76 protein-coding genes, 1 tRNA gene and 2 pseudogenes are annotated in these 84,233 nt (G+C 65.8%); 36 read left to right on the plus strand and 43 right to left on the minus strand.

Going from position 1 to position 84,233, the window contains the following annotated elements; translation table 11 throughout:
* Together AC1DEZ_RS26175 and AC1DEZ_RS26180 are read left to right on the plus strand one after the other, a co-directional pair.
* Window positions 1-498, plus strand: a pseudogene (locus AC1DEZ_RS26175) (hypothetical protein); the annotation flags it as partial.
* Between the two features lie 317 nt (window positions 499-815).
* A complete protein-coding gene (locus AC1DEZ_RS26180) occupies window positions 816-1,166 on the plus strand; it encodes an Atu4866 domain-containing protein (protein WP_441514216.1) in 351 nt (116 codons plus the stop codon).
* 84 nt (window positions 1,167-1,250) lie between these two features.
* Here the strand turns inward: AC1DEZ_RS26180 and AC1DEZ_RS26185 are convergent, their stop codons facing one another.
* Window positions 1,251-1,862 (minus strand): NAD(P)-dependent oxidoreductase, encoded by a 612-nt coding sequence (locus tag AC1DEZ_RS26185; protein ID WP_476781138.1) that lies wholly within the window; start codon window positions 1,860-1,862, stop codon window positions 1,251-1,253.
* Between the two features lie 124 nt (window positions 1,863-1,986).
* Between AC1DEZ_RS26185 and AC1DEZ_RS26190 the strand changes: the two genes are divergently transcribed.
* Window positions 1,987-2,394, plus strand: a complete 408-nt coding sequence (locus AC1DEZ_RS26190) for a winged helix-turn-helix transcriptional regulator (RefSeq protein ID WP_441514218.1) — start codon at window positions 1,987-1,989, stop codon at window positions 2,392-2,394.
* On the opposite strand, the gene ligD is transcribed toward AC1DEZ_RS26190, so the two are convergent.
* Window positions 2,381-4,897: a DNA ligase D gene (ligD, locus tag AC1DEZ_RS26195; protein WP_476781139.1), complete on the minus strand. Its 2,517-nt coding sequence runs from the start codon at window positions 4,895-4,897 to the stop codon at window positions 2,381-2,383. The genes AC1DEZ_RS26190 and ligD overlap by 14 nt on opposite strands.
* A gap of 376 nt (window positions 4,898-5,273) precedes the next feature.
* On the opposite strand from ligD, the gene rpsO reads away from it, so the two are divergent.
* The 3 genes from rpsO (at window position 5,274) to AC1DEZ_RS26210 (ending at window position 8,880) form a co-directional block, all read left to right on the plus strand.
* Window positions 5,274-5,543 (plus strand): 30S ribosomal protein S15, encoded by a 270-nt coding sequence (gene rpsO / locus AC1DEZ_RS26200; protein WP_149131827.1) that lies wholly within the window; start codon window positions 5,274-5,276, stop codon window positions 5,541-5,543.
* Between the two features lie 263 nt (window positions 5,544-5,806).
* Window positions 5,807-7,978 (plus strand): polyribonucleotide nucleotidyltransferase, encoded by a 2,172-nt coding sequence (gene pnp / locus AC1DEZ_RS26205; RefSeq protein ID WP_476781140.1) that lies wholly within the window; start codon window positions 5,807-5,809, stop codon window positions 7,976-7,978.
* A gap of 266 nt (window positions 7,979-8,244) precedes the next feature.
* The gene (locus AC1DEZ_RS26210; RefSeq protein WP_476781141.1) at window positions 8,245-8,880 is read left to right on the plus strand and encodes a pyridoxamine 5'-phosphate oxidase family protein; all 636 of its coding nucleotides are present in this window, start codon (window positions 8,245-8,247) and stop codon (window positions 8,878-8,880) included.
* Window positions 8,881-9,026: 146 nt separating this feature from the next.
* Here the strand turns inward: AC1DEZ_RS26210 and AC1DEZ_RS26215 are convergent, their stop codons facing one another.
* The 5 genes from AC1DEZ_RS26215 to AC1DEZ_RS26235 all read right to left on the minus strand — a co-directional run bounded on the left by AC1DEZ_RS26215 (window position 9,027) and on the right by AC1DEZ_RS26235 (window position 13,041).
* Complete coding sequence (locus tag AC1DEZ_RS26215) at window positions 9,027-10,025, minus strand: adenosine kinase (RefSeq protein ID WP_476781142.1); 999 nt, start codon at window positions 10,023-10,025, stop codon at window positions 9,027-9,029.
* 194 nt (window positions 10,026-10,219) lie between these two features.
* Window positions 10,220-10,594 (minus strand): helix-turn-helix domain-containing protein, encoded by a 375-nt coding sequence (locus AC1DEZ_RS26220; RefSeq protein WP_476781143.1) that lies wholly within the window; start codon window positions 10,592-10,594, stop codon window positions 10,220-10,222.
* Entirely contained in the window at window positions 10,591-11,151 is a 561-nt protein-coding gene (locus tag AC1DEZ_RS26225; RefSeq protein WP_476781144.1) for a Smr/MutS family protein, read from the minus strand. The genes AC1DEZ_RS26220 and AC1DEZ_RS26225 overlap by 4 nt, the downstream gene beginning before the upstream one ends.
* A gap of 1 nt (window position 11,152) precedes the next feature.
* Entirely contained in the window at window positions 11,153-12,319 is a 1,167-nt protein-coding gene (mltA, locus tag AC1DEZ_RS26230) for a murein transglycosylase A (protein WP_476781145.1), read from the minus strand.
* Window positions 12,316-13,041: a Tim44/TimA family putative adaptor protein gene (locus AC1DEZ_RS26235; protein WP_441514226.1), complete on the minus strand. Its 726-nt coding sequence runs from the start codon at window positions 13,039-13,041 to the stop codon at window positions 12,316-12,318. The genes mltA and AC1DEZ_RS26235 overlap by 4 nt, the downstream gene beginning before the upstream one ends.
* Window positions 13,042-13,288: 247 nt before the next feature.
* On the opposite strand from AC1DEZ_RS26235, the gene secB reads away from it, so the two are divergent.
* Both secB and AC1DEZ_RS26245 read left to right on the plus strand, forming a co-directional pair.
* The gene (gene secB, locus AC1DEZ_RS26240) at window positions 13,289-13,786 is read left to right on the plus strand and encodes a protein-export chaperone SecB (RefSeq protein ID WP_476781146.1); all 498 of its coding nucleotides are present in this window, start codon (window positions 13,289-13,291) and stop codon (window positions 13,784-13,786) included.
* Between the two features lie 170 nt (window positions 13,787-13,956).
* Complete coding sequence (locus tag AC1DEZ_RS26245) at window positions 13,957-14,703, plus strand: TerC family protein (protein WP_476781147.1); 747 nt, start codon at window positions 13,957-13,959, stop codon at window positions 14,701-14,703.
* Between the two features lie 24 nt (window positions 14,704-14,727).
* Here AC1DEZ_RS26245 and dnaQ read toward each other — a convergent pair whose 3' ends face one another.
* The 5 genes from dnaQ to AC1DEZ_RS26270 are packed head-to-tail and all read right to left on the minus strand — an operon-like array spanning window position 14,728 to window position 18,378.
* Entirely contained in the window at window positions 14,728-15,444 is a 717-nt protein-coding gene (gene dnaQ, locus AC1DEZ_RS26250) for a DNA polymerase III subunit epsilon (RefSeq protein ID WP_476781148.1), read from the minus strand.
* Window positions 15,437-16,063 carry a dephospho-CoA kinase gene (coaE, locus tag AC1DEZ_RS26255; RefSeq protein ID WP_476781149.1) on the minus strand — a complete coding sequence of 209 codons (627 nt, stop codon included), beginning with the start codon at window positions 16,061-16,063 and terminating at the stop codon, window positions 15,437-15,439. Before coaE ends, dnaQ begins: the two co-directional genes overlap by 8 nt.
* Window positions 16,064-16,078: 15 nt before the next feature.
* A complete protein-coding gene (locus AC1DEZ_RS26260; protein WP_476781150.1) occupies window positions 16,079-16,912 on the minus strand; it encodes a shikimate dehydrogenase in 834 nt (277 codons plus the stop codon).
* 12 nt (window positions 16,913-16,924) lie between these two features.
* Window positions 16,925-17,551, minus strand: a complete 627-nt coding sequence (locus AC1DEZ_RS26265; RefSeq protein WP_476781151.1) for a Maf family protein — start codon at window positions 17,549-17,551, stop codon at window positions 16,925-16,927.
* A complete protein-coding gene (locus AC1DEZ_RS26270; RefSeq protein WP_441514233.1) occupies window positions 17,548-18,378 on the minus strand; it encodes a pyruvate, water dikinase regulatory protein in 831 nt (276 codons plus the stop codon). The genes AC1DEZ_RS26265 and AC1DEZ_RS26270 overlap by 4 nt, the downstream gene beginning before the upstream one ends.
* A 441-nt stretch (window positions 18,379-18,819) precedes the next feature.
* Here AC1DEZ_RS26270 and hemE point away from each other — a divergent pair, with 441 nt between their 5' ends.
* From hemE to AC1DEZ_RS26310, 8 genes are all read left to right on the plus strand, one after another.
* Window positions 18,820-19,872 carry a uroporphyrinogen decarboxylase gene (gene hemE, locus AC1DEZ_RS26275; protein WP_476781152.1) on the plus strand — a complete coding sequence of 351 codons (1,053 nt, stop codon included), beginning with the start codon at window positions 18,820-18,822 and terminating at the stop codon, window positions 19,870-19,872.
* A gap of 10 nt (window positions 19,873-19,882) precedes the next feature.
* Window positions 19,883-20,305, plus strand: a complete 423-nt coding sequence (hemJ, locus tag AC1DEZ_RS26280) for a protoporphyrinogen oxidase HemJ (RefSeq protein ID WP_476781153.1) — start codon at window positions 19,883-19,885, stop codon at window positions 20,303-20,305.
* A 221-nt stretch (window positions 20,306-20,526) separates the two neighbouring features.
* Window positions 20,527-21,792: a transcription termination factor Rho gene (gene rho / locus AC1DEZ_RS26285; protein ID WP_441514236.1), complete on the plus strand. Its 1,266-nt coding sequence runs from the start codon at window positions 20,527-20,529 to the stop codon at window positions 21,790-21,792.
* A 387-nt stretch (window positions 21,793-22,179) separates the two neighbouring features.
* A complete protein-coding gene (gene mnmE, locus AC1DEZ_RS26290) occupies window positions 22,180-23,508 on the plus strand; it encodes a tRNA uridine-5-carboxymethylaminomethyl(34) synthesis GTPase MnmE (RefSeq protein ID WP_476781154.1) in 1,329 nt (442 codons plus the stop codon).
* A 75-nt stretch (window positions 23,509-23,583) separates the two neighbouring features.
* Window positions 23,584-25,476, plus strand: coding sequence for a tRNA uridine-5-carboxymethylaminomethyl(34) synthesis enzyme MnmG (gene mnmG, locus AC1DEZ_RS26295; protein ID WP_476781155.1), 1,893 nt, complete (start codon window positions 23,584-23,586; stop codon window positions 25,474-25,476).
* Window positions 25,467-26,120 carry a 16S rRNA (guanine(527)-N(7))-methyltransferase RsmG gene (gene rsmG, locus AC1DEZ_RS26300; protein ID WP_476781194.1) on the plus strand — a complete coding sequence of 218 codons (654 nt, stop codon included), beginning with the start codon at window positions 25,467-25,469 and terminating at the stop codon, window positions 26,118-26,120. Before mnmG ends, rsmG begins: the two co-directional genes overlap by 10 nt.
* Window positions 26,117-26,947, plus strand: a complete 831-nt coding sequence (locus AC1DEZ_RS26305; RefSeq protein WP_476781156.1) for a ParA family protein — start codon at window positions 26,117-26,119, stop codon at window positions 26,945-26,947. Before rsmG ends, AC1DEZ_RS26305 begins: the two co-directional genes overlap by 4 nt.
* Window positions 26,948-26,979: 32 nt before the next feature.
* A complete protein-coding gene (locus tag AC1DEZ_RS26310) occupies window positions 26,980-27,864 on the plus strand; it encodes a ParB/RepB/Spo0J family partition protein (protein ID WP_476781157.1) in 885 nt (294 codons plus the stop codon).
* On the opposite strand, the gene holA is transcribed toward AC1DEZ_RS26310, so the two are convergent.
* From holA to leuS, 3 genes are read right to left on the minus strand one after another with little or no spacing between them, the layout of a single operon-like run.
* Window positions 27,865-28,893, minus strand: a complete 1,029-nt coding sequence (gene holA / locus AC1DEZ_RS26315) for a DNA polymerase III subunit delta (protein WP_476781158.1) — start codon at window positions 28,891-28,893, stop codon at window positions 27,865-27,867.
* A 6-nt stretch (window positions 28,894-28,899) separates the two neighbouring features.
* Window positions 28,900-29,433 carry a hypothetical protein gene (locus AC1DEZ_RS26320; RefSeq protein ID WP_441514243.1) on the minus strand — a complete coding sequence of 178 codons (534 nt, stop codon included), beginning with the start codon at window positions 29,431-29,433 and terminating at the stop codon, window positions 28,900-28,902.
* Window positions 29,420-32,044: a leucine--tRNA ligase gene (gene leuS / locus AC1DEZ_RS26325; protein WP_476781159.1), complete on the minus strand. Its 2,625-nt coding sequence runs from the start codon at window positions 32,042-32,044 to the stop codon at window positions 29,420-29,422. The genes AC1DEZ_RS26320 and leuS overlap by 14 nt, the downstream gene beginning before the upstream one ends.
* A 169-nt stretch (window positions 32,045-32,213) precedes the next feature.
* On the opposite strand from leuS, the gene AC1DEZ_RS26330 reads away from it, so the two are divergent.
* Window positions 32,214-32,879: a YggS family pyridoxal phosphate-dependent enzyme gene (locus tag AC1DEZ_RS26330; RefSeq protein ID WP_476781160.1), complete on the plus strand. Its 666-nt coding sequence runs from the start codon at window positions 32,214-32,216 to the stop codon at window positions 32,877-32,879.
* A 113-nt stretch (window positions 32,880-32,992) separates the two neighbouring features.
* Here AC1DEZ_RS26330 and AC1DEZ_RS26335 read toward each other — a convergent pair whose 3' ends face one another.
* Window positions 32,993-33,370, minus strand: a complete 378-nt coding sequence (locus tag AC1DEZ_RS26335; RefSeq protein WP_476781161.1) for a glyoxalase superfamily protein — start codon at window positions 33,368-33,370, stop codon at window positions 32,993-32,995.
* 115 nt (window positions 33,371-33,485) lie between these two features.
* Window positions 33,486-34,040: a L,D-transpeptidase family protein gene (locus AC1DEZ_RS26340; RefSeq protein ID WP_476781162.1), complete on the minus strand. Its 555-nt coding sequence runs from the start codon at window positions 34,038-34,040 to the stop codon at window positions 33,486-33,488.
* Between the two features lie 82 nt (window positions 34,041-34,122).
* Between AC1DEZ_RS26340 and AC1DEZ_RS26345 the strand changes: the two genes are divergently transcribed.
* A complete protein-coding gene (locus AC1DEZ_RS26345) occupies window positions 34,123-34,809 on the plus strand; it encodes a response regulator transcription factor (protein ID WP_476781163.1) in 687 nt (228 codons plus the stop codon).
* A 3-nt stretch (window positions 34,810-34,812) separates the two neighbouring features.
* Window positions 34,813-35,277, plus strand: a complete 465-nt coding sequence (locus AC1DEZ_RS26350) for a cyclic nucleotide-binding domain-containing protein (RefSeq protein ID WP_476781164.1) — start codon at window positions 34,813-34,815, stop codon at window positions 35,275-35,277.
* Between the two features lie 11 nt (window positions 35,278-35,288).
* On the opposite strand, the gene AC1DEZ_RS26355 is transcribed toward AC1DEZ_RS26350, so the two are convergent.
* The 4 genes and pseudogenes from AC1DEZ_RS26355 to AC1DEZ_RS26370 form a co-directional block, all read right to left on the minus strand.
* Window positions 35,289-36,224: an EamA family transporter gene (locus AC1DEZ_RS26355; RefSeq protein ID WP_476781165.1), complete on the minus strand. Its 936-nt coding sequence runs from the start codon at window positions 36,222-36,224 to the stop codon at window positions 35,289-35,291.
* Window positions 36,225-36,326: 102 nt separating this feature from the next.
* Window positions 36,327-37,142: an exodeoxyribonuclease III gene (xth, locus tag AC1DEZ_RS26360; protein ID WP_476781166.1), complete on the minus strand. Its 816-nt coding sequence runs from the start codon at window positions 37,140-37,142 to the stop codon at window positions 36,327-36,329.
* A gap of 100 nt (window positions 37,143-37,242) precedes the next feature.
* Window positions 37,243-38,094 carry a LolA family protein gene (locus AC1DEZ_RS26365; RefSeq protein ID WP_476781167.1) on the minus strand — a complete coding sequence of 284 codons (852 nt, stop codon included), beginning with the start codon at window positions 38,092-38,094 and terminating at the stop codon, window positions 37,243-37,245.
* Between the two features lie 182 nt (window positions 38,095-38,276).
* Window positions 38,277-39,397: pseudogene (locus AC1DEZ_RS26370) on the minus strand (DNA translocase FtsK); the annotation flags it as partial.
* Here AC1DEZ_RS26370 and AC1DEZ_RS26375 point away from each other — a divergent pair.
* Window positions 39,318-40,490: a hypothetical protein gene (locus tag AC1DEZ_RS26375; protein WP_476781168.1), complete on the plus strand. Its 1,173-nt coding sequence runs from the start codon at window positions 39,318-39,320 to the stop codon at window positions 40,488-40,490. The pseudogene AC1DEZ_RS26370 and the gene AC1DEZ_RS26375 sit on opposite strands and share 80 nt — an antisense overlap.
* An 82-nt stretch (window positions 40,491-40,572) precedes the next feature.
* Here the strand turns inward: AC1DEZ_RS26375 and ccoS are convergent, their stop codons facing one another.
* The 9 genes from ccoS to AC1DEZ_RS26420 form a co-directional block, all read right to left on the minus strand.
* A complete protein-coding gene (ccoS, locus tag AC1DEZ_RS26380) occupies window positions 40,573-40,722 on the minus strand; it encodes a cbb3-type cytochrome oxidase assembly protein CcoS (protein WP_149130936.1) in 150 nt (49 codons plus the stop codon).
* On the minus strand, window positions 40,719-42,917 hold the full coding sequence (locus tag AC1DEZ_RS26385; protein ID WP_476781169.1) for a heavy metal translocating P-type ATPase: 2,199 nt from the start codon (window positions 42,915-42,917) through the stop codon (window positions 40,719-40,721). Before AC1DEZ_RS26385 ends, ccoS begins: the two co-directional genes overlap by 4 nt.
* A 1-nt stretch (window position 42,918) precedes the next feature.
* On the minus strand, window positions 42,919-43,440 hold the full coding sequence (locus AC1DEZ_RS26390) for a FixH family protein (protein WP_476781170.1): 522 nt from the start codon (window positions 43,438-43,440) through the stop codon (window positions 42,919-42,921).
* A 20-nt stretch (window positions 43,441-43,460) separates the two neighbouring features.
* The gene (gene ccoG, locus AC1DEZ_RS26395) at window positions 43,461-44,915 is read right to left on the minus strand and encodes a cytochrome c oxidase accessory protein CcoG (RefSeq protein ID WP_476781171.1); all 1,455 of its coding nucleotides are present in this window, start codon (window positions 44,913-44,915) and stop codon (window positions 43,461-43,463) included.
* Between the two features lies 1 nt (window position 44,916).
* Window positions 44,917-45,804 carry a cytochrome-c oxidase, cbb3-type subunit III gene (gene ccoP / locus AC1DEZ_RS26400; RefSeq protein WP_441513559.1) on the minus strand — a complete coding sequence of 296 codons (888 nt, stop codon included), beginning with the start codon at window positions 45,802-45,804 and terminating at the stop codon, window positions 44,917-44,919.
* 2 nt (window positions 45,805-45,806) lie between these two features.
* Complete coding sequence (locus tag AC1DEZ_RS26405) at window positions 45,807-45,962, minus strand: cbb3-type cytochrome c oxidase subunit 3 (protein WP_441513558.1); 156 nt, start codon at window positions 45,960-45,962, stop codon at window positions 45,807-45,809.
* A gap of 11 nt (window positions 45,963-45,973) precedes the next feature.
* Entirely contained in the window at window positions 45,974-46,738 is a 765-nt protein-coding gene (gene ccoO / locus AC1DEZ_RS26410; protein ID WP_476781172.1) for a cytochrome-c oxidase, cbb3-type subunit II, read from the minus strand.
* A gap of 12 nt (window positions 46,739-46,750) precedes the next feature.
* Entirely contained in the window at window positions 46,751-48,364 is a 1,614-nt protein-coding gene (gene ccoN, locus AC1DEZ_RS26415; protein WP_476781195.1) for a cytochrome-c oxidase, cbb3-type subunit I, read from the minus strand.
* A 182-nt stretch (window positions 48,365-48,546) separates the two neighbouring features.
* Window positions 48,547-49,203, minus strand: coding sequence for a helix-turn-helix domain-containing protein (locus AC1DEZ_RS26420; RefSeq protein WP_441513556.1), 657 nt, complete (start codon window positions 49,201-49,203; stop codon window positions 48,547-48,549).
* 217 nt (window positions 49,204-49,420) lie between these two features.
* Here AC1DEZ_RS26420 and AC1DEZ_RS26425 point away from each other — a divergent pair, with 217 nt between their 5' ends.
* Window positions 49,421-49,894, plus strand: a complete 474-nt coding sequence (locus AC1DEZ_RS26425; protein WP_476781173.1) for a hypothetical protein — start codon at window positions 49,421-49,423, stop codon at window positions 49,892-49,894.
* Window positions 49,895-49,944: 50 nt separating this feature from the next.
* On the opposite strand, the gene pcaF is transcribed toward AC1DEZ_RS26425, so the two are convergent.
* From pcaF to AC1DEZ_RS26455, 6 genes are all read right to left on the minus strand, one after another.
* Window positions 49,945-51,153 (minus strand): 3-oxoadipyl-CoA thiolase, encoded by a 1,209-nt coding sequence (gene pcaF / locus AC1DEZ_RS26430; RefSeq protein WP_441513554.1) that lies wholly within the window; start codon window positions 51,151-51,153, stop codon window positions 49,945-49,947.
* A gap of 123 nt (window positions 51,154-51,276) precedes the next feature.
* Complete coding sequence (locus AC1DEZ_RS26435; RefSeq protein WP_476781174.1) at window positions 51,277-52,194, minus strand: dihydrodipicolinate synthase family protein; 918 nt, start codon at window positions 52,192-52,194, stop codon at window positions 51,277-51,279.
* A 52-nt stretch (window positions 52,195-52,246) separates the two neighbouring features.
* Window positions 52,247-53,758: a tripartite tricarboxylate transporter permease gene (locus tag AC1DEZ_RS26440; protein WP_476781175.1), complete on the minus strand. Its 1,512-nt coding sequence runs from the start codon at window positions 53,756-53,758 to the stop codon at window positions 52,247-52,249.
* Window positions 53,759-53,777: 19 nt separating this feature from the next.
* Window positions 53,778-54,266 (minus strand): tripartite tricarboxylate transporter TctB family protein, encoded by a 489-nt coding sequence (locus AC1DEZ_RS26445; RefSeq protein WP_441513551.1) that lies wholly within the window; start codon window positions 54,264-54,266, stop codon window positions 53,778-53,780.
* A gap of 129 nt (window positions 54,267-54,395) precedes the next feature.
* Window positions 54,396-55,391, minus strand: a complete 996-nt coding sequence (locus tag AC1DEZ_RS26450) for a Bug family tripartite tricarboxylate transporter substrate binding protein (RefSeq protein WP_441513550.1) — start codon at window positions 55,389-55,391, stop codon at window positions 54,396-54,398.
* 75 nt (window positions 55,392-55,466) lie between these two features.
* Window positions 55,467-56,501 (minus strand): 4-hydroxythreonine-4-phosphate dehydrogenase PdxA, encoded by a 1,035-nt coding sequence (locus tag AC1DEZ_RS26455; RefSeq protein ID WP_476781176.1) that lies wholly within the window; start codon window positions 56,499-56,501, stop codon window positions 55,467-55,469.
* A 154-nt stretch (window positions 56,502-56,655) separates the two neighbouring features.
* On the opposite strand from AC1DEZ_RS26455, the gene AC1DEZ_RS26460 reads away from it, so the two are divergent.
* The 11 genes from AC1DEZ_RS26460 (at window position 56,656) to AC1DEZ_RS26510 (ending at window position 70,334) form a co-directional block, all read left to right on the plus strand.
* On the plus strand, window positions 56,656-58,047 hold the full coding sequence (locus tag AC1DEZ_RS26460; RefSeq protein WP_476781177.1) for a flagellar biosynthesis protein FlgA: 1,392 nt from the start codon (window positions 56,656-56,658) through the stop codon (window positions 58,045-58,047).
* A 52-nt stretch (window positions 58,048-58,099) separates the two neighbouring features.
* Window positions 58,100-58,765, plus strand: a complete 666-nt coding sequence (locus AC1DEZ_RS26465) for a GntR family transcriptional regulator (protein WP_441513547.1) — start codon at window positions 58,100-58,102, stop codon at window positions 58,763-58,765.
* A 243-nt stretch (window positions 58,766-59,008) separates the two neighbouring features.
* Window positions 59,009-60,601, plus strand: coding sequence for an ABC transporter substrate-binding protein (locus AC1DEZ_RS26470; protein WP_476781178.1), 1,593 nt, complete (start codon window positions 59,009-59,011; stop codon window positions 60,599-60,601).
* 148 nt (window positions 60,602-60,749) lie between these two features.
* On the plus strand, window positions 60,750-62,366 hold the full coding sequence (locus AC1DEZ_RS26475; protein WP_476781179.1) for an ABC transporter substrate-binding protein: 1,617 nt from the start codon (window positions 60,750-60,752) through the stop codon (window positions 62,364-62,366).
* Between the two features lie 279 nt (window positions 62,367-62,645).
* Entirely contained in the window at window positions 62,646-63,656 is a 1,011-nt protein-coding gene (locus AC1DEZ_RS26480; RefSeq protein WP_441513544.1) for an ABC transporter permease subunit, read from the plus strand.
* A 40-nt stretch (window positions 63,657-63,696) separates the two neighbouring features.
* Complete coding sequence (locus AC1DEZ_RS26485; RefSeq protein WP_441513543.1) at window positions 63,697-64,608, plus strand: ABC transporter permease subunit; 912 nt, start codon at window positions 63,697-63,699, stop codon at window positions 64,606-64,608.
* Between the two features lie 3 nt (window positions 64,609-64,611).
* Window positions 64,612-65,634: an ABC transporter ATP-binding protein gene (locus tag AC1DEZ_RS26490; RefSeq protein ID WP_476781180.1), complete on the plus strand. Its 1,023-nt coding sequence runs from the start codon at window positions 64,612-64,614 to the stop codon at window positions 65,632-65,634.
* Window positions 65,631-66,611 carry a peptide ABC transporter ATP-binding protein gene (locus AC1DEZ_RS26495; protein WP_476781181.1) on the plus strand — a complete coding sequence of 327 codons (981 nt, stop codon included), beginning with the start codon at window positions 65,631-65,633 and terminating at the stop codon, window positions 66,609-66,611. The genes AC1DEZ_RS26490 and AC1DEZ_RS26495 overlap by 4 nt, the downstream gene beginning before the upstream one ends.
* Window positions 66,612-66,812: 201 nt before the next feature.
* Window positions 66,813-68,042 (plus strand): peptidase T, encoded by a 1,230-nt coding sequence (gene pepT, locus AC1DEZ_RS26500; RefSeq protein ID WP_476781182.1) that lies wholly within the window; start codon window positions 66,813-66,815, stop codon window positions 68,040-68,042.
* Window positions 68,043-68,178: 136 nt separating this feature from the next.
* Window positions 68,179-69,174 carry a sterol desaturase family protein gene (locus AC1DEZ_RS26505; protein WP_476781183.1) on the plus strand — a complete coding sequence of 332 codons (996 nt, stop codon included), beginning with the start codon at window positions 68,179-68,181 and terminating at the stop codon, window positions 69,172-69,174.
* Window positions 69,171-70,334: a GNAT family N-acetyltransferase gene (locus AC1DEZ_RS26510; protein ID WP_476781184.1), complete on the plus strand. Its 1,164-nt coding sequence runs from the start codon at window positions 69,171-69,173 to the stop codon at window positions 70,332-70,334. Before AC1DEZ_RS26505 ends, AC1DEZ_RS26510 begins: the two co-directional genes overlap by 4 nt.
* Here the strand turns inward: AC1DEZ_RS26510 and AC1DEZ_RS26515 are convergent.
* Complete coding sequence (locus AC1DEZ_RS26515; RefSeq protein ID WP_476781185.1) at window positions 70,258-71,754, minus strand: glucosamine inositolphosphorylceramide transferase family protein; 1,497 nt, start codon at window positions 71,752-71,754, stop codon at window positions 70,258-70,260. The genes AC1DEZ_RS26510 and AC1DEZ_RS26515 overlap by 77 nt on opposite strands.
* A gap of 285 nt (window positions 71,755-72,039) precedes the next feature.
* Between AC1DEZ_RS26515 and AC1DEZ_RS26520 the strand changes: the two genes are divergently transcribed.
* Both AC1DEZ_RS26520 and AC1DEZ_RS26525 read left to right on the plus strand, forming a co-directional pair.
* Complete coding sequence (locus AC1DEZ_RS26520; protein ID WP_476781186.1) at window positions 72,040-74,136, plus strand: exopolysaccharide transport family protein; 2,097 nt, start codon at window positions 72,040-72,042, stop codon at window positions 74,134-74,136.
* Window positions 74,136-75,479, plus strand: coding sequence for a VpsF family polysaccharide biosynthesis protein (locus AC1DEZ_RS26525; RefSeq protein ID WP_476781187.1), 1,344 nt, complete (start codon window positions 74,136-74,138; stop codon window positions 75,477-75,479). The genes AC1DEZ_RS26520 and AC1DEZ_RS26525 overlap by 1 nt, the downstream gene beginning before the upstream one ends.
* Here the strand turns inward: AC1DEZ_RS26525 and AC1DEZ_RS26530 are convergent.
* The gene (locus AC1DEZ_RS26530; protein WP_476781188.1) at window positions 75,421-76,662 is read right to left on the minus strand and encodes a glycoside hydrolase family 5 protein; all 1,242 of its coding nucleotides are present in this window, start codon (window positions 76,660-76,662) and stop codon (window positions 75,421-75,423) included. The genes AC1DEZ_RS26525 and AC1DEZ_RS26530 overlap by 59 nt on opposite strands.
* Window positions 76,659-77,831, minus strand: coding sequence for a DUF1972 domain-containing protein (locus AC1DEZ_RS26535; protein WP_476781189.1), 1,173 nt, complete (start codon window positions 77,829-77,831; stop codon window positions 76,659-76,661). The genes AC1DEZ_RS26530 and AC1DEZ_RS26535 overlap by 4 nt, the downstream gene beginning before the upstream one ends.
* 284 nt (window positions 77,832-78,115) lie before the next feature.
* Here AC1DEZ_RS26535 and AC1DEZ_RS26540 point away from each other — a divergent pair, with 284 nt between their 5' ends.
* Window positions 78,116-79,138, plus strand: a complete 1,023-nt coding sequence (locus AC1DEZ_RS26540; RefSeq protein WP_476781190.1) for a glycosyltransferase family 4 protein — start codon at window positions 78,116-78,118, stop codon at window positions 79,136-79,138.
* A complete protein-coding gene (locus AC1DEZ_RS26545) occupies window positions 79,135-80,400 on the plus strand; it encodes an MATE family efflux transporter (RefSeq protein WP_476781191.1) in 1,266 nt (421 codons plus the stop codon). Before AC1DEZ_RS26540 ends, AC1DEZ_RS26545 begins: the two co-directional genes overlap by 4 nt.
* Window positions 80,401-80,413: 13 nt before the next feature.
* Here AC1DEZ_RS26545 and AC1DEZ_RS26550 read toward each other — a convergent pair whose 3' ends face one another.
* The 4 genes from AC1DEZ_RS26550 to AC1DEZ_RS26565 all read right to left on the minus strand — a co-directional run bounded on the left by AC1DEZ_RS26550 (window position 80,414) and on the right by AC1DEZ_RS26565 (window position 84,220).
* The gene (locus AC1DEZ_RS26550) at window positions 80,414-81,274 is read right to left on the minus strand and encodes an HTD2 family dehydratase (protein ID WP_476781192.1); all 861 of its coding nucleotides are present in this window, start codon (window positions 81,272-81,274) and stop codon (window positions 80,414-80,416) included.
* Complete coding sequence (locus AC1DEZ_RS26555; protein WP_476781193.1) at window positions 81,274-82,431, minus strand: acyl-CoA dehydrogenase family protein; 1,158 nt, start codon at window positions 82,429-82,431, stop codon at window positions 81,274-81,276. The genes AC1DEZ_RS26550 and AC1DEZ_RS26555 overlap by 1 nt, the downstream gene beginning before the upstream one ends.
* Before the next feature lie 144 nt (window positions 82,432-82,575).
* Window positions 82,576-83,868: an alpha/beta hydrolase gene (locus AC1DEZ_RS26560; RefSeq protein WP_441513528.1), complete on the minus strand. Its 1,293-nt coding sequence runs from the start codon at window positions 83,866-83,868 to the stop codon at window positions 82,576-82,578.
* Between the two features lie 275 nt (window positions 83,869-84,143).
* Window positions 84,144-84,220 (minus strand) — tRNA-Met (locus AC1DEZ_RS26565).
* Between the last annotated feature and the right edge of the window lie 13 nt (window positions 84,221-84,233).

Raw genomic sequence — 84,233 nt, forward strand, 5'->3', positions numbered from 1 at the left:
GCGGCGCGCATCCTGGAAGCCTCGCAGAAGGTGGCGGCGACCATCGCCGACATCTCGGCGGCGTCGGGCGAGCAGGCCAACGGCATCGACGAGATGAGCCAGGCGGTGGCGCATCTCGACGAGATGACCCAGCAGAACGCGGCGCTGGCCGAGCAGAGCGCGGCTTCCGCCAACGCCCTCTCCGGCCGGATCGGTCAGCTCAACGAACTCGTCGCGACCTTCCGCACCGGCCGCGAGGCGGTCGGGCAGTCCAGCTATCCGCAGCCTGTCGCTTCCGCCGCTGCCGCGGCGCGCCCGGCGAAGCCCGCCCCTCGCGCCGTGGTGCGGCCCGTCGCGGTCTCGAACATGGCTCCGGCCGCCTCCGCCAAGGCCCCCGCGGCCGAGCCGGAGCGGCTGCGCAAGCTTGCCGAAGCCGCCTTTGCCCAGTCCAAGGCCACCCCCGCCCCGCGCAAGGTCGCCAATGGCCGCGCCCAGGATGCAGGCTGGGAAGAGTTCTGAGGGCGGAGGACTGAGCCCTCGACGCCCACAGCCCTCCTGCCCTCAAACGAAACGGCGCCCGAAAGGGCGCCGTTTTTCGTCGATCCTGAATTTTTCTGCGCATCGGCACCTTGCGCAGAGCCGGTATCGACCTATGTCTGCGACAGGCGCCGGGACTTTGTGTCCCTTTATGACGCCGACATCGCAAACAGATTTGTGACGACCGTCATGCCGCCTTCCTCGGAATCGGCAGATGCTTCGCCGCTTGCTGACAGGTCCCGACGGGGATGTCTGCGACAAGCGGTTTCAGCCGTCACCAGAACAGGGAGACGAAAACCATGCCTTTCAGCCAGGTTCTTCAAACTCTCGGCCAGCTCGCCTCCGGCTTCACCCAAGCCAGCCGTCCCACCCGCCTGCTCGAGATCGATCTCGACGACAGGGGCGGCCCCACCCCCTTCGAGCAGGCCGCCATCGGCACGTGGAAGACCGAGGACGGGTCGATCTTGATCGACCTGAGACCGGATGGTCAGTTTCACAAGGCCAAGCCAGCAGCCGGCGCGCAGCATCGCGGTCGCTATGCGGTCGATCGCTCGAAGCTCTATTTCGAGGGCGAAAGCGGATGGGTCGCGCTGGGCAAGCTCAAGCGCGGCACGCTCAGCATCGGCGAGAAGCATTTCCGCAAAGCGTAACGCGACGCCGGACAGCTAAGATAGGGCCGTGCCTTCGCGAGAAGGCGCGGCCCTTTCCTTTTTCGGAGTCGTTCGCAGCGCTCGTCAGTAGCCGACCGTGAAGCGGCGGCGGCTATGAGCGTGCTTTTCCAGCTCATCGACCAATGCGATGGCGTAGTCCTCCGCCGAGATCGCGCTGTTGCCGCTGCCGTCGACCAGGAGTTGGTCGGTGCCAAGCCGGAACTTGCCGGTCCGCTCACCCGGCTGGATCAGCGCCGAAGGCGAGAGGAAGGTCCAGTCCAGGCCCTGCTCCCGCTTCAGCAGATCGAGGAAGACGCCGCCCTGCTTGGCCTCGTCGAGATAGGCGGCCGGAAATTCCGGCGTGTCATAGAGCCGGATGCCCGGCGCCACTTCGAGGCTGCCGGCGCCGCCGACGACGAGATAACGCTTCACGCCCGAGTGCTTCACGGCGGCAAGGAGGAGCTGCGGATCGCTGGCGGTGAAATGGACCGCGCTGATCACCGCGCCATGACCGGCAAGGACCTTCGCCAGCCCGTCCTTGTCGAAGATGTCGCCCTTGACTGCGGTGACGCCGGGCAAAGCCGCGACCTTCTCGGGATTGCGGACAATGGCGGTGACGGCGTGGCCGCGCGACGACAGCTCGGCGAGCAGGCGCGAGCCGATAAATCCGCTTGCGCCGATCAAAGCAACTTTCATGACAGGGGCTCCTTGTTGAGGTATCAAAAAGATACCTGCATCCTGTTGGAACCTATCTGCTCATGCCGCGCAGCCCCGTAAAGAAGGCACTTTCGCGCGACATGGTCACCTCCCGGAAACCGCCATGCTGAAACGCCCCGATCCATTTCAGGCGCTCTGTCCGACGCGACGCGTGCTCGATCGCATCGGCGATACCTGGGCCGTTCTGATCCTGATCGCGCTCGACGACGGCACGTTGCGCTTCAACGCGCTCCGGCGCCGGATCGAGAATATCTCCCAGAAGATGCTGTCGCAGACGCTGAAGAGCCTGGAGCGAGACGGACTCGTCCGGCGCGAGGTTTTTCCGACCGTGCCGGTCACAGTCGAGTATTCGCTGACCGAGCTCGGGCGCACGCTCTCGCGAACCGTGCATCAGCTCACCCTCTGGGCCGAAGCGCATATCGGCGAGGTCGAGGAAGCGCAGCAGCGATACGACCGCGGCTCCCAGCTGCTGGAAGGCGGTCGCATTCCGATCCCGCTCATCCCCCGGTAAGCGGCTTGCCCGCCGCGAAGAAGCCGCTCCAGAGATCAGGCGGCAACGCGCCGTCGAGGATGTCGCCCGCCTTGAAGTCATCGGGCTTCAGCTTGTCGATGTCATCCCACTCGACCGGCATCGCCAGCGTCGCACCCGGCCGGGCGCGGGTCGAATAGGGGGCGATCGCGGTCGCACCGCGGCCATTGCGGAGATAGTCGATGAAGATGCGGCCGCGCCGCGCCTTCTTCGACAGCGTCGCGGTATAGAGCTTCGGCTCGGCCTGCTCCATCGCCTTGGCGAAATCGCGGGCGAAACCCCTGACGCGCTCCCAATCCGCCTTTGGCTTCAAGGGCAGCACGACATGGAAGCCCTTGCCACCGGAGACCTTCAGGAAGCTTTCGAAGCCGAGTTCGTCGAGATGCCGGCGCACCGTGAGCGCCGCCTCCCGCACGCGCTCGATCGGCACGCCCTCATCGGGATCGAGGTCGAAGATGATCTGGTCCGGCGTCTCGATGGCGTCCATGGTCGCGCCCCAGACATGGACCTCGACCGTGCCGAGCTGGACGAGAGCGGCGAGCCCATCGAAATCCTCGATATAGACCAGCTCCGCGCCGTCCGAATCCCGGCGCCGTTTGACGGCCTCGTGCAGGCCCGGGCCGGCATGTTTCTGAAAGAAGCGGGAGCCCTCGATGCCGTTCGGCGCGCGCACCAGGCTGAGCGGGCGGCCGATGACGAAACGCTGCATCAGCGACCAGACCTTGGCGTAGTAGGCGAGCAAATCACCCTTGGTGAAGCCGATATCCGGCCAGAGCGGCTTGTCGGGGTTCGACAGTTTCACCACGGTCGCGACCGACCTACTTTGAGAGGGCGGCGCAACCTTCCCGCCCTTCGTTTGCGCCGGAGCCGTTTGGGCGGGCTTCTCCGCGACGATCTCACCCGCCGGCTTGTCCTCGCGCAAGCCCAGGAACGAGGCGTGGCGCAGGGTTTTCGAAGCCGTCCAGGCGCGGAACTCGACCTCGGCCACCAGCTCCGGCTTCACCCAGACAACGCCGCGCTCGCGCCCCGCGGCGCCTTTAAAGGGCGAATTGTCGGTCGCGAGCCCGTCGAGCTTCACCTTCAGCGCAGCTGCGGATTTCGCGGTGAAACCAGTGCCGACGCGGCCTGCCGGCTTCAAATCCCCCTTCTCGTAATAACCCGTCACGATGGAGCCGAGCTTGCGTGGCGCCGCCTGGGAGGGGACATAGCCGGCGATCACGAATTCCTGACGCTGCGTGCATTTCGACTTGATCCAATCGCGCCCCCGGCCACTGCGATAGGGCGCATCCTGTTTCGAGATTACGCCTTCCAGCCCCATGCGGCAGGCATGATTCAGCATGGTCTGGCCCGGCTCGATGAAATGCTCGCTGTAGCGCAGAGGCCCATCGGCCGGGCTGCCCTCCAGGAGATGCTGCAGCCTTTCCTTGCGCGCGAGCAGCGGCTCGTCGCGCAGATCCTCGCCGTCGAGATGAAGCAAATCGAAGGCGAAATAGACGAGACCGCTGGTCTTTCCCTCCGAAAGCGCCTGCTGCAGCATGGAGAAGGACGAGATGCCGTTGCTGCCGAGCGCAACAAGTTCGCCGTCGATCAGCGCAGCCTCGCAGGGCAGACCGGCCAGCGCCGCAATGAGGCTCCCAGCGAAGCGGGCCGTCCAGTCGAGGCCGGAGCGGGTCAACAGCCGGACGTCGCCGTGGTCGATGCGAGCTTCCAGCCGATAGCCGTCGAACTTGACCTCGTGCAGCCAGTTCTCGCCGCTTGGCGGCTTTTCCTGCAAAGTTGCGAGGCAGGGCTCGACGAAGGCGGGAAGATCCTTTCGATCGCTCGGCCGCTTCGCCTTCCGGACAGGCTTCGCGGCGGCCGCCGCCCGCTTTGGCGGCTTTGTCGTGTCCCAGACGGCTCCGCGATCGTCGTCAATGCCGATCCGCTCGACCGACAGGCCGGATTTCACCGAATCGGGCTTGGTGTCGAGGATGTCCTCATCGGTGCGGGCGAATTCGTCCTCCGACTTGATCAGCAACCAGTTGTCGCGCTTCTCGCCTCGCCGGGGCTTCAGCCGAACGAGATGCCAGCGCCCACGCAGCTTGTGGCCCTCCAGCGTAAAAGCCAGGTGGCCCTTCTTCATGCCGGCAGCCGGATCGCCCTCCGGAATCCATTGGCCTTCATCCCAGACGATGACCGAGCCGCCGCCATATTGACCGGCGGGAATCGTGCCCTCGAAGCCGCCATATTCGAGCGGGTGATCCTCGACATGAACCGCCAGACGCTTCTCGGCCGGATCCAGGCTCGGGCCGCGCGTCACCGCCCAGGACCAGAGCACGCCGCCATGTTCGAGCCGAAAATCGTAATGCAGGCGCCGGGCCGCATGTTTCTGAACGACGAAGGCGCCACCCTTCGCGGCAGATTTCTTGCCGGCGCTCGCTGCGCCCGCCGGTTCACGGGTTTGAGAGAAATCGCGTTTGGAGCGATAAGGATCGAGCGTCGACATCGCCTTTTCTCTCCTCACAACCTCGAAGACAGCGCCTTCAAGCGAGCGAGAGTTCGAGATAACCCGTCCACACCGGCCGCGCTGCCATCAGACCATCCGCGGCGATGAGCCTGATCGGCATATCGTGATCCCGCATGCACATGGGCATGACACGATCCCGCCTTCCGGACCGACGATAAGCAAGTCAAACCGGCGTCTGACGCTCCTGTTCCGCACGGCGCTGGCGTTTCCGCCGATTTCGTGTATATGGCCCGCATCCGGCCTGAAAAAGCCGGCAGCGCGACCCCTCCGCGATGAGGTGGCTCGCGGATTTCGGACCTCGCTGGACGACATCCCGGCCTGGCCCGCCAGATCAACCCAAACAGAGGATATCCCGATGTCGATCACTGCCGAGCGCAAGACCGCGCTGCTTCAGGAATACGCCACCAAGCCGAACGACACCGGCTCGCCGGAAGTGCAGGTCGCGATCCTGACCGAGCGCATCAACAACCTGACCGGCCACTTCAAGTCGCACGCGAAGGACAACCACTCCCGTCGCGGCCTGCTCAAGCTGGTCTCGCAGCGTCGTTCGCTGCTCGACTACCTCAAGGGCAAGGAAGAGGCCCGCTACAAGACGCTGATCGAACGGCTCGGCATCCGCCGCTGATCGAAGGCTGAAAACCGTTTCCGCCCGGTGCGCCACGCTCCGGGCGGCATCCTTTTAGGGCGATGCCGCCATGGGCGGATTGCCTCACTGCCGCGGCGGCCGCATGGGGCGGCCCTCCCGCGTGACCCGCCGGGCGCCGCAGACGTCCATGGCAGGATCGCCGAGCGCTCGGGCGCACAACCTTTTCCACCCGAGTGCTCCGCCGTCTTGCCCATGGGCCTGAAGGCACCGGACGGGTCGAACCCGACCGAAAGACGAAACACATGTTCGACATCCAAACCGAAGAACTGATCTGGGGCGGCCGCAAGCTCGTCCTCGAAACCGGTAAGGTCGCCCGCCAGGCCGACGGCGCCGTGATGGCCACCTATGGCGAGACCGTCGTGCTCGCGACCGTGGTCTCGGCCAAGGAGCCGAAGCCGGGCTTCGACTTCTTCCCCCTGACCGTCAACTACCAGGAAAAGACCTTCGCGGCCGGCCGCATTCCCGGCGGCTACTTCAAGCGCGAAGGCCGCCCGAGCGAGAAGGAGACGCTGGTCTCCCGCCTGATCGACCGCCCGATCCGCCCGCTYTTCGTYGACGGCTACAAGAACGACACGCAGGTCGTCATCACCGTGCTCCAGCATGATCTGGAGAACGATCCCGACATCCTCGCGATGGTCGCCACCTCGGCTGCGCTGACGCTCTCCGGCGTGCCCTTCATGGGCCCGATCGGCGGCGCCCGCGTCGGCTACATCGACGGCGCCTACAAGCTCAACCCGACGGTCGAGGAAGCCAAGGAATCGGTTCTCGATCTCGTCGTCGCCGGCACGCAGGACGCCGTGATGATGGTCGAGTCCGAGGCCAAGGAGCTGACGGAAGAGGTCATGCTCGGCGCCGTGATGTTCGGCCACAAGCATTTCCAGCCGGTGATCGAGGCGATCATCCGCCTGGCCGAGAAGGCCGCCAAGGAGCCGCGCGACTTCACCCCGCCGGATGATTCCGCCGTTCTCGACGCGATCATGAAGGTTGGCGAGTCCGAGCTGCGCGCCGCCTACAAGATCACCGCCAAGGCCGAGCGCTACAAGGCTGTCGACGCCGTCAAGGCCAAGGTCGTCGCCGCGCTGGTCTCGGAGACCCCGGACGGCGTCGCCACCTTCCCGAAGGACAAGGTCGGCGCCCAGTTCAAGGAAGCSCAGGCCAAGATCGTSCGCTGGAACATCCTCGACGACGGCATCCGCATCGACGGYCGCGACGKCAAGACCGTGCGCCCGATCGTCGCGGAAGCGGGCGTTCTGCCGCGCACCCATGGTTCCGCGCTGTTCACCCGCGGCGAGACCCAGGCGCTGGTCGTGACCACGCTCGGCACCGGCGACGACGAGCAGTTCATCGACTCGCTGGAAGGCACCTACAAGGAGACCTTCCTGCTGCATTACAACTTCCCGCCCTACTCGGTCGGCGAGACCGGCCGCATGGGTTCGCCCGGCCGCCGCGAGATCGGCCACGGCAAGCTCGCCTGGCGCGCCATCCACCCGATGCTGCCGGGCAAGGGCGAGTTCCCCTACACCCTGCGCGTCGTCTCGGAGATCACCGAGTCGAACGGCTCCTCCTCGATGGCCACCGTCTGCGGCACCTCGCTGGCGCTGATGGATGCCGGCGTGCCGCTGCGCGCTCCGGTCGCGGGCATCGCGATGGGCCTCATCCTGGAAGGCAAGCGCTTCGCCGTGCTCTCCGACATCCTGGGTGACGAGGACCATCTCGGCGACATGGACTTCAAGGTCGCCGGCACGGGCGAGGGCATCACCTCGCTGCAGATGGACATCAAGATCGCCGGCATCACCGAGGAGATCATGAAGGTCGCCCTCGATCAGGCCAAGGGCGGCCGCGAGCACATCCTCGGCGAGATGGCGAAGGCCCTCTCCGCCTCGCGCAGCCAGCTCGGCGAGTTCGCGCCGCGCATCGAGACGATGAAGATCCCGGTCGACAAGATCCGCGAAGTCATCGGCTCCGGCGGCAAGGTCATCCGCGAGATCGTCGAGAAGACCGGCGCCAAGGTGAACATCGAGGATGACGGCACCATCAAGATCGCCTCGGCCGACGGCAAGTCGATCGAAGCCGCGATCAAGTGGATCAAGTCGATCGTCTCGGAAGCCGAACCGGGCATGATCTATGACGGCACCGTGGTGAAGATCATGGAGTTCGGCGCCTTCGTGAACTTCTTCGGCGCCAAGGACGGCCTCGTCCACATCTCCGAACTCGCCTCGCGCCGGGTCCAGAAGGTGCAGGACGTCGTCAAGGAAGGCGACAAGGTCAAGGTGAAGTTCCTCGGCATGGACGAGCGCGGCAAGATCCGCCTCTCGATGAAGGTCGTCGACCAGGAAACCGGCGAAGACATCACCGAGAAGCTCAAGGCTGAGCGCGACGCCGAGAAGGCCCGCGAGAAGCAGCAGGCCGAGTAAGCTTCGCCCTCACGCGATTCACGTGAAACGAGACGCCCCGCATCTCCCGATGCGGGGCGTTTTGCTTTGGTCGGTGTCCGGCAGAGGCGGGAGAGGCGACGTCGTGCCGGGGCTTGTCCCGCGCATCGCGTGAAGCAGCGGCACTTCTTCTTGCCAGCAATTCCAGGGTTTCCGCTTCGCCTTGCCCGGGGAAGGACGGCCCGCTTTCGAGAAGGTGACGCGCCGCCATCAATAGTCTAGACATATGTCCATCCATGGAGACCGGCATGTCCGACCACCGCATCGCCTCGCTCGACGATCTCGCTCGCGCCTACCCCAATCCGCTCGCTCCGGCCTCGGTCTTCAAGGAGATCGATCATGTCGACGAGAATTATGCAGCGCTGATCGCCGCCTCGCCGTTTTTTGTGCTCGCGACGGTCGGCCCGGAGGGGCTGGATTGTTCGCCGCGCGGGGATCTGCCGGGCTTTGTCACGGTGCGGAACGCGAAAACGCTCCTGATTCCCGACCGAAAAGGAAACAACCGTCTGGATTCATTGAAGAATATTCTGTTTGACGATCGAATCGGAATGCTCTTCCTGATCCCCGGTTACGGCGAGACGCTGCGCGTGAACGGACGCGCAGCGATCTCCTGCGATCCTGAGTTGTGCGCATCGTTCGAGATGGCCGGGAAGCTGCCGGCGAGCGTCATGATCGTCCATGTCGAGGCCGTCTACTTCCAGTGCTCGCGCGCGGTGGTGCGGGCGGAGCTCTGGAACCCGAATCGGCAGGTCGACAAGCGGACCCTGCCCTCGCCCGGAACGATCCTGCGCGACATCACCGCGCGCAATGCGGCGGTCGAGACCTTCGACGGCGGGGCTTACGACGCGGCGCTGCCGGCGCGGGTCAAGGCGACGCTGTATTGAGGTGTGCCGTATTCGGAGCAGGCGCGCGTCATGCTCGGCCTCGAGCCGAGCATCTCGGGACGAGAGGACGCCTGCACAGTGAGCCTTGTCTAGATGCGATTCTCGGGTCCGCGCAAAGCGCGGCCCGAGAATGACGGACTATCGGCTCACAGCAGGCCTTCGTTGCCCGCCAGCGTCTTCAGGACGACATCCGGCCGGGCGCCGATATGCGAGATGATTTCGGCCGCTGCCAAGGCGCCAAGACGCAGACAGTCGCGGGTCTCTCGGCCGGAGGTCAGGCCGTAGAGGAAGCCGGCGGCAAAGAGATCGCCCGCGCCGGTTGCGTCGACGACGCGCTCGATCGTGAAGACCGGCTCCTCGATGATGCCGTCCGGCGTCACCGCCAGCGCGCCCTTCTCGGAGCGGGTGACGACCGCGATAATGTTCTCGGAGCGCAGCCAGGACAGGGCCGTATCGAAATCCGAGGTCTCATAGAGGCTCTTGAGCTCGTGCTCATTGGCGAAGACGAGGTCGACCATGCGGTTGCGGATCAGGCCGACGAATTCGTCGCGGTAGCGGTCGACACAGAAGGAGTCCGACAGGGTGATCGCGACGCGCCCGCCCGCCCTGTGCGCAACCTCGGAAGCCTTGCGAAAAGCCTCCTTCGCCGCCGGCGGGTCCCACAGATAACCTTCGAGATAGATGATGTCGGCGTTCTCGACAGCCTTCTCATCGACATCCGCGGCGGAGAGACCCTGGCAGGCGCCGAGATAGGTGTTCATCGTGCGCTCGCCATCGGGTGTGACGATGATGAAGGAGCGCGCCGTCGCCGGGCCGTCGGCGGCCGCAGCCGTATCGAAGGCGACGCCAAGCGAGGTGAGATCGTGGCGGTAGAGCTTGCCGAGCTCATCGGCCTTGACCTTGCCGATGAAGGCGCCCTTGCCGCCGAAGGAAGCGAGGCCGGCGATGGTGTTTGCAGCCGAGCCGCCGGAGATGATGCGCGCCGGCCCCATGGCGGCGTAGAGCGATTCCGCTCGGCTCTCGTCGATCAGCATCATCGCGCCTTTGGTCAGCTTCTGCGCGGCGAGGAAATCTTCCTCGGCCAAAGCCAGGACATCGACGATGGCGTTGCCGAGGGCGAGGACGTCCGTGCGGGTCTTGGTCATGAGCTGGCTTGTCCGGAATTGCGCGGCCGAAGTGCCGGAAAGGAAGGTTTCGGCGTGTCGCATCCGCGCGCGGCGGGGTCAAGCGGCCTAGATCGCCGTGTGTTCTTTCGGACGCAAAGTGGCGATCCGGCCCTTTGTGCAAGCATCGGATTTGCCCGAAAAGCGGATTCCGCTTGTCGGTCCGATGCTCCGGCTCAACCCTTGTCCCGGCGCGTGGCGGCTTCGTCGAGGACCGCCGCCAGGCGACGCAGATCCTCGCCGTCGAGTTCGGCGATCTCGCGGGCAAGACGGTTGGCGAAGAGTGTCGCCTCGGGATCGAGGCCGGCCGTATCGACGGTGACGCGCGGATGCGAGAGATCGGCGAGGCGGACGAGTTCATCCGCCTCGTCCCAGATGACGCCGAGCACATGGATCGCGCCCTGGATCAGGGTGAAGGTCGGACGACCACGCTTGCCGTGCTCCAGCGCCGAAAGATAGGCCGGCGTCACGCCAAGGCCGTCCGCCATCTGAGCAAGGGTCAGGCCTCGCCGGTCCCGAAGCTCACGCACACGCCGTCCGAAGGGCGTCACGGGCCGTGCTCCCTAGGCCGCCGCAAGCGCACATAGAGCGCGCCGGAACCGCCATGGCGCTGCTCAGCTTCTTCGAAGCCCAGCAGCAGCGGGCGCAGCTCCGGGAGCCTGAGCCAATGCGGCACCATGCGCCGCAGGACGCCACGCTCATCACCGAACAGGGTTGGTGCAGGACCGCCCTTTCCGGTGACGACAAGGGCCAGGCGGGTGCCGCGGGCCTGTTCGCGACGCAGGAAGCCGTGCAGGGCCAGATGCGCCTCGTCCTGCCGCATCCCGTGCAAATCGATCGATGCTTCGATCTCCTGCCGGCCACGCCGGAGCTGCGTGCGCAGGCGGCGCTCGATCGGCGCGAGCGGCGGAGCCGCCGGGGGCGACGTTCTTGCCGAGGCGACGGCAACGACAAGAACGGATGTCTCGGTTGGAGAAGGCACTGCCGGAGGCGGGGCCGGCTCCGGCTCGATCGGCGCCCTACCGGGCAGCGGCTTGACCGAACGCGCCACCTGTCTCCAGAGCGCGATATCGGCCTGCGTCAGCGTCTTGCCCCGGCGTGACCGCATGTCAACGCGGCCAGAGCACGGTGAAGGACACGGGATGGCGGATCAGCCCGGCGCGATGGCCGGCAGCCGGGCCGGAACCGACGAAGAGGTCCATCCGGGCCGGGCCGAGGATGGCCGAGCCCGTGTCCTGCGCGATCATCAGCCGGGCGAGATGCTCGTCACCGCCAGCACCATCCGGAATCGTCGTGTCGATCCAGACAGGCAGACCATAGGGCCAAGCAGTACGATCGATGGCGATGCTGCGCAGCGGCGTCAGCGGTAGTCCGGCGCCGCCGATCGGCCCGCTCTCCGCTGGAAGATCGTCGCGGCGGGCGAAGAAGACGAAGGACTTGTTCAGGCGGATCAGGTCCCGGGCAAAGGCGGGGTCGGCCTTCAGCCGAGCGACGAGCCGGTCCATGGTCATCTGCTCGGGCGGAATGGCCTCGCGCTGGCTGAGAACGCGGCCGAGCGAGGTATAGGGATGGCCGTTGCGACCTGAATAGGTCAGCCGCGTCACAGAACCGTCGGGCAAGCGAACGCGGCCCGAGCCCTGCACCTGCAGCACGAAACGGTCGACCGGATCGCGTAGCCAGAGAATCTCCAGCCCCTGCCCGTCGAGCGCGCCGGTCTCGATCGCGGTGCGGTCCGGAAAGGGTTCGAGTCCCCTTTGGGTGCGGCGCGCGGCGGACAACGTCTTTTCCAGGTCCGGCCAGTCATCCTCCGGGAAGCGCGTCACCAGATCCTTCGGTCGGTCGTAGAGCGGTGTCGGGAAGGCATCAGTACGCTTGAGCGAACCTTCGAACTCCGGCTCGAAATAGCCCGTCGTGAAGCCGGTAACAGCGCCGGCCGGCCGGATGCGCCAGAAGCTGAAATTCTGTTCGAAGAAGCCGCGCGCCTGGTCCCGGCCGACATTGCCCTTGGCGGCCAGCCCCTTCGCCTTGTCGCAGACGGCGGCGAGGATGTCGGGCAAAGATACGGCCTGGCGCAGCGGCGGGTCGGCCATGCAGCCGCGCGCGAAAATGGCGAAAGCCCGGGCGTGATCGTCCCGGGCCCAACCATCGATCTCATGCGCGGCGCGTTGCTCGGCCCGGGCGCCGTCCGGCAAGGGAAAGGGAGCGGCCATAGCGGTCATGGAGGGGAGGCAGACTGCCGCGGAAAGCGCCAGCGCGATCCCCGCAGCACGGTTCACGCGGCCGATTCGGTGGCGACCAGCAGCCAGTTCGGATCGCGGCTGCCGAGCTGACGCGAGAAGGTCCAGATGTCGTTGACTTCGGAGACCTGATCGGCGCTGCCGTCGACGACATTGCCCTGCGCATCGCGGGTAACGCTGATCAGTTGCGAGATGAAGGCGATGGTCACCTGGGCGGTCTTGCCCTTGACGTCGACGGCGGCGAGATCGGCCTTGTCGATCGAGACGAAATTCGATTCCGCCTTCTCGCCGCGCTTCTCGCGCTCGGTAATCGCCTGCTCGAAACCGTCATAGACATCCTTCGCAAGCAGGCCCTTGAGCATCTTGCGGTCCCCGCGCGCGAAAGCGGTGACGATCGCCTCATAGGCCGACTTTGCGCCCGAAATGAAGGCATGCGGATCGAAGCTCGGCTCCTGCCTGATAATGGCCTCGATGCCGGCACTGACCGGCGAATCCGGCGGAGCGAGATCCTTCCAGCGCTCGGCGGCCGGCGGGTCTGCGGCGACGGAATCGTTGGCGGCACCCGGCAGGCGGATCACATTGTCGCGCTTGTCCGGGGACTGCGCCTGGTCAGGCCGCATCGGCGGGGTCTCGCGACGCGCGAAAGGATCCTTCGGCTGCTCGTTGCCGGTCTTCTGACCGAGCACGGAACGCAGCTTCCAGGCGACGAAAACGGCCAGAGCCAAGAAGACCAGAGTCGTCATGTCGAAGGAATTTTGCATCGAAGGCTGACCCGCGGCTCCCCGTTATTGCTTGCAGCCTTTCCGCGCAGCCGCGGCAGGCCTTAGCCGTCATATGGTAAGACAGGCTCGTAACATCCACCCCCCACCTTGTGAAGGCGACTTCTTGTGCCGGCCCAGCGTCCATGATAGCCGACGCGCGCGTTGCTCCGGAATGTGGGACGCAGTCCCGGACGCCGGCAATGGCGCGGGATTTCCCGAGACAGCCTGCCAGAACAAGATGGGACCGATGGCCAACGAACTCCCCAACGGCAATGGCACGGACGCTGCGAACGCGGCTCCCAGCCTGAACGCCCTAGTCCAGTACACGAAGGATTTTTCCTTCGAGAACCCCAAGGCGCCGCGCTCGCTCTCCCAGCAGGAGGCGCAACAGGGCCCGCAGATGTCGCTGCAGGTCAATGTCGGCAGCACTGCGCTCGGCGACAGCGATTATGAGACCGTGCTTCGCCTGGAAGGCAAGGCCGAACTGAAGGGCGAGACGCTCTTCGCCTTCGACCTGAGCTATGCCGGCGTGTTTCGTCTGCAGAACATCCCGCAGGAGCACATCCACCCTGTACTGGTGATCGATTGCGCCCGCCTGCTCTTCCCCTTCGCACGCCAGATCGTCGCGGAAGCGGTCCAGAACGGCGGCTTCCCGCCCTTCTACATCCCGCCGATCGACTTCGCCTCGCTCTATCAGCAGCGTATGCAGGAACTGCAGGGTCAGCCCGGCGCCACCGCCAACTGACGGCAGCTCGAGCCGCTACAAGGATCAAGAAAGGGCCCTTCCGGGGCCCTTTTTCATTTGTTGCGGATCATTGTTGCCCTTGCAGAGCAAGTGCCACCTCTCCATGTCGCACGAGCAACGGCGGACGCCCCGGCAGGGACGCCCGCCTTTTCCGTATCCGTGGAGACCCGATGGACAACCTTCTGACACTTGCCGCCGACCCCGCCGTATGGGCCGCGCTCGGGGCATTGATCGCCATGGAGGTCGTGCTCGGCATCGACAACCTAATCTTCATCTCCATCCTGACCAACAAGCTGCCCGAACATCAGCGCTCGAAGGGCCGCAAGATCGGTATCGGCCTGGCGCTGATCCTGCGCCTTGCGCTGCTCAGCACCGTGGCCTTCATCGTCACGCTGACCACGCCGATCTTCTCGGTACTCGGCCAGGCCTTCTCCTGGCGCGATCTGATCCTCATCGCCGGCGGCCTCTTCCTGGTCTGGAAGGCGACGAAAGAGATCCATCACAAGGTCGATCCCGATCCCGACTCCGTCCTCGCCGGGGGCGGCCGGGCAGTGACGCTGAGCTTCGGCAGCGCGATTTTCCAGATCCTGCTGCTCGACCTCGTTTTCTCGATCGACTCGATCATCACTGCGGTCGGCATGACCGAGCACGTGCCAGTGATGGTGATCGCCGTGATCGTCGCCGTGCTGACGATGCTGCTCGCCGCCGATCCGCTGGCGCGCTTCATCGACAGGAACCCGACCATCGTGATGCTGGCGCTCGGCTTCCTGCTGATGATCGGCGGTACGCTGATCGCAGAGGGCTTCGGCGTGCATGTGCCGAAGGGCTACATTTACGCCGCTATGGCCTTTTCGGCCCTGATCGAGGCGCTCAACATGCTTTCGCGCCGCAAGGTGCGGAAGGACGCCCAGAGCTGACCTTCCAGGAAAGGACGATGCGGATTACTGTGCCGCGTCGTCCGTGATGCCGAGATAGCCCTTCCACAGCGGGGCCTTCAGCGATCCCAGGATGAAGGCCTCATGCGCCTTGATGGCGGCTTCGTCGAGGCGTGGCGCAAGCGGACGCTGGCGCTGCGGCTTCTCGGCCGCAACCATCGCAAGCCCGCCGCGACCCGCCACTCCCTCGACGCCGAGACCCAGCGAGGTCTGCTTGCCGCCGATCAGCTCGATATACACCTCGGCGAGGATCTCAGAGTCGAGCAAGGCGCCGTGCCTGGTGCGGCGGCTGTTGTCGATGCCGTAGCGCGAGCACAGCGCATCGAGGCTGTTCGAAGCGCCGGGGTGCTTGCGGCGCGCCATCGACAGGGTATCGACCACCCATGCCTGCTCGATCGGCGGCAGGCCGAGGCGCTTGAACTCCATGTTGATGAAGCCGACGTCGAAGGCAGCGTTGTGGATCACCAGCTTCGCGCCGGCGATGAATTCCGCGAACTCCTGGGCGACCGCGGCGAATACGGGCTTGTCCGATAGGAATTCTTCCGAGAGGCCGTGGACATTGAACGCCCCGGCCGGCATCGAGCGCTCGGGGTTGATGTAGACATGATAAGTGCGGCCGCTCGGGCAGTGATTGACCAGCTCGACGCAGCCGATCTCGACGATGCGGTCGCCATTATTGGCTTCGACGCCGGTGGTTTCGGTATCGAGAACGATCTCACGCATCGCTTGAGGACCTCACTGCAGCGCCGCGCCCGGGACGGCCGGCGAGCGCCATCAGGATAGAACCGACCTGTCGCTCCGCGGCCACGAGCCCGCGCGCCGTGTCCACAAGGAAATGGGCGTGGCGGCGCTTCTCGGCATCCGGCATCTGGCGCGAAAGGATCGCCTCGAGCTTTTCCGCGTTCATGCCGGGCCGGGCGAGGACGCGTTCGCGCTGAACCTCGGCCGGCGCGGTCACGACGAGGACTGCGTCGCAACGCACTTCCCCGCCGGTTTCGAGCAGCAGCGGCACGTCGATGACGGCAAGCGCCGCGCCCTCGCGGCGACAGCGCGCGACGAAGCTTTCCTCTTCCTCGCGCACGAGCGGATGAATGATCGCCTCGAGCCGCTTGAGCGCTTCCGGCTTTCCGAGGACCGCCGCGCCCAGTTTCGCCCGATCGACCACGCCATCGACCAATGTGCCGGGGAAGGCCTCCTCGATCGGTGCCGCCGCGCGGCCGCGGTGCAGGCGATGTACGGCAGCATCCGCATCATGCAACGGCACGCCGCGCTGCACGAACAGCCCGGCCGTCGTCGACTTCCCCATTCCGATCGAGCCCGTCAGCCCCAGCACGAAGGTCATGCTCTCTCCGCCGAATCAGGTCTTCAGGATATCGGCTTCGATCAGGGCGCGCAGGGCCGGCGTCACTTCCGGCGTTACGCCGAACCAGCGAGCGAAGCCCGGTACGGCTTGATGCAGCAGCATGCCCAGACCATCGACCGGAATGCCGCCGCGACTCTCGGCCTCCGCGAGGAGCGCCGTCTTGAGAGGCGCATAGACGATGTCGTCGACGATGGTGCCGGGCCGGAGCGCCGCGAGATCGATCTCCAGCGGCGGTTTGCCCTGCATGCCCAAAGCCGTCGCGTTCACGATGAGATCGGCCTGCCCGACTAGCCGGTCGCGCTGATCCCAGTCTCCGGTCTCAAGCGGCCGCCCCAAGGCAGCAGCCAATTCCTCTGCGCGCTCGCGGCTGCGATTGACGACGACGACGTGGTCGACGCCCCGCGACTTCAGCCCGTAGCAGATGCCGCGCGCGGCCCCGCCGGCGCCCAGGACGAGTGCTGTTCCGACACGCCCCTGCCAATCCGGCACAGTCGCATCGAGATGAGCGAGGAAGCCCGGCACATCGCTGTTATCAGCCAATACGCGATTGCCCTCGCGCCAGAGCGTGTTGACCGCGCCGACCGCCCGGCCGGCATCGCTGACCTCATCGACCAGCACCATCACTGCTTCCTTGTGCGGCACGGTGACATTGCCGCCGGCGAATTCACCGTCGCGCAGGCGCTGGATGAAGGCGGGCAGATCGGGCGGTGCGACGTCGACACGCTCATACGAACCGGCGATCCGGTAGTGGCGGAGCCACTCGCCATGGATCATCGGCGAGCGCGAATGAGCGATGGGGTGTCCTACAACGAAGCAGCGAGGCGGCATGGGATAGTCCGGTCAGCGGGCGAGGCAGCCGAGATCGCGCAGGGCGGCGAGAACGGCAAGCAAGGGCAGGCCAAGGATGGTGAAGTGATTGCCTTCGACGGTATCGAAGAGCTGGGCGCCCAGCCCCTCAAGCTGATAGCCGCCGACGCTGGACAGGGCCGCAGGGCCGACCAGATCGACATAGAGCCCGATGAAGTCGGAATCGAGAGAACGCATGGTCATCCGCGCGGTCTCGCGCCCTTCGGCGATCGGCGCGCCATCCCTCGCCAGGACGAAGGCGGAGTGGAGTTCGTGCGTCCTGCCGGCGAGCTCCGCGATCTGCTCGGCAGCTGCGAAGCTGTCGACCGGCTTGTGGAAGGTGATCCCGTCGCAGGTCAGGGTCTGGTCGGCGGCGAGGACGAGACGACCGGGCCGCGCGTTCGAAACAGAGAGAGCCTTGGCGCAGGCAAGCGCCGCTGCGATCTGGTCTGCCGGGACATGCTGCTCGACCAGCGGATGCTCGACCGCGCGCTCGTCGATCTCGGGCTTCAGCACCTCTACCGGAATGCCGGCCGCAGCCAGCATGTCGCGGCGGGCCGTGCTCCCGGAGGCGAGGATCAAGGGCTGTGCTTCGAGCCAAAGACTGTTGGAAATGATCATGTCGCGATGAACTTCATGCGGTGGTCGCGCAGCAGGTCGACGATCGATGCTGCGGTTTCCTCAATCGAGCGACGGGTCACATCAATGACCGGCCAGCCCTTGCGGGCGCAGAGCCGGCGCGACTGCGAGACTTCGTCGGCAACGGCCGCCGGATCTACATAGGATGTCTCATCGTCGGCGCGTAGGGACAGGAGCCGATTCTGGCGGATCTGGACGATACGATCGGGGCTGGCGATCAGGCCGACGATCAGCGGCTTCTTGGCGCTCTCCAGTTCGACAGGCAGCGGAATATTCGGAACGAGAGGGATATTGGCGGTCTTGATGCCGCGATTGGCGAGATAGATGCTCGTCGGTGTCTTCGACGTCCGGCTGATGCCGACCAGGATGACGTCGGCATTGTCGAGATCGCCGCCCATCTGGCCGTCGTCATGGAGCAGCGTGTAGTTCATCGCATCGATCCGGCGGAAGTACTCGGTATTGAGAACATGCTGCGCGCCCGGCTTCGTCGCGGAGGCCTGGCCGAGATAGGATTGGAACAGCGACAGCACCGGCTGCAGCACCGAGAGACAGGGGCAGCCCAGCTCGCGGCAGAAGTTCTCGAGCTTTTCCTGCCATTCAGGTTCGACCAGCGTGTAGAGCACGACGCCGGGTGAGGATTCGATTTCGGCCAGAACGCGGGCGAGCTGAGCCTCCGAGCGCACCAGCGGGTAGACATGCTCGATAGCGGACACGCTCTCATATTGTGCCGCTGCGGCACGGCTGACGGCGATCAGGGTTTCGCCGGTCGCGTCTGAAACCAGATGCAGATGGAAATAGTTGCGGACCACGGCGTCCCCCGGCCTGAAGCGCTCTTGTCTTCATCTAGCGCGCTTTCGGCCGGATCGGAATCAGGCATTCGATCCGAAAGCGTCCGCACCATGGCCGCTCCGAGTTTTCCCGGGGCATGGGGAGTGGTGTGGACAACCCGGTCTCTGGCCGGTGGTGGCGAGAGCGCCTGTATAACCCGCCCTGTTCGTCAACAGACGCCGGACTGTGCATGGTTAAGGAAGTGTTTCACGTGAATCATTCTGGCCGCCGCAGGAGCGGAAGCGGATTCCAATTCGTTAATAAAGCCTTAACACCCGATCGTTCGAGCCTGAGACCCGCGACCGGCTGTCCCACCACCTGTGGAACGGTTGTGGACAGGATTGGGCCGGGCTATCTCCCCTGTCCAAGAGTCAAAGAAAAAGAGAATCTTTCATAGAATCTCTTTTTAGTGAGGATACGGGATGAGCCATCCAGCCCCTGGAACGATCAGCGCAGAGCCGCTCTTTCTTCGGGCATTGGCAGGCGAGAAATTGCCTGTTCCTCCGATCTGGCTGATGCGCCAGGCGGGGCGCTATTTGCCGGAGTATCGCGAGCTTCGGGCCAAGGCCGGCAGCTTCCTTGCGCTCTGCTACAACCCCGAGCTCGCTGCCGAGGTGACGCTCCAGCCGATCCGGCGCTTCGGCTTCGATGCCGCGATCCTGTTCTCGGATATTCTCGTCGTGCCGCAGGCACTCGGGCAGAAGCTCTGGTTCGCAGAGGGCGAAGGTCCGCGGCTGGAACCCGTCGCGGATGCCGCAAGACTGGCAGAGATCGATCAGCTCGCCGATGGCGCCAAGCTGGATCCCATTCTGGAGACCGTGCGGCGGGTGCGTGGTGCCTTGCCCCGCGAGACGGGGTTCATCGGCTTCTGCGGGGCTCCCTGGACTGTGGCGACCTATATGGTGGCCGGCCGCGGCACGCCCGATCAGGGACCTGCCAAGGCCCTGTTCGCGAAGGACCCTGAACTGTTCCAGGCGATCATCGATCGCATCGTCGTTGCCTCCGTGAGCTATCTCAACGCCCAGATCGCCGCCGGCGTCGATGCGGTGCAGATCTTCGACAGTTGGGCAGGCGCGTTGGGACCGGAGGATTTCAGGCGCTGGTGCGTCGCGCCGACCCGGCGGATCGTAGAGGGCGTGCGCGCGGTTCACGCCCATGCCCGCATCATCGGGTTCCCACGCGGAGCCGGCCGGCTGATCCCGGACTATGTTGCTGGAACGGGTGTCGATGCGGTCGGGCTCGAATCCGATATCGATAGGGACTTTGCGCGCGACGCCATCCAGACGAGGCTGCCCGTGCAAGGCAATCTCGATCCGCTCGTTCTGAGGGCTGGCGGCCCGGAGCTCGAGAAGGAAATCGCGGCGATCCTCTCAGCCTTCGGTCGCGGGCCGTTCGTCTTCAATCTCGGGCATGGCATCCTGCCGGATACGCCAATCGCCCATGTCGAGCGGCTGCTGAAGGCCGTGCGGGGCTGAGGGTCAGGATATGTATGAGTGGATCAAGGCTTTCCACGTCGTCGCGGTCATCTCCTGGATGGCCGGGATGCTCTATCTGCCGCGGCTGATGGTCTACCATGCCGAGGCTCAGATCGGCTCGATCCAGTCCGAGACCTTCAAGATCATGGAGCGCCGGCTGCTGAAGGGCATCATCAACCCGGCGATGATCCTGACCTGGGTGCTCGGTCTCTACCTCGCCTGGTACGGCTTCGCCTTCAAAGGCGGCTGGCTGCATGCCAAGCTGCTGCTGGTGCTGATCCTCTCCGGTATCCATGGGGTGCTGGTGAAGCATGTCCGCGCCTTCGCCGAGGACAAGAACCAGAAATCTCCCCGCTATTTCCGCATCCTCAACGAAGTGCCGGCTGTGCTGATGCTCGTCATCGTCATTCTCGTCATCGTGAAACCGTTCTAACGCAGACGATTCTTCCCGCTTGAGCCCGGCCGCGATTCCCGCTATCAGGAGCTGCGCTTCTCCAGCGTCCTCCCTTGTTGTCGACTGTTCGTGAGCGATCTGCCCTAGCAGCAGCTCAGGTCGCGCACCCCCCGCGCAGGTCCGGTCAGGGCCGAAGTCGATCACTCCAGTACAGTCCCCACCCCTGCCGATTCGCAGGGCGTTCACGATCCGGGTGCCCCATGCGGGAAATCAAGCTCCAAGAGCTCAAGATCAAATCGCCGACCGAACTTCTGACCTTTGCCGAGGAGGTGGAGGTCGAGAACGCCAGCACGATGCGCAAGCAGGAGCTGATGTTCGCCATCCTGAAGCAACTCGCCGCACGCGAGACCGAGATCCTGGGCGAGGGCGTGGTCGAGGTGCTGCAGGACGGCTTCGGCTTCCTGCGCTCCTCCGATTCGAACTATCTGCCGGGTCCCGACGACATCTATGTCTCGCCCTCGCAGATTCGGAAGTTCGGTCTGCGGACTGGCGATACGGTCGAGGGGCCGATCCGCAGCCCCAAGGATGGCGAGCGCTATTTCGCCCTGCTCAAGGTCAACTCGATCAATTTCGAGGACCCGGAGAAGATCAAGCACAAGATCCACTTCGACAATTTGACGCCGCTCTACCCGGACCAGCGGCTGAAGCTCGAGGTGCAGGATCCGACCAAGAAGGATTTCTCGCCACGCGTCATCGACATCGTGGCGCCGATCGGCAAGGGCCAGCGCGCGCTGATCGTCGCGCCGCCGCGCACCGGCAAGACCGTGCTGCTGCAGAACATCGCCCAGTCGATCACGACCAATCATCCCGAGTGCTATCTCATCGTTCTGCTGATCGACGAGCGGCCGGAAGAAGTCACCGACATGCAGCGCTCGGTGAAGGGGGAGGTCGTGTCCTCGACCTTCGACGAGCCGGCCTCGCGCCACGTCCAGGTCGCGGAGATGGTCATCGAGAAGGCCAAGCGTCTGGTCGAGCATGGCCGCGACGTCGTCATCCTGCTGGACTCGATCACCCGCCTCGGCCGCGCCTACAACACCGTGGTTCCGTCCTCGGGCAAGGTGCTGACCGGTGGTGTCGACGCCAATGCCCTGCAGCGGCCGAAGCGCTTCTTCGGCGCCGCCCGCAATATCGAGGAAGGCGGCTCGCTCACCATCGTCGCGACAGCGCTGATCGACACCGGCTCGCGCATGGACGAAGTGATCTTCGAGGAGTTCAAGGGAACGGGCAACTCCGAGATCATTCTCGACCGCAAGGTGGCCGACAAGCGCATCTTCCCGGCTATCGACATCATCAAGTCCGGCACCCGCAAGGAGGAGCTCATCACGCCGCGCTCCGACCTGCAGAAGACCTATGTGCTGCGCCGTATCCTCAACCCGATGGGACCGCAGGATGCGATCGAGTTCCTTTTGGACAAGCTGCGCCAGACCAAGCAGAACTCGGAATTCTTCGACTCGATGAATACCTGACGGGTCCACCCGATCCGGCATTCGATTCGCCGCCGTATCGATCGCGCAGAAGCGGTCGGACGGCGGCGAATTTGTTTGTGGCGCAGCTACCGCCGGCGCCACTAATCTATATGGCGACCGATTCACTCCCGTTACAACCGCGAGAAAGATTTCCCGGAAGGACTCGATTCGTAATCGAAACGAATCCGAACGGTCGCCTATCTTCGGGCTCCCGCATGGAGCATCGTTGGCCAGTCGCTCCCCAGCTCCACATCGGGCTTCTTGTGCCTACGCGCGATCGGCCGGGACGCGGCAGCACAGCCGGCCCAGAGCATGCAAGCTTGACGCGCTGCCCGGGCAAGGCACAGCTGTGCTGGCACCCCTGATACCGACCAGCGAATGACCAGCATGACGGCTACCGAGACGCACATCTACGAAGCCCATCCGACGATCGTGGCGCTGTCCTCGGCGCCTGGCCGGGCCGGTGTGGCGGTCGTGCGGGTCTCCGGTCCGCGGGTTCGTTTCGTCCTTGAGACCGTAGCGGGAGTCATACCGCCGCCGCGCATGGCGACACTCCGCCGGCTCTCGGATGGAAAAGGTATGGCCGTCGATACGGCGCTCGTCCTGTTCTTCGCGGCACCGGCGAGCTTCACCGGCGAGGATGTCGCGGAGTTTCATGTCCACGGTTCGCGCGCCGTTCTCGCGGAACTACTGGCCATACTGACGGTACTACCGGGAGTAAAACTCGCGGAAGCCGGAGAATTTACCCGGCGAGCCTTCGAGGCCGGCAAGCTCGATCTCGCTGCCGTCGAAGGCTTGGCCGACCTGATCGATTCGGAAACGGAATGGCAGCGCAAACAGGCCCTGCGCCAAATGGACGGCGCCCTCGGCTTCGTCGCCAAGCGCTGGCGCGGAGAGTTGATCGAGGCGATGAGCTTGCTCGCCGCCGAGCTGGATTTCTCAGACGAGGGCGATGTTGCGGGTCCGCTTCAGGATCAGGCACTTGCCTTGGCCGGCGGTGTTCTGATCTCGCTGCGTGAGGCGCTCGGCAGTTTCACCATGGGCGAACGTGTCCGCGAGGGCTTCGTCGTGGTGCTGGCCGGCCCGCCCAATGCCGGCAAATCGAGCCTGCTCAATGCGCTCGCCCGGCGCGAGGTTGCTATCGTGTCTCCGATTGCCGGCACGACGCGCGATGCTCTGGAAGTACGCCTCGACCTGGAAGGTTTGCCGGTGATCCTGATCGATACGGCGGGACTGCGCGACAGCATCGACCCGATCGAGGCCGAAGGCGTCAAGCGTGCACGCGCGCTGGTGGAGCGCGCCGATCTCGTACTGAGCCTGCGCGGGATCGATTCGGATACGTATCGAATCGAGCAAGAAGCTTCGACACTGGCAGTCGCGACGAAGTCGGATCTTGGTGGGGAAGCATTGGCGGGGGAACGTGCGATCTCGGTGAAAACCGGAGAGGGAATCCCTGACCTGCTCGCGGAGATCGTGGCACGGCTGCGCGATCTCGGTCAGACGGAGCCTGCGCTGCTGACCCGTGAACGCCATCGCGTCGCGGTGAGCGATGCGGTCGCGGCGCTGGAGCGTGCGGTCACCGCCGATCATGGCCAGGGTGAGTTGCTTGCGGAGGATATCCGCCTGGCGGTCGTCGCGCTCGAGAGGCTGGTCGGCCGCATCGATGTCGAGGATGTGCTCGACCAGCTCTTCGCCGGATTCTGCATCGGAAAGTAAGCCCGAGCGGATGATCCGCCCGGTTTGTAGCGATTGCCGTTGACCCGCCTCCCCGGCTTCGTTAGCGAAAATGGCATGTCCATCCATCATCAGCAGCACTACGACGTCATCGTCGTCGGCGGCGGCCATGCCGGGGCAGAAGCGGCTGCGGCGGCGGCGCGCTATGGCGCGCGTACAGCCTTGGTGACGCACAAGCCCGAGACCATCGGCGTGATGTCTTGCAATCCCGCGATCGGCGGTCTCGGCAAGGGTCATCTCGTAAGGGAAATCGACGCTCTCGACGGCGTGATGGCCCGCGCGGCCGACCTTGGGGGCATCCAATTTCGCATGCTCAACCGTCGCAAGGGACCGGCGGTGCGCGGGCCCCGCGCCCAGGCCGACCGCCAGCTCTACCGCCAAGCCATGCAAGAGCTGCTCGCCCAGCAGCCCGGTCTCGATATCGTCGCCGGCGAAGTCTTCGACCTCGAGATCGAATCTGGCCGCGTTGTAGCGGTCATCCTTGCGGATGGGCGCCGATTCGGAACCGGAACGGTCGTGCTGACGACGGGGACTTTCTTGCGCGGGCTGATCCATATCGGCGAGACCAAGATCCCGGCCGGGCGGGTCGGTGAGGCACCGTCGCTCGGACTCTCGGCGACGCTGGAGGGTTATGGCTTCCCGCTCGGGCGTCTGAAGACCGGAACCCCTCCCCGTCTCGACGGTCGGAGCATCGACTGGGCTGCACTTGAGATGCAGCCGGGCGACGAGCCGCCAGAGCCGTTCTCGGCGCTGACTACGGCGATCACCAATCCGCAGATTTCCTGCGGTATCACGCGCACGACGCTGGCGAGTCATGAGCTGATCCGCGCCAATCTGCATCGCGCGCCGATGTTCTCGGGCCAGATCGAAGGGCGCGGCCCGCGCTATTGCCCGTCGATCGAGGACAAGGTCGGCAGGTTTGGCGATCGCGACGGACACCAGATCTTTCTGGAGCCTGAAGGGCTGGATGACGACACGGTCTATCCGAACGGCATCTCGACCTCGCTGCCCGAGGATGTCCAGCTGGGTCTGCTGAAGACCATCCCCGGTCTCGAGCGCGCCACGATGCAGCGGCCGGGCTATGCGATCGAATACGATTTCGTCGATCCGCGGGCGTTGAAGAACACGCTGGAGACGCACGCCGTCGGTGGCCTGTTCCTGGCCGGCCAGATCAATGGAACGACGGGCTATGAGGAGGCGGGCGCCCAGGGACTGCTCGCAGGGCTGAACGCGGCACGGTTGGCTGGCGACGCTGAGCCCGTGGTTTTCGACCGAACACAGTCCTATATCGGCGTGCTCGTCGACGATCTCGTCACGCGCGGCGTTACGGAGCCGTACCGAATGTTCACGTCGCGGGCGGAATTTCGCCTGTCGCTGCGCGTGGACAATGCGGATGAGCGGCTGACCGGCTTCGGCACGAAGCTCGGCGTGGTCGGCTCAGCCCGGCATGCCGCCTTTGAGGCACGCCGCGGCGAAATCGCTGCTTTGAGCCAGACCTTGCAGAGCCTGTGGTTGACGCCTCGGCAGGCAGAGGGCGTTGGCCTGCAGCTCAACCGGGACGGAGTGCGACGCAGCGCTTACCAAATCCTGTCTTATCCCGATGTCGGTTTCGAGCGGCTTGCTGCGATCTGGCCTGAGCTGCAGGGTTATTCTGCGTCCGTGACGGCGCGTGTTACCGCGGATGCAGTCTATGCGGTCTATCTCGACCGGCAGGCTGCGGAGATCCAGGCTTATCGACGCGACCAGTCATTGAAAGTTCCGGCTGATCTCGACCTCGACATGATTTCGGGCCTGTCGAACGAGATCAAGGCAAAGCTCGCCGCGCTGCGCCCAGCGGACCTGGCGCAGGCCGGCAAGATCGAAGGCATGACGCCCGCAGCTCTGGCGCTGTTGGCCGCACACGCACGGAAGGGCCGGCTCCCGGCGCCGTTATCCACAGGATCGACGTGACTGTTGAAAAGACCGACAGGCAGCGCGCTTTGCGCTTGACGCCTGTTTCACGTGAAACAGAGGAGCGCCTGGCGCTGCTCGTGGCGGAGCTCGAGCGCTGGCAGGCGGCCAAGAATCTGGTCTCCTCCACGACGCTGGCGGATGTCTGGACACGCCATATCGCGGACTCGCTGCAGATCTTCAGCCTCGCGCCCGAACGCGAACGCTGGCTCGATCTCGGTTCCGGCGGCGGTTTTCCGGGGCTGGTGATCGGTATCTGCCTTGCGGAGCGTGGCCGAGGTCAGATCGATCTTGTCGAGAGCAATGCTCGCAAATGCGCGTTTCTGCGCCACGCGGCGCGGGTTACCGGCGCGCCGGTCAAGGTCCATGCCGCTCGTATCGAGGATGTGATCGGCGATTTCGCGGGCAAGGCCGATGTGGTGACAGCCCGGGCGCTAGCGCCGCTGACGAAGCTCCTCGACTGGTGCGAAGAGCTGTTGAGAACCGGCACTCTTGGGCTCTTTCCCAAGGGACAACATCTAGATGCGGAATTGACCGACTCGGCCAGATATTGGAAGATTCAGGCGACAACGGTTTCCTCCGTGACTGATGATGCCGCGCGAATCCTGATGATCCGCTCGGCCGAGAGACGAGCCGATCCATGACGGAACTCAGATCTGCGCCACCGCAGCGCCGCCCGCGTGTCATCGCGCTTGCGAATCAGAAGGGTGGCGTCGGCAAGACGACCACGGCGATCAACCTCGGCACGGCGCTGGCCGCGATCGGCGAGAAGGTCCTGATCGTCGACCTCGACCCGCAGGGCAATGCCTCGACCGGACTCGGCGTCGATCGCCGTAGCCGGAAGTCCTCGACTTACGATGTTCTCTGCGGCGATGTCGGCCTGGGTCAGGCGCTCCAGCCCACGGCCGTACCGGGCCTGTCTCTGGCGCCCTCGACGCTGGACCTGCTCGGCGTCGAACTGGAGATCGCATCGGCCAAGGATCGCGCTCATCGGTTGAAGAGTGCGATTGACGAATTATGCTACGACCAGCGCTGCCAGGATCTAACTTACGTCCTGATCGACTGCCCGCCTTCGCTGAGCCTGATCACGATAAACGCGATGACGGCCGCTGATGCCGTTTTGGTGCCGCTGCAGTGCGAGTTTTTCGCGCTTGAAGGTCTCAGCCAACTGCTCAAGACGGTGGAGCAGGTTCGCGCGGGACTCAATCCGCGGCTGATGATCCAGGGCGTGGTGCTGACCATGTTCGACCCGCGCAACAATCTGTCGGGTCAGGTCATGGCGGATGTGAAGAGTTTCCTTGGTGATAAGGTTTATGAGACGGTAATCCCACGAAACGTGCGGGTTTCCGAGGCGCCGTCCTATGGCAAACCGGCGCTGCTCTATGATCTGCGCTGCTCGGGTTCGCAGGCGTATCTGCGATTGGCGTCGGAGGTGATCAAGCGGGAGCGCGCTCTGCGCGCCGCGGCCTGACGAAACGAAATGGTGAGGTAACGAGGATGGCGATGGCCGAAGAACAGGGGCGCTCACGCCTGGGCCGTGGTCTGGCGGCGCTGATCGGTGACGTCGGGGAGGAAATCGGCGCAATCGAGCGGGCGCGGGGCCAACGCAAAGTGCCGGTCGAGTTCCTGCGTCCGAGCGCGCGCAATCCGCGCCGCAGCTTCGTGGAGGAGGATCTCGACGAGCTCACGACTTCGATTCGCGAGCGTGGCATTTTGCAGCCGATCATCGTGCGTTCGATCCCCGGCATGGTCGATGCCTACGAGATCATCGCCGGCGAGCGGCGCTGGCGGGCGGCGCAGCGCGCCGAACTGCACGATGTCCCGGTGATTCTGGTCGAGGCGGACGACCGCGAAGCGCTGGAGATCGCGATCGTCGAGAACGTTCAGCGTACCGACCTCAACGCGATCGAGGAAGCTGCCGGCTATGAGCGGTTGATCGCCGAGTTCGGTTATACGCAGAACGATCTGGCACGCGTCATCGGCAAGAGCCGCAGCCACGTCGCCAATACGATGCGTCTGTCGAAGTTGCCCGAATCCGTCCGCAAGATGGTCAGCGAAGGCGCGGTTTCGGCGGGTCACGCCCGCGCCCTCCTCTCCGTTTCGGAGCCGGAACTGATGGCGCGCCGGATCGTCGACGAAGGCATGAGCGTCCGCGATATCGAGCGTGTCGTGCAGGAAGAAGCACGGGGCGAGACGACAAAGAGCGTCGCGCTGTCGAAGCCGAAGGTCGAGAAGGATCCTGATACGCGGGCTCTTGAGAAGGCGCTGGAAGACGCGCTTGGTCTCTCAGTTTCGATCGCGCATCGCGCCAACGGATCGGGGGAGGTCCGGATCGGCTACAAGACGCTCGAACAACTCGACGCGCTCTGCCACCGGCTCAAGGCCTGATCACTCGGGCCGGCCGCTGCGGGCGAGCCGAGCCAACGTCCACAATGTGCGGGTCGCGACGGCGCGACCCATATCGGCATTCTGGCGCGTGGCCAGGATCGCATTGCCGAGTAGGCCGACAGCTTCGTTCAGCTTGGCGCTGGACCAGGCATTCAGTGCAGCCTCGGTTGTGGCAATGCGGGGGTAAGGTAGGCGCATCGTTCCGACGACGTCTCGGACCCCCTTCCCGGCATCGACAGCCTGACGCGCTTTGAGCAAGGCCAGCGCCTGGCGAAGCACCGTGCCGAGCATCACACCGGCGTCCAATCCCTCGCTGCTGAGCTTGGCCTGAGCGAGGTCGAGCACCGGCAGCTTTCCCGCGAAGACCGCATCGACGAGCATGGCCTGCTCGCGCTGGGCGGTGTCGCCGACGATAGCGTCGATGTGCTCTTCCCGCACGGCAGGGTCGGTTCCGACATAAAGCAGGAGCTTTTCGATCTCGCGACGGGATGTCTGGCGGTCGCCGCCGAGAAGACCGGCGAGATGCTCCCGGCTGGTGCGGTCGATCGACTTACCGGCGCCGCGTACCATTTCATCGATGATCGAGCCGAGATCGCGGGCTGCGTCGCCATAGCAGGGCACGGCGAGCGCGGTCTTGGCTCTCTCGCAGGCGGTGCGCAGTGGGTTCGTGCGCTGCAGGTCGCCCGCCTCGACGATGACGAGGGCATCCTGCGAAGGCACCGCCAGCAGCGGCTCGACCGCCGCCAGCAGGGGTTTGGATGTCGGAGAGACGCGGATTGCGCGGCGGCCGCCGAAAAGGCCGATAGTGTTGGCTTCGTCAGCGAGCTTCAGCGGGTCGGCGGCAACGGCGTCGCCATCCATGCGGATGAGCTGGAAAGCATCGCTGGCATCATCGACGCTGGCGCGGGCCAATGTGCCCGCCCGCTCGGAGACGAGCCCGGCGTCAGGTCCGTAGATCAGGACAAGGCGCCAGGCCGGATCGAGGCGCGCCAGTATCCGTTCGGCTTCATGCGCCTTGATCGCGACCATGGCAGGTCAGGAGGTGAGATCGGCGGCGATCTGTCCCCGGATGATCGTGGCGAGGTTCTTCGCGGCGCGGATCTGTGCGTCACGTGCTGCACGCAGCGTGGCGAAACGCTGTCCGGAGCGCTCATAGGGCGCGCGGACGGAATTGGTGCCGGAGGAGACGACTTCACCCGTCCCGATGCGCGTCACTTTCCAGGTTGCGGTAGCGACGAGCACCGCCGAATCGGCGCGGCCATTGATGTAATCCACCGTGACGACCTCGACGGATTCCGCGATATTGGCATCGAGCCTCAGCTTCCTCTGCGCGTCGGGATCACCGCTGCCGTCGAACTCAAAGACGAGCTCGTTACGGAAGTAATGGCCCACCAGGCCTTTGATCTCTGGAATCTCGATGCTGCGAAGCGCGGTCTTGACGCTGCCACCGACCGTGCTCGTCGTGTTCTCGGAATAGAGCGGCTGGAAGCAGCCTCCAGCGAGCGCTGCCGCGGCGAGCACGGCTGCGAGCAGCGTCCGGCGGGAAAGAGCGGCTTCAGACGACGACATTCACGATTCTCCCGGGAACCACGATGATCTTGCGGATGGCGCGCCCTTCGAGGGCCCGCTGAACCGCTTCGCTGGCGCGGGTGGCGGCTTCCACCGCCACCGTATCGGCATCGGCCGGAACCGTCACCTCAGCCCGCTTCTTGCCGTTGAGCTGGACGGGCAGCGTGACGCTGTCGTCCTTCAGCAGTGCGGGCTCGACCTCCGGCCAGGAGGCTTCGCCGACGAGGCCAGGCTGGCGGAGAGCCTGCCAGCATTCCTCGGCCAGATGCGGCATCATCGGTGCCACGAGCTGGGTGACGATCGTGGCGGCTTCAAGCAGCGCGAAGGCGATGTCGGCATCGAGCTCGGGCCTCTCGGCCGCAGCGTCCAGCGCCTTACCGATGGCATTGGTCAGGGTGTAGATATGCGCGACGCAACGGTTGAAGCCGAGGCGCTCGATATCGGCGCCGACCGCGTCGAGAGCGCGATGGCTCGCTTTGCGTAGCGCGAGCGCGGCATCACCGACCTGGGCAGGCTTCTCGGCCTTGCCGCCGGTGCGTTCGGCGATCTCGGCGACGAGACGCCAGAGACGCTGGACGAAGCGGGCGGCGCCCTGCACGCCCTCGTCGGTCCAGATCACGTCGCGATCCGGCGGCGAATCCGAGAGCATGAACCAGCGGGCGGTGTCGGCGCCGTAGGACGCGATGATGTCGTCGGGGTCCACGACGTTCTTCTTCGACTTCGACATCTTCTCGATCGAGCCGATTTCGATCGGAGCGCCGGTCTCGACGTCGAAACCACGGCGGTCGTTTCCGGCCACCTCGATACGGACATTGCCCGGCTCGACCCAGTCGCCATTGGCGGCCCGGTAGGTCTCGTGCACGACCATGCCCTGGGTGAACAGACCAGCGAAGGGCTCGTCGAGGCCGGCATGGCCGGTCCTCTTCATCGCCCGGGTGAAGAAGCGCGAATAGAGCAGGTGCAGGATCGCGTGCTCGACGCCGCCGATATACTGGTCGACCGGGAGGAAGCGATCGACGGCCTTGCGGTCGGTCGGGCTCTCGGTGCGCCACGGGTCGGTGAAGCGGGCGAAGTACCAGGACGAATCGACGAAGGTATCCATCGTATCGGTCTCGCGCCGCGCCGGTTTGCCGCATTGCGGGCAAGCGACGTGTTTCCAGCTCGGGTGATGGTCGAGCGGGTTGCCCGGTTTGTCGAAGGAGACGTCGTCCGGCAGCTTCACCGGCAGGTCGGCATCCGGCACCGGAACCGTTCCGCAGTCGGAACAATGGATGACCGGGATCGGGCAGCCCCAGTAGCGCTGGCGCGAGATGCCCCAGTCCCGCAGGCGGAAATTGACCTTGCGCTGGCCGACCGGGCGGTTGCCGCGGGTTTCGCCCTCGAGCCGGCGCGCGACCTCCTCCTTGGCTTCCGCGATGGTCATACCGTCGAGGAAGCGGGAATTGATCATCCGGCCATCGCCGTCATAGGCGGTGTCGGTGATGACGAAACCAGCCGGATCGGTGCCTTCCGGCGCTACCACAGGGGTATTACCCAGGCCATACTTGTTGACGAAGTCGAGGTCGCGCTGGTCATGCGCCGGGCAGCCGAAGATGGCGCCGGTGCCGTATTCCATCAAGACGAAATTCGCGACATAGACGGGCAACGTCCAGTTGGGATCGAGCGGGTGCACGGCGCGCAGGCCAGTGTCGAAACCGAGCTTCTCGGCCTTGTCGATGGCTTCCTGCGCCGTGCCTGTGCGCTTGCATTCCTCGATAAAGGCCTGCAGCGAGGGGCTCTTCGCCGCGATGGACTTGGCGATCGGATGATCGGGCGCGATGGCGACGAACTTGGCGCCGAACAGCGTATCGGGGCGGGTCGTATAGACCTCGACCTCGTCCTGCCCCGCACCATTCGATTCGAGTGCGAAACGAACCAGCAAGCCTTCGGAGCGACCGATCCAGTTCTTCTGCATCAGCCGGACCTTCTCGGGCCAGCGGGTCAGGCCGTCGAGCGCGTCGTTCAGTTCCTGACCGTATTCGGTGATCTTGAAGAACCACTGGGTCAGCTCGCGGATCTCGACCGGCGCACCGGAACGCCAGCCGCGGCCGTCGATGACCTGCTCATTGGCCAGCACGGTCTCGTCGACCGGGTCCCAGTTGACCTTGGCGGTCTTGCGGTCGACCAGCCCGGTCTTSAGGAAGTCCAGGAACATCTTCTGCTGGTGGCGGTAGTAGCTGGGGTCGCAGGTCGCGAGCTCGCGGCTCCAGTCGAGCGACAGGCCCATCGACTTGAGCTGCTTGCGCATCGTCGCGATGTTCTCATAGGTCCATTCGCGCGGATGGACCTTTTTCTGCTTGGCGGCATTCTCCGCCGGCAGGCCGAAGGCGTCCCAGCCCATCGGATGCAGCACCGAGAAACCCTTGGCGCGCTTGTAGCGCGCGACCACGTCGCCCATCGCATAGTTGCGGACATGGCCCATATGGATGCGTCCCGACGGATAGGGGAACATCTCGAGGACATAGTAGCTCGGCCGCGTGTCGTCGTTCCTCGTCTCGAAAAGCTTGCGCTCTTCCCAGACGGTGCGCCATTTCGGCTCGGACTCTTTCGGATTGTAACGTTCGACGGCCATGTCAGCGGGCAATTCTCTGAGCGGGCGATTCTTGGCGGTTCGCCGGTTCCCGGAGGCAGGCCGGCGCAGGGGCTGAATGCAAAAACCGGATGTCGGAATCTTGCAACCTGCTCTAGGACACCATTGCGCGCACGCGGTCAACGGCGCGCAGGGCATGAGAGGCTGGCAGATGAGCGATACGGTTACGCGTTTGGCTGAGATCCGGGCGGCGATCAGCCGTACCGAGCGCGATTTCGGGCGCAAGCCGGGTTCGGTTGCGCTGGTCGCCGTCTCCAAGACCAAGCCGGCCGAACAGATCATCGAGGTGCTGGAGGCTGGACAGCGCATCTTCGGCGAGAACTATGTCCAGGAGGCCAAGGCGAAGTGGCCAGCGCTGAAAGAGCGCTTCCCCGATGCCGAACTGCACATGATCGGACCGCTGCAGTCGAATAAGGCGCGCGAGGCGGTGGAGCTGTTCGACGTCATCCAGTCGCTTGACCGGGAGAGCCTGGCGAAGGAACTGGCGCGCGAGATGGCGCGGGCCGGCCGCGCGCCGAGGCTGTTCGTGCAGGTGAACACCGGCGAGGAGTCGCAAAAGGGCGGTGTCCTGCCGGTGGAGGTCGATGCCTTCATCGCCCGCTGCCGCGAGGTTCACGGTCTCGCGATCGAGGGGCTGATGTGTATCCCCCCCGCCGACGAGCCGCCTTCTCCGCATTTCGGCCTTCTGGCCAAGATCGCCGCCCGCAACGGGCTCAAAGGCCTGTCGATGGGGATGAGCGCCGACTACGAGGCGGCGATCCAGCTCGGCGCGACCTATGTGCGGGTCGGTAGCGCGATTTTTGGCGCACGGGGATGAATTCGACGTCATGCCCGGGTCTGACCCGGGCATCTCTGCGATAGGGAGGACCCAGAGCCGCCCTGGCATGAGATTCCCGGGTCTGCGTTTCGCTGCGTCCGAGAATTGACGGTCTATTTCAGGGGCTCACCGACATCGATGCGGTTGCCGTCCGGATCCTCGAAGACGAAGGCGCGTAGGCCGTAATCCTTGTCGCGCAGCCCCTTGACGATGCGCAGGCCGCGCTCGCGGACGAGGGAGTGCACCGCGTCGATGTCCTCGACCATCATATGCGCGACGTTGAACGCTGCCGGCCTGTGGCCGGGCTGGAGCGTGAGGTGCAACTCGGCGGCGTCGCGCTTCAGGATCGTGAAGCCGACGGGATTGCCGTTCTCGAAGGTTTTTCGGAAGCCGAGAGCGCCGATGTAGAAATCGCAGGCGCGGGCCATATCGGCGACCGGCAACATCGCGGCGATCCGTCCGAAGCGGAACGAGGAACCCGAATCAGTCATCGCAAATCTCAGATTGGGATCGTGCCGCGACATGGGACGGTGCCCGTGGGCGCGGCCGCTGATCCAAAGAGGATGATCGAGACGGTGCTCGCCGCTGCTTCTAGCCGAATTCGGCCTATCTGACCAGAATCCGGCAATCGCGCGCCAGCCGCGGCAGCACCTTGGCGAAGACATGGCCCTCGACCGCGACGCAGCCGGCGGTGGGCGTGAAGCCGGGGCGGGCCAGATGCCAGAAGATCGCGCTGCCGCGCCCTCGAATCACGGGCCGATCATTCCAGCCGAGCTCAACGACGACGTCGTAGAGATGGTCCTCTCGCTGCAGCCGCTCCTCGGCCTGGCCCGGCGGACGGTCGATCAGCCGATTGTAGCGGCGGTGATTCACGTCGTCGCACCAGGCGTCGCGCGGCCCGATCCGCTTTGACGGCAGCAGCGTGCGCGGCCGAGCCAGGCGGTCGGCCCGGTAGAAGACGCTGCGCAACGGCAGGGCGGTGCGTGGCGTGCCGCCGTCGCCCTCGCGCTTGTCGGTGCGGATGCCGGAGCGACCAAGCGCGCAAGGGAACACCGACGAGCCGGCGATCAGGAAGCCCTTGCGGCGGTCATGGACGGAGGCGAAGACCCGCAGCGATGAGAGTTTGCGCGGGCCTGCGGGGAAGGAAGGGCGGTTTCTCAAGGGGATTCCTGGCTGCCTGACTTGCGATGACGACTCAGCGGGCTCATGTTGCCGTAACGATTGCGTCCGAGCGAACCGTCCCATGTCCGTCGTCCATCATATTCTCCTGGTCGATGACGACCAGACCCTGCGCGATGCACTGGCCGAGCAGCTGGCGCTTTACGAGGAGTTCAGGCTGTCGACGGCCGGCACGGCCGCCGCTGCCGTGAGGGTCGTGCAGGGCGAGCGCGTCGATCTGGTCGTCATGGATGTCGGGCTGCCCGACATGGATGGCCGCGAGGCCGTCAAGGTGATGCGCAAGAACGGCTTCAAGAGCCCGGTGGTGATGTTGACCGGCCAGGGCTCGGACGCCGATACGGTGCTGGGCCTCGAGGCCGGCGCCAACGATTATGTGGTGAAGCCGTTCAAGTTCGCCGTGCTGCTGGCGCGCATCCGCGCGCATCTGCGGCAATACGAAGCGAGCGAGGACGCCATTTTTCAGGTCGGTCCCTACACCTTTCATCCCGGATCGAAGCTGCTCGTCAGCGAAAAGGGCTCGAAGACCAAGCTGACCGAGAAGGAGACCGCGATCCTGCGCTTCCTCTACCGCGCCGGCCGCAAGCCGATCGCGCGCGAGGTGCTGCTGCAGGAGGTCTGGGGCTATAACAGCCAGGTCACGACGCACACGCTCGAGACGCATATCTACCGTCTCAGGCAGAAGATCGAGCCGGATCCCGGCAATGCCCGCCTGCTCGTGACCGATGCCGGCGGCTACCGGCTGAATCCCTGACGGATGGCGCTCGACGACGATATGGCCCTGCTGGCCCGGCAGCCGCTGCTGAGCCTGATGGAGCGCGACGCGCTGCGATTGCTCGCCTTCGCGGCAGAAAGCCGCATCCTGCGTGCCGGCGACGTGCTGTTCCGCGCCGGCGAGCCCTCGGACGGGGCCGTTCTGGTGGTGTCGGGCGCGATCGCCGTTACGGCGCGGGAAGACGGCCAGCCGGCGCAGGAGATCGTCGGCCCCGGCGCCATGATCGGCGAACTCGCGCTCTTCACCTCGGTGCCGCGGCAGGTCACCGCGATCGCGCGCGAGCCGACGCGGGTCATGCGGTTGCCGCGCAGCGTGATGCGGCGCGTGCTCGGCGAATCGCCGGATTCGGCGGAGGCGATCGCCTCAGAGATCAGCACCAGGCTGCGTGGCTTCGTCGGCGAGCTCTCGGCCGTGCAAGAGGCGCTTGCCGCGATCGACCGCAAGTAAGCGCGGTGCCCTCAGGATGATGGCGGATGCCTGGCGGCGCGGATCGCCGCAAAGCGCGGCCAGAGGATGTTGATGCACAGGCCGGACAGGACCAGTCCGGCAGCAAGGAACTTCCAGCCCGGCAGCGGCTCGCCCAGCCAAATGGCGGCGGCACCCATGCCAAAGACCGGGACCAGCAACGCGGTTGGCGCGACCGTGGCGGCGGCATAGCGCGAGAGCAGCCAGCCCCAGACGGCATAGCCGAACATCACATTGCCGACGGCTTGCCAGAGCGCGGCTGCCCAGGCGGCGAGCGGGGCTCCGGTCAGCCCGTCGCGCATCGCCGGCCAACCCTCGATGAGCCAAGACAGGATGAAGAGGGGTGGCACGGCGAAGAGGCTGGTCCAGACGACATAGGCCAGCATGTCGACGCCGGGGGTGCTGCGCGACACGATGTTGCCGCCGGCCCAACAAAGCGCTGCGGCAAGCACGAGGGTGATCCCGAGCGGGGTGGTCGTGCCGTCCGCGTGCCAGAGAATGACGCCGATACCGACCGCGGCGAGCAGCAGGCCAACGAACTGGAAGGGCTGAACGCGCTCACGGGTGATCGCGGCGGCGAGCAGGATCGTGAAGAAGGACTGCGACTGCACCACCAGCGAGGCCAGCCCGGGCGCGATGAAGCCCTTGATGGCGATGAACAGCAGGCCGAACTGGCCGGCACCGATCAGGAGACCGTAGGCAGCGAGCTTGCTCCAGGGAACGGCTGGCCGCTTGAGGAAGAAAACTGCGGGCAGCAGCGCGAACGCAAAGCGCAGGCAGGCGAAGAGCAGGGGCGGGAAATGGTCGACGCCGATGCGGATGACGACGAAATTGGTGCCCCAGACCACCATCACCGCGAGGGTGAGCAGTGCATCGCGCAGGGACAGGGAGGTGGAGAGCGGCGGGTGCAACGGCTTCGGCCACGGCAATGAAAACTGCCGCGGCTATATCACGATGCGTCGGCGGTCCGTTAGGACGACCTGGCATGGCCGGGACGCCGTCCGCTCAGGCGTTGCGCGCCAAAGAGCTTGTCAGAGTTCCAGCGTCACCGTCACCGGGACATGGTCGGAAGGGCGCTCCCAGCCGCGGGCTTCGCGCAGGAAGGCGAGGTCGCGCAGCGTCGGTTTCAGCGCCTCCGACAGCCAGATATGGTCGAGCCGGCGGCCCCTGTTCGACGCTTCCCAGTCCTGCGCGCGGTAGCTCCACCAGGAATAGAGCTTCTCGGGCTCCGGGCGCAGCGTGCGTGCGGCGTCGGTCCAGCCGGTTTCGCTGCGCAGCTTCTCCAGCGTCGTGGTCTCGATCGGCGTGTGGCTGACGACGTCGAGGAGCTGCTTGTGGCTCCAGACGTCGTGCTCGTAGGGCGCGATGTTGAGGTCGCCGAGGAGGATCGCCGGCCGATCGGTCGGCTTCTTCGCCACCCCCCAGGCGCCGAGCTCGTCGAGGAAGGCGAGCTTGTGGGCGAACTTGTCGTTCTTCTCCGGATCGGGGATATCGCCGCCGGCAGGGATATAGAAGTTATGGATGGCGATGCCGGCGGCGGCGCCCGCGGCCTTGTCGAGCGTCACGGTCATGTGCCGGGCGTCGTTGCGCCCGCACATCGACATCGCCTCCTTCTCGCTGAAGGGCAGCTTCGAAACGATGGCGACGCCGTTATAGCCCTTCTGGCCGATGAAGGCCTGATGGGTATAGCCGAACTGCTGGAAAGCCTTGGCCGGGAACTGCTCGTCCGGCGTCTTGGTCTCCTGCAGACAGAGCACGTCGGGAGCGTAGGTCTTCAGGAACTCGCCGACCATGCCGATGCGCAAGCGGACGGAGTTGATGTTCCAACTGGTGACGGTGAGTTGCACGCGAGAATTCCGGCGGGAAGGAGGCCGGAAACTGGGTCGTCGGGGCGCAAAAGGCAAGCCCCGGCGCGAAGTCCGCCTGCGGGTCCGTTGAAAGGGCCGCTTAGAGCGTGCGCTGGTAGTCGATCACGAACTTCTTCGGATCGGGACGGCGCTGGGTGTCGAGATTGTAGAGCGCGACCGAGGTCTCGTAGCCCTGCGGATCGACCACGATCCATTGCCGCAGCTCATTGGCGACGAGATCGTATTTCAGCGTGATCTTCGAGGTGCCGCCCAGCGTCGAGCGGTCCTCGATCCTGACGGAAAGGATGTCACCGTCGATGCTGGCGCCGGTGAGGGTGCCTTCGCGGGCCAGGTCCATGCGCTCGCGCACGAGAAACTTCAGCGGCGTCTGGCCGATCGAGTAGATGTCCTGCGTCGCCAGGCGCTTGTCGCGCACGGCGACCGAGGTGCCGTCGGCGATGACTTCGGTGGTGGCGGGCGGCTCGTACTCGAAGCGCATCTTGCCCGGGCGCTGGATGTAGACGCGGCCTTCGAGCCGCCGGCCATTGGCGGCAAACTGGATGAAATTTCCCTGCAGCGAGGTGAAGCTGTTGAGATAGGCGTTGAGCCGCTCGATCGCCTCTTCCTGTGTGGCAGGGACAGAGCCCTTGGCCTTCGCGGGCGCGGCGGCGTGTTGCTGGGCCTCGGGCGGCTTCGTCGCAGTGGAGCCGGACGAAACCGGCTGCACGGCTGCCGGTTCGGCTGCAGCGGTTCGCGCCATGCCGAGATTGGCGGGGCGCGGCGGCGGCAGGACGATACGCGGGGCAACGGGCTTGGCCGCGGCCGGCTTCGCAGGGGAAGGGGACTGGAGCTGGAGAGGCTGGGCGGCCAGCGGCATAGCCGCGATGACGCCGCCAAAAAACGTCGCCGCCAGAACCATTTTCCGGACCGCCGGGGTCATGTGCTTGAGCAAGCTGCTCCACTCCCTGTGCCTCGGCCAACGCGCTGCCGGGCCTTGCAAGTGCGTTGCGACAAACGGGTCGGCTCAGATTGGCCCAAGGTCAACGCGCGATATGCTGCCGAGGTTGCAGCATCGTCATGGCAATTTGAGGACTGCCCTCCCCGGCCGCAAGGGCCCACAGCCCGTCACGAGCGTCATTCGTCGTGCTGGTTCTGGGTCTCGACGAGGATTTCGCGTTTTCCGGCGTGGTTTGCGGGGCCGACGATGCCCTCGTTCTCCATGCGCTCCATGATCGAGGCGGCGCGGTTGTAGCCGATCTGGAGGCGGCGCTGGATGTAGGAGGTCGAGGCCTTCTTGTCGCGCAGCACGACTTGTCCGAGACGAAGGGGCCGTGCACGCGGGTGATGCGCCCGCCACCGGCCATGTAGAGCATGTCGCCCTGGCCGAGAAGCTGCTCGGCGCCCATCTCGCCGAGGATGGTGCGGCTGTCGATCTTCGAGGTGACCTGGAAGGAGATCCGGGTCGGGAAATTCGCCTTGATCGTGCCGGTGATGACGTCGACTGAGGGCCGCTGCGTCGCCAACACGACATGGATGCCGGCGGCGCGGGCCATCTGGGCGAGGCGCTGGATCGTGCCCTCGATCTCCTTGCCGGCGACCATCATCAGATCGGCCATCTCGTCGACGATGACGACGATATAGGGCAGAGGCTCGAGGTCCATGACCTCCTCCTCGTAGACAGCCTCGCCCGAATGCTTGTCGAAGCCGGTCTGGACGGTGCGCGTGATGATCTCGCCGGCGGCCTTGGCCTCGCCGACCCTGGCATTGAAGCCGTCGATGTTGCGCACCGCGAGCTTCGACATCTTCTTGTAGCGCTCCTCCATCTCGCGCACCGCCCATTTGAGGGCGACGACCGCCTTCTTGGGGTCGGTCACGACGGGGGTGAGCAGATGCGGGATGCCGTCATAGACGGAGAGCTCGAGCATCTTGGGATCGACCATGATCAGCCGGCATTCCTCGGGCTTCAGCCGGTAGAGGATCGACAGGATCATGGTGTTGATGGCGACGGACTTGCCCGAGCCSGTGGTGCCGGCGACGAGCAGATGCGGCATGCGCGCCAAATCCGCGATCACCGGCTCGCCGCCGATGGTCTTGCCGAGGCAGAGCGCCAACTTGTGCTTGGTTGCCTCGAAATCCTGGCTGGCGAGGAGCTCGCGCAGGAAGACGGTCTCGCGCTTGCTGTTGGGCAATTCGATGCCGATGGCGTTCTTGCCCTGCACCACCGCGACACGGGCCGAGACCGCCGACCGGCATCGCCTCGGCCTGTGCCACAGGCGGCTCGGTCAAAAACTCGATCGGCGGGAGCTGGAAGCCGGCATCCTGCATCACCGGCAGCTCGACGAGGCGATGCTTGGCCTTGAAGGGGGCGGCCTTGGTCGGCTGAACCATGACGGGCTCGGGCACAACGACCGGCTCGGGCGCGGGCTCGACCACAGGGCGCGTGCTGCGTGCCAGCGGCACTCCGGGCTTCACGGCGATCACGGGGTCGACCGGGACGGGAACGTCATTCTCGACCGGCTCGATCTCGGCGGCCGGCGCACACCAGGACGGCACGGAGATCTGGAAGCTCACCTGATAGCTCTGACCCCAATTCAGACCCGACCAGGCGGGAACGATGAGCGGAGCCGAAACGGCGAGCGGCGCGGCCTCGGGCCGCTTGGCCTCGGGCTGTGCCCGCGCGCCGCCCTGAGCCCGTGGCGGCTCTTCGGAAACGGTGTCGGCCGCAGCCGGGGTGGTGGCGGCGGACCATCTCGCAGGGGGCGTGACGGTCTCGAACGAAAACTCGGCGTCGTCGCGCTCGGCCTCGGGCACGCATTCCCAGAAGGCGTGGTCGGAAATGAAGGCGAGCGGCGTCGTGGCCTCCTCGGCCTCGGCAACCGTCTCCGGCCAGACGACCTCGCCGGTCACCTCGAAGGGCTCCTCGATGATCGGGGCCATCGCCTCGTCAGGCGCGTCCAGCGGCTCGGCAAGCGATGCATCCTCGCTCTCCGGAGTGCCCCAGACCTTCTTGATGAGATGGTCCGGCGTCCGCCAGAAACGGACGCGATTCGTACTGGCCGGCGGCGCTGGAACAGCTATCGCCCTGGATTCGGTCGAAGCGGGAACAGCCTGCTCTCGCTCGACTTGCGCCGCCTTGCGCAGCTTGTCGGGCGTGCGGCTGAAACGCACGTTCTCGGGCCGGACGCAAGGCTTCTCCTGCGCCTCTTCCACGGGGCGCCGGACAGCCCGCGGCGACACCGGAGCCTGGAAGGATTCGTCGGCTTGGTCGGCGCTATAAGCCTCGGAAACGATGACGTTCGCGCGGCGGTGACGGTCAAGTTTGTGCATGGGCTTGGGCGAACACGATAACTCGTTAACCAGTCACCCAGTGCTAGCCCGGCAGGGTTAAGGCCCCATGAATCCGAGCCGTTGTTAACAGGCGAGGCAGAACTCAGTCCCGCGTGTCGTCATCCTGCAGGACGCGCCAGGCCGCCCCCTCCAGATCGGCGAATTGGCCGCTGCGCATGCACCAGAAGAAGGCGCCGAGCCCGATCAGACCGAGTCCGAGGGCGAGGGGAAACAGGATCACGATGATGTTCATGCATCTGCCTCCGAGGAAGCCCCGCGGCCGCGTGCGCGCAAGGCGTTGAGCGTCACCACCAGCGACGAGCCGGACATGGCGACGGCGGCGACGAGCGGCGTCGCCAGCCCGGCAATCGCGATCGGCACCGCAATCGCGTTGTAAAGCACGGCGAACCAAAGGTTCTGCAGCATCAGCCCGCGCGCCTTCCGTGCGATCTCGATCGCTGCGGAGACCGGGGCAAGGCTGTCACCCAGGAAAACGACATCGGCCGCCGCCTGCGCGAGATGGGTCGCGCTCACCGGCGAGATCGAGACATGGGCACCCGCGAGCGCCGGCGCATCGTTGAGGCCATCGCCGACCATCAGCACCTTGCGGCCATTCGCCGCCATGCTGTCGAGCAGGTTGAGCTTGTCGCCCGGAAGCAGGCCGGCCTGCACATGCGCGATGCCAAGCTCGGCCGCGATCGGCGCGACGGCCTCCGGGCGGTCGCCGGAGAGGATCGCGATTTCCAGCCCCGCCGCGCGCAGCGCGTCGATCGTCTCGCGCGCCGCGGGACGCAGGCTCTGGCCGAGCGCCAGAACAGTGCAGCAGGAACCGTGGCGATAAGCGATCAGCGAGGCGCCGGGATGAAGCGCCTTCACCGACTCAGCTTCGGCCTCAGCCCCGCAGAGGGCGATGCTGCCTAACCGCTGCTCGTCGTTGCCTTCGCCTGCCGTCAGGCCTTGACCGCGTTCCTCGCGGACATCGGACCTTGCGGACGCGCCTCCGAGCGCGCGCGCCAGAGCCTGTGCCAGCGGGTGGGTGCTGGCCGCCGCGAGCGCACCGATCTCGGCGCGGCGCTCAAGCGGCAAAGCCTCGGGATTGAGGATGTCCGGCTCGGGCAGGGTCAGCGTTCCCGTCTTGTCGAAGACGGCGATGTCGGCTTCCGCGAGGCGCTCCAGCGCATCGCCCTCCTTCAGCATGATCTTGCGCTTGAACAGGGCGGAAGCCGCGACGACCTGCACCGCCGGGATCGCAAGCCCAAGCGCGCAGGGGCAGGTGATGATCAGCACGGTGACGGCGATCATCAGCGCCTCCGGCCACGCCAGCCCCCATGCCAGCCAGCCGAGGAATGTCGTGGCCGCCAAAGTGTGGACCACCGGCGCATAGAGCCGCGCCGCCCGGTCCGACAGGCGGACATAGCGCGAGCGGCTGCCCACGGCCTGACTCATCAGCCGGTCGATCTCGTCGAGCAGCGTGCCCTGCCCGGCAGCCTCGACCCGCACCGTCAGCGCGCCGGTGAGGTTGAGCGTGCCGGCATGGACGCGCTCGCCATGGCCGATCGCAACAGGGGCTGTCTCGCCGGTGACGAGGCTCTGGTCGAGCGCGGAGCGGCCGGTCTCGACAACGCCATCGACCGAGACGCGCTCGCCTGGACGCACGAGAACGCGGTCGCCCGCCGCGATCGCCGCGATCGGCGTGATCGTCCAGCTGCGGTCATCGGCCAGCCGCGTCGCGGTCTCGGCCTTGAGGGCGGCAAGATTGCCGGCGAGGTCGCGGGTGCGCCGCCGCATCAGCTGGTCGAGATAGCGCCCGATCAGCAGGAAGAAGAGCAGCATCACCACGCCGTCGAAATAGGCGTGGCGGCCATGGGTCCAGGTTTCCGCTACCGACATGGCGAGCGCCAGCACGACGCCGATGGTGATCGGCACGTCCATGTTGACCGCGCCGGCCTTCAGCGCCCTGAGTGCGCTCTCGAAGAACGGCCGGCCGGCATAGGCCGCCGTCGGCAAGGCGATGAGCGCCGAAAGCCAATGGAAGAAGTCCCGCGTCGTCGGGTCGATGTCACCGCTGTTGCCGGACCAGACCGCGACCGAGAGCAGCATGATGTTCATCGAGGCGAAGCCGGCAACGCCCAGCCGGCGCAGCAGGCCGCGCTCCTCGGTGGCGGCGCCCTCCTCCTGCCGCTCGGGCACGAAGGGATAGGCCTTGAAGCCGAGCGCCGCGAGCTTGTCGACGACAGCTTCCGGCCGCAGCAGCGCTTCGCGCCATTCGACCGAGACGCGCTTCAGGGCGAGATTGACGCGGGCGCCGAGAATGGCGGGTTCGCGGCCGAGGCCGCTCTCGATCGCCTGCATGCAGCCGGCGCAGCGGATGCCGTCGACCGCGAGCTCCATGCTGGCGACGCCGCCATCGCGATGGCGCACGAAGACGGAAAGATCCTGCGCCGCCATCTCACTTCTCCGGCAGGGTGATGCGGCTGCGCGAGACGAAGACGACCTCCTCGCCGCGACGCGCCTTCAGCTCGAGGATCCAGGCACCGGCGTCGATACGGTCGAAGCGCGCCTCGTAGCGCCCCGGCTGGCGTTCGCTCAGCGCGACGCTGTGGTCGCGCGCGGAGGTAGCGGGGTGGCGCAGCCGCGCCGTCCCCGTGAAGCCGGAGAGCGGCTGGCCGAGCCGGTCGGCCAGCGTCACGTCGAGCGCCGCGCCCTCGCCCTGCCTTGCGAGCGTGGCCGCGGCATTCCAGCCGCGCGCGTCGCGCTCGTGCTGGCGCGCGATCTCCTGGTTGAAGTGCTGGCTGTCCTCATAGGCGCTGCGGGTCTCGACCCCCGGCATGGTCCGCAGCGCCACCGTCATGATCGTCGCATTGACCGAGATGATGACACCGAAGAACAGCACCAGCATCGCTGCAACCATGCGCCCGGTGAGCCGGAAAGGGCGGCGCGGGCGCGGGGCGGCGGGGGTGTCGCAGGACATCAGGAAAACTCCGCAGCAGCTCATGGTTTGCCTCCGGGCGCCATGAAGTGGTCGGTTGCGCGCACGGTTTCCCCGGCGAAGAGATCCGAGGCGGTGATGGTGATGGGCTGAGACGCATCGAGCGGCACGCCTGCCGGCACGGTGACGAGGACACGCACTTCTCGCGAGGTGTCCGGATCGACGTTCACGACCGGTCGGAGATCGGCGGTGGGTGCGACGCCGACCGCGTCGATGCGGATGCCCGGCAGGCCATCGACGGTGAGCGCGAAGGGGCGGACATCCGGGCGCTTGTTGAGCAGGCGCACCGCATAGGCGTTGCGGATCGAGCCGTCGCTCAGCGTCACGAAGAGTGGCGCGCGCTCGTGCAGCACCGAGATATCGGCGGTGCGACGCGTCGCAAGCTGCCAGATCATGGCTCCGCCGACGACGAGGATCAGCGCCGCATAGATCAACGTGCGCGTCCGCAGCGGGCTGTAGACGGCTGGCTTTCCGGCAATGCGCCGCTTGACGTTGATCTCGGTGTCATAGGCGATGAGCCGCTTGGGACGGTCGATCTTGGCCATCACCGTATCGCAGGCGTCGATGCACAGGCCGCACTGGATGCAGTCGAGCTGGGCGCCCTCGCGGATGTCGATGCCGACCGGGCAGACGGCGACGCATTGGTGGCAGTCGATGCAGTCGCCGGCCGGCGCGCCCTGCGCCTTGAGCTTCTGCGCCTGCTTGACCGAGACGCGCGGCTCGCCGCGGTCGTAGCGATAGGTGACGTTGAGCGCCTCGTCGTCGGTCAGGGCCGCCTGGATGCGCGGCCAGGGGCACATGAACTTGCAGACCTGCTCGCGCATGATGCCGGCGAGCGAATAGGTGGTGAAGGTTAGGATCGCGATCCAGACATAGGCCGAGATCGGCGCGGTGAAGGTCGCAAGCTCCCGCACCAGCGTCGGCGCATCGGCGAAGTAGAGCACCCAGGCGCCGCCGGTCCACCAGGCAATGACGAGCCAGACGGCGTGTTTGGCGCTCTTGCGCCAGAGCTTGTCGAAACTCCAGGGCGCCTCGTCGCCGCGCATGCGCTCGCGGCGGTCGCCCTCGAAGAAGCGCTCGACGGCGAGGAAAAGGTCGGTCCAGACCGTCTGCGGGCAGAGATAGCCGCACCAGACCCGGCCCGCGACGGCGTTCATCAGGAAGAGGACGAACGCCGCCATGATCAGCAGGCCGGTGAAGTAGTAGACCTCCTGCGGCCAGATTTCGATGAAGAAGAAGTAGAAGCGATTGTTGGCGATGTCGGCCAGCACCGCCTGATCAGGCAGATGCGGGCCGCGATCCCAGCGCAGGAACGGCAGCAGGTAGTAGATGCCGAGGCACAGGAACAGGATGAGCCATTTCGCGCGCCGGAACGGGCCGGAAACGCTCTGCGGATAGACCTTCCGCGACGCCGCAAAAAGCGGGGTGTCGTCGGGATCGGCCTCGGCGGTGCTCACGCTACTGCCCTCCCCCCAGCGAATGGACGTAGACGGTCAGCGCCTTCAGCGTGGGCTCATCAAGGCGGCCGCCCCAGGCCGGCATCACGCCGCCCCGGCTGTTGGTGATGGTCTCGGTGAGCGAGGCCATGTCCATGCCGTAAAGGCTTATCGCGTCGGTCAGGTTGGGCGCGCCCAGTTCCTGGTTGCCCTTGCCGGCGGGGCCGTGACAGGCGGCGCAGTTGTCGGCGAAGAGCTTGCGCCCAAGCGCCAGGTTGGCCTTCGGCTCGGTCGACAGGCCGGCGAGCTCGCGGACATGGTTGGCGACAGCGTTGATCTCGTCGCGCTTGAGCATGCCGTCGCGGCCGAAGGCCGGCATCTGGCTCACTCGCGTCTCGTCATTGCCGGCGACGCGGACGCCATGGCGCAGCGTCTGCATGATCGCGTCGAGCGAACCGCCCCAGAGCCAGTCGTCGTCGTTCAGATTGGGATAGCCCTTGCCCCCGGCGCCGCCGACGCCGTGGCAGGCGGCGCAGTTGTCGCCGAAGGCCGCCTTTCCCTGCGCCATCGCGATCTGGAACAGCGCCGCATCGGCCTTGATCTGCGCGGGCGTGGCGTCGGCCATGCCCGCGGCCTGGACAGCACGCTGAGCCTTCAGTTGCGCCATGTCCGCGCTGATATCGGCCCGGCTGGCGTAGCCGATCACGCCCTTGGTGGCGTCGGTCAGCAGCGGCCAGGCCGGGTAGACGATCCAGTAGCCGAAGGCCCAGACGATGGTGGCGTAGAAGATGCCAAGCCACCAGCGCGGCAGCGGGGTGTTGAGCTCGCGGATGCCGTCCCATTCATGACCGGTCGTGGCGATGCCGGTGTGAGGGTCGATATGCGGGGCGTCGTGCTTGTTCTGGTCCATGGTCAGTCCTCGCGCAGCGGATTGAGCGCGGCTTGCTCGAAGCGGGCGCGGTTCTTCGGCCAGAAGGCGTAGAGGCAGACGCCGAGGAAGACGGCGACGAAGTAGATCAGGCCGGCGGACTGGGCGAAGCCGGCGAGCCAGTGATAGGTCGTTTGCATGGCAGCCTCGCTCAGCGGATGTTGGCCTTGTCGTCGTAGAGCTTGAAGTCGACGAGCGTGCCGAGTGCCTGGAGATAGGCGATCAGGGCGTCGGCTTCGGTGATGCGCTGGGGGTTGCCGTCGAAATCACGCGACTGCACCCGCGGATAGCGCTTCTCCAGATCGGACTGGCCGGGATGGTCCGGTGTCGCCTGCGCCTTCAGGTCGCTCTGCGCCTGCGCGATCATCTCGTCAGTGTAGGGCACGCCGCCGGCGCGGTTGGCGCGCAGCTCGTCGGCGATGTCGTTGTAGTTCAGCTCGGTCTTCGCCAGGAAGGGATAGCCCGGCATGATCGACTGCGGGACGACCGCGCGCGGCTCGGCGAGATGCGCCCGCTGCCACTCGTCGGAGTACTTGCCGCCGACGCGGGCGAGGTCAGGCCCCGTCCGCTTCGAGCCCCACTGGAAGGGCTTGTCGTACATGCTCTCGGCCGCGAGCGAGTAATGCCCGTAGCGCTCGACCTCGTCGCGCAGCGGCCGGATCATCTGGCTGTGGCAGTTGTAGCAGCCCTCGCGGACATAGATGGATCGGCCGGCCAGTTCGAGCGGGGTGTAGGGGCGCATGCCCTGCACGGTCTCGATCGTGTTCTTCAGGTAGAAGAGCGGGGCGATCTCAACCAGGCCGCCGACCGAGATCACCAGCAGCACGCCGATGACCAGGATGATCGAGTTGGTCTCGAATATCTTGTGCTTGGCCCAGAGCGACCGGCGCGCGGGCTTGTGTTCGATGCTCGTCATTCCGGAAGCTCCTCAGACGGCCATGGCCAGCGGCGCCGGCGCCTCGTCGGAGAGCGGCATCTCGGCCGCGCTCTCGGAGCGCACGGTCATCCAGAGGTTGAAGGACATGATCAGCGCGCCGATCAGGAACAGGGCGCCGCCCATCGCGCGGATCACATAGAAGGGGTGCATCGCGGCGACGGTCTCGATGAAGGAGTATTCGAGGAAGCCGAGCGAAGTGTAGGCGCGCCACATCAGGCCCTGGAGGATGCCGGAAACCCACATCGCCGAGATGTAGAAGACGATGCCGAGCGTCGAGATCCAGAAGTGCCAGCTCACCAGCTTGAGCGAGTAGAGCCCCTTGCGGTTCCACAGCCAGGGCACGAGGCAGTAGATCGCGCCGAAGGAAATGTAGGCGACCCAGCCGAGCGCGCCGGAATGGACGTGGCCGATGGTCCAGTCGGTGTAGTGCGACAGGCCGTTCACCGCCTTGATCGACATCAGCGGGCCTTCGAAGGTCGACATGCCGTAGAAGGCGAGCGAGACCACCATCATCCGCAGCACGGGGTCGGTGCGCAGCCGATCCCAGGCGCCCGACAGGGTCATGATGCCGTTGATCATGCCGCCCCAGGAGGGCATCCACAGCATGATCGAGAAGGTCATGCCCAGGGTCTGCGCCCAGTCCGGCAGCGCGGTGTAGTGGAGGTGGTGCGGGCCGGCCCAGATGTAGATGAAGATCAGGGCCCAGAAGTGGATGATCGAGAGCCGGTAGCTGTAGATCGGCCGCTCCGCGCGCTTGGGCACGAAGTAGTACATGATCGCGAGGAAGCCGGCGGTGAGGAAGAAGCCGACTGCGTTATGGCCGTACCACCACTGGAACATCGCATCCTGCACGCCCGACCAGAGGCCGTAGGATTTCGGCGACAGGATCGAGACCGGCATGGCGACGTTGTTGCCGATATGCAGGACCGCGATGGTCAGGATGAAGCCGAGATAGAACCAGTTCGCCACATAGATATGCGGCTCCTTGCGCTTCATCACCGTGCCGAGGAAGACCAAGAGGTAGACGACCCAGACGATGGTCAACCAGAGGTCGGCATACCATTCGGGCTCGGCGTATTCCTTGCCCTGGGTGATCCCCAGCAGATAGCCCGTGCCGGCGATGACGATGAAGAGATTGTAGCCGAGGACGACGAACCAGGGCGAAAGCGTGCCGGCCAGCCGCGCGCGGCAGGTGCGCTGCACGACGTAGAACGAGGTGCCGATCAGCACGTTGCCGCCGAAGGCGAAGATCACGGCCGAGGTGTGCAGCGGCCGCATCCGGCCGAAATTGATCCAGGGCAGATCGAAATTGAGATCGGGGAAGGCCAGCTGCGAGGCGATGAGCAGCCCAACCGTGAAGCCGGCGATGCCCCAGACCATCGCGGCGATGGTCGCGAACTTGACCGGCTCCATGTTGTAGTTCGGCTTGCCGTCGAGTTCCTGCGGCTCGGCCGCAGGCGTGCCGTCGAAACAGCGGTTCGCGATCAGAATCACGCTGGCGGCAGCCGCTACGACGCCTAACATGGCATGGAAGGCGTAGCCGGAGTTTTCGGCCAGTGCCGAGATCACGATCAGCGGCAGCACGCAGGCCGTCGCGATCAGCATGCCGATCATTTCGCCGACAGTCGCCTGCCTGACTTGGCTTGCCGTTGCCGTCACATTCGACTCCCGCTTGGTCGCCGGCGCATGAGCGCGCCATGAACGGGAGGCTTAGCGGGCGGCCTGAGGCCGGGCGTTGATTCAGGTCAAGGGAAGCGGCTGGCAGGTTGCGACGAGAGACCGCAGTCTCAGGCCGCGACTGCGTTCATCCGCTCGGGATTCATCACGCGCACACCGCCCGGCACGATCAGGATCGTCTTGTCCTTGGCGAGGCGGGTGAAGGTACGGCTGACCGTCTCTATGGTGAGGCCGAGAAAATCGGCGATGTCCTGCCGCGTCATCGGCAGCGGCACCGTGACCGAAGGCTTGCCCAGGCGCGCCCAGCGCTGCTGCATGCCGAGCAGGAAACAGATCAGCTTCTCTTCGGCGGTGCGCCGCCCGAGGAGCATCATCTGCTCGTGGGCAAGCGTCAGCTCGTGCGTGGCGAATTCGTGGAGGCGCTTCAGCAGATGCGGCTTGGCGTCGACCAGCGCGGTATAAGCGCCGCGCGAGAAGGCGCAGGCCGCGACGTCGCCGATCGCATCGGCGGAGAAGCCATAGGCATCGCGCATGGCGAGCCCGAGGAAATCCCCCGGCAGGGCGAAGCCGACAACCTGGCGACGACCGTCCGACAGCAGCTTGTAGAGGCGCACCACGCCAGCGGTGACATTGTAGACGGAGTGAGCCTCGCGCCCCTGCGTAAACAGCGTCTCGCCAGAGGCGAAATGCGTGGGGTGCGCCAGGGATTCAAGCAGCGCCAGCTCGTCGTCGGAAAGTGACGCGCAGACGCTCACCAGGCGAACCATGCAGCTGCGGCAATTGCCCTCGCCACGGTTCGCAGTGCTACAGGCCGAAGGGTGACAGTTCACGATCGCATCTTCCCGCTTGTCGAAACGACCATAGCCGAGGCGAGCAGGGTCACAAAGCACGCTCGGCACCCTAGTCGGCGAAATTGATCCAGATCAATGCGACAACATCGCCCCCGCAACCACCGTGCGCTGCAGAAAATCGGGAGAGCCGCACGTGACCGGCGATGACATCTTCGAGGTCGCGCGCATCGCGCCGGCCGGAGCCGACGCCGTCTATGGCCTCGTCGCCATGCTGCATCCGGAGGTAACGCCCGACGACTGGGCCGCCTTCGTGCGCGAGCATTCGCAGGACGGCGCAAGGCCGCGGGGCGTCTTTGCCCTGCGCGATGGCCGCGGCATGCCGCATGCCCTGTTCACCTTCCGCGTCGCACAGACCATCAGTGGCGGAACCACGCTCGAAATCTTCGAGCTGGCGATGCTGCGCTTGCCGGGGACGCATCTGGTCGATGCGCTGCTGCGCTTTGCCAATCAGCTCGCTGTCGAGCTTGGCCTGCCCCGGATCTCGATCTCGCTGGAGCGCTCGGCCGCCTGGCCGCAGGACCACGACGCACTGCAGCGCTCGGGCTTCCAGGTCGATCGCGTGATGGTTCTGGGGCGGGCCCGGATGGAGCCCGCACCCTGGAATTGACCTGTCTCAATCCGGCCTGGCGCCGCTCCCGGGCGGCGCAAACCCGGCGGTCAGACCCGCTCCAGCGCGATGGCGATGCCCTGGCCGACGCCGATGCACATGGTGGCCAGCGCACGCTGCTTGCCGGTCAGCGACAATTCGAGCGCGGCGGTGCCGGCGATGCGGGCTCCGGACATGCCGAGCGGATGGCCGAGCGCGATCGCCCCGCCATTCGGGTTCACATGCGCGCCGTCCTCGGCGATGCCGAGATCGCGGAGAACCGCGATGCCCTGGGAGGCGAAGGCCTCGTTGAGCTCGACGATGTCGAAATCGGTCGGTTTCAGCCCCAGACGCTCGCAGAGCCTGCGGGTCGCCGGGATCGGCCCCAGCCCCATCACCCGCGGCGCGACGCCACCGGCAGCGCCACCGACGACGCGCGCCAGCGGGGTCAGGCCGTATTTCGCCGCGGCCTTCTCCGAGGCGATGATCAGCGCCGCGGCGCCGTCGTTGACGCCGGAAGCATTACCGGCGGTGACGGTGCCGCCTTCCTTGCGGAAGGGCGTCGGCAGCTTGGCGAGCTTCTCCAGCGTGGTGTCGCCGCGCGGATGCTCGTCGCTCTCGACGCGGATGGCATCGCCCTTCCGCTGCGGGATCACGACCGGCACGATCTCCTTGCCGAGGCGGCCATTCTGCTGGGCGGCGACAGCCTTGAGCTGCGAGCGCAGGGCGAAGGCATCCTGATCGGCGCGGCTGATATTGCAATCGGCGGCGACGTTCTCGCCGGTCTCAGGCATCGAATCGACGCCGTATTGCTGCTTCATCAGCGGATTGACGAAGCGCCAGCCGATCGTGGTATCGTGGATCTCGGCATGGCGCGAGAAGGCGCTGTCGGCCTTCGGCAGCACGAAGGGCGCGCGCGACATGCTCTCGACGCCGCCCGCGATCATCAGTTCGGCCTCGCCCGCCTTGATCGCGCGGGCCGCCGTGATGACGGCGTCCATCCCTGAACCGCAGAGCCGGTTCATCGTCGTGCCCGGCACCTCCTTGGGCAGGCCGGCGAGCAGCAGCGACATGCGCGCGACATTGCGGTTGTCCTCGCCCGCCTGATTGGCGCAGCCGAAGATCACATCGTCCACTGCAGCAAAATCGACGCCCGCGTAGCGCTCGACCAGGGCCTTCAGCGGCACGGCGCCGAGATCATCCGCCCGCACAGAGGACAGGGAACCGCCGAAACGGCCGATCGGCGTGCGGACATAGCCGCAGATGAAAGCGTCGCTCATCGTCGGGAACTTCCCCTCTGTCGCCGTGCTTCAGGCCCGGCCGTCAGTCGGGTGTTCTCGCTGCCCCTCCGCGCTTTGTAAAGACGAAGCGGCGCGCGGCTGCGCCCGCCGCGTCCCCCGGTCTCACTTGCCCCAGCGCAGCGCCAGAGGATCCAGCTCACGCGCGAGCTCGATCAGGCCCTCGCGGGTCTTCGGGTGCAGCGGCGTCAGCGGGTGGCGCACGGCCTCCGACTTGATCACGCCGCCTTCCTTCATCACCGCCTTGGCCGAGCGCAGGCCGCACTGGCGGTTCTCGTAGTTGATGATCGGCAGCACGCGGGCATAGAGCGCCGCCGCCTGCTTGCGGTCCCCGGCCGCATGGGCGGCGAGGATCGGCTTGATCAGGTCCGGGATCATGGCCGATGTCATGGTGCCGGTCGCGCCGGCGTCGAGATCGGCCATCAGCGTGATCGCCTCCTCGCCGTCGAAGGGGCCGACGACGGCATCGCCGCCCGCCTCGATCAGGGCGCGCAGCTTGTTCGCCGTGCCGGGCACCTCGATCTTGAAATAGCGGACGAGCGGAACCTCCTTCGCCAGCCTGACCATGAAGGGCACGGTCATGGTGACGCCGGAGAGCGGCGCGTCCTGCAGGATGACGGGCAAGCCGCAGGCGTCGGTGACAGCCTTGAAATGCTCGATCATGCCCTGCTCGTCGGCCTTGAGCAGCGCGCCGTGATAGGGCGGCATCATCATCAGCATTTTTGCGCCGGCATTGGCCGCGGCCTTGGCGCGGGCGGCGGCGATGCGCGTCGAGAAATGCGAGGTGGTGACGATGACCGGCACGCGGCCGGCGACCTGCTCGAGCGAGAGCCGCATGACCTGATCGCGCTCCTCGTCGGTCAGCAGGAACTGCTCCGAGAAGTTGGCGAGGATGCAGATGCCGTCGACGCCCTGATCGACCATCAGGTCCATGACGCGCCTGTTGCCCTCGCTATCGAGATCGCCATTGTCGTGGAAGATGGTCGGCGCGATCGGCAGGATGCCCTTGTAGGGTTCGGTCATGGCGTCATCTCGTATGGCGGACAGGGCGGCATTCGAAGGGGCGATACGGCCGTCAGACGGTTCTGGCGGCCTTGGTGCCACGCAAGCGGCGAGCGATGCTGCCGACAACGGGCAGCACCAGAAGCGCGAGCCCGACCGACATCAGCGTCGAGACCAGCGGGTTCGACCAGAAGATCGAGAGCGAGCCCTGGCTGAAGATCATCGACTGGCGGAACGCGTCCTCGGCCTTGTCTCCGATGACCATCGCCAGCACGAGCGGCGCGATCGGATAGTCGAGCTTCTTGAAGACGTAGCCGACGAGCCCGAAGATCAGCGCGAGCCAGATGTCGAACTCCTTGCTCGCGGCGGTATAGGCGCCGATGAAGCAGATCACCACGATGATCGGCCCGATGATCGAGAAGGGGATGCGCAGGATCGAGGCAAAGAGCGGCACCGTCGCCAGCACGATCACCACCGCGACGACGTTGCCGAGATACATCGAGGCGATCAGGCCCCAGACGAAATCCGGCCGGTCGGTGAAGAGCGTGGGGCCGGGGTTGAGCCCCCAGATCATCAGGCCGCCCATCATCACCGCCGCCGTCGCCGAGCCGGGAATGCCGAGCGCCAGCATCGGCAGCATGGCGGCGGAGCCGGCGGCGTGGTCTGCCGTCTCCGGCGCGATCACGCCCTCGGGCTCGCCCTTGCCGAATTTCGCCGGGTTGCGCGAGGAGCGCTTGGCCATGGCGTAGCTCATGAAGGAGGCCGCGGTCGGCCCGCCCGGCGTAATGCCCATCCAGATGCCGATCAGCGAGGACCGGAGCAAGGCGAGCCAGTAGCGCGGCAGCTTCGCGGCGGTGCGCAGCACGTCGCCGATGCGGACCTTGGCGGSGACGCCGTCGAATTTGAGCCCCTCCTCCATGGTCAGCAGCAATTCGCCGATGCCGAACAGGCCGATGACCGCGATCAGGAAGCTGACGCCCGCGAGCAGCACGTCGAACTCGAAGGTGAGACGGACATTGCCGGACACGGAGTCCATGCCGATGGTCGCCAGCGCGAAGCCGATCGCCATCGACACGACCGTCTTGAACGGCGAGGAACCGCCGAGCCCGATGAAGCTCGCGAAGGTCATGAAGTAGACGGCGAAATATTCGGGCGAGGAGAAGCGCAGCGCGAATTTCGCGACCCAGCCGGAGAGCAGCGTGATCAGGATGACGCCGGCCATGGCGCCGAAGCCGGCCGAGAGGAAGGCGAAGGAGAGCGCCTCGGTCGCCTTCCCCTGCTTGGCCATGGGGTGGCCGTCGAAGGTCGTCGCGACCGATGAGGGCTCACCGGGAATGTTGAACAGGATCGAGGTGGTCGAGCCGCCGAAGAGCGCGCCCCAATAGAGCGAGGTCAGCAGGATGATCGCCGAGACCGGSTCCATCGARAAGGTCAGCGGCAGCAGCAGCGAGACGCCGTTGGGGGCGCCGAGCCCCGGCAGGACGCCGACGAGCACGCCGAGCAGCACGCCGGCCATCATCAGCAGGATATGATGTGTGGTGAGCGCGACCGAGAAGCCGTGCATCAGGTTGGCGACGTTGTCCATGCTGATATCCCCGCCGCTTTCAGAGGCCGATGAGCGGCTCGATCGGGCCTTTGAGCAGGCCGATCTGGAAGAATTTTTCGAGCGAGAAATAGAAGAACGCCGCCGTCGCAAAGGCCGTGACCAGGGTCGGCAGCCAGCCATAACCACCCTGGAAGCGCATCGCGAAGACGAGGTAGAGGATCGTCGCGACATACATGCCGAGCGTCGCGCTGATGACGACGAAGGCAATCAGCGGCAGGAGGAATGAAAGCACGCGCTTGCCGCGCTCGGCATCGAGGAAGGACTCGGCGAGTACCGCCTTGCCGGCGACGCGCTGGCCGACCGTCATGGCGAGCGTGCCGAGGCTCGCGAGCGCGATCAGCGCACCCGCATAGAAGGGGAAAGCGCCGGGTTGCGGGCCGGACGTATCCCAGCCGATGCCGAATTCGAGCGAGCCCTTCACGATGACGAGCCCGAAGACGAGCGTCAGGATCGCGGTCCCGATCTCGGCCCAAAAGCGGGTGATCATGCGGTGGGTTCTCCCTTTCAGGGCTTGCACGTCATGGCCGGGCTTGACCCGGCCATCTCGGAAACCAGCCTTCGCGTCATGAGATTCCCGGGTCGACGCGTCGCGCCGCCCGGGAATGACGATCGCACCTTACTTCGCGACCCAGCCTTCGTTTTCGAAGACCTTCTTGTTCGCGGCCTCGTCCTTGGCGACGAAGTCGGTGAGCTCCTTGCCCTTCATGAAGCGGGCGGTCTGGGCGGTGCGCTGCACGAACTCCTGCCATTCCGGCGTCTTGGAGACCTTCTCCAGAAGGTCTGCATAGTAGGCCACCGCATCGGCAGGAACCTCGGCCGGCAGCCAGACGGTGCGCGGCATCTGGAAGGTCTCGAGCGGCAGGCCCGCCTCCTTGCAGGTCGGGATATCGCCCCAGCCCTTGCCCTCGAAGACCGGATCGCTCTTGGCGAGGCGGACCGGCGAGAAGACGCAGAGCGGCTTCACCTGCCCGGCCTTCCACTGGCCGATGTTCTCGTTGGGATTGTTGACGTTGGAATCGATATGGCCGCCGGCGAGCTGCACGGCCGCCGCGCTGCCGCCCTGGAACGGGACGTAGATCCACTTCACGCCGGACGCGTCCTGGATCATCGAAGTCAGCGTCTGGTCGGTGTCCTTGGACTGGCTGCCGCCCATCTTGAAGCCCATCGGCTTGGCCTTGACCGCCTCGATATAGGATTTGGCGTCGGCATAGGGGGCGTCGCCCTTCACCCAGAGCAGGAACTCGTCGAGCGCCAGCGAGGCGACGGGTGTCAGATCCGTGAACTTGTAGCCGAGCTTGGCGACATAGGGCAGCAGATAGGCGTTGTTGGTGCCGAAGATGACGCGGTTCGGATCGCCCTTGCCGCCCTTGCCATAGACATAGCCCTCGGCGCCGGAGCCGCCGCCCTTGTTCACCACAACGATCGGCTGCTCCGTGAACTTGTGCTTGGTGATGATCGACTGGATCACGCGGGCAAAATTGTCGGTGCCCCCGCCGGCGCCCGAGGTCACGACGAACTCGATCGGCTTGGTCGGCTCCCAGGCCTGCGCCGCGCTGGCGCCGCCGAGCGCGATCGCGCCAGCGAATACAGCCGAGATGGCAATGGTCTTCATGATGATTTTTCTCCCTAGGAACTGGATTTTTGCGACGCCGCTCTTGTTGGCGGCTTCACTGAAAGCAGCGGGAATTCAGGCCGCAGCGCGCGCCCCGGCCTTTCCGTCCTGAGCCATCTTGATCGCGAGCGACAGTGCCGCGCGCGTCGCGCCGAGATTGGCGATGCCCTTGCCCGCAATCTCATAGGCCGTGCCATGAGCCGGCGTGCAGATCGGGAAGGGGAAGCCGCCGATCAGCGTGACGCCGCGGTCGAAGCCGATCAGCTTCATCGCGATCTGGCCCTGGTCATGATACATGGTCAGCACGGCATCGAAATCGCCGTTCCTGGCGCGCAGGAAGACGGTGTCGGAGGGGAACGGCCCCTCGACGGTGAAGCCCTTGGCCTTCGCCGCAGCAACCGCCGGCTCGATCGTCTCGATTTCGTCGCGGCCGAAATTGCCGCCGTCGCCGGCATGCGGATTGATGCCCGCGACCGCGATGCGCGGCGGGTTGAAGCCGGCCGCGCGCAGATTGGCGTCCGCCAGGGTCAGCGCCCGCAGGATGCGCTCCTGCGTGATGTTCTGCGCCACCTCCGAAAGCGGGATGTGCGAGGTCACGCGGGCGTTCCAGAGCTTGTCGAGGATGTTGAACTCACTCGCCGCCCCTTCGAAGCCGATGGCGTCGCGCACGAAGCGGATCTCGTCGTCATAGCCGGGATAGGCGAAGCGCATCGCCGCCTTGTTGAACGGCGTGAAGAACACCGCATCGGCCTTGCCGGAGGCGGCGAACTGCAGCGCTCGGCGGAAATTCTCGGTCGCAGCCTTGCCGCCAGCGAGCGTCGCGGTGCCACGCTTGAGATCGGCGGGATCATGGTTGGCGAGGTCGACGAAGACAGGTTTGTCGCCGAGCGGCAACGCTTCGCCATCCCCGACGACCTGAACCTGCGGGTCGGCGCCGCCATCCTTGATACCGAGGTCGAGCAGCCGCTTGTCGCCGAAGACGACATAGCGCGCGGCAGCCCTGAGATCGGCCTCCGAGAGAATGCGGGCCGTCAGCTCCGGGCTGATGCCCGAGGGATCGCCCATCGCCACGGCGATCACCGGCAGGGCTTCGTTCATCCGCTCGCTCATGGCCGCACTCCGCTGCCTGGAATTGTTTGTCGGCCCTCTCGCTAACACAGGCACCGCGTCGCCTCAAGTATGCTGTATGCAGCATAACGAGATTGCTGTAGTCATCGCCAAAAGCGCGGACCACGCCGTCATCGGCCGCGCCGGGAGGAGCCTGATGAATTTCCACGCGCATTACGCCGGGATCACCGAGCCGGTCGAAACCTGCCTCGTCGGCAGCGGCAGCTTCGGTCGCAGCTATCTGGCGCAGTCGCRCCGCACGCGGCTGGTCAATGCGCGCATCGCCGTCGACATGTCGGCGGAAGCCGCCGGGCGCGCCTTCGCCGCCGCCGGTTTCGCACCGTCCGAAATCGCCCTGTGCGAGACGGCAACGCAAGCACGCGCGGCTTGGGACAGCGGCAAATGCGTCGCGGCCGCCAGCCTCGACATCGTCCTCGACTTGCCCTTCCAGCTGCTCGTCGAGGCGACCGGCAGCCCGGAAGGCGCGACGCAATACAGCCTCGCCGCGATCGAGGCCGGCCGCCATGTCGCACTGGTCTCGAAGGAGGCCGACAGCGTCGTCGGTCCGGGGCTGGCGCGGCTGGCGCAGCAGAAGGGTGTGGTGGTGACGCCGGTCGACGGCGATCAACCCAGCCTGCTGATCGCGCTGGCGAGCTGGGCCGAGGTGCTTGGTCTCGACATCATCGCCGCCGGCAAGTCGAGCGAATACGATTTCGTCCTCGACGCCGCCACCGGCGATGTCGCCTGCAACGGCGTGACCCGCCATCTCCCGGCGTTGCGCGAGCACTGGCTGCCGGGCTCCCGCTCCATCGTCGCCAATGCGGCTGAACGCGCCCGCGTTCTGGGCGAGGCCTTCCCGCTGCGGGCCGTGCCGGATCTCTGCGAGATGACGCTGGTCGCCAACGCGCTCGGCTTCTCCGCCGATACCGCCGGTTTCCATGCGCCGCCGGCGCGCATCCCGGAGCTTGCCGACCTCTTCGCGGAGCGCGACGAGGGCGGCCTCATGTCGGGCACGCGGCGCATCGACGTTTTCCATCATCTGCGGCTGGCGGAAGAAGCCAGCTTCGCCGGCGGCGTCTTCATCGTCGTGCGCTGCGACAATGCCGAGACCTGGGAGATGCTCGCCGGCAAGGGCCATGTCGTCAGCCGCAGCGGCCGGACTGCGGCGCTCTACCTGCCCCGCCATCTGCTGGGCGTCGAGGTCGCCACCTCCATCCTCGATGCCGCCGGCCTCGGCCGCTCCGGCTATGGCGGGGATTACAGGCCACGGCAGGATCTCGTCGCGGTGGCGCAGCGCGACCTTGCCGCCGGCACGGTGCTGAAGATGGGCGGGCATCATCACAGCATCGACGGCATCGGTGCCGAGGTGCGGCCCGCCGCCCCGCTCGCAGCCGACCGCCCTGCCCCGTTCTACCTCGTCGCCGACCGGCCGCTCGTCCGCCCCGTCAAGGCCGGCGAGGCGATCCGCCTCGGCGATGTCGAGATCGGCGGGGATTCCGGCCTGCTGGCGATGCGACACCGCCAGGACGCACTCTTCGCCGCGGTTTGACAGCACTGACGCCGCGTGCCGTAACGGAGCAGCCGAAGACAATGGAGCAGCGATGAGCGAGACGGCGGCCGACTTCCCCCGGATCACGCGGCGGACCTTGCATGACGAGGTCCTGGAGCGGGTGCGCGACATGATCATCGAGGGGCAGCTCGCCCCCGGTCAGCGCATCAACGAGGGTCTCGTCGGCGCGCAGCTCGGCGTCTCGCGGACGCCGCTGCGCGAAGCGATCAAGACGCTCGCCAGCGAGGGGCTCGTCGAGATCCTGCCGGCCAAGGGCGCCGTTGTCCGCAAGTTCTCGGCGCGCGACCTCGCCGACATCCTCGAAGTCATCAAGAGCCTGGAGCAACTCGGCGGCCGGATCGCCTGCGCCCAGGCCAGCGACGCCACGATCGAAGCGATCCACAAGATGCACCGGGACATGCTGGCGCTCTACGCGACGCGCGACCGGCTCGACTATTTCAAGCTGAACCAGGCCATTCACAGCGCCATCGTCGCCGCCTCCGGCAACGCGGTGCTGCTGGAGATGCACACCACCCTGCAGTCGCGCATCAAGCGGCTGCGCTTCGTCGGCAATGAAGGCCCCGAGAAATGGGCAGGCGCGGTCGCCGAGCACGAGGAGATGATGGCGGCCCTGCTCGAGCGCGACGCCGACGCCCTGTCGGAGGCGATCGGCCGTCATATGGATGTGACCTTGCTGCGCGTGCGCGAGGTGCTCTAGCGGCTCCAGGGGCCGGTCTCGGGCTTCTGCGAGGTGGCCTCCGGGGCGATGCGGAACGCGCCGCGCAATCGTTTACCCTCCCTTCCGCAGGCAGAAAAACGCCTGTGGAAACGACTATTCGCGCCCCCCGACTTTCAATAAGCTGTTGACAAGGCGGCTCGGGGAATTCCGCCCACGAAGCTTCCGATACAACGGGGCCATCGTCCGCACACGGCGGTGGAAGAGGCGTTCAAGGAGACATCCATGAAGAAAATTCTGTTGGCGACGCTGTCGGCCTCCGCGCTGATGGCGGCGCAGCCCCTGATGGCGAAGACGCTGGTCTATTGCTCCGAGGGCAGCCCTGAGAACTTCGCGCCGAGCGTGAACACGACCGGCACCTCCTTCGACGCGAACACCCAGATCTACGACACCATCGTCCAGTTCGAGCGCGGCGGCACCAGGGTCCAGCCGGCGCTCGCCGAGAAATGGGACATCTCGCCGGATGGACTGACCTACACCTTCCACCTGCGCAAGGGCGTGAAGTGGCATTCGAACAAGACCTTCAAGCCGACGCGCGACTTCAACGCCGACGACGTGATGTTCATGATCGAGCGGCAGTGGAAGGAGGACCACCCGTTCTTCAAGGTGACGAGCTCGAACCACTCCTACTTCAACGACATGGGCATGCCCAAGCTGCTGAAGTCGGTCGAAAAGGTCGATGACTACACGGTCAAGATCACGCTGAACCAACCGGAGGCGCCGTTCCTSTCMGACCTYGCSATGCAATATGCCAGCRTSCAGTCGAAGGAATATGCCGATGCGATGCTGAAGGCGGGGACGCCCGAGAAGCTCGATCAGGACCCGCTCGGCACCGGCCCGTTCTATCTGGTGCAGTACCAGAAGGACGCGATCATCCGCTACAAGGCCTTCCCGGAATACTGGGCGGGCAAGGCGAAGATCGACGACCTCATCTTCGCGATCACGCCGGACGCCTCGGTGCGCTGGGCCAAGCTCCAGAAGGGCGAATGCCATGTCATGCCCTATCCGAACCCGGCCGATCTCGATGCGATCAGGAAGGACGCCAATGTCCAGATCCTCGAGCAGCCCGGCCTGAACATCGGCTATCTCGCCTACAACACGACCAAGAAGCCCTTCGACGACGTCAAGGTGCGCCGCGCCGTCAACAAGGCGATCAACAAGAAGGCGATCATCGACGCGGTCTATCTCTCCAGCGGCATCGCGGCGATCAACCCGATCCCGCCGTCGATGTGGTCCTACAACGAGACCATCAAGGACGACCCCTATGATCCGGAGGCGGCCAAGAAGGAGCTCGCCGAGGCCGGCTATCCGAACGGGATGGAGATCGACCTCTGGGCCATGCCGGTGCAGCGCCCCTACAACCCGAACGCCAAGCGCATCGCCGAGCTGATGCAGGCGGATCTCGCCAAGGTCGGCGTCAAGGCCGAGATCAAGAGCTTCGAATGGGGCGAGTACCGCAAGCGCATGCAGGCGGGCGAGCACCAGACGGGCATGCTGGGCTGGACCGGCGACAACGGTGACCCGGACAACTTCCTGCACACGCTGCTCGGCTGCGATTCGGCCAAGACCAACGGCTCGAACGTCGCCAAGTTCTGCTACAAGCCTTTCGAGGATCTGGTGGTGAAGGCGAAGACCGTGACCGACCAGGCGGAGCGCGAAAAGCTCTACCGGCAGGCGCAGGTGGTGTTCAAGGAGCAGTCGCCCTGGTTCACCATCGCCCATGCGGTGCAGCTGAAGCCCGTCCGCAAGGAAGTGAAGGACTTCAAGCTCTCGCCGTTCAGCCGCCACGTCTTCTACGGCGTCGACATCGCCAACTGAGTCGAGGAGCCAGCCGCGCCCCGACCCGGCGCGGCTGATGCATGCCAGATGACGCGGCCCCGGCGGGGCCGCGTTCCGGGAGGCGGAGACGATGGGGCACGACGCCCCGCGCCCGATCCCCCTCCCGCCTGTCCCGAGAGAAACGTCCATGTCCGTTCGTGCCCGCTCCTTCGCCCTGACGCTGGGGCTGAGCGCCCTTGCGCTACCCGCCGCCGCCAACGCCCAGGCGCTGGTCGTCTGCTCCGAAGCCAGTCCCGATTTCCTGAACCCGCAATTCAGCAGCCAGAACACGGCCTACGATGTGGCGGCGCAGATCTATGAGCGCCTGACGGCGACGGAACGCGGCGGCTCGCAGATCATCCCGAGCCTCGCCGAGTCCTGGACGATTTCCGAGGACGCGCTGACCTACACCTTCAAGCTGCGCAAGGGCGTGAAATGGCACGCCAACAAGGCCTTCACGCCGACGCGCGAGTTCAACGCCGACGACGTGGTCTTCTCCTTCGAGCGGATGTTCGATGCGAGCAACCCCTACAACAAGGTCGGCAGCGGCAATTACCAGTTCTTCAGCGAGATCGTGAAGCCGAGCCTGAAGTCGATCGAGAAGGTCGACGACTACACAGTCAAGCTCACGCTGACCAAACCGAACTCGCCGATGCTGTCTGCTCTCACGGTCGAGCCGATGTCGATCCTCTCGGCCGAATACGCAGCCGCAATGCTGAAGGCCGGCACGCCCGAGCAGGTCGATTTCGCGCCGATCGGCACCGGCCCCTTCTCGCTGCTCTCCTATCAGAAGGACGCGATCATCCGCTTCAAGGCGGTGCCGGATCACTGGACCAAGGCCGTCGGCAACCGCGACCGCATGGCGCTGGTCAACGACCTGATCTTCGTGATCACCCCCGATGCCGCGGTGCGCTTCGCCAAGGTGCGCTCGGGCGAATGCCAGATCGCGCGCTACCCCAATCCCGGTGACCTGCCGGCGATGAAGACCGAGCCGACGATCAACCTGTTGCAGGGCAGCATCGCCGATCAGAGCTTCCTTGCCTTCAACCAGCAGAAAAAGCCCTTCGGCGACAAGCGGGTGCGCGAGGCGCTGGCCTACGCCACCAACATCCCCGCGATCATCGACGCGGTCTATCAGGGCACCGGCAACCCGACGGCGGCGGCGGTTCCGCCTTCGCTCTGGTCGCACAACACCGAGCTCAAGCCGCGTCCCTATGATCCGGAGAAGGCCAAGGCATTGCTGGCCGAGGCCGGGTATCCGAACGGCTTCGAGACGACGCTCTGGGCCATCCCCGTCGTGCGCGCCTATATGCCGAACGGCCGGCGCGCGGCCGAACTGATCCAAGCCGACTGGGCAAAGATCGGCGTCAAGGCGACGATCCAGACCTTCGAATGGGGCGAATACCTCAAGCGCGGCCGGGCCGGCGACCACGAAGTGGGCATGTTCGGCTACACCTGGGATTATCCCGATCCGAGCCAGATCCTGCTCTCGGGCTGGACCTGCGAGGGCGTGAAGACCGGGGCCAATCGCGCGCGCTGGTGCAACCAGGAGGCCTCGGATGCGCTCGCCAAGGCGAACACGATCACCGACCAGGGCGAACGGACCAAGCTCTACAAGCGTTTCCAGGAGCTGTTCCACGAGGATGTGGCGGGCCTGCTCTTCGCCAATGCGCAGGCTTTCACGCCGGTGCGCAAGGAAGTGAAGGACTACAAGATCCACTTCTTCGGAGGACAGCCGTTCTACGGCGTATCGATCGCGAAATAAGACCCGAACGCCCGACGATCACCGGCGCCGGCAGAGCATTCATTGCTTTTCCGGCGCCGAAAAATTTCGTATTGTTGCGCCAGAATTCCCGAACGTTCTCAAGTATTTCGTGATCAAATACGCGAGAACCGCGATACCCCTCCACGGTTTTTGTCATCGCGTTCTTGATCTTTCGTGGATTCTGGTGTTTCCGCTGCGCCGGAATTCGAACTCGACTAAAGTGACAAGACAGGCCGCCGCGCAGGACGACATGCTCCGGCCGACAAGAATGGCAGAACCATGCTGCGCTTCATCTTCACCCGGCTGAGCCTGGTCATCCCGACCTTCATCGGCATCACGCTGCTGGCCTTCTTCCTGGTGCGGCTCGTGCCGGGCGACCCGATCGAGACCATGGCTGGCGAGCGCGGCATCGACGCCGCTCGCCATGCCCAGCTGCTCACGGAATACGGCCTCGACCGGCCGCTGCTCGTCCAATACGGCAAATATATCGAGCGTGTCGTCCAGGGCGATCTCGGCAAGTCGATCGTGACGCGCGAGAACGTCCTGACCGAGTTCGGGCAGCTCTTCCCGGCGACCATAGAGCTCGCGCTCTGCGCCATCCTGATCGCGCTGATCGTCGGGCTGCCGGCCGGCATCATCGCGGCGGTGAAGCGAAACTCGATCTTCGACCATGGCGTGATGGGCATCTCGCTGACCGGTTACTCCATGCCGATYTTCTGGTGGGGCCTGCTGYTGATCCTGCTGTTCTCSGTGCAGCTCGGCATCACGCCGGTCTCSGGCCGCATYGCGGTGCARTACTTCATCGAACCTGTCACCGGCTTCCTGACCATCGACAGCCTGCTAGCCGGCGACGTCGACGCCTTCTGGTCGGCGCTGTCGCATCTCGTGCTGCCGGCGATCGTGCTCGGCACCGTGCCGCTCGCGGTCATCGCGCGCATGACGCGCTCGGCGATGCTCGAGGTGCTCGGCGAGGACTATATCCGCACAGCGCGGGCCAAGGGCATGGCGCCGATCCGGGTCGTCGCGCTGCATGCGCTGCGAAACGCGCTGATCCCGGTCGTCACCGTCATCGGGCTGCAGGTCGGCACGCTCTTCACCGGCGCGATCCTCACCGAGACGATCTTCTCCTGGCCSGGCGTCGGCAAATGGCTGATCGAGGCGATCAGYCGGCGCGACTAYCCSGTSCTSCAGGGCGGCACGCTGCTGCTCGGCATGGTCGTGATGAGCGTCAACCTCTTCGTCGACCTGCTCTACGGCCTGATCAACCCGCGCATCAGGCACGCCAAATGAACCGCCCTTCGCATTTCAGCTCCCATTGGAGCCCTCGTCCATGAGCGCAGAAACCCTCGAAGCCCCAGCCGTCGCCGCACCGAGCGGCACGCCGCCCCATCCGGCGCGCGAGTTCTGGACCTATTTCAGCGCCAATCGCGGCGCAGTTGCCGGGCTCGTCGTCATCGTGCTGGTGCTGCTCTGCGCGCTGTTCGCGCCGATCATCGCACCGCATGATCCCAATCTGACCAATAATGCGGTCTTCCTGAAGCCGCCGTTCTGGCAGGAGGGCGGATCGCTCTCCTATCCGCTCGGCACCGACGCCATCGGCCGCGACATCCTCTCGCGCCTGCTCTACGGCGCGCGGCTCTCGCTGGTGATCGGCATCTTCGTCGTCGCGGTCGCCATCGTCGTCGGCATCGTGCTCGGGCTGATCGCCGGCTACTTCAAGGGCATCGCCGATATCGCGATCATGCGGCTGATGGACATCCTGATGACGATGCCGAGCCTGCTGCTCGCCATCGTCATCGTCGCAATCCTCGGCCCCGGCCTGATGAACGCGATGCTCGCCGTCGCCATCGTCGTGCTGCCGCACTATGTCCGCATCACACGCGCCGCGGTCATCACCGAAGCCAGCAAGGATTATGTCATCGCGGCCAAGGTCAGCGGCGCGCAGACGGTCCGGCTGCTGTTCTCCGAGATCCTGCCGAACTGCGCCGCGCCCCTGATCGTGCAGGCGACGCTCGGCGTCTCCACGGCGATCCTCGATGCCGCGGCACTGGGCTTCCTCGGCCTCGGCGCCCAGCCGCCAACCCCGGAATGGGGCACGATGCTCGCCGATGCGCGCGAGTTCGTGCTGCGCGCCTGGTGGGTCGTCACCTTCCCGGGCCTCGCCATCCTCATCACCGTGCTCGCCTTCAACCTCCTGGGTGACGGCCTGCGCGATGCGCTCGACCCCAAGCTGAAGCGCTGAACCATGCCCCTGCTCGAAATCGAAAACCTCAGCGTCGAATTCCCGACATCGCAGGGAACGCTGCGCGCCGTCGACCGCATCGACCTCACCCTCGACGAGGGCGAGGTTCTCGGCGTGGTCGGTGAATCCGGCTCCGGCAAATCAGTCACCATGCTCGCGCTGATGGGCCTCGTTGGCTATCCCGGCCGCGTCCGCGCCGACAAGCTGCGCTTCGACGGCCGCGATCTCCTGACCATGTCCGCCCGCGAGCGCCGCCAGCTCACCGGCAAGGACGTGGCGATGATCTTCCAGGAGCCGAGCACCAGCCTCAATCCCTGCTTCACCATCGGGTTCCAGCTCGCCGAGACGCTGCGTAAGCACGAGCGTATGGACGGCAAGGCCGCCAAGCGCCGGGCGATCGAGCTGCTGGAACAGGTCGGCATCCCCGCTCCGGAAAGCCGCCTCAAGGCTTATCCCCACCAGCTCTCGGGCGGCATGAACCAACGCGTGATGATCGCGATGGCGATCGCCTGCAATCCGCGCCTGCTGATCGCCGACGAGCCGACCACGGCGCTCGACGTTACCATCCAGGCCCAGATCCTCGAATTGCTGATGTCGCTGCAACGCGAGCGCGGCATGGCGCTCGTCCTCATCACCCACAATATGGGCGTCGTCGCCGAGACGGCGCAGCGCATCATGGTGATGTATGCCGGGCAGATCATGGAGGAGCGCAAGGTCGACGCTTTGTTCGCCGACCCGCAGCACCCCTATTCGGCCGCGCTGCTTGCCGCCCTGCCCGAGCGCAGCGAGAATGCAAGCCGCCTCGCCACCATCCCCGGCATGGTGCCCGGCCTCAACGACCGGCCGAAGGGCTGCCTGTTCAGCCCGCGCTGCGCCTATGCGACCGAGCATTCGCGCAATGTCCAGCCGGAGCTGCGCCCCTGGCAGGATGGGCGCGTGCGCTGCCACTACCCGCTCGGCGATCCGCAGCGCGACGCCGAACGCGCCCGCGACGAAGCCGGCCGGGCAAAGGAGGCCGTGCGATGAGCAACCCCGTCATCGAGGCGCGTGAACTCACGCAGATCTATCCGGTCAAGCAGGGGCTCTTCCGCCCGCCGGCGCAGCTTCAGGCTGTGAACAAGGTGTCCTTCTCGGTCGAGGCCGGCCGGACGCTCGCCGTCGTCGGCGAGTCCGGCTGCGGAAAGTCGACGCTCGCCCGCATGGCGACGCTGATCGAGACGCCCACCTCGGGCGCGCTGACGCTGGACGGACTCGACGCCGTCAACCCGCCCGCCGGCGAGCGCAAGCGCCTGCGCCGCACGGTGCAGTTCGTCTTCCAGAACCCCTATGGCTCGCTCAATCCGCGCAAGAAGATCGGCACGATCCTGGAGGAGCCGCTCAAGATCAACACCGACCTTTCCAAGGCCGAGCGCACCGAAAAGGCGCGCGCGATGATGGCCAAGGTCGGCCTGCGCCCCGAGCACTATGCCCGCTATCCGCACATGTTCTCGGGCGGCCAGCGCCAGCGCATCGCGATCGCCCGGGCGCTGATCCTCTCGCCCAAGGTCGTGGTGGCGGACGAGCCAGTCTCGGCGCTCGACATCTCCATTCAGGCGCAGGTGCTCAACCTGCTGGCGGATCTGCAGGAGGAGCTGAAGCTCGCCTATCTCTTCATCTCGCACGACCTCAGCGTCGTCCGTCACATCGCCCATGATGTGATGGTGATGTATCTGGGCAATGCCATCGAGCACGGACCGAAGGAGCGCATCTACGCCCGGCCGCTGCACCCGTATACGCAGGCGCTGCTGGCTTCGACGCCGCGCGTCGATGCCGGCAAGCGCGAGCGCATCGTGCTGCGCGGCGAATTGCCCTCCCCGCTCAACCCGCCGAAGGGCTGCGTGTTCTCGACCCGCTGCCCCTATGTCACCGACCGCTGCCGGGCCGAGCGCCCCGAGAAACGCGAGATCGACGGCCGGCAGGTCGCCTGTCACTACGCCGAGGACTTCCTCGCCAAGGCGGCGTGACCGCTAGATCGCCGTGCGTCCTATCGGACGCAAAGTGGCGATCCATCTCGTTGTTTGAGCACCGGATTTCTCCGAAAAGTGGATCTCACTTTTCGGCCCGATGCTTTGGGCTCCGGCAGGTCTTGCCGAAGCGCCGGCCGACGCGATAGCTCTCGCTGCGCGCGCCATCTGGTATGGCGCTGCCTGACGAGTGGGGTCGAGATGTCCATTGCGGCGAAACTGACGGAGCGCTTCCTGCGCTATGTCGCGGTCGAGAGCCAGAGCGACGCGCAGGCGACGAACCTGCCCACGACGCCCGGACAGCAGCGCCTCGCCGCCCTTCTCGCCGAGGAACTCAAAGCCCTCGGTCTCGCCGATATCGTCATCGACGAGCACGCCACCGTCACCGCGCGCAAGACCGGCACGCGCCCGGGCGCGCCGCGCATCGGCTTCATCGCCCATCTCGATACGGTCGATGTCGGGCTCTCGCCGGTGATCCGCCCGCAGATCCTGCGCTTCGAAGGGCAGGATCTCTGCCTCAACCGCGAGCGGGACATCTGGCTGCGCGTCGCGGAGCACCCGCAGCTCGAACCATGGGCCGGCGCGGACGTCATCGTCGGCGACGGCACCAGCGTGCTCGGCGCCGACAACAAGGCGGCCATCGCCGCAGTCGTGACACTGCTCGCCGAGCTCGGGCCCGAGGACGCCCATGGCGACATCCTCGTCGCCTTCGTGCCGGACGAGGAGATCGGGTTGCGCGGGGCCAAGGCGCTCGATCTCACGCGCTTTGCCTGCGACTTCGCCTATACGATCGATGCCTGCGAGTTGGGCGAGGTCGTCATCGAGAACTTCAACGCGGCCCAGGGTGAGATCAGCTTCACCGGCGTCAGCGCCCATCCGATGTCGGCCAAGGGCGTGCTGGTCAATCCGCTGCTGATGGCGATGGATTTCATCGCTGAGTTCGACCGGAGCGAGACGCCTGAGAACACCGAGGGGCGCGAAGGCTATTTCTGGTTCACCGAGATCGTCGCCGGCCAGAGCGAAGCCAGGCTGAAAGTGATGATCCGCGAGTTCGACAAGGCGCGGTTCGAACAGCGCAAGCGCCGCATCGGCGCGGTCACGGAACTGATCGCGCGGCGCTATCCGACGGGACGGGTCTCGTCTGACGTCAGCGACACCTACGGCAACATCCATGACAGCCTGGGTGACGACCGCCGCTCGGTCGATCTGCTCCTCGCGGCGCTGGACGAGCTGAAGATCGCGCCGAAACTGATCCCGATGCGCGGCGGCACGGACGGGGCGGCGCTTTCGGCACGCGGGCTGCCGACGCCGAATTTCTTCACCGGCGGCTGCAATTTTCACTCGCGCTTCGAGTTCCTGCCCGTGCCGGCTTTCGTGAAATCCTACGAAACCGCACGCATGATCTGCCGGCTGGCGGCGGAGCGTGGCTGAGGACAGCGCCTCGCCTTCAGATAGCATCGCCCGCAACCGCGCTTAACCATAAGGCGCGAGGTTTCCTGCAGTGTGCCGAATATTTAATAGCCTTGTGGCCTAAGGAGGCCACTCCCCAGCGCAGGTGCTAGACGGCATGACCGAGTTCATTGGCAAGATCCTCGACAAGATTTCGGCGACGAGCCTCTTGACGACGGGATTGCTGCTGCTGACGGCGCTGGTCAGCGCGCTGGTCGCCTATTGGCGGACGGCCGAGCAGAAGAACTTCCGGGAGTTCTTCGATTTCATCTTCCCCAACGAGATCATCACTCATCCTTCGGCGAAGGCGGATCTGCTGTTCTGGGTGACGCGCAAGGCGATCATGCCGTTCCTGATGCTGCCGGCGGGCGTCGCCTTCGTCGCGGCCGTCGGCTACGCGACCAACAAAATCCTCGCCACGATCTTCCAGATCGATCCGCCCCTCATTCCGGGGCCGGCCGGGCCGGTGACGACCGTGATCTTCACGGTCACAATGCTGCTGGCTTACGACATCTCCTATTACCTCTACCACGTTGCGCAGCACCGCTTTCCCATCCTCTGGGAGCTGCACAAGGTTCATCATTCGGCCGAGGTGATGGTGGGCATCACCAAGGACCGCGTCCATCCGCTGGACGAATTGATGAACCGGGCCTGGGACGGGGTGATCCCGGGCATCTGCTTCGGGATCTGGTCGCTGGTCTCGCTCAACCTCATCGAACTCACCGTCTTCGGCGTGAACGTCTACGTCATGCGCAACATCCTGATGATGGACTTCGTCAGGCATACGCATTTCAAGATATCGTTCGGGCCGCTGAACAACGTCGTCCTGTGCCCGCACTGGCACCAGCTGCATCACAGCGTCGATCCGCGCCATTACGACAAGAATTTCGGGCTGCTGTTCTCGTTCTGGGACCGGTTGTTCGGAACGCTGTGCGTGCCGAAGCCGGATGAGGACTTCAAGTTCGGGCTGATGGAACGTGGCGTCCGCGATTACCAGTCACTTTCGGGGCTCTACCTGCTGCCATTGAAGCGGATGTGGCACCAGATCCGACGCCGGCTCGGCCCGCGCCCCGCTCGCCGCACCGAAGCCGAGGCCGAGGGAGCACAGCAGTGAGCGCATCTGCCGAGTTCACCGCCGTCGATGGCCGAAAGCTGGAGATCGTGACCTCGGAGGAGCGGCTTGCGGCGCTGGCTCCGGCCTGGGATGCGCTATGGCGGCAGGCCGAAGGCCTCGTCTTCCAGAGCCATGGCTGGATCAGCGCCTGGTGGCGGACCACGCCGGGCCGCGACCAGCGCGGGCTGCTGATCGGCCTGGTCTGGAATGGCGAAAACCTGGAGGCCGTGCTGCCTTTCGCCACGATCAGGCGCCGCGGCATCCGCATCCTTGAATGGGCGGCGAAGGAACACAGCGACTATGGCGATATCCTCGTGGCTCCCGGCTGGAGCCGCGAGGCCGCAGCCGCCTTGTGGCGGGCGATCGCCAAAGCCGGCCGCTTCGACATGGCCTATCTCAACCGGCTTGCGCCCGAGGCCCTCGCCCGCCAGATCCTGACGGGTGACAACGCAGCTCTCCGTCTGAGCCCGAACCACCGCACCGAGATCAACTATCGTGTGAGCGGCTCCTGGAATCGTGGCGCGCTCTGGTTCGACCAGCAGTCGAAGAAGACGCGGCAGAACTACCGGCGCGGGCGCAAATTCATGGAGGAATCCGGGGAAGTCCGCTTCCGGCTGATGTCTCCGGAAGAGCCACTTGAGCCCGTGCTGCTGCGCGTCGCCGCCCTCAAGCGCAAATGGCTCGAGCGCCATGGCCATGCCTCGGATCTGTTCGACGAAGGCTCTCCGGCCCTCACCGCGCTCGTCGGCGTGATGGCGAAGCTCGGCATCCTGCGTGTCTTCCTGCTCGAATGCGGCGATAGCGTCGTCGCCGTCTCGATCAATCTGGTGCAGCGCGACAGGATGATGGCCTTCGTCACCACCTATGACCTAGACCATGAGCGGGCGTCGCCGGGCATGGTGCTGATGATGGACTACATCCAGTGGTCGATCGACCAGGGCCTGCCGATGGTCGATTTCCTCTGCGGCGGCGAGGATTTCAAGCGGCGCTTCGCCACCCAGGCGGTGACATTGGACTCGGTTTCGGGAGGGCGCACGTTGGTCGGGCGGCTCGCCGTCCTCGCCGACGGCGCCCGGCACGCCATCAGGAGCCGGCGAGCGCCGGCACCGGCCGCAGACCAGCCAGAAGCGGCCGGCGAGCCATTGCCGAGCCGTCGATGAATTCATAGCCGCCGGCCCGGTTGAGGCTGTGGATGCGGCGGCCAGGCCAGAGAGCACCTGCCTGGATGATGGTCTCGATCTCCTGATCGAAGCCCTCGGGGTCGAGCCGTGTGACGCGGGCAATGCCGAGAGCCTTGCCATAGCCGAACCGGCAGTCCTGCACCGGGCGCAGTAAAACACCATCGCGGATGGTCATCTGCCCGGCCGGCCGGGCCGAGGCGATATCGATCAGCACGGGATTGCGGGGATGCGGTTTCCAGGGACCGCGGAAATCCGGCGCCGACCAGAGATGCAGCGTGTCCGAATGGGAGCCGCCGCCGTCCCGCACCGTGGCAAACAGCCACCATAGACCGCCATGCTCGATCAGCGTCGCGTCGCTGGCGACGACGCCGTCGATCAGCGTCGCCTCCCTGACCCAGCCGCCGGGGAATGCCGTCGCGCGAAACAGATCCACCCGCGCGGCGCCGGAGCTTTCCGGGATCATCCAGACCTGCCCGTCCCGTTCGAAGACGAAGGGATAGGAGAGATGGCCGGGCTGTTCGAGAACTGGCTCGGGGCGGCCTATCGGACCATCCGGCCCGAACTCCACCGCCGAAATGATGCCCTTGCCGGTGGCGTGGGGGAAATCCTCGACGAAGAGCGTGAGACGCCCCCGATGCAGGATCGGAAACGGATCGGCATAGAAGCGGGTGCCGTCATCGGGCAGGTCGCGCCAGCCCGCGTCGGGATGGCGCTTCAGATCGAAAAGATCCGGGCCGTCGAGCTTGCGCCAGCCCACCCGCCAGTGAGGGGCGTGAAAGCAGCGGCGGTAAATGCGATCGACCGCATTCGAAGTCACCGCGCGGACCATGGTCCGCGCGAGGCCGGTATGGGGCGTGGGCGAAGGCTCGGCTTCGGCAGGCAGCTGCGGCACACGCATGCGGCTGCCTTCGACCGCCGCCACGATGAAGGTGATCACGCGGCTGAGGATATCGTCGAGCTTCGCCAGCAGAATGCGGCCGTGATCGCTGCCCGGCCGCGCTGCGGCGATCAGCGCCCCATTCTCCGTCAGCTCGACCAAGGGAACGCCGCCGGCAAGAAGAGCGGAAACGAGTGCGGCTTCTCCCGCCTGCCCTTCGAAGCGAAGGACCCAGCGGCGCGTTGGTCCGGCCGGTTCATCGCTGCCGAGATCGAGAAGCAAGTCGGCTTCGTCGTGCCCTGGCGCGGCGGCCACCGCAGCCGCCTCAGCCGGCCGGGCCAGCGTGAAAAGGCCATCGGGCTGAAGGCCGTGCAGATAGCCCTCGACGCGGAAGAGACCACCGAGCCGATGTGGGTCGGCTGCGTTCACTGCCGGCGGAACGACCAAAAGCGTCAGGCCGGGGATCGCCCGGAGACGCTCGATGAGGACCAGATGCCACCGCCGCAAGGGCGAAGCACCCATGTACAATCTCAATCTCATATCCAAGCCCAGCCGCATTTCTTGCGGCAACTACGCCAAAGCAGCCAGCATTCTCCAACATCCGCATTTCGATTTGGTTATCCCCGCCCGACCCGCGCGCAAGCCCGCTCAAGCGTTCAGCCTCGACCGATCGGAGCAGTTGTTAAGGAGTTCGTGGCAGGGTCGCGCCTGGAAGCCGCGGTCGGACGACACCGCGGCATCGCGTTGCGTTGTCCGAGTAGAGGAATGACAAGTCTGGCTGCGACCGCTCATCGGCAGGAGGAAACGGTGCAGCCGCCTCCTCAGGAGACCTTTCGTCGCCGCCCGGATGGCGCCGTCGAAGTCTCCGAGCTCTGGCGCATCCTCTGGCATCGGCGCCTGATGATCCTGGCCGTCGCCGGCCTGCTGGCGGGGCTGGCCCTCGCCTACGGGCTGTTGACGCCTTCGCTCTATACCGCCTCGGCGCAGCTCCTGATCGATCCGCGCGACCGGAACGTCGTCAGCAACGACGTCAACCCCAATACGGTCTCGCCGGATGGCGGCTTGGCGCAGGTCGAGAGCCAGGCCAGCGTCGTCCAGTCCACGAACGTGCTGGCTCGGGCGATCAGGACGACGAAACTCACCGAGGACACGGAATTCAACGGCGCGGGGCTTCTCAGCCGCCTTCTCGGCCGGATTGCGACAGATGCCCCTGCCCCGGACGGCACCCTCACGCCCACCGAGGCGCGGACGCTCGCCAACCTCCGACGGAAGATTTCCGTCAGGCGCGCGGACAAGGTCCTGGTGCTGGACGTGGTCGTGACGACGCGCGACGCCGACAAGTCGGCCAAGCTCGCCAACGCGATCGCCGAAGCCTATCTCGCCGACCAGGCCGATGCCAGAAGCCGCGCTGCGACAGAGGCGTCCGAGGGGCTGACAGCCCGGCTGGCGGAACAGCGCAAGCGGGTCGAGGCGGCCGAGAACGCCGTCGAGCGCTATCGCGCCGAAAACAATCTTGTCGCGGCGTCCGGACGCCTGATCAGCGAGCAGCAGCTCAGCGAGATCAGCAATCAGCTCTCGGCAGCCCAGGCGCGCACTTCCACCCTCCGTTCGCAGGTGGAGCTGATCGCCCAGCAACGCCGGCGCGGCGCCCTGGCCGGCAGCTCGATGGAGGCACTACAGTCGCCCGTCATCGGAAGACTGCGGGAGCAGGAGGCCGCCCTGGTTCAGCGCGAAGCCGATCTGCAGAGCCAGTTCGGCCCGCGCCACCCGTCGATCGGGGCGGTACAAAACCAGCTCGTCCACGTTCGCCGCCTCATCGCGACCGAGATCGAGCGGGTCGAGCAGTCCGTGCGCACCGAATATGAGCGCGCGCTCGGCAATGAGAAGCTGCTCGCCAGCAAGCTCGAGACCCTGACGCGGCAGACGCAAGGGGCGGACCAGGCGTCGGTCCGGCTGCGCGAGCTCCAGCGCGATCTCGAAGCGGTCCGCGCGGTTTATGCGACGTTCCTGCTGCGCGCGCAGGAAACACGCGAGCAGGCAAATCTGGACACCACCAACGCCCGCATCATCAGCCGGGCTCAGCCGCCATTACAGGCGAGCTGGCCGCCGACATTTCCGCTTGCAGCGGCGGCGGCCGTCCTCGGGCTGGGCCTCGGTGCCGGCCTCGCATTGCTTCGCGAGTATGCCGCGCCTCATCTGCTCTCCCGCTCGCAGGCCGAGGCTTTGATCGGCGCTCCCGTGGTCGGCGTCCTGCGCCCCCGGACGGCGCCCCCGCGCGGCTTCGGCCGATGGTTCCGGCGATCGACAGGCCGGCAAGCGGAGACGGACGGCGCGGCGCAACTCGCGCTGCTCCTGCTGTTCAAGCCCACGGATGTGCCGATCCCGGCCGCCCGCAGCGCCCTGCTGATTTCGGCCGAGGCCGATGGCGATGAGCGGGAGCATGCGGCCGACCTGCTCGCCAGCGCTGGAGTCCAGCACGGAGAGCGCGTCCTGCTGGTCGATACGACAACCGAACCGGTCCAGGGCGGCCCGGCCGGGCTGATGGATATTCTGCGCGGCGAATGCAGCTTCGAGGACGCCATTCACTTCAGCGACGCCAAGGATGTCGCGCTGATGTCCGCCGGTCGTCCGAAAGCCGCAACGCAGAAGGCATTGGCACGCAGCTATGCGATGCGAATGCTGGGGGATGCCAGCCGTCACTTCGACATCGTGGTCATCGACGGCGGCCCGCTGGAGCGCAATGTGAAGATCGCCCCGCTGGTCGGCATGGTCGAGGAGATCGTGCTCGTCGCCCGTCTCTACACCACGCGCCAGCAGGAGATCATGCGGGCGGTCGAATCCGCACGCGTCATGGGCCGCTCGGTGACGGCAACGATCCTGATCGACGCCGACGGGCGAGGCTGATGCCTGCCGCCGGCCTCACGGCCGAGGCCTCGGCTCGTGGGGTACCGGGCTGGGCTCACCTGGATGGGCTGACGCGCTACGGTCTTTTCGCCACCGTCCTGGTGCTGTTCTGCGTGTCGGGCGGCATGCTCTGGCTCGTCGGCTACAATTATGACGGCCTCACCGGCGCCGCCGCCACGAAGATCCATCCGTCGACCTATATGATCGTGCTCCTGTTCGGCTGGAGCCTGATCGCCTGCGGGGATCCGGTCAGCCGCATCATTCATCTCGTCAGTGCTCGGCCGGCGACGCTGTTCATGCTGCTGGTGACGATGGCGACGATCGTCGTCACGGTGATGCGCGACGGGCCGGGCCTTGGCGGCATGGTCGACACCTATGTCGCCGTCTGCCTGCTGGTCCTGTTGCTCGTCGATGCCGACGACGAGACCATGACGACGCTCACGACGATGCTGCATGTCGTCATGACCCTCAACGCCCTGCTCGCGCTCTTCGAGTTCGTCACGCAATTCCGGCTCTTTCCCTACCGCTTCGACGGCGCCGTCTTCGAAACCGACACGCGCTCCAGCGCGTTTCACGGCCATCCGCTGGCGAACGCCATGATCACCGCCTGCTATCTGATGGCTCTGATCAGCGGGTCACGCTCCCTGCCGCCGGCGGTCCGTGGCGTCCTCATCGCGCTGCAGAGCGCCGCCCTGGTGGTCTTCGGCGGCCGGACCGCGCTTCTGACGTCGCTGGCGTTCGGCCTCTGCTACGGCACGGTACAGCTGTTCGCCTTGCTGCGGAGCGGGCGGATATCGCTGATCGCGGCCGCCATCGGCTGCGTGCTCGTAGCCCTCCTGCCCGTCGCCATCGGCGGGCTGGCGGCGCTTGGTTTCTTCGACGACGTGGCCACGCGCTTCGTCTCCGACGGTGGCAGTGCCAATGCTCGCAAGGAGATGTTCGAGCTGCTGCAGATGTTTTCGATCGGCGACCTCGTCATCGGGCCCGATGTGCAGCTCGTCGACACCCTGCGCCGCGTCAACGGACTCGAGTGGGGCATCGAGAACCCGTTCGTGCGTATGATCCTCTATCAAGGGGCGATCATCACCGCGCTCGTGACGCTGGCCTTCGGCCTCTTCATGTACGAATTGGGGCGCGGACGCCCCGGCGTCTGGCTCCCGATGATCGTCTGGATCATCCTGCTGAACGGCTCGGAGAGCATCGCGACGAAGACGACGATGCCGGCGAAATTCGTCATCGTCATTCTGTGCCTTTATCGACCGGAAAGGCGCGGTTGCGACCGGCTCAATCCGGCATTCGCAGACCGAGGGCCGCGATCATGGCCGGGTCGAGCCGGCGGCTGACATCGTCCATCATCCCCATGCTGTCGAACAGGTTCCAGAATGCCCAGGGAAACCCGAGCGCCTCGGCGCCGAGCCTGACGTCACGCACATAGCGGGCGCGATCGTCCGGAGCGGAGGCGACGGTGCCGCCCCCGGACCGCAGCGCTCCGAACTCGCCCATCAGGATCCGGCCGGGCTGCACGCCCTCGCGCTCCGCCCAGGCACGGACCCGGCGCAGATAGCCGTCGATGAAGGGGCGATCCGGCTGGGCATCGAAATATTCCTTGAGGACGCGCTCGGTCTCGCGATAGGCGGCCGCTCCACTGCCCTGTGCCGGCGCACCCAGCGCGGCCATCCTGGCGCGCACCGCAGCGAGGGTGGCGTCGAGGCTTCCCCGCGCCGCTGGCCAGGGCACGGCGTTGAGCGCCCGATAGACCGGTTCGCTCATCCAGCGCGCGCCCTGATGCGAGAAGAGATAGGGCTCGTAGAAGTGGAAGGTGAAGAGCAGCGGCTCATAGAGCGAGAGCTCGCGGACCCGGAGGGGTTCGAGACCTGCGATCATGCTGCCGCAAGCGCCGGTCGCCAGCAATGTCAGCCCCGGCGCGGCCAGTCGGGCGGCGGCCAGAAGCCGCTTCTGCGTCTCCCCCCATTCAGCGGAGCCGCAGGCCTGGAGCGGCTCGTTGACGGGCTCGAATCCCGTCCGCTCCGGATCGCTCCGCCCCAGTCGCGACGCCAGCTCCACCACGAGATCGCGATAGGCCGGAAACGCCGGAGCATCCAAGGTTCCGAACAATCGCGAAGGCGTCCAGTAATGCGTCGCGCCGTTGGCGTGAAGATTGACGATCACGGCAAGCCCCTCGCCCTGCGCCAGCGCGACCGCGGCCATCACCTGATCGAGCAATGACGCCCTGACGGCGGGAGCTGCGGCAAGGAACGGGCCGGGGTCCACGGGCAACCGGACGAAGTCGAGGCCCGCACGACGTAAGAGAGCGAGATCCGCCCGCGTCGGAAGCGGCCGGTCGAGCTGGAACGGGGGCCAATCATAATCGGTTCGCGGCGCGGGGTGCTCCCGCGTCAGGGAGAACCATGGCCAGAGATTGACGCCGCGCCGGATGCCGAGGGGCCGCGCCGCATGAGCGCGACCGCCGCCGATCGCCGCCGTCCCGATCGCCCCCGCCAGCAGAGAACGGCGGCTGACCGTCATCCCCTGCGGCCGCCGGCCACTTCGGCCGGAGCGACGGCAGCTTCCGGCTCGAGACCGAGCAGGGCCAGCGCCTCGCGTTCGTAGTGTTCGAGGACCGCCTGCCATTCGAAGCTGGAGCGGGCGCGCCCGAGCGCAGCCTGTTTCAGGCGAGCCGCCAGTTCATCATCGGCCAGCAGCCGCCCTATCGCATTGGAGCAGCTCGCCTCGTCAGCAAAGAACAAGCCCGCCTCACCCGCGGTCCAGCGGTTATAGGGATTGTCATGGGCGATGACCGGGTTCCCTGCCCAGAGCGCCTCGACCAGCGAAGGGTTGGTCCCGCCGACGGTATGTCCGTGCAGATAGCCGCGCGCGTGGAAACGCAGGGCCCTCACGGTCTCGGCGTCGTAGATCGCGCCGGGCATGATCACTTCCGGCCCAGCGGCCGCCTTGACCTGGCGATGATAGGCGTTTTCGTCCGAGAAATTGCCGAGAACGACGAGGCGCATGCCGCGCGGCCTGGACGAGAAGGCCTCGACCAGCGTGAGGATCGAATTGTCGGGCTCGATCCGCGCGATCGAGATCAGGTAGCGGCCGCTCTCCAACCCGAATTTGGCGAGCGGCTTTGCCGGCGCCATCCTGATCGGCATGCCGCCATAGGGAATCATGACCGTGGCGCTGCGCGGACGCCGCGTCGCTAGATGGTCGGCGATGATCGGATGATCAGCCACGAGACGGTGCGAGGACCAGGCCGCGATCCACTCGTTCATCCAGAACCAACTGCGGACGGGCCATGACCATTTCGGCCGGCGCCACTCGATCCCGTCCATATTCGTCATGATCTTCCGCCCGGCGAGGCGCAGATAAGGCAGGAAGATCGCGCCGTTATATCCCAACACGAGGCTGAGCGCCGGACGCCGCGCCGCATGCCGCACGCAATGCCAGTCGAAGTCGATGGTCGCGCGCGGCCCCGATGACGACACCTGCGTGCGAATGAGCTCGATGCCCCGCCAGGATTCGCTGTGGAACCGGCGCGTGACGGCCGGAACCTCGTCCTGGCAGTACACGCCGACCTGCCAGCCCCGCTCGACCAAAAACAAGGCGAGCTTCTCGGCGAAGGTCTCGAAGCCACCATGCGCTGCCGGAATACCCCGTGTTCCGAGGATCAGCAACGAAGGAGCGGTATTTGCCATGATTTCATCCGGAGGGGCGCAAAGCTGCGCGAAGATAGCGCGTAGCTTCAAGAATACCTTGAATTTCTGCGACTTATCCCGCTTTTATCGAAGATGGTTAGGACGCGCTTTCCGGCCATGCGGATCGGTGGAAGCGCGATGGCGGCGTCCTCGAATGGAAACGGATTGTGACGCTGCGTATCGCCTGCATTCATCAGGGCTATGAACTCTACGGGTCGGATCGCGCTTTCGCCGAGAGCGTAGCCGCCTTGCGCCAAGCCTACCCGGCCGCCGATATCGAGGTCGTGCTCCCGCGCGAAGGTCCGATCCTCAGCCTGCTCCAGCCGATCGCCAGCCGGATCGTCATCGAACCGCTATGGGTGCTGCGCCGCAGGAATCTGCCGAGATTGATGGCCATGGCGCCGATCGAACTGCCGCGCGCCATGCTGCGCGCGGCCCGGCGAATGCGCCGTTGCGACCTCGTCTATATCAATACCTCGGTCATCGTTGACCATGTGCTTGCCGCACGATTCTTTGCCGGCAAGGCAATCCAGCATATCCACGAAATCCCGGAAGGGATGACGCGCACGCTCCTGCGCCAGTTGATCCTCTGGGGCCGGGCGCGGCTGATCTTCAACTCTCAGGCGACGCGCTCTGCCTTCCCGCTCCCGGACGGCCATGAAGCGGATGTCATTTACAATGGCGTGGCCGGGCCGGCCGACTGGGCGCCCACAGATTATGATGGCAGGCGGCGGCTGCGTGTCCTCATGCTCGGCCGCATCAACCGCATCAAGGGCCAGGAAATCCTGCTCGCGGCGGTGAGTGCCCTGCCCCGGGATCTGCGAGACCGGCTCGAGGTCCGCATCGTCGGCAGCGCATTCGAGGATCCCGCCCTCGAACAGGCGTTGCACGAGGCGGTGACGAGCGCGGGTCTCGACCCGCAGGTGAAGGTCGAGCCTTTCCGCGACGATCCCACACCGCTTTATCAGTGGGCCGACATCGTCGTGGTGCCGTCGCGCCGGCCGGAGTCGCTCGGCCGCGTCGCGATCGAAGCCATGGCGTTCGGCCGGCCGCCGCTGGCTTCGGCGATCGGAGGCCTGCAGGAGGTGGTCGTGGACGGTGTGACCGGCCGGCTGTTGCCGCCCGGCGACCCCGATGCCCTCGCAGAAGCGCTGAAGCAGGTGGTCCTCGCGCCGGAGATGCTCGCCCCCATGGCGCGTGCGGGCCGCGAACGCTTCTCGGCGCTGTTCAGCGATCACGCCGTCGCCCGCGCCATCGGCGCGGTTGTCGAGGACATGCTCTCCCGCGGCCGGCTGGCTCAGCAATGAACTTCGAATCCCTGCGCCGTCTGATCCTGAAGCTCGTCGTCATGGTCGGCGGCGAGGCGATGCAGAGCGCGTTTCACCTGGGCCTCAACCTCGTCCTGCTGCACTCCGTATCCGCGTGGGATTACGGCGTCTTCGCGCTGGTCATGGTGGTCGGCGGCATCGGCCTCACCTATATCCGCGCACTGACGGCTCTCCCGGCGAGCATCTTCATCGCCCGCAGCCATAGCGTCGGCGCGGCCGGGGCCTATGAGATCACCTTCGGCTCGGCAGCCGCGCTGCTGTCGGCACTGCTCGGCGTCTGCGTCGCCTTCGCCCTGAGCGGCTGGCTTCCGGAAGGCGCCTTCAGCGGCGGCGCCTTCGTCGCTCTGTGGACCGCACGCGCGCATATCCGCACGGTCTTCTTCGCCCGCAATCGGCAGATGCTGGTCAGCGCCAGCGATCTGACGTTCACGATCAGCGGCTCGCTCGGCGCAGCATGGGTCGTGTGGAACGACACCCATATCCTGCAGCATACATTCCTCGTCATGATGACGGCCAACGCGCTTGGCATCGCCGTGATGCTCGCGCTCGGCCGGCGGCCGGTGCGGTTGAGCTTCGGCACACATGTCTGGCGGCGTTATCGCAAGCTCTGGCGGGATTTGAAATGGTCGCTGCTGAGCGTGACGATCACCAACCTCCAGGGCCAGGGGATGGCGCTGCTGGTAGCCACGATAGCGGGGCCGGCAGCCTATGCGCCGATCGCGGCTGCGCTGGTCAATTTCGTGCCGCTGCGCATCGTCTCCACCGCCTTCGCCAATATGATGCATCCGGAGATGACGGCGCTCATGGCCCATCGCGACTCCGGGAAGGTCGGGCGGTTGCTGCGCTACTGGCCGATACCGCTGGCGGCGCTGGGCGTCGTCTACGGGATCGTCATTCTGCTCGCGCTCCCGCTCATCCTGCCGGAAAGCCTCGAGGACACCCGCTTCTTCAAGATATCGGTGCTGGCATGGGTCATGAGCGGCATGCCCTTGCTCTATGTCATGCCCCGCATCTGGCTCGAGATCGCCCAGGATTTCCGCTCGATCGCGATCCTCTCGGCGATAGCCGCCGCCATCGGCATGATGGTGGTGCTGGTCCTGCTGCTGACGGCCGCTCCCTCCTGGGTGCTTCTCGGCGGAGCGCTGTCGGAGGTCATCGTCCTCATCGGCAGCTGGGCCGTGGTCTGGCCCAGGCAGCGCGCGGCCGAGAAGGCGATGCCGTCGATCGCCAGATCCGGCTGACCGGCGGCCGCCCTTACGACCAGGAGGCTTCCGCCGTCATGCAGAGCGTGCCGTTCTGCTTCGCCGTCCAGAGCTTCAAGCCGGCCCCCTCCTCCGTCGCGTGCAATGCGAAGGCGTCATCGTCGAACAGCGGCGACAGGCCACGGAAGCTGAAGCGCCGAGGCGGGGCGCCGCGCAGCTCGGCGGCGTAGTTGCAGAGCAGGGCGGCCTGCATCGGACCGTGGACGATGAGACCAGGATAGCCTTCGACCTCCGTGACATAGCGGCGATCGTAATGGATGCGATGGCCGTTGAACGTCAGCGCGGAATAGCGAAACAGCAGCGGCGCCTCGGCGCGCATCGGCCGCTGATGAGCGCCCTGCTCGGCAGGGGGCGGCTGCTTTGTCGCGCCCGCGGCGCTCTTGAGGCCGCGATAGACGATGTCCTGCCGTTCCTGCAGCACGAGCACTCCATTCGCTTCGACGCGGTGCTCTACGGTGACGAAGCAGAGCGGCCCGGTGCGCCCTTTCTTCAGCATGACATCGGCAATCCGGGAGGTGCGCCTGACGACATCACCCACTCTGAGATCGCCGGAGAAGGCGAATGCGCCGCCCGCCCACATCCGGCGAGGCAATGGCACGGGCGGCAGAAAGCCGCCCCGAGCGGGGTGCCCGTCCGGGCCGAGCGTGCCGGTCGGAGCCGCCGGCTGGGCCAGGCAGAAATGGATCAGCCTCGGAACGATTTCGCCGTGCTGCGGCGCCTCGCCGGGATAATCGAAGGTCGCGTGATACTTCCGCGCCAGATCCTCGCTGACAATGTCGACGCCGATATCCTCGCGGCCGATCCAGCCGCGCAAGTGATCGATGTCGAGTTCGGAGATGCCGGACGCAGCCATCAATAGGACCTCGGCATGCCCAGCACGTGCTCGGCGAGATAGGAGAGGATCAGGTTCGTGGAGATCGGCGCCACCTGATAGAGCCGTGTCTCGCGGAACTTGCGCTCGACATCGTATTCCTCGGCGAAGCCGAAACCGCCATGCGTCTGGATGCAGGCATTGGCTGCCTCGAAGGAGGCATCCGCCGCAAGCATCTTCGCCATATTGGCCTCGGCACCGGGATTGGCGCCGGCCTCGTAGAGCCGGATCGCCTCGCGCACCATCAGTTCGGCGGCGCGCATATTGGCGTAGGCCTTGGCGATCGGGAACTGGATGCCCTGGTTCTGGCCGATGGGCCGGCCGAAGACATGCCGCTCCCTGGCGTAGTTCGAGGCCTTGTCGATGAACCACTTGGCGTCGCCGACGCACTCGGCCGCGATCAGGATGCGCTCGGCATTCATGCCGGAGAGGATGTAGCGGAAGCCCTTGCCCTCCTCGCCGACAAGGTTTTCGGCCGGAACCTTCACATTGTCGAAGAAGACCTCGGTGGTGGCGTGGTTCATCATCGTGCGGATCGGCCGGATGGTCAGGCCGTCCTTCAGCGCCGCGCGCATGTCGAGGATGAAGACCGAGAGCCCGTCGGTGCGTTTTTGCACCTGATCGCGCGGCGTGGTGCGGGCGAGCAGCACCATCAGGTCCGACTGTGCGGCGCGGCTCGTCCAGATCTTCTGGCCGTTGACGATGTAATGGTCGCCCTCGCGGTGCGCGGTGGTGCGCAGGGCGGTGGTGTCGGTGCCGCTGGTCGGCTCAGTAACGCCGAAAGCCTGCAGGCGCAGTTCGCCGGAAGCGATCTTCGGCAGGTAGCGCTGCTTCTGATCCTCGCTGCCGTGGCGCAGCACCGTGCCCATCACATACATCTGGGCATGGCAGGCGGCACCGTTGCAGCCCTGGCGCTGGATCTCCTCCATGATCACGGCCGCAGCCGAGAGCGGCAGACCGGCGCCGCCATACTCCTCCGGGATCAGCGCCGAGAGGAAGCCGCTTTCAGTCAGCGCCGTGACGAACGCCGCGGGATAGGCCATCTCGCGGTCGAGCTTGCGCCAGTACTCGCCCGGGAAGTCCGCGCAGAGCTTCGCAACCGCATCGCGAATGTCGTTGTGGTCGGAAGCATGCTGCATGGCGGCCTCGAAGCTGTCGGACGCTTGGGACCGCGTCCCGATACCCTTCGTGGTTAGCCCTCCGCCGGCCGACGAGGAAGAGCCTCCGTGAAGGGGAAGCCCCGCGTCAGCGCCAACCGATGCCGATGCGCGCGGGCTTCATTCTCAACGGCCCGACTGCCCAGTCCCCTCGAACGGGGCGGCGACCGCATCCCCGGTCGCTTGACCGGCATCGGATACGGAGCGACCGACCTGCTGGATCGTGTCGTTGAAATTCCGGCGCGTGTGGGGATCGACGACGGCGATCGGCGCCGAGATCGCGAGGCCCGCTGCCGTGCCGACAGCCGCCGCGGTGCCGGCGGTCACCTCCATCAGACGCTCGCCCAGGCCGACCCGCGAATCCGTGATCGGCTGCCCCTCGACCAGACGCGAGCCGATCAACTGCACGACTTCCGGGCTCTCGGCGAACTTGCCATGGTTCAGGCTGTCGCCGGAGCGCAGCTTGGTGAGGTTGAGGACCGTGATGCCGTATTCGGCGATCTCGCTCCGATAAGGCTCGACATCGGGATCGATGGCGCCGAGCCGTGCGGCGCTGCCCCAGACGCGCCGCGACACGGCCAATGCCCGGTCGTCCTGCGAGACGAACACGGTGAACCGAGGCCGCTTGCCATGGATATCGGCGATCTGGCTGCGGAAGACGTCGACATCGACATCCGGCGCAGCGAGCATGACATTGGCGATCTTCGGCGGGATGCTGCCGTTGCGGATCGCCATCTGGCGCAGCGCCTCCATCGTCACCCAGTTGCCCATCGAATGGGCGAGGATCGAGACTTCGCCAACCGCCGGATCGCGGGCCAGGCTTTGCAGGAGGTTCTCGAGCGCGGTGCGGGAGTAGTTGCCGCTTTCGCGGTCGTAGCCATAAGCGAAGATCGAGCCGCGCGACGGCCAGGTGAAGAGCACCGGCACGACCTTCGCATTCGAGTCGTGCACGATCTGCGCGAAGCGATAGACCGCATCCTCGAAGCGATTGTTGAAGCCGTGGATGAACACCATCACCCGGCGCTTCGGCACCTTGGTCACGGCCTTATGAAATAGCGAGATGGCCTGCGCCTGATCGAGCTTCTCGACGTTGAGCGTGACGAAGTCCGTCTCGGGATTGCCGGGCAGGCGGTTCGGCCATTGCACCTCACCGATTTTGCGATGGGATGCCGGCGGCAGCGAAACGGTAATTTCAGCGAAAGACGGCTTGCCGCGCTCGCCGGAGAACAGGATGCCGGCGTCCTCGTCGGGCGCGCGCGTCGTCGCCACCAGCATGGTGACCTTGCTCGTATCCGTAGCCGCCGAGCTCACGGGCAGGAGCACCCCCTTCACATCCCCGGCGCAGCCCGCGAGCAGCAGGGCTGCGGCTCCCGCCGAGAAAGACCGGAGCCCGGCCTTGTGAAGTAACGCAACACGCATGCCCGCCCCCGATCACCACGCCACTCTGTCCCGACATCGCGTTATCGTGCGGGAATGATGCTGAGCTGTGACAGCCAGTTCCAGACTAGGCAGCGTTCCTGCCGAACGGTCAAGCCGTTGGCCGGCCCCCTGATGTGGTCGGCGATCAAGTGTGGCTTTGAAGTGCTGGTGCGTGGGGTGTTCCGCTTTGGCGGATTGTAGGGGTTCTTTTCTCTTGTTTTTTTCTGGATTTTAGACGCAAAAACCCGCCGCTGCTTGCGACGGGTTTTTGTGTTTGGTTGCGGGGGCCAGATTTGAACTGACGACCTTCAGGTTATGAGCCTGACGAGCTACCGGGCTGCTCCACCCCGCGGTAAGGATATGGG

The sequence above is a fragment of the Allobosea sp. 10L422 genome, from assembly GCF_056395345.1.

Bases quoted from the DNA above. Each gene is read 5' to 3' on its own strand.
- AC1DEZ_RS26180 (WP_441514216.1), top strand. From the start codon at position 816: ATGCCTTTCAGCCAGGTTCTTCAAACTCTCGGCCAGCTCGCCTCCGGC.
- AC1DEZ_RS26185 (WP_476781138.1), bottom strand. From the start codon at position 1,862: ATGAAAGTTGCTTTGATCGGCGCAAGCGGATTTATCGGCTCGCGCCTG.
- AC1DEZ_RS26190 (WP_441514218.1), top strand. From the start codon at position 1,987: ATGCTGAAACGCCCCGATCCATTTCAGGCGCTCTGTCCGACGCGACGC.
- ligD (WP_476781139.1), bottom strand. From the start codon at position 4,897: ATGTCGACGCTCGATCCTTATCGCTCCAAACGCGATTTCTCTCAAACC.
- rpsO (WP_149131827.1), top strand. From the start codon at position 5,274: ATGTCGATCACTGCCGAGCGCAAGACCGCGCTGCTTCAGGAATACGCC.
- AC1DEZ_RS26210 (WP_476781141.1), top strand. From the start codon at position 8,245: ATGTCCGACCACCGCATCGCCTCGCTCGACGATCTCGCTCGCGCCTAC.
- AC1DEZ_RS26215 (WP_476781142.1), bottom strand. From the start codon at position 10,025: ATGACCAAGACCCGCACGGACGTCCTCGCCCTCGGCAACGCCATCGTC.
- AC1DEZ_RS26225 (WP_476781144.1), bottom strand. From the start codon at position 11,151: ATGCGGTCACGCCGGGGCAAGACGCTGACGCAGGCCGATATCGCGCTC.
- AC1DEZ_RS26235 (WP_441514226.1), bottom strand. From the start codon at position 13,041: ATGCAAAATTCCTTCGACATGACGACTCTGGTCTTCTTGGCTCTGGCC.
- secB (WP_476781146.1), top strand. From the start codon at position 13,289: ATGGCCAACGAACTCCCCAACGGCAATGGCACGGACGCTGCGAACGCG.
- AC1DEZ_RS26245 (WP_476781147.1), top strand. From the start codon at position 13,957: ATGGACAACCTTCTGACACTTGCCGCCGACCCCGCCGTATGGGCCGCG.
- dnaQ (WP_476781148.1), bottom strand. From the start codon at position 15,444: ATGCGTGAGATCGTTCTCGATACCGAAACCACCGGCGTCGAAGCCAAT.
- coaE (WP_476781149.1), bottom strand. From the start codon at position 16,063: ATGACCTTCGTGCTGGGGCTGACGGGCTCGATCGGAATGGGGAAGTCG.
- AC1DEZ_RS26260 (WP_476781150.1), bottom strand. From the start codon at position 16,912: ATGCCGCCTCGCTGCTTCGTTGTAGGACACCCCATCGCTCATTCGCGC.
- AC1DEZ_RS26265 (WP_476781151.1), bottom strand. From the start codon at position 17,551: ATGATCATTTCCAACAGTCTTTGGCTCGAAGCACAGCCCTTGATCCTC.
- hemE (WP_476781152.1), top strand. From the start codon at position 18,820: ATGAGCCATCCAGCCCCTGGAACGATCAGCGCAGAGCCGCTCTTTCTT.
- hemJ (WP_476781153.1), top strand. From the start codon at position 19,883: ATGTATGAGTGGATCAAGGCTTTCCACGTCGTCGCGGTCATCTCCTGG.
- rho (WP_441514236.1), top strand. From the start codon at position 20,527: ATGCGGGAAATCAAGCTCCAAGAGCTCAAGATCAAATCGCCGACCGAA.
- mnmE (WP_476781154.1), top strand. From the start codon at position 22,180: ATGACGGCTACCGAGACGCACATCTACGAAGCCCATCCGACGATCGTG.
- mnmG (WP_476781155.1), top strand. From the start codon at position 23,584: ATGTCCATCCATCATCAGCAGCACTACGACGTCATCGTCGTCGGCGGC.
- AC1DEZ_RS26305 (WP_476781156.1), top strand. From the start codon at position 26,117: ATGACGGAACTCAGATCTGCGCCACCGCAGCGCCGCCCGCGTGTCATC.
- AC1DEZ_RS26310 (WP_476781157.1), top strand. From the start codon at position 26,980: ATGGCCGAAGAACAGGGGCGCTCACGCCTGGGCCGTGGTCTGGCGGCG.
- holA (WP_476781158.1), bottom strand. From the start codon at position 28,893: ATGGTCGCGATCAAGGCGCATGAAGCCGAACGGATACTGGCGCGCCTC.
- AC1DEZ_RS26320 (WP_441514243.1), bottom strand. From the start codon at position 29,433: ATGTCGTCGTCTGAAGCCGCTCTTTCCCGCCGGACGCTGCTCGCAGCC.
- AC1DEZ_RS26330 (WP_476781160.1), top strand. From the start codon at position 32,214: ATGAGCGATACGGTTACGCGTTTGGCTGAGATCCGGGCGGCGATCAGC.
- AC1DEZ_RS26335 (WP_476781161.1), bottom strand. From the start codon at position 33,370: ATGACTGATTCGGGTTCCTCGTTCCGCTTCGGACGGATCGCCGCGATG.
- AC1DEZ_RS26345 (WP_476781163.1), top strand. From the start codon at position 34,123: ATGTCCGTCGTCCATCATATTCTCCTGGTCGATGACGACCAGACCCTG.
- AC1DEZ_RS26350 (WP_476781164.1), top strand. From the start codon at position 34,813: ATGGCGCTCGACGACGATATGGCCCTGCTGGCCCGGCAGCCGCTGCTG.
- ccoS (WP_149130936.1), bottom strand. From the start codon at position 40,722: ATGAACATCATCGTGATCCTGTTTCCCCTCGCCCTCGGACTCGGTCTG.
- AC1DEZ_RS26385 (WP_476781169.1), bottom strand. From the start codon at position 42,917: ATGGCGGCGCAGGATCTTTCCGTCTTCGTGCGCCATCGCGATGGCGGC.
- AC1DEZ_RS26390 (WP_476781170.1), bottom strand. From the start codon at position 43,440: ATGTCCTGCGACACCCCCGCCGCCCCGCGCCCGCGCCGCCCTTTCCGG.
- ccoP (WP_441513559.1), bottom strand. From the start codon at position 45,804: ATGGACCAGAACAAGCACGACGCCCCGCATATCGACCCTCACACCGGC.
- AC1DEZ_RS26405 (WP_441513558.1), bottom strand. From the start codon at position 45,962: ATGCAAACGACCTATCACTGGCTCGCCGGCTTCGCCCAGTCCGCCGGC.
- ccoO (WP_476781172.1), bottom strand. From the start codon at position 46,738: ATGACGAGCATCGAACACAAGCCCGCGCGCCGGTCGCTCTGGGCCAAG.
- ccoN (WP_476781195.1), bottom strand. From the start codon at position 48,364: ATGCTGATCGCGACGGCCTGCGTGCTGCCGCTGATCGTGATCTCGGCA.
- AC1DEZ_RS26420 (WP_441513556.1), bottom strand. From the start codon at position 49,203: ATGGTTCGCCTGGTGAGCGTCTGCGCGTCACTTTCCGACGACGAGCTG.
- pcaF (WP_441513554.1), bottom strand. From the start codon at position 51,153: ATGAGCGACGCTTTCATCTGCGGCTATGTCCGCACGCCGATCGGCCGT.
- AC1DEZ_RS26435 (WP_476781174.1), bottom strand. From the start codon at position 52,194: ATGACCGAACCCTACAAGGGCATCCTGCCGATCGCGCCGACCATCTTC.
- AC1DEZ_RS26445 (WP_441513551.1), bottom strand. From the start codon at position 54,266: ATGATCACCCGCTTTTGGGCCGAGATCGGGACCGCGATCCTGACGCTC.
- AC1DEZ_RS26450 (WP_441513550.1), bottom strand. From the start codon at position 55,391: ATGAAGACCATTGCCATCTCGGCTGTATTCGCTGGCGCGATCGCGCTC.
- AC1DEZ_RS26455 (WP_476781176.1), bottom strand. From the start codon at position 56,501: ATGAGCGAGCGGATGAACGAAGCCCTGCCGGTGATCGCCGTGGCGATG.
- AC1DEZ_RS26465 (WP_441513547.1), top strand. From the start codon at position 58,100: ATGAGCGAGACGGCGGCCGACTTCCCCCGGATCACGCGGCGGACCTTG.
- AC1DEZ_RS26475 (WP_476781179.1), top strand. From the start codon at position 60,750: ATGTCCGTTCGTGCCCGCTCCTTCGCCCTGACGCTGGGGCTGAGCGCC.
- AC1DEZ_RS26485 (WP_441513543.1), top strand. From the start codon at position 63,697: ATGAGCGCAGAAACCCTCGAAGCCCCAGCCGTCGCCGCACCGAGCGGC.
- AC1DEZ_RS26490 (WP_476781180.1), top strand. From the start codon at position 64,612: ATGCCCCTGCTCGAAATCGAAAACCTCAGCGTCGAATTCCCGACATCG.
- AC1DEZ_RS26495 (WP_476781181.1), top strand. From the start codon at position 65,631: ATGAGCAACCCCGTCATCGAGGCGCGTGAACTCACGCAGATCTATCCG.
- pepT (WP_476781182.1), top strand. From the start codon at position 66,813: ATGTCCATTGCGGCGAAACTGACGGAGCGCTTCCTGCGCTATGTCGCG.
- AC1DEZ_RS26505 (WP_476781183.1), top strand. From the start codon at position 68,179: ATGACCGAGTTCATTGGCAAGATCCTCGACAAGATTTCGGCGACGAGC.
- AC1DEZ_RS26515 (WP_476781185.1), bottom strand. From the start codon at position 71,754: ATGGGTGCTTCGCCCTTGCGGCGGTGGCATCTGGTCCTCATCGAGCGT.
- AC1DEZ_RS26525 (WP_476781187.1), top strand. From the start codon at position 74,136: ATGCCTGCCGCCGGCCTCACGGCCGAGGCCTCGGCTCGTGGGGTACCG.
- AC1DEZ_RS26530 (WP_476781188.1), bottom strand. From the start codon at position 76,662: ATGACGGTCAGCCGCCGTTCTCTGCTGGCGGGGGCGATCGGGACGGCG.
- AC1DEZ_RS26535 (WP_476781189.1), bottom strand. From the start codon at position 77,831: ATGGCAAATACCGCTCCTTCGTTGCTGATCCTCGGAACACGGGGTATT.
- AC1DEZ_RS26545 (WP_476781191.1), top strand. From the start codon at position 79,135: ATGAACTTCGAATCCCTGCGCCGTCTGATCCTGAAGCTCGTCGTCATG.
- AC1DEZ_RS26550 (WP_476781192.1), bottom strand. From the start codon at position 81,274: ATGGCTGCGTCCGGCATCTCCGAACTCGACATCGATCACTTGCGCGGC.
- AC1DEZ_RS26555 (WP_476781193.1), bottom strand. From the start codon at position 82,431: ATGCAGCATGCTTCCGACCACAACGACATTCGCGATGCGGTTGCGAAG.
- AC1DEZ_RS26560 (WP_441513528.1), bottom strand. From the start codon at position 83,868: ATGCGTGTTGCGTTACTTCACAAGGCCGGGCTCCGGTCTTTCTCGGCG.